Annotated in this window: 98 protein-coding genes, 6 tRNA genes, 1 other RNA gene, 2 pseudogenes and 1 riboswitch; of the genes and pseudogenes, 61 read left to right on the top strand and 46 right to left on the bottom strand. The window is 40.5% G+C overall.

The window, feature by feature from the left end:
* The coding region (locus HYG93_RS06320) for an MBL fold metallo-hydrolase (protein ID WP_218646782.1) at positions 1-1,117 on the bottom strand (1,117 nt) is incomplete at its 3' end.
* 258 nt (positions 1,118-1,375) lie between these two features.
* Here HYG93_RS06320 and HYG93_RS06315 point away from each other — a divergent pair.
* Entirely contained in the window at positions 1,376-1,759 is a 384-nt protein-coding gene (locus HYG93_RS06315; RefSeq protein ID WP_120363774.1) for a diacylglycerol kinase, read from the top strand.
* A 155-nt stretch (positions 1,760-1,914) separates the two neighbouring features.
* On the opposite strand, the gene HYG93_RS06310 is transcribed toward HYG93_RS06315, so the two are convergent.
* A complete protein-coding gene (locus HYG93_RS06310) occupies positions 1,915-3,519 on the bottom strand; it encodes an isocitrate lyase (RefSeq protein ID WP_178962074.1) in 1,605 nt (534 codons plus the stop codon).
* Between the two features lie 645 nt (positions 3,520-4,164).
* On the opposite strand from HYG93_RS06310, the gene HYG93_RS06305 reads away from it, so the two are divergent.
* From HYG93_RS06305 to HYG93_RS06295, 3 genes are all read left to right on the top strand, one after another.
* The gene (locus tag HYG93_RS06305; RefSeq protein WP_106984549.1) at positions 4,165-5,154 is read left to right on the top strand and encodes a LysR family transcriptional regulator; all 990 of its coding nucleotides are present in this window, start codon (positions 4,165-4,167) and stop codon (positions 5,152-5,154) included.
* Between the two features lie 126 nt (positions 5,155-5,280).
* Complete coding sequence (locus HYG93_RS06300; protein ID WP_120363775.1) at positions 5,281-6,606, top strand: hemolysin family protein; 1,326 nt, start codon at positions 5,281-5,283, stop codon at positions 6,604-6,606.
* Positions 6,607-7,268: 662 nt separating this feature from the next.
* Positions 7,269-8,609, top strand: a complete 1,341-nt coding sequence (locus HYG93_RS06295) for a CitMHS family transporter (protein WP_120363776.1) — start codon at positions 7,269-7,271, stop codon at positions 8,607-8,609.
* Positions 8,610-8,689: 80 nt separating this feature from the next.
* On the opposite strand, the gene HYG93_RS06290 is transcribed toward HYG93_RS06295, so the two are convergent.
* Positions 8,690-9,196, bottom strand: coding sequence for a hypothetical protein (locus HYG93_RS06290; RefSeq protein WP_106984545.1), 507 nt, complete (start codon positions 9,194-9,196; stop codon positions 8,690-8,692).
* 179 nt (positions 9,197-9,375) lie between these two features.
* Here HYG93_RS06290 and HYG93_RS06285 point away from each other — a divergent pair, with 179 nt between their 5' ends.
* Complete coding sequence (locus HYG93_RS06285; RefSeq protein WP_106984544.1) at positions 9,376-10,110, top strand: hypothetical protein; 735 nt, start codon at positions 9,376-9,378, stop codon at positions 10,108-10,110.
* A 58-nt stretch (positions 10,111-10,168) separates the two neighbouring features.
* On the opposite strand, the gene HYG93_RS06280 is transcribed toward HYG93_RS06285, so the two are convergent.
* Complete coding sequence (locus tag HYG93_RS06280) at positions 10,169-11,947, bottom strand: alkaline phosphatase (protein ID WP_178962072.1); 1,779 nt, start codon at positions 11,945-11,947, stop codon at positions 10,169-10,171.
* A 200-nt stretch (positions 11,948-12,147) separates the two neighbouring features.
* Here HYG93_RS06280 and HYG93_RS06275 point away from each other — a divergent pair.
* Positions 12,148-12,234: transfer RNA gene (locus tag HYG93_RS06275), tRNA-Leu, on the top strand.
* Between the two features lie 356 nt (positions 12,235-12,590).
* Here HYG93_RS06275 and HYG93_RS06270 read toward each other — a convergent pair.
* The 4 genes from HYG93_RS06270 to rlmE form a co-directional block, all read right to left on the bottom strand.
* The gene (locus HYG93_RS06270) at positions 12,591-12,905 is read right to left on the bottom strand and encodes a DUF5713 family protein (protein ID WP_106984542.1); all 315 of its coding nucleotides are present in this window, start codon (positions 12,903-12,905) and stop codon (positions 12,591-12,593) included.
* Positions 12,906-13,022: 117 nt separating this feature from the next.
* Entirely contained in the window at positions 13,023-13,880 is an 858-nt protein-coding gene (folP, locus tag HYG93_RS06265) for a dihydropteroate synthase (protein ID WP_178962070.1), read from the bottom strand.
* A gap of 125 nt (positions 13,881-14,005) precedes the next feature.
* Positions 14,006-15,895 carry an ATP-dependent zinc metalloprotease FtsH gene (ftsH, locus tag HYG93_RS06260; protein WP_120363778.1) on the bottom strand — a complete coding sequence of 630 codons (1,890 nt, stop codon included), beginning with the start codon at positions 15,893-15,895 and terminating at the stop codon, positions 14,006-14,008.
* Between the two features lie 131 nt (positions 15,896-16,026).
* Positions 16,027-16,677, bottom strand: coding sequence for a 23S rRNA (uridine(2552)-2'-O)-methyltransferase RlmE (gene rlmE, locus HYG93_RS06255; protein WP_106984539.1), 651 nt, complete (start codon positions 16,675-16,677; stop codon positions 16,027-16,029).
* 194 nt (positions 16,678-16,871) lie between these two features.
* Between rlmE and HYG93_RS06250 the strand changes: the two genes are divergently transcribed.
* Both HYG93_RS06250 and HYG93_RS06245 read left to right on the top strand, forming a co-directional pair.
* Positions 16,872-17,195, top strand: coding sequence for a YhbY family RNA-binding protein (locus HYG93_RS06250; protein ID WP_106984538.1), 324 nt, complete (start codon positions 16,872-16,874; stop codon positions 17,193-17,195).
* A 9-nt stretch (positions 17,196-17,204) separates the two neighbouring features.
* A complete protein-coding gene (locus tag HYG93_RS06245) occupies positions 17,205-17,744 on the top strand; it encodes a DOMON-like domain-containing protein (RefSeq protein WP_178962069.1) in 540 nt (179 codons plus the stop codon).
* Between the two features lie 323 nt (positions 17,745-18,067).
* On the opposite strand, the gene HYG93_RS06240 is transcribed toward HYG93_RS06245, so the two are convergent.
* Entirely contained in the window at positions 18,068-18,547 is a 480-nt protein-coding gene (locus tag HYG93_RS06240; protein WP_178962068.1) for a hypothetical protein, read from the bottom strand.
* Between the two features lie 308 nt (positions 18,548-18,855).
* Between HYG93_RS06240 and carA the strand changes: the two genes are divergently transcribed.
* From carA to HYG93_RS06215, 5 genes are all read left to right on the top strand, one after another.
* Positions 18,856-19,998: a glutamine-hydrolyzing carbamoyl-phosphate synthase small subunit gene (carA, locus tag HYG93_RS06235; protein WP_178962067.1), complete on the top strand. Its 1,143-nt coding sequence runs from the start codon at positions 18,856-18,858 to the stop codon at positions 19,996-19,998.
* 13 nt (positions 19,999-20,011) lie between these two features.
* The gene (gene carB, locus HYG93_RS06230; protein WP_106984534.1) at positions 20,012-23,242 is read left to right on the top strand and encodes a carbamoyl-phosphate synthase large subunit; all 3,231 of its coding nucleotides are present in this window, start codon (positions 20,012-20,014) and stop codon (positions 23,240-23,242) included.
* 91 nt (positions 23,243-23,333) lie between these two features.
* A complete protein-coding gene (gene greA / locus HYG93_RS06225; protein WP_106984533.1) occupies positions 23,334-23,813 on the top strand; it encodes a transcription elongation factor GreA in 480 nt (159 codons plus the stop codon).
* A gap of 178 nt (positions 23,814-23,991) precedes the next feature.
* A complete protein-coding gene (locus tag HYG93_RS06220; protein ID WP_120363782.1) occupies positions 23,992-24,864 on the top strand; it encodes a class I SAM-dependent methyltransferase in 873 nt (290 codons plus the stop codon).
* Positions 24,865-24,920: 56 nt separating this feature from the next.
* Positions 24,921-25,547: a CatB-related O-acetyltransferase gene (locus HYG93_RS06215; protein ID WP_120363783.1), complete on the top strand. Its 627-nt coding sequence runs from the start codon at positions 24,921-24,923 to the stop codon at positions 25,545-25,547.
* Between the two features lie 14 nt (positions 25,548-25,561).
* Here HYG93_RS06215 and HYG93_RS19330 read toward each other — a convergent pair whose 3' ends face one another.
* The 5 genes from HYG93_RS19330 to coaD form a co-directional block, all read right to left on the bottom strand.
* A complete protein-coding gene (locus HYG93_RS19330; RefSeq protein WP_228198698.1) occupies positions 25,562-26,398 on the bottom strand; it encodes a hypothetical protein in 837 nt (278 codons plus the stop codon).
* Positions 26,399-26,497: 99 nt separating this feature from the next.
* A tRNA-Met gene (locus tag HYG93_RS06205) sits at positions 26,498-26,574 on the bottom strand.
* Between the two features lie 73 nt (positions 26,575-26,647).
* Positions 26,648-27,025, bottom strand: an RNA gene (gene rnpB, locus HYG93_RS06200) — RNase P RNA component class A.
* Between the two features lie 26 nt (positions 27,026-27,051).
* Positions 27,052-27,315, bottom strand: a complete 264-nt coding sequence (locus tag HYG93_RS06195) for a YfhL family 4Fe-4S dicluster ferredoxin (RefSeq protein ID WP_120363784.1) — start codon at positions 27,313-27,315, stop codon at positions 27,052-27,054.
* A 1-nt stretch (position 27,316) separates the two neighbouring features.
* Complete coding sequence (gene coaD / locus HYG93_RS06190; protein ID WP_106984528.1) at positions 27,317-27,808, bottom strand: pantetheine-phosphate adenylyltransferase; 492 nt, start codon at positions 27,806-27,808, stop codon at positions 27,317-27,319.
* A 136-nt stretch (positions 27,809-27,944) separates the two neighbouring features.
* Between coaD and smpB the strand changes: the two genes are divergently transcribed.
* The gene (smpB, locus tag HYG93_RS06185; RefSeq protein WP_086176263.1) at positions 27,945-28,424 is read left to right on the top strand and encodes an SsrA-binding protein SmpB; all 480 of its coding nucleotides are present in this window, start codon (positions 27,945-27,947) and stop codon (positions 28,422-28,424) included.
* 86 nt (positions 28,425-28,510) lie between these two features.
* Here the strand turns inward: smpB and HYG93_RS06180 are convergent, their stop codons facing one another.
* From HYG93_RS06180 to rluD, 4 genes are all read right to left on the bottom strand, one after another.
* Positions 28,511-29,935, bottom strand: coding sequence for a hypothetical protein (locus HYG93_RS06180; protein ID WP_120363785.1), 1,425 nt, complete (start codon positions 29,933-29,935; stop codon positions 28,511-28,513).
* Between the two features lie 232 nt (positions 29,936-30,167).
* Positions 30,168-30,719 (bottom strand): flavodoxin family protein, encoded by a 552-nt coding sequence (locus tag HYG93_RS06175; RefSeq protein WP_117006494.1) that lies wholly within the window; start codon positions 30,717-30,719, stop codon positions 30,168-30,170.
* A gap of 40 nt (positions 30,720-30,759) precedes the next feature.
* Positions 30,760-31,500 (bottom strand): peptidoglycan editing factor PgeF, encoded by a 741-nt coding sequence (pgeF, locus tag HYG93_RS06170; protein ID WP_120363786.1) that lies wholly within the window; start codon positions 31,498-31,500, stop codon positions 30,760-30,762.
* A 102-nt stretch (positions 31,501-31,602) separates the two neighbouring features.
* The gene (gene rluD, locus HYG93_RS06165; protein ID WP_120363787.1) at positions 31,603-32,655 is read right to left on the bottom strand and encodes a 23S rRNA pseudouridine(1911/1915/1917) synthase RluD; all 1,053 of its coding nucleotides are present in this window, start codon (positions 32,653-32,655) and stop codon (positions 31,603-31,605) included.
* 71 nt (positions 32,656-32,726) lie between these two features.
* Here rluD and HYG93_RS06160 point away from each other — a divergent pair, with 71 nt between their 5' ends.
* Both HYG93_RS06160 and HYG93_RS06155 read left to right on the top strand, forming a co-directional pair.
* Positions 32,727-33,719 (top strand): outer membrane protein assembly factor BamD, encoded by a 993-nt coding sequence (locus HYG93_RS06160; protein WP_106984522.1) that lies wholly within the window; start codon positions 32,727-32,729, stop codon positions 33,717-33,719.
* Between the two features lie 222 nt (positions 33,720-33,941).
* A complete protein-coding gene (locus HYG93_RS06155) occupies positions 33,942-35,876 on the top strand; it encodes a DNA primase (RefSeq protein WP_120365868.1) in 1,935 nt (644 codons plus the stop codon).
* A gap of 63 nt (positions 35,877-35,939) precedes the next feature.
* Here the strand turns inward: HYG93_RS06155 and hemA are convergent, their stop codons facing one another.
* Positions 35,940-37,223, bottom strand: coding sequence for a glutamyl-tRNA reductase (gene hemA / locus HYG93_RS06150; RefSeq protein ID WP_106984520.1), 1,284 nt, complete (start codon positions 37,221-37,223; stop codon positions 35,940-35,942).
* A gap of 78 nt (positions 37,224-37,301) precedes the next feature.
* Between hemA and HYG93_RS06145 the strand changes: the two genes are divergently transcribed.
* From HYG93_RS06145 to panD, 11 genes are all read left to right on the top strand, one after another.
* The gene (locus HYG93_RS06145) at positions 37,302-39,014 is read left to right on the top strand and encodes a tetratricopeptide repeat protein (protein ID WP_178962066.1); all 1,713 of its coding nucleotides are present in this window, start codon (positions 37,302-37,304) and stop codon (positions 39,012-39,014) included.
* A 9-nt stretch (positions 39,015-39,023) separates the two neighbouring features.
* Complete coding sequence (gene lolB, locus HYG93_RS06140; RefSeq protein WP_106984558.1) at positions 39,024-39,635, top strand: lipoprotein insertase outer membrane protein LolB; 612 nt, start codon at positions 39,024-39,026, stop codon at positions 39,633-39,635.
* 323 nt (positions 39,636-39,958) lie between these two features.
* Positions 39,959-40,795, top strand: coding sequence for a 4-(cytidine 5'-diphospho)-2-C-methyl-D-erythritol kinase (ispE, locus tag HYG93_RS06135; RefSeq protein WP_106984519.1), 837 nt, complete (start codon positions 39,959-39,961; stop codon positions 40,793-40,795).
* A tRNA-Gln gene (locus tag HYG93_RS06130) sits at positions 40,794-40,868 on the top strand. The genes ispE and HYG93_RS06130 overlap by 2 nt, the downstream gene beginning before the upstream one ends.
* A gap of 28 nt (positions 40,869-40,896) precedes the next feature.
* A tRNA-Gln gene (locus tag HYG93_RS06125) sits at positions 40,897-40,971 on the top strand.
* An 18-nt stretch (positions 40,972-40,989) separates the two neighbouring features.
* Positions 40,990-41,064: transfer RNA gene (locus HYG93_RS06120), tRNA-Gln, on the top strand.
* A gap of 91 nt (positions 41,065-41,155) precedes the next feature.
* Positions 41,156-41,230, top strand: a tRNA-Gln gene (locus HYG93_RS06115).
* Between the two features lie 37 nt (positions 41,231-41,267).
* Positions 41,268-42,221, top strand: a complete 954-nt coding sequence (locus HYG93_RS06110; protein WP_106984518.1) for a ribose-phosphate pyrophosphokinase — start codon at positions 41,268-41,270, stop codon at positions 42,219-42,221.
* Positions 42,222-42,320: 99 nt separating this feature from the next.
* Complete coding sequence (gene rplY, locus HYG93_RS06105; protein WP_106984517.1) at positions 42,321-42,617, top strand: 50S ribosomal protein L25; 297 nt, start codon at positions 42,321-42,323, stop codon at positions 42,615-42,617.
* 19 nt (positions 42,618-42,636) lie between these two features.
* Positions 42,637-43,212, top strand: a complete 576-nt coding sequence (pth, locus tag HYG93_RS06100; protein WP_106984516.1) for an aminoacyl-tRNA hydrolase — start codon at positions 42,637-42,639, stop codon at positions 43,210-43,212.
* A gap of 151 nt (positions 43,213-43,363) precedes the next feature.
* Positions 43,364-43,744 carry an aspartate 1-decarboxylase gene (panD, locus tag HYG93_RS06095; protein WP_067668515.1) on the top strand — a complete coding sequence of 127 codons (381 nt, stop codon included), beginning with the start codon at positions 43,364-43,366 and terminating at the stop codon, positions 43,742-43,744.
* Positions 43,745-43,856: 112 nt separating this feature from the next.
* On the opposite strand, the gene HYG93_RS06090 is transcribed toward panD, so the two are convergent.
* Together HYG93_RS06090 and HYG93_RS06085 are read right to left on the bottom strand one after the other, a co-directional pair.
* Positions 43,857-44,390 (bottom strand): GDYXXLXY domain-containing protein, encoded by a 534-nt coding sequence (locus tag HYG93_RS06090; protein WP_117006490.1) that lies wholly within the window; start codon positions 44,388-44,390, stop codon positions 43,857-43,859.
* Positions 44,387-46,186, bottom strand: a complete 1,800-nt coding sequence (locus HYG93_RS06085; protein WP_178962065.1) for a DUF2157 domain-containing protein — start codon at positions 46,184-46,186, stop codon at positions 44,387-44,389. The genes HYG93_RS06090 and HYG93_RS06085 overlap by 4 nt, the downstream gene beginning before the upstream one ends.
* Before the next feature lie 269 nt (positions 46,187-46,455).
* Positions 46,456-46,605: riboswitch (FMN riboswitch) on the top strand.
* Positions 46,606-46,709: 104 nt separating this feature from the next.
* Here HYG93_RS06085 and ribB point away from each other — a divergent pair.
* A complete protein-coding gene (ribB, locus tag HYG93_RS06080) occupies positions 46,710-47,369 on the top strand; it encodes a 3,4-dihydroxy-2-butanone-4-phosphate synthase (protein ID WP_120363790.1) in 660 nt (219 codons plus the stop codon).
* Positions 47,370-47,463: 94 nt separating this feature from the next.
* Here the strand turns inward: ribB and HYG93_RS06075 are convergent, their stop codons facing one another.
* On the bottom strand, positions 47,464-47,988 hold the full coding sequence (locus HYG93_RS06075) for an HPP family protein (RefSeq protein WP_117006488.1): 525 nt from the start codon (positions 47,986-47,988) through the stop codon (positions 47,464-47,466).
* Positions 47,989-48,093: 105 nt separating this feature from the next.
* Between HYG93_RS06075 and HYG93_RS06070 the strand changes: the two genes are divergently transcribed.
* Complete coding sequence (locus HYG93_RS06070) at positions 48,094-48,657, top strand: TetR/AcrR family transcriptional regulator (protein ID WP_178962064.1); 564 nt, start codon at positions 48,094-48,096, stop codon at positions 48,655-48,657.
* Here the strand turns inward: HYG93_RS06070 and HYG93_RS06065 are convergent.
* Positions 48,649-49,260 (bottom strand): LysE family translocator, encoded by a 612-nt coding sequence (locus tag HYG93_RS06065; protein ID WP_117006486.1) that lies wholly within the window; start codon positions 49,258-49,260, stop codon positions 48,649-48,651. The genes HYG93_RS06070 and HYG93_RS06065 overlap by 9 nt on opposite strands.
* Positions 49,261-49,309: 49 nt before the next feature.
* Positions 49,310-49,801 (bottom strand): DUF1289 domain-containing protein, encoded by a 492-nt coding sequence (locus tag HYG93_RS06060; protein ID WP_106984509.1) that lies wholly within the window; start codon positions 49,799-49,801, stop codon positions 49,310-49,312.
* Between the two features lie 189 nt (positions 49,802-49,990).
* Here HYG93_RS06060 and HYG93_RS06055 point away from each other — a divergent pair, with 189 nt between their 5' ends.
* The 3 genes from HYG93_RS06055 to HYG93_RS06045 all read left to right on the top strand — a co-directional run bounded on the left by HYG93_RS06055 (position 49,991) and on the right by HYG93_RS06045 (position 52,334).
* On the top strand, positions 49,991-50,923 hold the full coding sequence (locus HYG93_RS06055) for a rhodanese-related sulfurtransferase (RefSeq protein WP_106984508.1): 933 nt from the start codon (positions 49,991-49,993) through the stop codon (positions 50,921-50,923).
* A 190-nt stretch (positions 50,924-51,113) separates the two neighbouring features.
* Complete coding sequence (locus tag HYG93_RS06050) at positions 51,114-51,740, top strand: DedA family protein (RefSeq protein WP_106984507.1); 627 nt, start codon at positions 51,114-51,116, stop codon at positions 51,738-51,740.
* 147 nt (positions 51,741-51,887) lie between these two features.
* Positions 51,888-52,334 (top strand): ABZJ_00895 family protein, encoded by a 447-nt coding sequence (locus tag HYG93_RS06045; RefSeq protein WP_218646781.1) that lies wholly within the window; start codon positions 51,888-51,890, stop codon positions 52,332-52,334.
* A gap of 59 nt (positions 52,335-52,393) precedes the next feature.
* On the opposite strand, the gene HYG93_RS06040 is transcribed toward HYG93_RS06045, so the two are convergent.
* Both HYG93_RS06040 and HYG93_RS06035 read right to left on the bottom strand, forming a co-directional pair.
* Positions 52,394-52,918 carry a YecA family protein gene (locus HYG93_RS06040; RefSeq protein WP_106984505.1) on the bottom strand — a complete coding sequence of 175 codons (525 nt, stop codon included), beginning with the start codon at positions 52,916-52,918 and terminating at the stop codon, positions 52,394-52,396.
* A gap of 69 nt (positions 52,919-52,987) precedes the next feature.
* Entirely contained in the window at positions 52,988-53,197 is a 210-nt protein-coding gene (locus HYG93_RS06035) for a PA3496 family putative envelope integrity protein (protein ID WP_106984504.1), read from the bottom strand.
* Between the two features lie 407 nt (positions 53,198-53,604).
* Here HYG93_RS06035 and rpoD point away from each other — a divergent pair, with 407 nt between their 5' ends.
* From rpoD to HYG93_RS06005, 6 genes are all read left to right on the top strand, one after another.
* On the top strand, positions 53,605-55,494 hold the full coding sequence (gene rpoD, locus HYG93_RS06030; protein ID WP_106984503.1) for an RNA polymerase sigma factor RpoD: 1,890 nt from the start codon (positions 53,605-53,607) through the stop codon (positions 55,492-55,494).
* Positions 55,495-55,620: 126 nt separating this feature from the next.
* On the top strand, positions 55,621-55,908 hold the full coding sequence (locus tag HYG93_RS06025; RefSeq protein ID WP_106984557.1) for a YbeD family protein: 288 nt from the start codon (positions 55,621-55,623) through the stop codon (positions 55,906-55,908).
* Between the two features lie 144 nt (positions 55,909-56,052).
* Positions 56,053-56,703, top strand: a complete 651-nt coding sequence (gene lipB / locus HYG93_RS06020) for a lipoyl(octanoyl) transferase LipB (RefSeq protein ID WP_372658680.1) — start codon at positions 56,053-56,055, stop codon at positions 56,701-56,703.
* Positions 56,704-56,778: 75 nt separating this feature from the next.
* Complete coding sequence (locus HYG93_RS06015; RefSeq protein WP_106984501.1) at positions 56,779-57,312, top strand: hypothetical protein; 534 nt, start codon at positions 56,779-56,781, stop codon at positions 57,310-57,312.
* 3 nt (positions 57,313-57,315) lie between these two features.
* Entirely contained in the window at positions 57,316-58,500 is a 1,185-nt protein-coding gene (locus HYG93_RS06010; RefSeq protein WP_106984500.1) for an iron-containing alcohol dehydrogenase, read from the top strand.
* Positions 58,501-58,777: 277 nt separating this feature from the next.
* Positions 58,778-60,166, top strand: a complete 1,389-nt coding sequence (locus HYG93_RS06005; protein WP_106984499.1) for an APC family permease — start codon at positions 58,778-58,780, stop codon at positions 60,164-60,166.
* A gap of 173 nt (positions 60,167-60,339) precedes the next feature.
* On the opposite strand, the gene HYG93_RS06000 is transcribed toward HYG93_RS06005, so the two are convergent.
* From HYG93_RS06000 to rplU, 8 genes are all read right to left on the bottom strand, one after another.
* On the bottom strand, positions 60,340-60,807 hold the full coding sequence (locus HYG93_RS06000; protein ID WP_256733391.1) for a hypothetical protein: 468 nt from the start codon (positions 60,805-60,807) through the stop codon (positions 60,340-60,342).
* 163 nt (positions 60,808-60,970) lie between these two features.
* Positions 60,971-61,450: a tRNA (cytidine(34)-2'-O)-methyltransferase gene (locus HYG93_RS05995; protein WP_106984498.1), complete on the bottom strand. Its 480-nt coding sequence runs from the start codon at positions 61,448-61,450 to the stop codon at positions 60,971-60,973.
* A 36-nt stretch (positions 61,451-61,486) separates the two neighbouring features.
* On the bottom strand, positions 61,487-62,863 hold the full coding sequence (gene cysG / locus HYG93_RS05990; RefSeq protein WP_106984497.1) for a siroheme synthase CysG: 1,377 nt from the start codon (positions 62,861-62,863) through the stop codon (positions 61,487-61,489).
* Positions 62,864-62,940: 77 nt separating this feature from the next.
* On the bottom strand, positions 62,941-64,212 hold the full coding sequence (gene serS / locus HYG93_RS05985; RefSeq protein WP_106984496.1) for a serine--tRNA ligase: 1,272 nt from the start codon (positions 64,210-64,212) through the stop codon (positions 62,941-62,943).
* 131 nt (positions 64,213-64,343) lie between these two features.
* Positions 64,344-65,132, bottom strand: coding sequence for an RsiV family protein (locus HYG93_RS05980; protein WP_178962062.1), 789 nt, complete (start codon positions 65,130-65,132; stop codon positions 64,344-64,346).
* Between the two features lie 203 nt (positions 65,133-65,335).
* The gene (gene lolA / locus HYG93_RS05975; RefSeq protein WP_120365858.1) at positions 65,336-66,031 is read right to left on the bottom strand and encodes an outer membrane lipoprotein chaperone LolA; all 696 of its coding nucleotides are present in this window, start codon (positions 66,029-66,031) and stop codon (positions 65,336-65,338) included.
* 665 nt (positions 66,032-66,696) lie between these two features.
* Complete coding sequence (rpmA, locus tag HYG93_RS05970) at positions 66,697-66,951, bottom strand: 50S ribosomal protein L27 (RefSeq protein ID WP_106984493.1); 255 nt, start codon at positions 66,949-66,951, stop codon at positions 66,697-66,699.
* A gap of 19 nt (positions 66,952-66,970) precedes the next feature.
* Positions 66,971-67,282: a 50S ribosomal protein L21 gene (gene rplU, locus HYG93_RS05965; RefSeq protein WP_106984492.1), complete on the bottom strand. Its 312-nt coding sequence runs from the start codon at positions 67,280-67,282 to the stop codon at positions 66,971-66,973.
* Positions 67,283-67,735: 453 nt separating this feature from the next.
* Between rplU and sdsA the strand changes: the two genes are divergently transcribed.
* From sdsA to HYG93_RS05920, 9 genes are all read left to right on the top strand, one after another.
* Positions 67,736-68,713 (top strand): All-trans-nonaprenyl-diphosphate synthase, encoded by a 978-nt coding sequence (gene sdsA / locus HYG93_RS05960; protein WP_106984491.1) that lies wholly within the window; start codon positions 67,736-67,738, stop codon positions 68,711-68,713.
* 24 nt (positions 68,714-68,737) lie between these two features.
* Positions 68,738-70,789 carry a site-specific recombinase gene (locus HYG93_RS05955; RefSeq protein ID WP_106984490.1) on the top strand — a complete coding sequence of 684 codons (2,052 nt, stop codon included), beginning with the start codon at positions 68,738-68,740 and terminating at the stop codon, positions 70,787-70,789.
* A 153-nt stretch (positions 70,790-70,942) separates the two neighbouring features.
* Entirely contained in the window at positions 70,943-71,545 is a 603-nt protein-coding gene (locus HYG93_RS05950; protein ID WP_178962060.1) for a phosphatase PAP2 family protein, read from the top strand.
* A 32-nt stretch (positions 71,546-71,577) separates the two neighbouring features.
* Positions 71,578-72,825: an efflux RND transporter periplasmic adaptor subunit gene (locus HYG93_RS05945; protein ID WP_106984488.1), complete on the top strand. Its 1,248-nt coding sequence runs from the start codon at positions 71,578-71,580 to the stop codon at positions 72,823-72,825.
* Positions 72,826-72,837: 12 nt separating this feature from the next.
* Positions 72,838-76,017 (top strand): efflux RND transporter permease subunit, encoded by a 3,180-nt coding sequence (locus tag HYG93_RS05940; protein ID WP_120365857.1) that lies wholly within the window; start codon positions 72,838-72,840, stop codon positions 76,015-76,017.
* Positions 76,017-77,465 carry a multidrug efflux RND transporter AdeIJK outer membrane channel subunit AdeK gene (gene adeK / locus HYG93_RS05935; protein ID WP_117006477.1) on the top strand — a complete coding sequence of 483 codons (1,449 nt, stop codon included), beginning with the start codon at positions 76,017-76,019 and terminating at the stop codon, positions 77,463-77,465. The genes HYG93_RS05940 and adeK overlap by 1 nt, the downstream gene beginning before the upstream one ends.
* A gap of 107 nt (positions 77,466-77,572) precedes the next feature.
* The gene (locus HYG93_RS05930; protein ID WP_106984485.1) at positions 77,573-77,929 is read left to right on the top strand and encodes a YbjQ family protein; all 357 of its coding nucleotides are present in this window, start codon (positions 77,573-77,575) and stop codon (positions 77,927-77,929) included.
* A 4-nt stretch (positions 77,930-77,933) separates the two neighbouring features.
* Positions 77,934-78,368 carry a YbjQ family protein gene (locus HYG93_RS05925; RefSeq protein WP_106984484.1) on the top strand — a complete coding sequence of 145 codons (435 nt, stop codon included), beginning with the start codon at positions 77,934-77,936 and terminating at the stop codon, positions 78,366-78,368.
* Between the two features lie 32 nt (positions 78,369-78,400).
* Positions 78,401-78,826: a type II secretion system pilot lipoprotein GspS-beta gene (locus HYG93_RS05920; protein ID WP_106984483.1), complete on the top strand. Its 426-nt coding sequence runs from the start codon at positions 78,401-78,403 to the stop codon at positions 78,824-78,826.
* Positions 78,827-78,917: 91 nt separating this feature from the next.
* Here HYG93_RS05920 and HYG93_RS05915 read toward each other — a convergent pair whose 3' ends face one another.
* Complete coding sequence (locus HYG93_RS05915) at positions 78,918-79,724, bottom strand: SDR family oxidoreductase (RefSeq protein WP_106984482.1); 807 nt, start codon at positions 79,722-79,724, stop codon at positions 78,918-78,920.
* Between the two features lie 41 nt (positions 79,725-79,765).
* Positions 79,766-80,431 (bottom strand): hypothetical protein, encoded by a 666-nt coding sequence (locus HYG93_RS05910; RefSeq protein WP_106984481.1) that lies wholly within the window; start codon positions 80,429-80,431, stop codon positions 79,766-79,768.
* A gap of 178 nt (positions 80,432-80,609) precedes the next feature.
* Here HYG93_RS05910 and HYG93_RS05905 point away from each other — a divergent pair, with 178 nt between their 5' ends.
* Positions 80,610-83,504 (top strand): valine--tRNA ligase, encoded by a 2,895-nt coding sequence (locus HYG93_RS05905; protein ID WP_178962058.1) that lies wholly within the window; start codon positions 80,610-80,612, stop codon positions 83,502-83,504.
* Positions 83,505-83,570: 66 nt separating this feature from the next.
* Positions 83,571-84,272 (top strand): hypothetical protein, encoded by a 702-nt coding sequence (locus tag HYG93_RS05900; protein ID WP_178962056.1) that lies wholly within the window; start codon positions 83,571-83,573, stop codon positions 84,270-84,272.
* Between the two features lie 136 nt (positions 84,273-84,408).
* Here the strand turns inward: HYG93_RS05900 and HYG93_RS05895 are convergent, their stop codons facing one another.
* Positions 84,409-84,777, bottom strand: a complete 369-nt coding sequence (locus HYG93_RS05895) for an endonuclease domain-containing protein (protein WP_178962055.1) — start codon at positions 84,775-84,777, stop codon at positions 84,409-84,411.
* Between the two features lie 74 nt (positions 84,778-84,851).
* Here HYG93_RS05895 and HYG93_RS05890 point away from each other — a divergent pair, with 74 nt between their 5' ends.
* Complete coding sequence (locus HYG93_RS05890; protein WP_178962053.1) at positions 84,852-85,460, top strand: hypothetical protein; 609 nt, start codon at positions 84,852-84,854, stop codon at positions 85,458-85,460.
* A gap of 41 nt (positions 85,461-85,501) precedes the next feature.
* Here HYG93_RS05890 and HYG93_RS05885 read toward each other — a convergent pair.
* From HYG93_RS05885 to HYG93_RS05875, 3 genes and pseudogenes are all read right to left on the bottom strand, one after another.
* Positions 85,502-85,618: pseudogene (locus HYG93_RS05885) on the bottom strand (DUF559 domain-containing protein); the annotation flags it as partial.
* Between the two features lie 186 nt (positions 85,619-85,804).
* On the bottom strand, positions 85,805-86,848 hold the full coding sequence (locus HYG93_RS05880) for a molecular chaperone DnaJ (protein WP_178962051.1): 1,044 nt from the start codon (positions 86,846-86,848) through the stop codon (positions 85,805-85,807).
* 111 nt (positions 86,849-86,959) lie between these two features.
* The gene (locus tag HYG93_RS05875) at positions 86,960-88,630 is read right to left on the bottom strand and encodes a sensor domain-containing diguanylate cyclase (RefSeq protein ID WP_178962049.1); all 1,671 of its coding nucleotides are present in this window, start codon (positions 88,628-88,630) and stop codon (positions 86,960-86,962) included.
* Positions 88,631-89,261: 631 nt separating this feature from the next.
* Between HYG93_RS05875 and HYG93_RS05870 the strand changes: the two genes are divergently transcribed.
* From HYG93_RS05870 to HYG93_RS05855, 4 genes are all read left to right on the top strand, one after another.
* On the top strand, positions 89,262-90,212 hold the full coding sequence (locus HYG93_RS05870; RefSeq protein WP_106984474.1) for a transporter substrate-binding domain-containing protein: 951 nt from the start codon (positions 89,262-89,264) through the stop codon (positions 90,210-90,212).
* A gap of 68 nt (positions 90,213-90,280) precedes the next feature.
* Entirely contained in the window at positions 90,281-91,024 is a 744-nt protein-coding gene (locus tag HYG93_RS05865) for an amino acid ABC transporter permease (RefSeq protein ID WP_106984473.1), read from the top strand.
* Positions 91,024-91,707 (top strand): ABC transporter permease subunit, encoded by a 684-nt coding sequence (locus tag HYG93_RS05860; RefSeq protein WP_106984472.1) that lies wholly within the window; start codon positions 91,024-91,026, stop codon positions 91,705-91,707. The genes HYG93_RS05865 and HYG93_RS05860 overlap by 1 nt, the downstream gene beginning before the upstream one ends.
* A 14-nt stretch (positions 91,708-91,721) precedes the next feature.
* Positions 91,722-92,447 carry an amino acid ABC transporter ATP-binding protein gene (locus HYG93_RS05855; protein WP_171356292.1) on the top strand — a complete coding sequence of 242 codons (726 nt, stop codon included), beginning with the start codon at positions 91,722-91,724 and terminating at the stop codon, positions 92,445-92,447.
* A gap of 437 nt (positions 92,448-92,884) precedes the next feature.
* Here the strand turns inward: HYG93_RS05855 and HYG93_RS05850 are convergent, their stop codons facing one another.
* Positions 92,885-93,631 carry an IS5-like element ISAba31 family transposase gene (locus HYG93_RS05850; protein WP_004645384.1) on the bottom strand — a complete coding sequence of 249 codons (747 nt, stop codon included), beginning with the start codon at positions 93,629-93,631 and terminating at the stop codon, positions 92,885-92,887.
* A gap of 175 nt (positions 93,632-93,806) precedes the next feature.
* Here HYG93_RS05850 and HYG93_RS05845 point away from each other — a divergent pair, with 175 nt between their 5' ends.
* Positions 93,807-94,994, top strand: a complete 1,188-nt coding sequence (locus HYG93_RS05845; RefSeq protein ID WP_120363806.1) for an ammonium transporter — start codon at positions 93,807-93,809, stop codon at positions 94,992-94,994.
* 201 nt (positions 94,995-95,195) lie between these two features.
* Here the strand turns inward: HYG93_RS05845 and HYG93_RS05840 are convergent, their stop codons facing one another.
* Positions 95,196-95,903, bottom strand: coding sequence for an HAD family hydrolase (locus HYG93_RS05840; protein ID WP_121532741.1), 708 nt, complete (start codon positions 95,901-95,903; stop codon positions 95,196-95,198).
* A gap of 187 nt (positions 95,904-96,090) precedes the next feature.
* Here HYG93_RS05840 and HYG93_RS05835 point away from each other — a divergent pair, with 187 nt between their 5' ends.
* The gene (locus HYG93_RS05835) at positions 96,091-96,798 is read left to right on the top strand and encodes a phosphatase PAP2 family protein (protein WP_178962047.1); all 708 of its coding nucleotides are present in this window, start codon (positions 96,091-96,093) and stop codon (positions 96,796-96,798) included.
* A gap of 427 nt (positions 96,799-97,225) precedes the next feature.
* On the opposite strand, the gene HYG93_RS05830 is transcribed toward HYG93_RS05835, so the two are convergent.
* The 4 genes from HYG93_RS05830 to HYG93_RS05815 all read right to left on the bottom strand — a co-directional run bounded on the left by HYG93_RS05830 (position 97,226) and on the right by HYG93_RS05815 (position 102,350).
* Complete coding sequence (locus tag HYG93_RS05830; protein ID WP_121532739.1) at positions 97,226-98,563, bottom strand: HAMP domain-containing sensor histidine kinase; 1,338 nt, start codon at positions 98,561-98,563, stop codon at positions 97,226-97,228.
* A complete protein-coding gene (locus HYG93_RS05825) occupies positions 98,564-99,238 on the bottom strand; it encodes a response regulator transcription factor (protein ID WP_121532737.1) in 675 nt (224 codons plus the stop codon). It abuts the gene before it with no gap.
* Between the two features lie 13 nt (positions 99,239-99,251).
* Positions 99,252-100,913: a phosphoethanolamine transferase gene (locus HYG93_RS05820; protein WP_178962045.1), complete on the bottom strand. Its 1,662-nt coding sequence runs from the start codon at positions 100,911-100,913 to the stop codon at positions 99,252-99,254.
* Between the two features lie 183 nt (positions 100,914-101,096).
* Complete coding sequence (locus HYG93_RS05815; protein WP_256733390.1) at positions 101,097-102,350, bottom strand: MFS transporter; 1,254 nt, start codon at positions 102,348-102,350, stop codon at positions 101,097-101,099.
* Positions 102,351-102,481: 131 nt separating this feature from the next.
* Here HYG93_RS05815 and HYG93_RS05810 point away from each other — a divergent pair, with 131 nt between their 5' ends.
* The 5 genes and pseudogenes from HYG93_RS05810 to putP all read left to right on the top strand — a co-directional run.
* Complete coding sequence (locus HYG93_RS05810) at positions 102,482-103,108, top strand: 1-acyl-sn-glycerol-3-phosphate acyltransferase (protein ID WP_178962101.1); 627 nt, start codon at positions 102,482-102,484, stop codon at positions 103,106-103,108.
* A gap of 83 nt (positions 103,109-103,191) precedes the next feature.
* On the top strand, positions 103,192-104,109 hold the full coding sequence (locus HYG93_RS05805; RefSeq protein WP_178962043.1) for a patatin-like phospholipase family protein: 918 nt from the start codon (positions 103,192-103,194) through the stop codon (positions 104,107-104,109).
* Positions 104,110-104,330: 221 nt separating this feature from the next.
* Positions 104,331-104,798 carry an NfeD family protein gene (locus HYG93_RS05800; protein ID WP_106984462.1) on the top strand — a complete coding sequence of 156 codons (468 nt, stop codon included), beginning with the start codon at positions 104,331-104,333 and terminating at the stop codon, positions 104,796-104,798.
* 15 nt (positions 104,799-104,813) lie between these two features.
* Positions 104,814-105,668 (top strand): SPFH domain-containing protein, encoded by an 855-nt coding sequence (locus HYG93_RS05795; RefSeq protein WP_106984461.1) that lies wholly within the window; start codon positions 104,814-104,816, stop codon positions 105,666-105,668.
* Between the two features lie 219 nt (positions 105,669-105,887).
* A pseudogene (putP, locus tag HYG93_RS05790) lies at positions 105,888-107,312 on the top strand (sodium/proline symporter PutP); the annotation flags it as partial.
* Positions 107,313-107,423: the final 111 nt, after the last annotated feature.

Raw genomic sequence — 107,423 nt, 5'->3', positions numbered from 1 at the left:
GTGTTGCAGGTGTTGCAGGTGTTGCAGGTGTTGCAGGTGTTGCAGGTGTTGCAGGTGTTGCAGGTGTTGCAGGTGTTGCAGGTGTTGCAGGTGTTGCAGGTGTTGCAGGTGTTGCAGGTGTTGCAGGTGTTGCAGGTGTTGCAGGTGAGCCTAAAGGCTTCCACTCATAATGACCAGTACTAAGTTCTACAATTTCACCCACCCCAGGAAAAGGCAAATGCGGTGCAGCAATCCAAGTATGAGCCTGTGCATACTGTGCAAATAATGACTCACGTGTGTGACTGGCCTGTACAGGATCAGTATCAAAATCAACCGAAAGTTTAGGTTCAATAAACTGTAAAGTATGCGAATGGACAATATCACCAACAAAGACCAATGCCTTATTTTGGCTCTTTAACAAATAAGAATAATGCCCAGGTGTATGTCCAGCGCTTTGTATAACCTCTATGCCATTAATATCTGAACCTGCTTTAAATGTCCTTAAACTTTTAGACAACTGATAAGGTGCCAATACCGCCTTAATTTGCGCTGCTGTAGCTTGATAATTTGCTCGCTTGTCTTCTGCAACACTTTGCGGAACTTGCTCTGCCGACCAAAAAGCAAGCTCGGGCTCACTCACATATACCGTCGCGAGTGGAAAAACAGCGACATTATTTTGCGTCAAACCACATACATGATCTAAATGTAAATGCGTCAGCATTATGCTATTAATATGCGATAGTTTATAACCTGCTGCCTGAATATTCGTGGCCATCGCACCGAGTTTATCGCCCATACAACTCCCTGCACCATTATCTACAAGGGTTAAATTACCGTGACGATCATCAATTAAAAACGCATTGACACTGGTAGGCAAATACTGGGATTGAGACAAGTTGGCTTTTGCAAAAACTTGTTGTACCTCTTCTGGGCTCAGATTTTTATTAAACAAACTTCCTTTTAGATCAATCGAGCCATCACGTAGCGCAATCACTTTATATTCACCAAAGTTAAATGCAAAATAACCTTGCTCAGTCAGTGCTTCATTGACGACTGTCGCTGTTGTAGGTTGCACTTCGGTGGCATTGGCCTGAAAAGTCAAACAAGCCAATAGGATGAGGAATATATTATTTTTCATGGTACTGCCTTATCAAAACGCTACCTCAATCTAAACTGAAGTAGTAATCTTATTATTCAATGTCGTTATAGGAATTTTGTGCGGCAATTTTGCCTGATTTTTATGCATTTTTTAAGTCTTAAACTGACTTTAATCACATTAAATTTTAAATTTACTGCTAAAAGCATGTGTTTTAGTGTAATTGTCTTACTCAATTTTCAGTCACATTTAAGTTATGCCTCATAAAATGAATGAAATATAAAACTTTCACCATGACACATGAGTAGCTATTCCCCATACAAAGGCAAAACTGGCGTTAAGCGTATTTTAAACGCAACTCAATATTCTATCGCTGGTTTTAAAGCCGCATTTCAAAATGAAGCCGCATTTCGACAAATCGTGTTGATAAATGCGATCCTTATTCCAATCAGCTGTTTTCTTCAGGTGAGTCGCATAGAACATGCCCTGATGATTGCGGTCTGCTTGTTTGCACTTATTGTTGAGTTATTTAACTCTGCAATTGAAGCTGTTGTAGATCGGGTTTCTTTAGATAAACACCCCCTTTCTAAAAATGCCAAAGATATGGGCAGTGCTGCACAATTTGTCGCATTAGCCATTATTTTCTTTACTTGGCTCATTATTCTTTGGCCAAATCAAAGCTAAATACTCTATAAATATAGTGCAAGACTAATGCGAATAATCAATAAAAAGCGGGCCAAAGCCTGCTTTTTTTATGTATATATTTTTGACTTAAATAACTAAGTAATAGGAATAAAAAAACCCAGCTTATGCTGGGTTTTTTCGAATCAGTTCAGTGCTTAGTGAGCAGCGAATTGGTTCATTGTGTTTTTAGCATCATCGTGCGCTTTAAGAGCGTTGTCACCAGAGAAGATCTCTTTGTGGTCATCACCGATGTCCGAACCAGCCATTGCTTGGTGTTTAACACAAGCGATACCGCCACGGATTTCTTTACGCTGTACGCCAGCAACATAAGCCAACATACCTTCAGAACCGAAGTAACCTTGAGCAAGCTCGTGAGTAGAAAGAGCAGCTGTGTGGTAAGTCGGAAGTGTGATCAAGTGATGGAACACACCAGCTTCACGAGAAGCATCTGCTTGGAATGTACGTACTTTTTCGTCAGCATCAGCAGCTAATTCAGTAGCATCGTACTCAGCGCTCATTAGTTTAGCGCGGTCGTAAGCAGAAACGTCTTTACCTTCAGCAACCCAACGGTCGTAAGCTTGTTGACGGAAGTTTAAAGTCCAGTTGAATGAAGGCGAGTTGTTGTAAACAAGCTTAGCATTTGGAACTGTTTCTTTAACACGGTTAACCATGTGAGCGATTTCTTCAACGTTTGGCGTTGCAGTTTCGATCCAAAGAAGGTCAGCACCGTTTTGAAGGCTAGATACACAGTCAAGTACAACGCGGTCGATTTGCGTGTCTGGACGGAATTGGTACAAGCCAGAAGCAAGACGTTTTGGACGGTGAAGTTTACCGTTACGCTTGATTAGGATTTCGTCTTCTTGAGCTTCTGAAATGTCGATTTCAGTAGTATCTAAGTAGCTGATGTATTGAGAAGCGATGTCGCCTGGCTCTTTAACCACTGGGATTTTTTGAGTCAAGTCAGCGCCTTCAGAGTCAGTACGTGCAACGATGATACCGTCGTCAAGACCCATTTCTAAGAATGCATAGCGAAGAGCGTGGATTTTCGCGATGAAGTCTTCGTGTGGAACTGTTACTTTACCAGCTTGGTGACCACATTGTTTAGCATCAGATACTTGGTTTTCGATTTGAAGTGCACAAGCACCCGCTTCGATCATTTTCTTAGCTAGTAAGTAAGTTGCTTCTTCGTTACCGAAACCAGCGTCGATGTCCGCAATAATTGGCACAACGTGAGTTTGGAAACCGTCGATTTGAGCAGTGATTTCAGCAGCTTTAGCAGTATCACCAGCTTCGTTTGCTTTTTTAAGCGCACGGAACAAGTCGTTTAATTCTTTAGCGTCAGCTTGACGAAGGAAAGTGTAGATTTCTTCGATCAATGCAGGTACTGAAGTTTTTTCGTGCATAGATTGGTCAGGAAGTGGACCAAATTCTGAACGAAGCGCAGCAATCATCCAACCAGAAAGGTAGATGTAGCGACGTTCTGTAGTACCGAAGTATTTTTTGTTCGCAATCATTTTTTGCTGTGCGATGAAACCGTGCCAGCAACCTAGTGATTGAGTGTATTTGCTAGAGTCTGCATCGTATGCAGCCATATCACGACGCATAATTGCAGCTGTGTATTTCGCGATGTCTAAACCAGTTTTGAAACGGTTTTGCAGTTGCATGCGTGCAGCATCTTCTGGGCTGATGTCGCGCCATGTTGCACCGAATTTTGCTTTTAATTCGCGGATTGCATCAATCGCTGATAAATATGTAGTCATGATATTTTCCTGTAATAATATTAGGATTTCCCAAACGAATGGCTAAAATCATACCCTCAATTTATTGTTCAGATTTAGAGCGCTTCGTTTCGATGAACTTAGATTAGATTGGCCAATAAAATTAATCCAATATTCTGTATTAATTTTCGATATTTATTTAAAAAATGGGTAGATCAAAGTCTAAATATATTTTAACCAAAATTATATAAGTTGTTGTTTTTAAATAATTTATGTTATTTATTTTTAGTTTATTTTTCACCCAAGTTGTTTTCTTTTTATTCATTAGACTTAAGTCTTGAAAGACTTTAAAAATGTGAATTTTTACTAAAAATTGGCAAAACTGATCAATATCACAACACTTTTTAACTTAACTGAGCGGTTTGTTTTTAGCTTTTAAATGCTAATTTCATCAGTAAAAATAAGTATTAAATATTCCTGTTCATATTCACATGTGAATGCGAATTTTTATCTTCTTTAAGACGCTATGTAGCGCTCATGCCCTCGCGGAACAGTTGAATTTATTAGGCTAACTGTATTTTTTAGCCTGCAATTGGACGTCTTTTTTTTCATCAGTTTATTACACAAGGCGGATGGCTTATGGCATAATCAAAATAATTTCATGATTTTATTTTCGGTATTTATTTTATGAATCTGGAGCGTGTCGATCTTAATCTACTCATTTACCTTGACGTGCTACTTCGTGAAAAAAATGTAACGCGTGCTGCAGAACAATTAGGCGTAACCCAACCTGCAATGAGTAATATTTTACGTCGTCTACGTAATTTATTTAATGATCCGCTTTTGATTCGTTCTTCTGAAGGTATGACACCGACAGAACGTGCCTTAGAATTACAACCGCGTATTCGCGATGCACTTTCTGATCTCTCAATGATTTTGGAACCGCGTACCGAATTCCGACCTTATACCTCTAATCGCGTTTTTCGCATTATGACCTCTGACTATGCCGAAGCGACTTTAGTACCTCGCTTAGTCAAAGCACTCCGCTCAGAAGCACCAAATGTCGTACTCGACTTTTTAACGCCAAGTGATGTGTCTTATCGTGATATGGAACAAGGTAAGGTCGATCTTGCAATTAACCGTTTTAATGAAATACCGCAAAGTTTCCACCAAGTTCTGGTTTGGCGTGACAGTTTTTCTTGCCTACTCAATGGTAAACACCCCGCAGCCAATAACCTCAATTTAAAAAGCTATTTAGATGCTCAACATATCTGGGTATCTAAAACAGGTATGGGCGTTGGCTTTGGTGTCAATCCAGAAAAGCAAGCAGGCTTAGGTTGGATTGACCAAGCCTTAGAACGTATTGGCCAAAAGCGTAAAATTTCTGTATTTACACGTCATTATCAAATGCCTGGGCTATTGGCTTCCAATGTTGATTTAGTTGCGACCCTACCGACACGTATTGCGCGCCTTCAAGCAAAAAGCCAAAACTTACTGATTAAAGACCCACCATTTTATATTCCAGAATTTGAATTAAAAATGGCTTGGTGTCCTTTATTACATCATCACCCTGCACATCGCTGGTTACGTCAGCTTATTTTGTATGTTGCACGCCAAATGATTGAAGAAGAAAACCGTGAATTTTTAATGAATAACTCTCAATTTTCTCATTATTAAACATAAATTTTCATAAATTCTTCTTTTTTAAGCTTATACTAGAACTCAAGGAAATCATTAAATTGATCTCCTTGAGTTTTTTTATGTTAAAAATATTCAAAATAATGATGATCCACAGGTGCCTCAGTGAGCCTCTTCCAAAACATCCTAATCATCGTCATCCTTATTGCGGGAGCTGGTTTTTTATCTTTAACTGAAATCGCCCTTGCTGGTGCACGTAAAGTTAAATTAAAAATCTTGGCAGAATCTGGCGATGAACGTGCTCAGAAAGTGCTCGATTTACAAGAAAATTCAGCAGATTTCTTTGCTGCCTCGCAAATTGGCCTAAATGCAGTCGCAATTCTCGGCGGTATTTTGGGGGAAGGCGCATTTCGCCCTTATTTCTATGACATGGTTGCACGCTTTTATCATGGCCCGTGGACGGAAAGTATTAGCTTTGCCTTGTCTTTCACATTAGTTACTTCTTTATTTATTTTATTTGCAGACCTCATGCCAAAACGCTTGGCCATGATTGCACCCGAAAAAATTGCGGTGTCGGTCATTAATCCCATTCAAGTGTTTATTGTGGTCTGCAAACCATTGGCATGGTTTATCAATGCCATAGCCAATATGCTGTTCCGCTTATTTAAAGTGAACACCACCCGCGACGATAATATTACCTTTGACGATATTTCAGCGGTGATGGATGCTGGTGCACAAGCAGGCGTACTGCAAAAACAAGAACATCATTTCATTGAAAATGTATTTGAACTTGAAGAACGTAATGTCCCTTCAAGTATGACCACACGTGAAAACGTGGTGTATTTCACCCTAAAAGAATCTGAAGCCAGTATTCGTCAAAAGCTGGCGGAATATCCCTATTCTAAATTTTTAGTCTGCAGCGAAAATATTGATGACGTAATTGGTTATGTGGATGCCAAAGATATTTTGGTCCGTATCCTCAACAATCAATCACTTTTACAATTAAACGAAAATACCATTCGTAATGTACTCACCATTCCAGACACGCTCACACTGTCTGAATTACTCGACCGTTTCCGCTCGACCAAAGAGAAATTTGCCGTCGTTATTAATGAATATGCACTGGTTGTTGGTGTGATTACCTTGTCAGATATCATGATTACTGTAATGGGTGATTGGGTTACGCCGATTGAGGAAGATCAGCAAATTATTAAACGTGATAATAATTCATGGCTGATTGAAGGTAGTACACCAATTGAAGACATGATGCATGCGCTAGCGATTGATGAAATGCCAGATACAGACAATTATGAAACCTTAGCGGGCTTTATGATGTATAAGCTTCGCAAAATTCCACGCCCTGCTGATGCAGTCATTTATGGTGGTTATAAATTCGAAGTGGTCGATGTCGATCATTTTAAAATTGACCAATTACTGGTAACGCGCTTATTAGAGCAATCTGAAGTACCACCTGAAGAAGCAACAAGTTAAATAAACGATTGAATGTAGGGCACAAGCGTGCCCTACAACTTCAACCATAAAAGACAAAACAATAAAAAATAACGGATTTACCTCATGTCGATACATGCTTTAATCGCCTGCTTTAGTTTTTATTCTGCAGTGTATTTAATTTACCGCTTTTTTGCGGTTCAGCCCCAACCCTTATATTTAATTTTTGCGGTAATCCTATTTATTTGTTCTTGGTTAGTCGTTCCAAGTCATAACAGTCGAAAGCGCAGAAATTACGACCAAACGATGCAAATGGGCTGGGATTCAATGCTCTTTGATCCACTCATCTTTTGGTGGCGTCTGTTTATGTTTCCTATTCGCTTTATCTTTCGTTTTTGGCTGCATGATTAGCTATTAAGATGCTTTATGTAGCCACAACATCATCCATCTTAGTTACCAAACTACATCAAAGCACTTATGGTTGTGTTTATTTAAATTACAATGACTTACATTATAAAATTCCACAGCCTCAATCACATGATTTTTCAATCAACTAAGCTTTTGTTTTATTAATTTTATTTTTTCAAAAAATAATGATGAAATTCACATTTTAATTACATAGTTTTGCCCCTGTTGTTTTTTTTATATCCTCCATGAACGCTTTGAAAGCCCTCATGAATAAAAACTCAAAGGATTGAAAAACCATGTTAACGCTACTTGGCCTTGGCATGATCATCTGCTTTATGTATTTGATTATGTCTCGCCGAATGAGTCCACTCGTCGCACTCACCCTAATTCCCCTATTGTTTGCACTTCTTGCATGGTTAATGGGTTTTTATTTCGACAGCCTTGCTCATATTCAAATTCATGAAATTGGCGAAATGATGCTTGAAGGCGTTAAAAAATTAGCGCCAACGGGGATTATGCTGTTATTCGCGATTCTGTATTTTGCCATTATGATTGATACAGGATTATTTGATCCCTCAGTTAAGTTTATTTTACGTTTGGTTAAAGGTGATCCGCTCAAAGTTGTCTTAGGTACCATTACCCTTACTATTATTGTGTCGCTAGATGGTGATGGCTCAACAACTTATATGATTTGTGTGGCAGCCATGCTTCCCTTGTATCGTCGTCTCGATATGAGCCCACTAATTATGGCCTGCCTGATGATGCTCTCGAGTGGCATTATGAACTTAACACCGTGGGGTGGTCCTACCGCACGTGCAGCCAGTGCTTTACATGTTGATCCTAGCGATGTCTTCATTCCGATGGTTTTACCCATGCTGTTTGCAATAGCTTGGGTGTATTTCTTAGGTTATATGTATGGCCGTATGGAACGTAAACGCTTAGGCGTTATAGAACTCGATATTAGCCATGGCGACAATATCCAAATTTCGACAAATCCCGAAGCAAATCGTGCACATCTACGTTGGTTTAATGGCTTGCTTACTGTTGCACTCATGGTTTGTTTAGTCATGAATGTACTACCTATGCCTATTTTATTTATGGTGGCATTATGTATTGCACTGGTAGTTAATTACCGCCAAATTGAGATGCAAAAACAATTGGTCGCACACCATGCAGGAAGTGCGCTTAATGTCGTAGGGATTATTTTTGCTGCAGGCATTTTTACTGGCATTTTGGCTGGTACAGGTATGGTCGAAGCAATGTCTAAAGAATTGGTCGCCATTATTCCAACCAGCATGGGCCCCTACTTAGCACCTATTACAGCGGTCATTAGTATGCCTATGACCTTTTTTATGTCGAATGATGCATTTTATTATGGGGTACTGTCAATTTTATCTGATGCTGCCATGCACTATGGTATTGAACCTGTCGAAATGGCACGTGCATCCATTGTCGGGCAACCCGTACACCTACTTTCGCCGCTGGTTCCTTCAACTTATTTACTCTGTGGCTTAGCAGGGATTGAATTTGGTCAACATCAACGCTTTACGATTCTTTGGGCCATTATCACTTGTTTGGTTATGCTGGTATCTGGCTTAGTTTTTGGCATGTTCCCGTTTTATTCATCCATTAGCTAAACGCGATATATTCTGTACATTATTCAAAAATAACCACAAAAAAAGCGCCAAAAGGCGCTTTTTTTGTGGCTACATACATATCAGTGTTTACTGATTAACGCATCCAAAAGTGCTTGATAATGAATTGAAATATCATCTTCTAAAATAGCATAGGCATTATCAAACTGAACCATTGGCCAGCCTTCTTTCCAGAATGGGAAAATATTATGCAAATCATGCGTTACTGTTGCGTCTTCACGCAGAATAGCTTGAGCAACTTGTGACAACACCTGAGCTGTTTCAGCACCATCTACAGCCATATAATCAATACCACGTACTTTTAAAATACGGATACGGTCTTTTTTATAACGAATTTTTTTACTTTGTGCTTCATTAAGATTTAAAGCCAAAGTTACCGCTTCAACAAATTTATCTTCAAAAGACTGGTTGAGTGCGACCAATGCCTGCTTATGCGATTCTTGACGGCCTGCTTTACCCCCATTACGGATAATTTGCGCAGCCTCAGTATTTAAAACATCACTTTTCATCGATGTTAAAATATCTAAAATTTCGATATCGCTTAAAGATTCAGGAGATTGACCAGCCATACACTGCCTTTACAAAAATTCTTAAAGCAGTATTTTCTCATATTCAGCTTATAAAAAGGGAAATATCTTTCATTGCATTTTGCTTTTTAGCCTAGATAATTCAATTGGCGAATAAAAAATTGCTCATCCGTGTAAAAATTGTTTTATATTGAAGCGTCTTTAAATCGTTTATTCTTTCCATGCTTAAAATTCCACAGGCTTTACAGTATCTAGAACAATTAAAATCACAGTATCCTGCAGCCTTTAAGCGTAATTTTCTATTTTATAGCCTCATTAAAACCAAAGGCTTAATTGATGAAATCAAAGAGCTTTTGCCATGGTTATTGGCAGCTATGATTTTTGTTTCGAGTAGCATGGTACTCGGAGATTTTTTGCAAAAGACATTACCCAATTGGAGTGAGTTTCGCGCTGAAGGCCTTGCTGTACTTGCTATCATGCTTTTTTTTATGCTGATATGCCCACTGATTATTAAGCAAATGAAGCACAGCTCAATTTCATTGTATAAGCAAGTGCGCCATACCCCCATTAAGCTCACTGTGCTGATTATTATACAAGCTATCAATATTGCTTATATCGAAAGTTCTTTTTTACAAGCTTTGCTGTTTTTCTTTGCGCTAAGCTTTGGCTTTGTTAAATTTTACAAAGAAAATTTATTCCGTTCAGATTGTGAAACTACTGGTTATTTTTGCTTACAAGAAATACGTCGCGTCAATTATTGGACCTATAAGCAGATATTAAAAACCAAACTCCGTTTGCGCTTTTGCAAAAGCCAATCTGCTCAGTACACTACCCTTACACAACAACTAAAACAAATGCAGGACTTACATTTAGAAACCCTACATTTTGAACATAAACTATGTAAAAGCATTAAACATATTGATATCGATGCTTATTTAGAAGAAATGAGCAAATAAAAAACTGGGCAACATGCCCAGTTTTTAGTTTTAACATCTAAGTGCTCTTTACAACTGTCTAAGCACTATTTGCAACCGTCACAACAGTTTTGAAGTTTGAGTCGAAAGATACGGCTTTCGCTGTTGTTGAGTCTATTTGGTAGTTTTTATTTTTTACCGTATCAACAAAAACCCAATTTGCATTTACAGCAGTTTGCTTAAACTCTACAAGTAAATAACCACGTTGACTCAAATTACAATATTGCAATTCATCAATCAATAAAGCAAATGCTTGCTCAAAGCTGTGTAAATCTGTTGGGCTAATTTGCAAATATTTTTCCATCCCTGGAGATGACACAGAACTGGTTGCCAACTCTAGACCTGCTTGCTGGCCATTTTGTGCATACAAGGTCGAATACCAAGCATTGTGTGTATCTCCAGCCAATACCACCACTTGCTTTTTCAGCTTTTGTAACATGCCATACAACGCTTCACGCTCATAGGCATAGCCATCCCAAGCATCTAAATTATAAGGCAATACCGTTTGAATCCGTGTCAATTGCTGTGTTGTCAATTTAGATGGATCTGTTAAATACTGGATTTTAATTGCAGATAATTCTGTAATCATCTGCTTAATTGCTGCTAGCTCTGTAGCACCAGCCACACCACTTTGCACTTTTGCTAAAATAGTTAATACTTCTGCGGGTATCAGCATTTTAGCCATTAAAACCTGCTGGCCTAGTACATTCCATTTTGCTTGAGAATTAGCAAGCGACGTGTTTAACCATGCGAATTGTTCAGCACCCATTAAAGTACGAGAATTGTTATACAAATCAGAGGTAAATTTTGCACTCTCTAAGCCACCTACTGCTGTCATATAGTTTGCATAATCAAGCTGTTCGCTACGCGCTAGTATGCGTGTATCTAGCATATTTAGTTGCACTAAATTGCCATAATTAAACTGACGGTAAATATGTAAATGATCTTCAGCGCTTTTAGCTCGAATTGGCATCCATTCAAAATAGGCTTGCAAAGCGGCAGCTTTCCGTTCGGCAAAACTGCCTTCATTGGCTTGATGGTTTTCTGCACCATCTAACCATGTATCGTTACTTAGCTCATGATCGTCCCAAATAACAACAAAAGGATGGCGCTGATGTAAAGCTTGTAAATCTGGATCTAAACGATACAAGGCATAGCGTTTACGGTAGTCATTGAGGTTGAGAATTTCTTGACTATTGTCAGATGCAAACTCACGACCTAATGCTTTAGCATCTTCTGTCGCATAGCCACCTTGGCCATATTCATAAATATAATCGCCTAGATGTAAGACTGCATCGACATCAAGCGTGGCCATTTCTTTATACACGTGAAAATAACCCGCTGGATAATTTGAGCACGAGCACACAGCAAAACGGACTTGCTCGAGCGCTGTAGACGGCTCAGCTAAAGTCTTGGTACGCCCCACAGCTGAAATGACAGCACCAAATTTAAAACGATAATAATAATTTTGATTGGCTTTTAATTTATCGGCATCTACTTTCACGGTAAAGTCATCTGCACTGCTGGTTTGGGCCTTACCACGATTTTGTATATTTTTAAATTCGGAGTCTGTGGCAATTTCCCAATCTAGTTCCAAACGTAAATTTACATCAGCGACCGTTACCCGCGTCCAAAGGATGACTCTATCTTGGAGTGGATCCCCACTTGCAACCCCATGCAAAAATTGTAATGCAATTGTATTAGATGCGTCAGATGCATCATCACTGCCACAGGCGGTTAAACCAATAGGCAATGACACCGCACTCACTCCAGCCAATGCACGCTGAATCAATTCACGTCGATTTAAAATTGGTTTCATAAAGATTTCCTTTTTTTAAGCAAAATAAGAAATCCGTATTTCAATTTCATCTCAAACACATGAATATTTGATTAATTTTCATACTTAATGGCTATTTTTGGATTTTTTTTAGACATAAACTCATGTTTTGCTTGAAAATAAAGCAATTAATGTTATTTATGCTTGCCAAGTTACATTTGCTCCTCTATTATTGCGCTCATGCCCGAGTGGTGAAATCGGTAGACACAGGGGATTTAAAATCCCCCGACCTTCAAGTCGTGCCAGTTCGAGTCTGGCCTCGGGCACCATCCTTCTCCTATAGAAACGATGGTACAAATAAAGAACCCAGCTTTAAGCTGGTTTTTTTTATGTCTAAAATTTAATAAAAATATCTCATCAAAAAATAAAGCTCGAAATTCGCACCCAGCTCTAAGCTTAAGTCAGATAAATTACAGTTAATAAAAATCATGCTGGGACATAAAATTTTTAGCTAGATTTACGTGTATATACTGAAATAAAAATGTTCGCTACAACTTATCAGTACTTAAAATTGCAGAAAGATTTCTGAACGTCTCACCTCAACCAACCACTGATTAATTTACTAAGCGACTCCTAAGACTCAATCACTAAAAAATCCAATAGCCAGATACAACAAGAGAGTGGCTTACCACTCTCTATTTGCAACCAACTCTTCCATTTCAATATCCATATACCCTTCCTCTTGTACGGCCATCATCATTGCTTCAGCAATATAATCAGCAGCCGTATCATCAAGTGAAGAGTCCAAATCTTCAAACTGAGGTTTCATCTTATTCACCAGTGAAATTGTTTCATTGGCAAATTGATAAATATCAGTTTCAGAAAGATTCGCTTTAGCGACTTTTTTAGCAAACAGGACAATCAATTGTTTAACTTCAGCAACCAAGATATCTGGGTAATAATCATCGTCAAACATCGGGAGAAGAAGATCTGCAAACATACAGGTTCTCAATACAAACACATTAAGCGAGCTTATATACCATATTGATTAAATTTCGCCAAATGAAACCGCTTAAAATTTCATACCACAAGATTTACCTCCTGTGTCATGTTATGTTTAGTCTTCGGCCGAACGCATAGCATTCCACACTAAAATTGCATCTTTAGTGGCTTTTACATCGTGCGCGCGCACCATACAAGCACCTTGCTGGATACTCATCAAATGTGCTGCTACAGATCCAACTGCACGCTCTTTTGCATCCACAGCCCCCACAGCTTCACCAATAAAACGTTTACGCGACAACGCTGACAAAATTGGATAACCCAGTGCATTCAGCTGATATAACTCTTTTAATAATTTTAAATTCTGCTGGGCATTTTTAGCAAAACCAAAGCCTGGATCAATCATGATATTTTCAGCTTTTACACCTGCATCTAGAGCATCTTGTACACGCTGTGAGATTTCCGCCATGACATCCGTAGTCACATCATTATATTGATCCAAATGATTCATCGTGGTTGGTTCACCACGCATGTGCATAATAATCACGGGTATGTCTAAGCGAGCTGCAGTTTCTAATGCTTGTGGACGAGTTAAGGCACGTACATCATTCCAAATATGTGCTCCAGCGTTTACAGCTGCAGATATCACTTCTGGTGAAGAGGTATCAATTGAGATCACCACACCTAATTTTGCTAATTCCTCTACTACTGGTACCACGCGTCGGATTTCTTCTTCGATAGCAACTACAGATGCACCTGGTCGGGTTGATTCACCCCCTACATCAATGACTGTTGCCCCTTCGGCAATCATTTGCTTTGCACGTGCTACCGCTTCATCTTTACCATTGTGTTGCCCGCCATCACTAAATGAATCTGGTGTCACATTTAAAATCCCCATCACATGTGGGGTCGACAGATCTAATGTCAATTTGCCACACTTTAAGATTTTATTTGGTAAAGGCATTAAGCGCATACAACATCTCCTACATGAATCTAACTATGTTATCAATTTTGTGTATGTGAAGGCGCAATTGTGCTAACCCAAAAACAAAAAAGAGCCTCATTGAGACTCTTTTTTAAACTTACGCAGTTAATGCATTAATTTGCAGGTAACGGCGGTGGCGTAGCTGGACCATCTGTAGGCGTAACATCAATCACAGGATTTTCTGCTACATATACTTTAGGTGGTTGAGGCTCACGACCTTCCATAATGTCACGAATTTGTTCGCGATCAATCGTTTCCCACTCAAGTAATGCTTTCACCATTGCATGTGCAATATCCATGTTGTTTTCAAGAATATTGCGAGCTACACGGTACTGCTCATCAATAATACGACGAACTTCAGCATCTACTTGTTGTTGCGTTGCTTCAGAAATCGTACGGCTACCAATGCTTCCCATAAACGACTGTTGAGAATCATCTTCGTAAACCATAACGCCTAATTTATCAGACATACCGTACTTCGTTACCATTGCACGTGCCATTTTAGTTGCACGCTCAAAGTCATTTGAAGCACCAGTCGACATTTGATTAATGAAGACTTCTTCCGCAATACGACCACCAAACAAAATAGAAAGTTCATTCAACATTTTGTCTTTGTAATGGCTCGTTTGGTCATGCTCTGGTAACTGCCAAGTCACACCCAATGCCCAACCACGTGGCATGATCGTTACTTTATGTACAGGGTCAGTACCTGGTAAAATTTCCGCAACAATTGCATGACCTGCTTCATGATAAGCCGTTGCACGACGCTCTTCTTCACGAAGTACCATCGATTTACGCTCAGGGCCCATATAAAGCTTGTCTTTTGCATCTTCAAAATCATGCATATCGACAGTGTTTTTATTACGACGAGCAGCAAATAATGCAGCTTCGTTTACAAGGTTCGCCAATTGCGCACCAGAGAATCCTGGTGTACCACGAGCTAATACTTTAACGTCAACACCAGTTGTTGATGGCAATTTCTTCAAGTGAACATTTAAAATTTGTTCACGGCCTTTAATGTCTGGTAAGCCCACCATCACTTGACGGTCAAAACGACCTGGACGCAGTAAAGCTTTATCGAGAACGTCTGCACGGTTAGTGGCAGCAATCACGATAATACCTTCATTACCTTCAAAGCCGTCCATTTCTACCAACATTTGGTTCAGTGTTTGTTCACGCTCATCGTGACCACCACCTGTACCCGAACCACGATGACGACCGACTGCATCAATCTCATCGATGAAGATGATACATGGTGCATGGCGTTTTGCTTGTTCGAACATATCACGTACACGAGACGCACCCACACCCACGAACATTTCAACAAAGTCAGAACCAGAAATACTAAAGAATGGAACTTTGGCTTCACCCGCAATGGCTTTCGCAAGTAAAGTTTTACCTGTACCTGGAGGACCAACCATCAACACGCCTTTAGGAATTGTTGCACCTAAGCGTTTAAATTTTGCAGGATCTTTTAAGAAATCAACAATTTCAACAACTTCTTGCTTCGCTTCATCACAGCCAGCAACATCGGTAAATGTTACTTTAATTTGATCTTCTGTCAGCATTTTGGCCTTAGACTTACCAAAGCTCATCGGACCATTTTTGCCACCAGCACCGCCACCCATATTCCGCATAAAGAACATGAATAACAAAATGATTAACAATACTGGGAAGCTTGCAATTAAAAGTTGCATCAATAAACCTTGACGCTGAGGTGCAGTACCTTCAACAACAACGTTATTTTTAATCAAATTCGGCATCAGTTCAGGATCTTGAACCGCTGGGCGAATGCTTTCAAACTCAGAACCGTTTGATTTTTCACCACGGATTCTTTCACCATCAATAGTGACGCGTTTAATTTGACCAGCATTCACCGCTGCAACAAACTCTGAATAATTCAGCGCTGTCGGCTGATTGCGGTCACTGACGTTGCTGAAGATAAGCACCAGCACACCCAGTATGACAAGCCACAACACGGCATTCTTAAAAAGATCGCTCAAAGCTTTATTCCCATTTCAATCTAATTTGATCATGCCCAATACTGGGTGACCCTAATTTAACGCTGCAGATCAGCAAGCAATAATGTAAACCGTACAAAATGCACAATTTTTAACGCATTGGCAAGTAAACTTTATTTCAAAGCTTTCTTACGCCCCTGCCCGACTAAAAATACTTCTTTAGATCGAGCACGCGATGCAGCAGGTTTAGCAGTTTTTAATACATCAAAACTGTCTACGATCTGCTTACGAAACTCATCAAAACCTGTGCCTTGGAAAACCTTAACAACAAATTGACCATTTGGACCAAGTACTTTGTTCGCAAAATCAAGCGCAAGCTCACAAAGATAAATTTGACGTGGCTGATCTACGGCCTTATTACCTGATGTATTGGGGGCCATATCAGAAATTACAACGTCAACTTTGCGTCCATTTAAAATATTTAACAATTTATCGAACACTTCTTGCTCACGGAAGTCACCTTGCAAGAAAGTAACATCGGGCAATGCATCCATTTCCAAAATATCTGAAGCAATAACTAAGCCTTTTTCACCAACCAATTTACCCGCAATTTGCGACCAACTGCCTGGTGCAGCACCTAAGTCTACAACGACCATGCCCGGCTTAATAAGCTTATATTTTTCTTGCATTTCTAGAAGCTTGTAAGCTGCACGAGCACGATAGCCTTCCTTTTGTGCTTTTTTCACAAAAGGATCATCTAAATGCTCTCGCATCCAATCACGACTACTTTTAGATAACTTTTGGTTGGTAATGCGCGTCGCCATAACTCTCTAAATAAAAATAACTTCTAATATTTTATTGTACGTGAAAAACACACTTTTTGCAGTATGCATGTGTATATAAATCATTATCCAACACATGTTTTTCCAATAAATTACATCGATAAATTGCATAGAATTTACAGCGTTTCAATCTCACTTTTGTTATACTAAGCCGTTTTAAAATTTAGGTTATACTTATGGCGGCTTTATCTATTCAAGAACGTAAACGCTTACGTCAAATTGGTCATGCATTAAATCCTGTTGTAATGCTTGGCGACAAAGGCTTATCTGAAGGCGTAACTGAAGAATTAAACCGCGCGCTTAACGACCACGAACTGATTAAAGTTAAAATTGTAGCTGAAGACCGCGAAGCACGTGCTGCGCTTATTGCTGAAGTGGCGGCAGTGTCTGGTGCTGAAGTTGTACAAACAATTGGTAAAATTGCATTGCTTTACAAAAAAGCACCAAAGCAAAATCCAAAACTTTCAAATCTTGTTCGTCACGCACATTTGTCAAACTAATCTCCCTGTATGGCTAGTTTCGAACTCAGTGCCTTTGATCGCCGGTTTCAAGCGATTTCTGTAGTTGGTGCAATTGAACAACAAAGTCCGTTTACCTTAAACACAGGTTTTTGGATACGTGACCCCAATCAACTGATCCAATGGCCAGAAGCTGCTGCATCTAATCCGCGCCGTGACTTTCTATGGGAACAGACCTGCTTCGAGATTTTTATTGGTGTACACGGTGAAGACTATTACCGTGAAATCAATCTTTCTCCCTCCGAAGCATGGCAAGCCTATCAGTTTGAAGAATACCGCTATCCGGAAAATATGCCGCCGCAAGCAGCGTATGATATTGAGCTGAACCAATTAAAGCGCACGCATTACGGATTAAATGTCAGTCTTGATCTGACCGAATTTATGCTGGTTCATAAATTAAAGTGGAGCAATCTTTATATTGGTCTAAGCGCAGTACTCCAAACCTCACAAGGTGAACAGTATTACGCAATGCAACATAGTAGCCCACAAGCAGATTTTCATAACAAGCGCGACTGGCTACATCAATTTTGATGTCCATCAAAAGCACAAAAAAATGAGGCGATTAGCCTCATTTTTTTCGCCTAGAACTTAGCTTTAATAACAAATACTTCACTCATGTTAATCGTCATTCAACGACAACTTATTTCTTTATTTGTTTTACCTTAAATTTTGCACGCATAGCCAAACTCAGAACTAACACAACAACTGGGCTAAATTCAAAAATCCAAATTAAGACAAAAAAAATGGGCAGTCCCTGCCCTACCCATTTTTTATACTAAACACCCACTTGAGTTTACTTATGTATATTCATTACTCAGTAAATTTCCCTTTCAAGTGAACTTCAGCTGAAATATTTAGTTTTTTAACGTTGAATCTTGAGCATCTGCTTTAACTGGATTCACTTTTTTCCATGCTTCTAGCGTATGCTCTTTTGAGCGCTTAAACGTTTCCGTAATTTGCTCTTTGTGCTTACCTGAAATTTCAGAGACATCTGCTTTCAATTCTTTACCTAATTTAGATAAATCATCTAATACAGCATTAAATTCAGTTTTGACAAATGTTTTCAACTCAGTGAAATCTTTTTGCGATGTACCAAAATGACTTTTTAACAATTCAATTTTTTGCAAAATGTCTTGTTTCAATTGCTGTAGTTGACCTTGCACATTTGCACTCAGCACTTTCGCTTCTTCCTGAAGTTTTTCTTTACTATCTACAACTGCCTCTACAGCTTGTTCAGTTGCTTCTTTCGCCACTTTTTCAAGCTTATCAGCACCCTCTGTTGCAATAGCCTTCAGGGTCGTTTTCTCTGTACTTGCTTTTTCTTGAGTTGCCATGATTGTTATACCTATAGTTATTCATGAAACTACATATTAGCGATTGTTGATAAATTTTAATTTATGATTTGTCAGACAATAATTAATTGCTTACATTTTTTGACAAACAGCAAAAACAAACTTTTTAAAGAAATGCAAGCGCTTTATCTCATATATTCACGACTTTTAGAATGGACTTTCAAGGGGTTCCTGCGTATAATGCCGTGTTAAGTTCAAGCGAGCAGACATAGGGAGGGTAGGTTTTAAAGTAACCTTCCTTTTTTTTCGTCTTCTCGCTTTTTTACAGCCTAAATTTCAGGAGCTTTGGTTTGAGCACCCCAGCAATTTTAGCCCTTGCCGACGGAACTATCTTTAAAGGTACTTCTATTGGTGCATCGGGTAGTACGACTGGTGAAGTCGTTTTCAACACTGCCATGACTGGCTATCAAGAAATTTTGACTGACCCAAGTTATGCACAACAACTTGTAACCCTAACTTACCCACATATCGGTAATACAGGTTGTAATGATGAAGACGCTGAGTCAGGTCGAATTCATAAAGTATGGGCCAACGGATTGATCATTCGTGACCTACCTTTATTGCATAGCAACTTCCGATCTACGCAGTCATTAGGTGACTACTTAAAAGAACATAATGTTGTTGCCATTGCGGATATCGATACCCGACGATTAACACGTATCTTACGTGACAAAGGCGCGCAAAACGGCTGTATTCTTGCTGGTGAAAATATCACTGAAGAACAAGCATTAGAAAAAGCACGCGCTTCTGGTGGTTTAAATGGTTTAGACCTCGCAAAAGAATGTTGCGACCCTGAAGGCTTTGAATGGTCTGAAGGCTCTTGGACACTTGGCAAAGGCTTTTCTCAGCCTGAACTTAAATTCCATGTTGTTGCATACGATTACGGTGTCAAAACCAACATCTTGCGTATGCTCGCAGACCGCGGTTGTAAATTGACTGTCGTGCCTGCGCAAACTCCTGCTGCTGACGTACTTGCGTTGAATCCAGATGGCGTGTTCTTATCGAACGGCCCCGGCGATCCAGCTGCATGTGACTACGCAATTGAAGCTGTAAAAACAATTGTAGAAGACGCTCGCAACGTACCTGTATTTGGTATTTGCTTGGGTCACCAAATTCTTGCACTTGCAAGCGGTGCTAAGACTGTGAAAATGCCTCACGGTCACCACGGTGCCAACCATCCTGTACAGAACATTGAAACTGGCACAGTGATGATTACTTCGCAAAACCACGGCTTCGCAGTGGATGCAGAAACTCTTCCTGCAAACCTTAAAGCTACGCACAAATCACTGTTCGACCAAACTCTTCAAGGGATTCATCGTACAGACAAACCTGCGTTCAGTTTCCAAGGTCACCCTGAAGCAAGCCCTGGTCCACATGACTGCGCACCATTGTTCGATCATTTCATCGAACTTATCGAAGCATCTAAGAAGTAATTAAGGAAGCATCATGGCTAAACGTACTGACATTAAAAGCATCTTAATTATTGGTGCTGGTCCGATTGTCATCGGTCAGGCATGTGAGTTTGACTACTCAGGTGCTCAAGCGTGTAAAGCGCTTCGTGAAGAAGGTTACCGAGTTATTCTTGTAAACTCGAACCCTGCTACGATTATGACTGACCCTGCTATGGCAGACGCCACTTACATCGAGCCAATCACTTGGCAAACTGTAGCTGCAATCATTGAGAAAGAACGCCCAGATGCTGTTCTTCCTACAATGGGTGGTCAAACTGCATTGAACTGTGCGCTTGCACTTGATGAGCACGGTATTTTAGAAAAATACAATGTTGAATTGATTGGCGCGACCAAAGAAGCAATCGAAAAAGCGGAAGACCGTAAACTTTTCGATATCGCAATGCGCAAAATCGGTTTGGAATGCCCACGTGCTGACGTTGCAGAAAGCATGGAACACGCTTTGGAAATCCAAGCACGTTTCGGCTTCCCTGTAATTATCCGTCCATCATTCACGATGGGTGGTTCAGGTGGTGGTATCGCTTACAACCGTGAAGAGTTCATTGAAATCTGTGAACGCGGTTTCGATCTTTCTCCGACTAAACAATTATTGATCGATGAATCGTTAATTGGTTGGAAAGAATACGAAATGGAAGTTGTTCGTGACAAAAACGACAACTGTATCATTGTATGTACCATTGAAAACTTTGACCCAATGGGCGTGCACACAGGTGACTCAATCACTGTTGCTCCTGCACAAACATTAACAGACAAAGAATTCCAATTACTCCGTAATGCATCTTTAGCTGTACTTCGTGAAATTGGTGTTGAAACTGGCGGTTCTAACGTTCAGTTTGGTATCAACCCGAAAGACGGCCGTATGGTTGTGATCGAGATGAACCCACGTGTTTCTCGTTCATCTGCCCTTGCATCTAAAGCAACTGGCTTCCCAATTGCAAAAATCGCTGCGAAATTGGCTGTTGGCTATACCCTTGATGAATTGAAAAATGACATCACTGGCGGTACAACTCCTGCTTCGTTCGAACCTGCGATCGACTACGTTGTAACAAAGATTCCACGTTTCAACTTCGAAAAATTCTCACAAGCTGACGCAACGCTTACAACTCAGATGAAATCTGTAGGTGAAGTGATGGCGATTGGTCGTAACTTCCAAGAGTCTGTACAAAAAGCCCTTCGTGGTCTTGAAGTTGGCGCTTGTGGTTTTGACGAAAAAATCGAAGTGGGTTCTGAGGGCGCGCGTGAGAAAATCTTACAAGAGCTTAAAGTTCCAGGTCCTGAGCGTATTTGGTATGTAGGCGATGCATTCCGTCATGGTTTCACACTAGACGAAGTATTTGCTGCAACCAATATCGACCGTTGGTTCTTAATCCAAATCGAAGACATCATCAAATCTGAAAACCAAATCAAAACTTTAGGTTTTGGTGATTTGAACGCGGACAACATCCGTTCATTCAAACGTAAAGGTTTATCAGATCTTCGCATTGCGAACTTGATGGGCATTTCACAAAAACAATTCCGTAAACACCGTTGGAACTTGGGCGTAACGCCAGTTTACAAACGTGTGGATACATGTGCTGCAGAATTCGAATCTGACACAGCTTACATGTACTCAACTTACGATGAAGAATGTGAAGCAAATCCTTCAACTCGTGACAAGATCATGGTAATTGGTGGCGGTCCTAACCGTATTGGTCAAGGTATCGAATTCGATTACTGCTGTGTACACGCAGCGCTTGCTATGCGTGATGACGGCTATGAAACAATCATGGTGAACTGTAACCCTGAAACTGTTTCTACAGATTACGACACATCAGATCGTTTGTACTTCGAACCAATTACACTTGAAGATGTACTTGAAATCGTGCGTATCGAGAAGCCTAAAGGCATTATCGTACAGTACGGTGGTCAAACACCTTTAAAATTGGCTCGTGCTTTGGAAGAAGCTGGTGCGCCAATTATTGGTACCTCACCTGACGCGATTGACCGTGCAGAAGACCGTGAACGTTTCCAACAAATGATTCAACGTCTACAACTTCGCCAACCAAACAACAGCATCGTAAAATCTGCTGAAGAAGGTATGGCTGAAGCTGCGAAAGTTGGTTATCCACTTGTAGTACGCCCTTCTTATGTATTGGGTGGTCGTGCAATGGAAATCGTTTACAACGACGAAGAATTAAAACGCTACTTACGTGATGCGGTTCAAGCATCAAACGAAGCGCCAGTACTTCTTGACCGTTTCCTAGATGACGCAATCGAAGTTGACGTAGACTGCGTATCTGACGGTAAAGACGTTGTGATCGGCGGTATCATGCAGCACATCGAACAAGCTGGTATTCACTCTGGTGACTCTGCATGTTCTATCCCTCCTTACTCTTTATCTAAAGAAGTACAGGACGAAATGCGCCGTCAAACAATTGCAATGGCGAAAGAGCTTGGCGTAATTGGTTTGATGAACGTACAGTTTGCTGTTAAAGGTAATGACGTTTACATCTTAGAAGTGAACCCACGTGCATCACGTACTGTTCCATTCGTATCTAAGTGCATCGGCGAATCTTTAGCGAAAGTGGCTGCACGTTGTATGGCAGGTCAATCTCTAGAATCTCAAGGATTCACTGCAGAGATTATCCCTGAGCACTTCTCTGTAAAAGAAGCAGTGTTCCCATTCAACAAGTTCCCTGGCGTTGACCCAATTCTTGGACCTGAGATGAAATCTACAGGTGAAGTAATGGGTGTGGGTAAAACATTTGGTGAAGCATTCTACAAAGCTGTTTTAGGTGCAAACGAACGTTTACCTGGCCTACCAACTGAAGGTGAAGTGAAACATGCATTTATTTCAGTGCGTGATTCAGACAAGCCACGTGCTGCAGGCATTGCGAAACAACTTATTGATTTAGGCTTCAAGATTCTTGCGACTGATGGTACATTTAACGTTATCAGTGAAGCTGGTCTTGAATGTGAGCGCGTGAATAAAGTCACTGAAGGTCGTCCTAACATTGTGGACCGTATTAAAAACGGCGAAATCCACCTTGTGATCAACACGACTGAAGGTAAAAAGGCACAAGAGGATTCATTCTCTATCCGCCGTTCAGCACTCCAAGGTAAAGTGTACAACACCACTACATTAAACGGTGCAGATGCTGTATGCCAAGCCCTAGCAATTAAATTGCCAATGGATGTATACCGCTTGCAAGACCTTACCAAAGGTTAATTAAGCTACCGAGAAGTCCCGTCACCTTCTTGGTGGCGGGCTTTTTTCATTTATATACTTTGTCTTTTTGACAATTTTTTGAGGGACAACCATGCAACGTTATCCTATGACTCCTGAAGGCAAAATTGCCTTAGAGAAAGAATTACACCAACTTAAAACTGTGGATCGCCCACGTATTACTGCTTCTATTGCTGAAGCACGCGAACACGGTGACTTAAAAGAAAATGCAGAATATCATGCAGCCCGTGAGCAACAAGGTTTCTGTGAAGGTCGTATTCAAGACATCGAAGGCAAACTAGGTGCATGCCAAGTTGTTGATGTAAAAGACCTTGAGCAAAACGGTCGTGTCGTATTTGGTGTAACAGTGACGATTGAAAACCTAGACACTGAAGAACAAAAAACTTACCGTATTGTTGGTGATGACGAAGCTGATTTTAAAATTAATAAAATCTCTGTGAACTCACCGATTGCACGTGGTCTTTTGGGTAAAAATGAAGGCGACGAAGCAAAAATTCAAACACCAAATGGTGAAGTTGAATATGAAGTTGTTAAAGTTGAATACCTTTCTTAATTGAAATGATTCACCATTGAAGCCCCTCTTTAGAGGGGTTTTTTATTGCCATTTGAAAATACTTACTTGCCAACTTGCAACAACATTCAAATGTTTAAATCATTATTGTCATTGCAAATTTTGCGCATTCTATTAGTGTAATCACATCGAATTAAAATAATTGAAGTGTGCATGCATTATGAAAACTGGACGTGCCAGCAATACCGCTCAAGCAGCAGCCGCTATTCGCGCTTACGACAACCTTAGCAATCAGCGACCGTTATTTCATGATGCTTATGCTATCAACATGACCAGTCCCGCATGGAGATTTATACTTTCAAATAAGGCGCTCATGCGACTATTAAAAACATCGCCCGTACGACACGCATGGGATTTGCTGGTCACACAAGTTGCATTACGTTCGGCTTATAGTGAGGACTGGCTATTCGAAGCGCTCGATCGTGGCGTAAAACAATATGTGATGATTGACGCTGGCCTAGATTCTTTTGCTTTACGTGCTGCAGCCAAATACCCTGATGTCAAAATTTACGAAGTTGATCATCCAGATACTCAAGCACTGAAAATTAAGATTTTAAGCGAACATGGAAAAATTCCAGAGAATGTCGAATTTGTGCCCATTAATTTTGAACAAGAAAAACTCAGTGAGGCACTTGGAAAAAGTAGCTACGATGCCAATCAAATTGCACATTTTTCTTGGCTAGGCACAACACATTATCTTAAACCAGAAACAACACTCAGTACTTTAAAAGATCTGGCAAGTTGCGCCGCCATTGACAGTGAACTTGTGTTTGATTATTCGGTGCCATATCAAAATTTACAGGGTATTGAACGCCTTGGCACCATGTTACTCAGTCAAGTGACACACTTACTCAATGAACCAATCATTGGGTTTTTTAATACACAACAACTGCACGACTTAATGTGGGATTTGGGCTATCTTGTTGTAGAAGATTTATCTGGAAAAGATATTACAGAGCGTTATCTCGCATGGCGTAAGAATGGAATGCGTCATACAGATGCAGCACATTTAATCCGTTTACAGTTTATTTAGACTTTTGCACCCAGTGATATAAAATAGCACTGCACTTGTTTAGCTTTTTAAATTGTATGTCTGAAAAATTGATTAATTCTCCTGTGAATCATTGGTGTGAATTTGAGTTTATCTCTAAAACAGTTAAAAACCCCAATATTCATATTAAGGGCAATTACAGCTATTACTCAGCTTACTGGGATCAGGGCTTTGAGCGCTGTGTCGTGCGTTATTTGCATGACAAGCCTTCAACTGTAGATAAACCAATTGATCAGCTACATATCGGTAATTTTGTCTGTTTTGGCGCAGAGTGCGTGATTATGATGGGTGGCAATCAATTGCACCGTACGGACTGGATTTCAGCTTTTCCATTCGATACGCGTAGTTTTGTACCTGCTGGCGATACAATCATTGGCGATGGTTGCTGGATTGGCTCGCGCGCCATGATTATGCAAGGCGTGACACTCGGTGAAGGTGCTGTCGTTGCTACAGGTGCAGTCGTGACCAAAGATGTGCCACCTTATGCTGTTGTCGGTGGTGTACCTGCCAAAATTATTAAATACCGCTTCCCACAAGAAGATATCGAAAAACTGCTTTCCCTTAAAATTTATGATATCGATGAAAAGCAGTTTTTAAAGATGCGTGAGCAGTTGCAGACGGCTGAAATTAAGGAGTTATCCGATTTTTTAACTTTAGATTATTAGCTATTCATTCTTTTTTAAACTGTATGGTTTAAAGCTTGGCTTTGACTAAGTATTTTTAGGTTTGGTTGTAAATAAACCTGGCCTGTTTCGTCATCAATATAGGTAATTACATCACAAGCAATATAATTCTCGTATTGCTTGCCATATATATCTTGATATCTAATTCTAAATGTTCTTGTTAAATCCTCTATTCCATCATTTAGTTCCTGGGCCATTTGACCGTCAACATCAAATAATATAGTCATGATATCTGCGTGTTCCAATTTATATTGTGTTTGTTGAAGATATGGTTGGTCCTTACGATGTTTTATAAATAAATTTCTAGAAGTTCCACCTATATTTTTAATATTCAAAGTAAACTTGATAACTCTATCTTTATAATGATCGATTACATTTCCATCGTCATCACAAATAGGTTCATCATGAAGAAAGTTATCTGTTAACTGAAAACTGTATTCAAAGTATGGTTGAACCTGAAAATGCTTCTGCTGAAGCTCCTCTTCATACACCCTAGCTAATCTTGACTGTTGCTCAACTGAAGCTTTCATTTCTTGCACCTGCAATTCCAAAGCTTCAGTTGTTTTCTTTAGTTCTATTGCTTGCATATTTAGAGCCTCAGAATTTTGCTCAAGTCCTTTACCCTGTTGATAAAATCCTCTTACCAACCAAAAAAATGCCAAAGGTGCAAAAGCTCCCGCAATAAAATCACCGAATTCATTTAAGTTTGTAGGCAATATCCCATTATGAATTTTAAAATAAATAAAAATAAGCCATGCAAAAGTTATTGCCCACGAAAGACAACTCCCTATATTCTTTTTAAACCATTTACCAATTTCATCATGTTTAGGCATTTTTTAGAATTCATTCTCTTACATTTCAATTATTATAATCACACTCATTATTTTAAACATAAAAAAACCCGCTCAATCGGAGCGGGTTTTTTCAGAATATGGTGGCTATGACGAGACTTGAACTTGTGACCCCCGCATTATGAGTGCGGTGCTCTAACCAACTGAGCTACATAGCCTTAAACTGTGCGCGCATTATGTGGTTTTATCCACGGTACGTCAAGTACCTAATGCGCTTAATTGATCAAAATTTGTTGAAGTGAGCCGATAAGCCGGGTTCTGTCTAGAACGATCATTCCTCTAGGCGCACAATCACTCATACGCTCAAGCGACCTACCCGGATCCAGCATGGGCCATGCCTATTGGATCCCTATTTGGTCTTGCTTCCGGTGGGGTTTACCTCGCCATGAACTGTTACCAGCCATGCGGTGCGCTCTTACCGCACCCTTTCACCCTTACCTCCGATTCCGATTGCTCGAAAACATAATGAAGGCGGTCTTCTCTCTGCTGCACTTGCCGTCGGTTTACACCGCCCAGGCGTTACCTGGCACCTTGCCCTATGAAGCCCGGACTTTCCTCCCCTGCTTCAATCACGGAGATTTCCACAGCAGCGATCGTCTGGCTCACTTCGAGGCGCATCTTAGCAAAAATTTGAACTAATTGCTTGATGTTTTTTGAGCAGTCAGTTTTTCATACTTTGCAAATAGCTCATCCGGCGTTTCCGCATGATTGGGATCAAGCGGAATACAGTCGACAGGACAAAACAATTGGCATTGCGGTTTATCATGATGCCCGACGCACTCTGTACATAAATTAGGGTTAATTTCATAAATGACTTCCCCCATAAATATTGCCTCATTGGGGCATACAGGTTCGCAAACATCACAATTGATGCATTCATCGGTGATATATAAAGACACTCTACCAGCCTTGTTTAAGTTTGCGCTTAAAGGCAGCTTCGACATTTGCAGGAACAAATTTCGTTACATCACCTTGTAAGCGAGCAATTTCACGTACCAAAGTACTTGAAATAAATGAATACTGTTCAGATGGTGTTAAAAACACCGCTTCAAAGTGTGGGTCTAATTGACGGTTCATGTTGGCCAATTGAAACTCATACTCAAAATCCGATACGGCGCGTAAACCGCGCAATACCGCTGTGGCATTTTGCTCATGAAAAAAATTCACCAGCAAACCATCAAATCCTACAAATTCAACATTGTTCAAATGGCTCAAAGAATCCTTTGCCAACTCGACACGTTCTTCCAAACTAAATACCGGATTTTTATGATGCCCAATCGCAATTGCAACCACAACTTCATCAAACATGCGGGCTGCACGTGTCACTAAATCGATATGACCATTGGTAATGGGATCAAATGTACCCGGATAAATTACGCGAGTTTTAGACATCCATTTGTACTCAGTTTATTTTGTAGGACTATATTTTAGCAAAATCTTGTTTTTGGGTGAAGAAACTCCATCATTTAAAAACTTCATATCTATGTAAGTTCGGGTACAATAGTCTTAAGTTTGGAAGTATCAGATTATGGCGAAAGCAAGTATTGTAGTTAAAAAAAATAACGGCGGCACTATTGCACTCAACAAGCGTGCACGCCACGATTATTTTATTGAAGAAAAATTTGAAGCAGGACTTTCTTTACAAGGTTGGGAAGTCAAATCAATGCGTGCAGGCCGTATGACCATTGTTGAAAGTTATATTACTTTTAAAAATGGCGAAGCTTTTCTATTTGGCGCGCAGGTTCAGCCCCTACTCAGTGCTTCTACGCATGTTGTACCTGAAGCAACGCGTACACGTAAGCTTTTACTCAACCGCCGTGAAATTGAAAAACTCATGGGCGCGATTAATCAAAAAGGTTATTCATGTGTACCACTGGCATGTTATTGGAAAGGTCCAAATGCCAAGCTGGAAATTGCCTTAGTAAAAGGTAAGCAATTGCACGATAAACGTGCAACTGAAAAAGACCGTGACTGGCAACGTGACAAAGCCCGCATTATGCACAAATAAAAATTTATTTTTTATCTGTAAAAAAACCTCCTAATGCGGAGGTTTTTTACTTATATGCTTTAACTAAACCAGTTCAATGTGTTGGATTAGCAGAATTTCAAACCACCATAGCAGTTAGATGCAAAGCTTTGGCCTTTTAAAATTAAGTTTTCAACATTTAATTTCAATGGCGTGTTACTCAAATCAATATTACCAATATTGGCAGTTAATGCACCTAGCTTTAACAAGCCCCCCAAATCATTGGTTTTGGCAGGATTCTTTTGTAAATAATCACTGACGGCCGTACCAATTTGTGGGAACAGTTGATCAATATTAATCAAATCTTGTGGGATTACTTCACCAATATTGACTGGATCTTTTGCAGACAACCACCAACCTTTTTGTGCAATATCATCATCATTGGTGCCCAACCATTTGACCGCTTGCTTTTGCAAACTTAGGGATACGGCGGAGTTGATCGGTAAATTATGAATTAAGCCCAAAGACTGATTCAATGTTAAATCCGCAGTTACGCCTGTAATTTTTCCGTTCATATATACATTTTCAAACTTAGAGTTTGTTGGTGCCAATAAACAAGCCAATAAATTACAACTGGTCACGGTTGCTGTTACCTTTCCGCCCAAAGCAGTAACACCTGTTGGGTATCCAGTGGTTGGGTCGTAATTAACTTTACCTTCAGGCGCATAACCACTCTTATCATCGCCCAACAAAATATCAGGTACATTTACCCGAGATACCAGTGTGACGGATTTCATACGCGTACCATTCACCACAATTGCGGGCGTGGTAAATGGGTTGTTATTGATATCTGGAATATTAAAACCACCCGCCGTGGTGGTAAATGCAACTTCTGCAATTCCGCCTAAACCTAAGGCTTGTAATCGACCATTTACAGAAAGATTGCCGTATTGATTTGAGCCATATAAGTTGTATCGCGTCGCCGCTGTGCTGGCTAAGCCTTTAATGGTGCCACTGCTGTCTGACTGTACTTTCATATAGCCAGATAAACTATTAATCCCATTGGGTTTAGAACTATTTTCTGTCCCCGTGGTGAGCAAGCCCACAACTTTATCTGCACTAAGACGGAAACCTACGATTTCACGTGCAGCTGCACTTTTAGGGTTTTTCACTGCAAATTCAATAAACGGATTGGTGAGTTGAGCAGAAGATGATGCTCGTCCATCTGCAGTATTGCTTTGCCCGCTCAGGCTTAAATTATCAATATCGATATCACAGCCACCTGCACCATTTACACCGCCACAGCCGAGTTTTAAGCTCTTCACATTAATATTTAAATCCATGACAGCATCCATACCAAGCTTATAAAAGCCAATATTTTCTGCTTTCATTTGCGCATTGGTAAATTCTGGATCGGTTACGGTTATGCTCAGTAAAGCTTGACCATTGACTTTGGAGAGCTCCTGATCGTCCAAGAGATTTAGCCCATCTGCTGCATATACGCTATTTGCAAAACAGAGCGTAAGCGCAACGACAAGTGTTGTTCTTTTCATTTTAGCTCATCCTTCTTTTCTTTTTTAATCGCGCCGTCCTCGGCGGTTTTATGAGAAGATTAGAACAAGAAATATCTCAAATTTATATATCATTATGTGACCAAAATCACACTAAAACCCTATAAAATGCCAATTTCAAGGCAAAAAAAAGCCAAAAGCAAGCAATTTCTTTTGGCTTTTCATTCATTTATAGTTGAAATATATATTAACAATTAATTCCAACAATACATTATTATTTAAGGCGACTTAACAATAAGCCCAAATACTCACCAAACCAAAGTGCAGTTTCCAAATCTCCTGAAGGTGGTGTTACTTCTACAGGTGCATTGTCAGATTGTGTCATTAATCCTAAAAAGCTCGACATACGATTCAAATCTTGAGTGCCACGGCCTGTAGGCATCATCGGTAAGCCTGACCACAACATGCCATGTTGCATGGCAAATAAGTTAATTTGCTGTAAGACAGCCAACTTATCACCACTCAATCCACCACCATTGGTAAAACCCGCAGCTAATTTGCCTTGCCATGAACGCGCGAGCCAACGCTTAGAAGACTGCTCCATAAATAGCTTTAAGCCCGAGGTAAGATTACCCATATAAGTTGGGCAACCAAATACAATCGCTTGAGCTGCATCTAGTGCTTCCCAATCTAAATGTTCAATATCCATTAAATGAACTTGAACCCCGACTTTTCTAGCCCCTTGTGCAATAAAATCAGCAACTTTAGCGGTATGCCCGTATGGACTGTGATAAACAATAGCGAGAGATTGATCAGACAAAGACATAACAATTAAAAGCTGAAAGATTCACTCAAGTTTAACATTTTCAAGCCATAAACACGAATGTTGCCATGCGCCCTGTTTCGGCATGACGGCGATATGAAAAATACTCGTCTGCTTGGCTGTATGAGCATTGATCGCCACCTAAAATGGTCTGTACCCCATGTTGGGCTAAAATGTAACGTGCAATAGCATATAGGTCTGCATAATATTTATCGTCTTTTTCACCTGTTTTAAAGGCATCTTCTAAGGCAGGATATTTTGAGCAAAATGCATGTTTTACTTCTGCACCAATTTCAAAACACGCTTGGCTAATGGCCGCACCTAACCACGCCCATGTTGGCGCTGTTTGCATTTCTGCAATGGTGTTTTCAATAATACCGCCTGCCAAACCGCGCCAACCTGCATGCAAATTCGCAACTTCAGTGCCCATTGCATTGCCCAAAACCACAGGTAAACAATCTGCTGTCATCATCATCAGCGCATGATCTTGACGCTGAGTGACCAAGCCATCTCCCTCTAATGCTTCAAAAGGAATTTGTTCATTAATGGTATGACACATCGTACTGTGGGTTTGCGTCATCCATGTAACTTTATTTACGCCATAAGTAGCAAAATCGTTGAGCAATGCCATACGATGGCGTTGCACACGCTGTGCATCATCCTGAACATGTAATGCTAAATTAAATCCACTGAGTGCTTCATTGCTAGTTGCCAAGGTCTGCGCGTGGTGTACACGGGTCTGACCAACATAGATCCCTTTCGGCAAGCCTTCAACAAACTGCATGTCCATTCCCTTTCATTTACAACATTAAACCCATCATAACGAAAAAAGCCCATACTCAGGCAACTTAGATTGCCTTTATATGGGCTTAATTTCATATTGAAATTAGTACGCTTTATTTTCTGTGCGTAAGACTTCAACCAATTGTGTAAAGTCTTCAGGCCAAGGTGCTTCAAACATCATGTCTTCACGTGTACGTGGGTGCACTAGACCGAGTTTAGCTGCATGAAGTGCTTGACGTCTAAAACCACGTAAAGTGTCTTCTAATAACTCAGAAGCACCCGCAGGTAAACGCACACGTGGCACATATACTTGATCGCCCACCAAGCCATGACCAATATAGGTAAAGTGCACACGAATTTGGTGCGTACGACCTGTTTCTAAGCGAGCTTGTACACGTGTAAAATGTTGGAAACGTTCTTTAACGTTATAGTGTGTTACTGCATCTTTACCGCCTGGCAATACAGCCATTTTAATACGGTCAACTGGATGGCGCTTGATCGGTTGATCAACCGTGCCACCGGCAATAATGTTGCCATATACAACTAAATCGTAAATACGGTAAACCGATTTTTTCTCAAGTTGACGGCTTAAAGCGAACTGAGCTTCAAGATTTTTTGCAACAACCAATAAGCCCGAAGTATCTTTATCGATACGATGTACCAAACCTGCACGTGCAAGTTCAACAGATTTTGGATAGTGATACAGCAAGGCATTCACCAAAGTACCTGTAATGTTACCGGCACCTGGGTGTACAACCATACCTACGGGTTTATTAATGACAATAATATCATCATCTTCATAAACAATATCCAATGGAATATTTTCAGGCAAACTGCGTGTTTGAGGCTCTAATTCAACATCAAGGCTTAATAATTCAACACCTTCACATTTAAATTTTGGCTTTACGACTACGCCATCGACCAGCAAACTGCCGTCTTTAATCCATTGTTTTAGCTTCTCACGTGAAAAGTCTGACCAAACTGCTGCTGCAACTTGATCTATACGCTGTCCCAGATAGCTTTCATCCAATTGAAATTGCAACGATAAACGTGTTGCAGTTGAGTCTGAAGTATGGTTATCTGCATCCTCAGAATCTTCAAGTAAATTGAAATCAGTTTCAGGGAAAGTAGAATTGGAAGATTGTGCTTGACTCATTTGCTCATTCAGACAAAAGTGGTTTAATAGTGCAATTGTAGCTCATTGCCCGTAATAACAGAGGAATTTTTATGTCACTACCACATTATAAAATGACAATGCTTGCTCTAACAATTGGCATTGCATCGGCAATGGTAGGCTGCAGCAGCAATCCCAAAAAAGAAGTTGTAGATACTGGCCCACTCTCTAGTGAGCAAGTTTATATTGAAAAAGCACAAAAAGCGTTAGATCGTCATCAATATACAGATGCCGCAAAACACCTAGAAGCTTTAGAAACGTATTACCCAACAGGTAATTATGCAACACAAGCGCAGCTTGAATTGTTGTATGTGAAATTCCAGCAAAAAGATTATGAAGGTGCAGTGGCTTTAGCAGACCGCTTTATTCGCCTAAACCCACAACACCCGAAAGTAGATTATGCTTATTATGTTCGTGGCGTTTCAAACATGGAACAAAACTATGATGGCCTACTTCGTTACACTTCTTTAAAGCAAGCACATCGTGATGTGAGCTATTTAAAACTTGCATATCAAAACTTTGTCGACTTTATTCGTCGCTATCCATCTAGCGAATATGCGGTAGATGCAGCACAGCGCATGAAATTTATTGGCCAAGAATTGGCTGAAAGTGAAATGAATGCGGCACGTTTCAATATTAAGCGTAAAGCTTATTTGGCCGCTATTGAACGTTCACTTTGGGTCATTGAACACTATCCTCAAACCCCACAAATTCCAGAAGCACTGGCAACCACAGCATACGGTTATGAAAAACTTGGTGATAAAGCCACTGCTCAACAATATATTAACGTTTTAAAACAAAACTATCCTGAGCTTGTAAAAGCAGATGGCACAGTGAATATGCGTGCAGCACGTAGTGACGGCAGTTTAATCAACCGTGCCACCCTTGGTATTTTTGGTAAAGAAGGTCGTACGCACTCTGAGCAAGACAGCAAGACCCAGTCTTCTGCTGACAATGACGACCGTAGCCTCACAAATCGTTTGAGTTTCGGCCTACTGGACCGTCCAAAAACTGAAACGACGACCATTGAGAAACCAGCTGAGTAATTCCACCGCTATTCTGGGTGCAATTTTTCATAGGGCAAGTTATCATACTTGCCCTTTTATATTTTAGTTTTGGGCTTGTGCTCAACAGCTCAACAATTGTATAAAAGATAGACTTAAACCTTTTATCCTACAGCTACGCTTATTGAATCACTCAATATTTGTGCTGTAAAAACAATTTCTTATTTGTTTCACATTAAATTTCTAGATTAAATCGGCAACGGCATGGCTATCCCTCAACATACAATTGATCAAATTTTAGATCGCACCGACATTGTCGATGTGATTGGTCAATTCGTGAAATTGAAAAAGACTGGCCGTACCTATTCAGGCTGTTGCCCTTTCCATCAAGAAAAATCACCTTCTTTTCATGTTTATCGCGATAAACAATATTTTCACTGTTTTGGTTGCCAAGCCAACGGGAATGCCATTCGCTTTTTAATGGATATTGGCAGTCGCAATTTTGTGGATGTCATGAAGGATTTGTCGAGTCAGACAGGAATTGAGTTACCTAAAGATAACCGCGACGCCAATAAACTTAAATACAAACGCGAAGCAGCCAAACCCAAAGTCACTGCAGCTACAGTTGTGCCCAATAAAGACAATCCAACTAAAGCACAAACCAGCAATGACGCATTTACCCCCAATTTAGAACATGACCCATTTGCAGAATTTCAAGCATTTGACGAATCTGCTTTTCAAGACCCATTCGTAGGCTTTGATCAATTCAATGTGCCTGAAGAGGCTACTCAAGATGGTAATTTGTATGATTTGTTGGAAAATATTGCGCAATTTTATGAACAAAAATTACCTCAAAGCCAAACAGCACAGCAATATTTTAAACAGCGTGGCCTAACAAGCGACACTATTGCTTATTGGCGTTTGGGCTATGCACCCGAAGATTGGCAACATTTAGAAAAAGCATTTCCGCAAGATATTGAAGGCATTAAGTTACTGGGACTTATTCGTACCAATGATAATGGCCGTAGCTTTAACTTATTACGCGACCGCGTGATTTTCCCAATTCGAGATGTAAAAGGTCGGATTGTTGGCTTTGGTGGTCGTGCACTTAACGACGAAATTAAACCCAAATATATCAACTCCCCTGATTCAGAAGTTTTCCATAAAAACCAATTGCTGTACGGCCTATATGAAGGACGTAAGCAAAAAGCCCATGACTGGCTTATGGTCGAAGGCTATATGGACGTAATCGCCTTGCAACAATATGGTGTTGCTGGTGCAGTGGCGACTTTAGGAACAGCCAGTAATACAGAACATCTCAATATTCTTTTTAATCAAAATGATAAAAAGAATAACCGTATTACTTTGGCCTTTGATGGTGATGCTGCAGGCCAAAAAGCTGCCCGTCGCACACTGGAAATTGCCTTACCCTTACTCAATGACGGTCGTGAATTAAAATTCTTTGTACTACCAAATGATCACGACCCAGACTCATTAATCCGTCGTGAAGGAATTGAAAACTTCCGTCGTTTATTAGACACCTCTCCGCTTCTGTCCGAATTTGTATTTGCACAGCTGACACGTGAACAAGATATTGCTTCACCTGAAGGCAAAAGTCAGGTGATGGGTGAACTACGCAACTTAACTGAACTTTTACCAAAAGCAGGTTCTTATCGCTACTTATTACAGCAGTATTTCCGAGAAAAGCTTGGTTTTAATAAACGTTGGCAACCTCAAGTCAACACAGATGCTTCCCTCAGCTTTAGTACTAAAATTGATGCTGAAGAATATGTCATCGCAATTTTAATGAATCATCCTTACTTATATATTCACTTTGAACCTTTACGTGCGTTGGTTCCACAAGATCAACTGTTATTTAAAATCTTAAATGTCTTAAACATCATTTTTGATGACTTACCTGATGATCCAGAATTGTCGAGTTATTATGTGATGGGCGCTTGTGCGAATTATCATCATGAATTAGCCCAGATTCTGCCTCAGGCCAATGTAGACGACTATACTTCTTCACCCGAACAGGCTGATAAACTTGCAGCCGACTTTTCGACCAAACTGCAATATCAGTTCCTACAGCAAAAATTAAAATCGAAAAAATTTGCCAGTTTGTCTGAGATGAGAAATTTAAAACAGCGCATTTATGATATTGATAAAAAAAGATCGCTTACCCTCATAGACGAATAAGCGATCTTCATTTTCTTTTTGACTTAAAATACAGCACAAACTTTAAGCAACCTTTTCATGTATTTACTTTTTAGGTTTACGACGCTTTTCTGCTGTTTCAATTAAATCTTGCTGAAGCATTTCAAAATATGCTGGATCTTCTGATGCTGCTGCATGACGCAATAATACAGATGTCGGATGGAGTAGCTTTTGAGTAAGTCGATGCGTTAGCTCTTCTACCACCTTGCTCGCATCTTCACCTTTTTGCAAACGTGCCAATGCCAAGCTCAGCTCTGCTTGACCCAACTCTTGCCCCTGCTGACGATAAGCATGAATTGTCTCACCCGCAAGATTTACTTTTTGCTGTGTAATTAATTCTGTGGCCAATTGATTGACCATCACCTCTGCTTCTACTGCAGCTTGGCGACGCTGTGCAAGGTTTTCATCGATTACAGACTGTAAGTCATCTACACCGTACAAATACACGCCATCTAGTGTTTCAACTTTAGGTTCAATATCACGTGGTACAGCTAAATCAACCAATAACATCTGCTTATAACGGCGCTTTTTGAGTGCTGCTTTTACATCTGCAAAATGAATGACCTGATGCAAACTCCCCGTACAGCTCGAAATCACATCTGCACGGTGCAGATTTTCTGCTAACTGAGAAAATTCGATAATTTCTACATCAACACGATGTGCGATTTCTTGTGCTAATGCTTCGGCACGACTGCGAGTGCGGTTACAGATAATGATTTTACCCACACCCATTTCAGCCAAATGCTTTGCCACTAAGCTATTCATTTCGCCAGCAGCCACCACCATGACGGTCAGCTGTTCAGGCTTACTAAACACCTGCAACGCCAGTTGCGCTACAGCATATCCCATTGATACAGCATGACTACCTACAGCAGTTTCCGAGCGTACACGCTTGGCTGCATAAAAGGCATATTCAAAGATACGGTTTAAATTTGGTGAAACGGTAGAAGCATCTTTGGCCAAAGACAATGCTGTTTTGACTTGACCCAAAATTTGTGGCTCGCCCAACATCAATGAATCAAGACCACTTGCCACACGCATCAGATGTGTTACCGCATTGGCATTTTCATAGCGATAAACATGATTGCTTAACTGCCGAACATCTAAACCATTTGATTGTGCGAGCCAATTCATCACCATGTCTGCATTTTCAGACATCGCATAGACTTCAGTCCGATTACAAGTCGAGACCACAACCATGTCGTTTAAATCGGCACACTGACTCTGCTCCGCGAGTAAAGCACTTAACTTTTCTGGGTTAAATGCAATCTGTTCGCGTAGCTCTACAGAGGCGGTTTGATGATTGACACCTAATGCAAAGAAAGACATATCAGGTCATCATTTCGCTAAATTTATGCTATTGTGCAACATCGGTGTCATAAAAAGCATTACTTGGATCAAGAAAAATTGCGTCAAACAAATAGCCGAATTAGCGGCGTGACAATAAAGCAGTATTCTACCACATTCTTGTTACTTGGTAGCATGGCTTCTAGTGCTCAAATTCGAGCATCTGGAGAATTTTACCATGCAAATTCAAATTATGATGCACTCAAGCAAAGCATGATTGCTGAGTTTGCACTGGCTTATGACGATATTCCTACCGCAGTTCATAATTACACTGTTTTGGCCATAAAAAGCAATTCAACAACGGTTAAACAACGCGCATTAAATATTGCAATTGAACAAAATGATCTACGTGCGGCTTTAGACATCGCAACATTTTGGGTGGTACAAGAACCTGAAGATGTGCCAGCCATGTTCTACTTGGCGCATATTGCCCTCAAAACACATGAATATGATTTGGCTGCAGATACCTTAAATAAGATATTAAATATTGATCCAAATGCTGATTTAGCTCAAATTTTAACTGGAATTTCTCCTGAGTCTGAGGAAGATCGTGACTTTTTAATTCGCGCATTAAGGGCAAGCAAAGAGAGTTCCAACCCATCTATTTTGGTACTTATTGCAGGCTTAGAAGCTCAAAACAACCAGCTAGAGAATGCCCTCAGCACTATTAATCTTGCACTCAATAAGCGCCCTAAAGTCACCAGTTATATTTTATTAAAAGCCAATATTTTAAATGCTTTAGGCAATGTGGATGACACCGTCAATTGGTATGCTAAAGCCAGTCATAAGCATCGCAACAATATCGATATTCGCCTTGCGGAAGCAAAGTATTTAATCAATATCAATCGATCAGAATTAGCCCTGAGCAAACTAGAAGATTTACTCAAGAAATGGCCAAAAACCGATGAGGCACTTTTTATTGCAGGCTTAACCAGTATTGATTTAGAGCATTATGAACAGGCCGAAAAATATTTGGTCGAACTACGTTATTCAGCACAATATCAAAATGAAGCCTACTATTATCTTGCAGTCAATGCTGAGCGAAAACAACACTTTGAAACTGCTAAAGCCTACTATCGCTTAGTAGACGGCAGTTTATATACGGTTTCACGTCGCAATATGATTCATATATTTGCTGAACAAGACAAACTTAACGATGCACTACGATTTTTAACCCAAGAGCGTGTGAACTACCCCCAGCATGCCAGCTTTTTATATCTTGCTCAGGCTGATATTTTAAAGCGAATGAACAATAAAAAAGCAGCTGTGCGCTTATTAGATGAAGCCGTTAAAAACTTGCCTGATGATCCAGAGCTGATTTATGCCGAAGTGCTGATGCTTGATCCTTTTCAAGATCGGGAAAAACTCGACAACTTACTCAAAAAACTACTCAGATTAGAACCCAATAGCCCAACCTATCTCAATGCTTATGCCTACACCTTGGCAATGCAAAATAGACGCTTAGATGAAGCGCGTAGTTATGTCGAACATGCGCTGGAATATGCACCAGAACAAGCATCTATTTTAGATACATTGGGCTATATTTGCTTTTTACAAAATGACTTTATCACCTCTGCACAAGTGCTCGAAAAAGCTTACAACTTAAGCCATAGCGTCAATATTGGCACACGCTATGCTCGTGCTATTTTTATGCAAGGTGATATGAATAAATTCAACCAAGTGTTACAGCAACTGCAACAAAAATACCCAAATGATCCGCAATTAGATCAATTAAATTCGCTATTGTTACCTCAATATATTAAAAAGAGTTAAACCCGCATGATGCGCCAACTGTCCAAATACACCCTTCCCTTTTTTGCATGCAGTACTTTGGCTTTGACAGGTTGCCAACAATTTAGTAAACCACAGCTTCCCCCACAAGCTATCCAACCAACCGCGCCTGAAGAAACCCAAACGCAAAACGTAGCTAAAGATCAGTTTGCCCTACAAGGAAAAATTGGTGTACGTACACCACAACAATCTGGTAGTGCATTTTTTACGTGGCAACAGCAACAAGATAAATTTGATATCGAGCTAAGTGGCATCTTAGGCGTGGGTAAAACGCAAATTACAGGCCACACAGGCCAAGTAACGCTTAACAGTGCTAAAACTGGTGAAATCCACGCAGATAGCCCCGAAGAGCTACTCGAACGCGCAACAGGATGGCATGCACCTATTACACATTTAATCAAATGGGTACAAGCAAAACCCGCGACAGCATCTGCCCAACTAAACAAAGATGAACAGCAACGCATAACTCAAATTATTGAAGATGACTGGAATGTTGACTTAAGCTATGCAGAACATGCAACCTTGCCAAATAAATTGATTTTGAAACAAGCCCTCGAATCGGGTAAAGAAAACCGCATTACCATGGTAATTCAAAATCGTTAAACACCAGAGTTAAGGTATAGCCAAGCCCAATCAACAAGTGCTTGGCTATAACCAGTGGCTAATCTTTTATTTTGATAATAAAACAGCAAATGAATACATCATGAGCTTTTTTTAATTTGCTCAACCTAAAACAAGCACAAACAAGCAAAGTACTAAACAACTCATGCCCATTTCTTTCGAGCAAAATTCCATCACTTATTTTTTTTCAAACTAAGCACATCCCTCACAATTTCAAATTGCAATCAACACAAAACAATATTCGACTATAATGCCAGCCTATATATGATGCATTTATAAGCACAAAGCTTTAGGAAAAAACGATCGTGAATGTAATTCGAGTTCCGTCCCCAGCCAAATTAAATTTGTTTTTGCACATTACGGGGCGCCGTGAAAATGGTTACCACGAATTGCAGAGCATTTTTCAGCTAATCGATTTATACGACTGGATAGATTTTAAACAAACAAATTCAGAGAACATCGAAATTGATGGCATTGGTTCGGTTGAATTAGAACAAAACTTGATTTACAAAGCCGCACAAATCCTAAAACCGTATGCAAAAACACCGACTGGCTTAAAAATAAGCATCGAAAAGCATATTCCAATGGGTGCAGGTCTGGGCGGTGGGTCATCTAATGCGGCCACTACACTGCTTATTTTGAATCAACTCTGGCAGTGCGGGCTAACAATTGAACAACTCGCAGCACTCGGCGTTCAATTGGGTGCAGACGTTCCAATCTTTGTACACGGTCAAAATGCATGGGCTGAAGGCATCGGTGAACACTTAACATTCATAGATTTAGCTCAAAAAAAGTTCATTGTGCTCAAACCTGACTGTTTTATCAGCACTCAACTACTTTTTTCACAAAAAACGTTGACAAGAAACTCAAAGCCCTCTAAATTTTGCGCCTATCAGTTAACGCCATCGAGTTTCGGCAATAACTTTGAGCCACTGGCAAGAAGTTTATATCCAGAAGTAGATGAAGCAATGCAATACTTAGATCAGTTCGGTACTGCAAAACTTACAGGTACAGGTGCTTGTGTGTTTATTGAGTTAACCGAAAATTTGAATGTAAATGACATTCTTGAAAATTCACCATGTAAAGCTTACTTGGTCAATAGTTTACAAGAATCGCCATTACGCAAATTCAAGGTGTGTTAGGGGTATCGCCAAGTGGTAAGGCACCGGGTTTTGATCTCGGCATCCGTTGGTTCGAATCCAGCTACCCCTGCCATTTAATTCACCTGTAGATGTACTGTATTAGGGGTATCGCCAAGTGGTAAGGCACCGGGTTTTGATCTCGGCATCCGTTGGTTCGAATCCAGCTACCCCTGCCATCTTACAGTCATCAAATTAGGGGTATCGCCAAGTGGTAAGGCACCGGGTTTTGATCTCGGCATCCGTTGGTTCGAATCCAGCTACCCCTGCCATTTTCTCAAAAAAGACAGAACATTCTTTTGTAGCTTCGATGTTAAATAATCTTGACAAAAAGCTGTAAAAATATTAAAGTTCTGCCGCATTAGGGGTATCGCCAAGTGGTAAGGCACCGGGTTTTGATCTCGGCATCCGTTGGTTCGAATCCAGCTACCCCTGCCATCTATTTTCCCTATATATCAACCGCCAAGGGTGCTTCATGCCCAATCTTGTCGTTTTTAGTGGAACTGCGCATCCACAATTCGCTCAAAAAGTCGTAAGCCATTTACATATTCCTCTAGGTGCTGCTGCCGTTTCTACCTTTTCTGATGGTGAAATTGCTGTAGAAATCACTGAGAATGTTCGTGGTAAAGACGTATTTATCGTACAGCCTACGTGTGCCCCAACAAATGACAACCTTATGGAAGTCTTGGTTATGGCAGACGCTTTACGCCGTGCGAGCGCTGGCCGTATCACTGCTGTAATCCCTTACTTTGGTTATGCTCGTCAAGACCGTCGTCCTCGTTCAAGCCGTGTGCCTATTACTGCTAAAGTTGTAGCAGATATGCTCACTACTGTAGGTATTGACCGTGTTGTGATGATCGATCTTCACGCAGACCAAATCCAAGGTTTCTTCGATATTCCTGTAGACAACATCTACGGTACACCTGCTCTTTTAGCTGATCTTCGTCAACAGTCACATGACAACCTTATGGTTGTATCTCCTGACGTTGGTGGTGTAGTACGTGCGCGTGCTGTTGCTAAACAAATGGGTGATATCGATCTTGCAATCATCGATAAACGTCGCCAAAAAGCAAATGAATCACAAGTGATGCATTTGATTGGTGATGTAAAAGGCCGTGACTGTGTCATTGTTGATGACATGGTAGATACAGCGGGTACTTTGTGTAAAGCAGCTGACGCATTAAAAACTTTTGGTGCGCGTAAAGTTGTTGCATACGCAACTCACCCAGTATTGTCTGGTAAAGCAATTGAGAACTTAAAGAACTCTGTTATTGATGAACTTGTTGTTACTGACACAATTCCTCTTTCAGAAGAAGCTTTAGCTCTTGGCAAGATTCGTCAAGTTTCAGTAGCAAGTATGGTTGCTGAAACGATTCGTCGTATTAACAACGAAGAATCTATTAGCGCAATGTTTGATTCTTATCTATAATATAGCGCTGAATTCCTAAGCCCTGCCTTTTGGCGGGGCTTTTACTCACTAGACTGGTCGAAGGTCTAGTCAATTAAACTTAAATTAAGGATGTCTATCATGGCAAACTTCGTATTAAATGCAGTAGCACGTGAAGAAGCAGTACAAGGGAAAGGTTCGAGCCGCCGCCTTCGTCTTCAAGCTAAAGTTCCAGCAATCATCTACGGTGGCGAAGCAGCTCCTGTAGCAGTAACTTTAGAGCTTCGTGAGCTTGTTAAAGCTTTAGAAAACAAAGCTTTCTTTGAAGAAACTGTAGAAATCAACATCGACGGTAAAGTTGAAAGCGTTAAAATCCAAGCTTTACAACGTCACCCGTCTAAAAACACTCCTATGCACGCTGACTTCAAACGCGCATAAGTGTTAATGGTGTAAATTAGTGTCAAATATTTCACTGATTGTAGGTTTGGGTAACCCAGGTTCTGAGTATGCCCAAACCCGCCATAATGCTGGCTTTTGGTTCGTAGAACGTTTAGCCGAAGCTTATGGTATCTCGCTCAAAGCAGACCCAAAATTTCACGGAATTAGTGGTCGCGGTAATATTGAAGGTCAGGACGTTCGTCTGTTATTACCTACAACCTTTATGAACCTTTCTGGTAAAAGTGTTGTTCCCTTCGCAAAATTCTATCAAATTGCTCCTGAAGCAATGCTCATTGCACACGATGAACTGGACATGAACCCAGGTGTCATTCGCCTTAAAACAGGTGGTGGTCACGGTGGTCATAATGGTTTACGTGATATCGTTCCGCATACAGGTCCTAATTTCCATCGCTTACGCATTGGTATTGGTCACCCAGGTTCTAAAGACCGTGTATCTGGACATGTATTGGGTAAAGCCCCTAGCAGTGAACAAGGTTTAATGGATGATGCTATTGCTCATGCTTTATCACGTAGCAAACTACTGATAAACGGAGACATACAACAAGCCATGAACCAAATCAATGCTTACAAATAGAACTGATCAATCCATAAATTGTTGAACAATGTTTCTTGCCATGTTGCTCATTTCAGAGCAAAATGCGCTTGCTTGCTGAACGTAATCTGTAAGTAGAAAACTGATTTAACCATAAGATCAAAATCTTAGGTCCACTAAGGAGACGCTAGCCATGCTATCTCGTTTATTAAAAGCAAAAATCCACCGTTGTGTCGTAACACAAGCAGAATTACATTATGAAGGTTCTTGTGCGATCGATGGCATTCTTTTGGATTTAGCCGGTATCCGCGAATATGAAGAAATTCACATGTGGAACGTGACTAATGGTAAGCGTTTTACAACGTATGCAATTCGTGGCGAAGAAGGTTCAGGCATCATTTCTGTCAATGGTGGTGCAGCACTTCAAGCTGACGTTGGCGACCTAATGATTATTGCAACATTTGGTGATTTCACTGAAGCTGAAGCAAATGCTCATAAACCTCGTTTGGTATATGCAAACCCAAACAATACTGTAAACCACACAGCTAACTGTATTCCAGTTCAAGTGGCTTAAAAGTCCAAGATTTTAAAAAACCCGTAAACTGCGGGTTTTTTTATACCTAAACACTCATAATTAATTGCATCACGCTTGCTCACAACGACTCAAAAAAAACCATTAATTTTATTTAACTCACTGGTTTTTCAGTACCCTCTTGCCATTTTTGTTGTGCTTCACAATGCAGTGGTTGCAATTGCTCATTCACCAAATCCGCCAGTAATGGTTTACCCTCAGCCGACACTTTAAATAAGGCGAACCGTGCTTGTTCATAACAACCTGCTAAACCCTCTGCAAAAAAGTAGCTGTCTGATGCTGGAAATGGGCGCTCACCATGCCCCATTTTGAGCTGTAAAGGATAAACACGGCCCTGCCCCAGCAATATATCTTGTTTAAAGCTGGTTTTTAAAACACGCCCTTGTGAGTCAACCAGCACATAAGCCAAAGGCAATGCACCCCAGGGGGCTTGCACTATAGCACCCACAAAATTTAAGTTATAACGGAGCGCCATATAATCCCCTTGAAGCAATGCACGCGGGTCAGCTGGTGCCAAAGAAACATAAATGCTTTGACCTGTTGCTAAATGTTGCTCATTCTTTGCAATTAAGGTTTCAAATAAAATCAGACTTAAGATGGTCAACAAGATCGGAATTATTTTTTTCATATCTGCTCCTGCTGAGTATTTGGCAACTGATTACGGCGCACCAAATAAGCCAATAACAATACAGCGAGACCAGAAATAAAAATGCTCAGACTTTTCACCAAAAAGCTCAGCCCTAAGAAATAATATAAATGAGTAAGCAATAGACATAGTACGACAATACTGCATGCATAGATCAGCCGATCTTTGCGCTCCAACGCCCATGCCAGCATCAACATGCACAGAAAAATTTCAAAATACCCTAAAGCCAATAAAACTATGGAAAATATCCCCCACAGCGCCCACTGAAAAATCGTAAATCGTTGCGAACAAAAGTGTTGATATATATAGGCAAATGCAAGCCACCATAGACTTACAAAGATCAGCTTAGCCCACCACTCAACAGTAATTAAACTGCCTGATGGGGCAAACAAGTCACGCCCCATCATGAGTGATGCTGGGCCAATTAATAAAATTGCTAAACCCCAAAACAATAAACTACGCTGATATTTTTGATCTAAAACAAATAAACCAACCACGACCAAACTATATACAACATAATGCAAGGCATACCAAAGCCAACTAAACAGCTCCTGCCCCATCTGCCATTCATAAACTGCGAAGTTCAAACACAGCAATAACATCGAATAAAAAGAAATCAACTGTAACCACAGCAACCAAGCGCGTAGACGTAATACATAACTAACCATAATCAATGGAGGCATTACTAGCATTGCCCACACAGGATTTTTTGTCAGCCCAAGTACCCCACCATACATGCCAACTTGTGAAAAAATCAGTAAGCAATACAGTAATTGATTTTTAAAATGATGGCCTATTTGCTCTCCCTTTCTGAATTGAAAAACTACTACCACATACGCAATAGCGCCACACAGCAATGCACCCCATGCGGAGCGCACCATGCCAAAAATAAAGGCCGAGAGAAATATGCCTGCTAACCATGCGCCAATCCCCAAGGGAATAGTACTCACATAAGATTTTGGTAAGACCTGCAATATAAATCGTGTAATTAAATAAAAAATTCCAAGACTCAAAATGACCAAAATTAAAAACCCGAAGGTACCTAAATTTAATTGATCAATCAGCCCATACGCTACCCACATTAAAATATTGATACCTATGCCTGCACTGAGCAAGCTCACAGCCAAGGTATCTTGCTTGCGGTAGCTTTGCCAAGCCAGCAAAGAAAGTGGCACAAAAGCACTGATCAATAAAACGGCAGCACTTAGGTGGTCTGCATAGAAAAAGCCAACCATGCTCACTACAGATAAGATCACAATCCAAAGCAAAGTATATTTTTCTAAAGCATGATATTGCCAATAAGCCAGCAACCACATGCCACACCACCAAATTTGCAATAACACAATACTCTGCCAATCATGAAAACCCAACTGCACCGAGGCCAAGTAAAGTGCTAAAAAACCAGTCAAACCCAATAAAATAAAAATCCCTGCATTCTGCCGATACAACCAAGGAAGCAACAAAATAGACCACAACAGAAATAACAAATAACTGTTTGCTCCTGTTTGATACACCTGCCCAATCACAGCAAGAGACAAACCGAGCATTAACCCACACAAAGCGTGTAATGTTTGTATCACCGCTTCAGACGCACGAGAAAAATACACACTCAGTACGGCAATAATCAACAGTAATACTTGTGGTAAAGCCAGTTGTATAATCTGAGGTAGCATCCACCAATTGGCTGCAATTAAGTACAGGATGCTCACGCCCAATAAGCCAAAACCAATTGCAACTAAATGATGCTGAAAACTCTGCCGATTCAGTAAATTTTCCATAATTTCTGTTTTAACCCTTTTCTTCTTTATCTTGGGGCCCGTAAAAGCTCAGTGCTACATATACATTTTTATTTTTATCATACGTAAATAACGTGCATAGCACGCTATATTTTAATGCTAAAGCTTAAAGCGACACACCCAATAATACCAGTGATAAAGCACTATAAACCTAGCTTCACAAAAGACTTTCCCATATTTTGAATATGTATAGCTTGACTAGTCATATAGAAAAGCTGGCCTTTATGCGCAATCGGCTTATAATCAAATGACATCGCTTCAGGGCGGGGTGTAATTCCCCACCGGTGGTAATTGGTTGGATATTAATCCCCCATAGCCCACGAGCCGATCTCATTGCATGAGATGGCAGATTTGGTGAGATTCCAAAGCCGACGGTATAGTCCGGATGAAAGAAGACGACGTCACATTTTAATGGCTTGCTATTTTCAAGCTATGCCGTAACGCCACACTATTTCACATGTCCTGAAATGTTCAACCGTACCTTAAAACTTACGCGAGCGTTTCAATGTCTAATTTAATTCAACCCGAAATTTTCTTTAGAGCCCTTCCCCCATCAGAACAGCGTGTTTTACAAGCACTGGAAGATATTCGTCAAGGCAAACCTGTTTTAGTCATGGATGATTTTGACCGTGAAAATGAAGCCGATCTTATCGTTGCAGCTGAAACACTGAATGTCGAAACCATGGCACGTATGATACGTGATGGATCTGGAATTGTATGCTTTACGCTCACCAATGCACTCGCAGATCACCTTGAACTTCCACCTATGGTGCAAAACAACTCTAGCCAATTCAAAACAGCATTCACTGTCACAATTGAAGCTGCTCAAGGGGTTACCACAGGTGTTTCTGCACAAGACCGCACGACCACCATTCATGCAGCAATTAAAACAGGTGCTGTAGCAAGTGATTTAAACCGCCCAGGACATGTATTTCCTTTACGTGCACGTGATGGTGGCGTACTTAGCCGCCGTGGTCATACTGAAGCCTCTATTGATCTAGCCCGTTTAGCAGGTCTTCAGCCCGCAGGTGTACTCTGCGAGGTCACAAATCCAGATGGCAGTATGGCCTCAGGCAAGCAAGTCTTAGATTATGCGAATGAGCACAAGCTCACGCTCATTAACATTGAAGAACTGGTACAGTATCGTCAAGCACACAATCTATAATTCATACGCAGTTTAAAATGCATCCCAGTTGGAACTCTCCTGCTGGGATTTTTTATGGATATGCAAGATCAGCTTTAGATCAAAATTTATTTTCCTACTTTTTCATCAAGCCTAAACCATATTCAGGCCACACTGCTCCTTTGCCAATATTGTTTACAGCATAAGCAACCAATACCAAACTCACCGCGCCCGAAAGCACTGGAAAAAGCAAAAAACTCCAATCATAAGCGGTTGTACTCGCAGTTAATAAAATAACCAATGGATTCGCTCCCGCGGGCGGATGCACACAGCGTAGATATTGCATACCAACAATAGCAAGGCCTACCGCAATTGCAATTGTGAAAATATTAATAGGAAGATATAAAGCAAAAAATAAACCGATTGTCGCAGAAATGACATGACCAAAAATAAGATTGCGTGGCTGGGCCAATGGCGACTGCGCTGCAGCGTACAACAGTACACAGCTCGCACCAAAAGGTGCCATGATCCATGCATGATGTGAATACTGCCCAATCAGCAACAAAATAAAGATACTGAGCGTTCCCCCACAAAATCCACGCAGCAAGGCCCGCCCTGATGGTCGAGGTGCTAGTTTCTCTTTACCCGCGAATATATTCATGCTGATTTCCTCTTGATTGATATTAGATACAGCGCGCGCTATAATTAAAATAGTACAGATCTGTACTATTTGTAAATATGCTATTTCAGATGAGGTAAAACCGCGATGTCTAAATCAGCACAGAAAATTTTAAATACTGCAGAACAGCTGTTTAATCAGCAAAGTTTTAGTGCTGTTGGTGTCGATCTGATTCGAGATGAATCAGGCTGTTCTAAAACTACGCTGTATACCTATTTTAAAAATAAGCACCAGCTGGTTTACAGCGTTTTGCAAGCGCGAGATGAACGCTTTAGGCAAAGCTTACTGACAGCCGTTCAAGAGTTTGAAGGTCTAGAGGCTTTAGAAAAAATTTATGACTGGCATATCCACTGGTTTCAAGCAGATCATTTCAAAGGCTGTCTATTTGTTCGAGCTGTGGGTGAATCAAATGCTGCAGACACAGATATACTTGCCATTTCTCAGGCACATAAACAATGGATCCGTGATTTAATTCAAAGCAAAACTGCCTGCCTTCCTCAGCAGCAGAAAATAAGTGCCTTGTTTTATCTTCAGCTTGAAGGACTCATTAGTACTGTACTGGTCGATGGTTTTAATACCCAAACCTGCAACCAACAAAAAACGCTGATCTTTCAATTAATCCATTTACTGATGGCTCAGCCTTCAAAATAAAGCACTGTAAATGCCGTATAAGGCCACCACTACCAATACCGCGCCACAGATTCCCAATAATTTTGGATAGACTGCTGAGCGCGATAAACGATTAAAAGCTAAATAAACTAAAGACAACGTAGCAAAATCTAGAATAATCCAACTGATGGTTAAAATACTCAGGCTCAAATTTAAATCCGCTGTAATACCTGTAAATTGCGGAAAGAAAGATGCAAAGAAAATAATATCTTTAGGATTAGAAATACCCACCAGCAAGCCTTGCTTAAAGCCACCTTGCGTATCTGGGAGTACCACCTGACTTTGCTCAGGCTGAGCTTCACGTGCTTCTTTTAAAACCTGTAGACCAATATAAGCAATATAGATACATCCCAGCACCTTAATTGCATTGAGCCATTGCTCATTGATATTCAACGCACCTTTTAAAATCAATACAGAAAATACAATAAGAACCAATGAGGCCAAATTCGTGCCAAAAATCGTTTGTAGGGCTTTTTTATATCCACCTTTTAAACCAGCACTTGCCACCAAAAGCATGACTGGGCCAGGCGTTGCAATCATCACAATCACAGCCACGCAATATAAAAAATATTCAGAGTAGTTCATATTTGTATACCAAGATCAGCTTATATTCCCTCATTAAATAAAAAGAGGACTATTCGTCCTCTTCTTCATATCCTTTCAGTAAATGATGACTAATGCCATCTGCTCGCAAAAAGGCAAAATCATAACTGGCTGTCGCAAGTGCCAACACGCGACGCTCGAATTCTTCCCACAATGGGCGCACTTGTTTGTAGTGAATACCAAGTCCACTATCATCGGTAAAATGACGGTTTTTTTCACACAATTTTAAGGCATGGTACAACTTACGCCCTTTACTCGCATCTGGACGCAGACGCACACGCTTAGACAAAACAAAACCTTCAACATGACGAAGATCTGCAAAGGGCAGCATGGGCACTAAAATTTGATCTAACTGTGCATCTAGGCGCTTCCACACAGCGGTTTGTTGTACTGGATTATAAGTATTCCACTGAATAACTTCATGATTGAATCGGCGACAGCCACGACACACTGCATCACCAAATACCGTTGAACAACGCCCTGCACATGGCGTAAGTGAAGCAATTCGACGGTCATTACTCAAAACAAACTCCTAAAATTCTGCTGTTGCTATTAAAACAAAACACAACGTGAGGCCCCGAATATACACGCAGTTGCACATGAATAGAAGTCATCTGCATGTACTGTTTTACTCGCATATTCCATCAATACACGTTAAAATATGTGCCTTTCGAAATTCCTGTTTTTTTATTTTTCTATTTTGGAGTACTCCATGAACGCTACTGTAGAACAGCTTGCACCTGTAGAACAGCAAGCGACCACAGGTTGGGTTGTTGCCGCGCTATATCAATTTAAAGAAGTTCAAGACGCAGCTGCGTTAAAAGAACGCCTATTGAACTTAGTCGGCTCAATCAATTTGTGTGGTACTCTTATTGTGGCAGACGAAGGTATTAACGGCACTGTTGCGGGCGACCGCGTTGCAGTTGACGCTGTACACCAATTTCTTTTAGACGAAGGCTTTACGTCTATGGAATATAAAGAGTCTCACAGTTCGGAAAAACCTTTCCGTAAAATGAAAATTAAACTCAAAAAAGAAATTGTCACTTTAGGTGTAGAAGTAAAACCACGTGATCTAGTAGGCCATTACTTAGACCCGAAAGAATGGAATGAGCTGATTGCGCGTGATGACGTGATTTTAATTGATACACGTAATGACTATGAATACAAAGCGGGTACGTTTAAAGGCGCGATTGACCCACAAACAGAAACTTTCCGTGAATTTCCAGACTACGTAAAAAAAGAGTTGGAACAACACAAAGATAAAAAAATTGCGATGTTCTGTACAGGCGGTATTCGCTGTGAAAAATCAACATCATTGCTTCTTCAAGAAGGCTTCAATGAAGTTTATCACCTCAAAGGCGGTATTCTTAAATACCTAGAAGAAACCCCAGCTGACGAAAGCATGTGGGAAGGTGAATGTTTCGTATTTGACGGCCGTACCGCAGTAACACATGGCATGGAAGAAGGCGCAAACATTAAATGTCACGCATGTGGTTGGCCACTTGTTCCTGCGGAAGTTGAACTTCCTAGCTACGAGCATGGTGTATCTTGTGTCTACTGCATCGACAAAACAACCGATAAGCAAAAAGAAGGCTTCCGTATGCGTCAATCACAAATTTTAGCGGCTAAACGTAAACGCCTCTAAGTTGTATTGAACTAACAGCTTGAAAAACCCTCCTCAGGAGGGTTTTTTATTGTTCCTTAAATGGCAAGTACATGCTCTAAGTCTGCCTTAAACACAAATTTCATGATTTTGTAACACACAACAAGAACAATATCTTGCATACTCAGATGAGATTTTCCTTTTATTTACCCCTATTACTTTTGGAAGGCCCATGAATTTAACCGAATGGATATTAACCATCATGCAACAGCTCGGTTATTTGGGTATCGCCTTCCTCATGTTTCTAGATAATGTTTTCCCGCCCATTCCCTCAGAAATCATTATGCCTTCTGCGGGTTATACCGCATCGCAGGGCCAGCTTCTGCTCACAGGGGTCATTATTGCAGGAAGTATTGGTTCATTGATTGCAGCCGCTGTACTCTACTGGGTGGGCTATAAGTTCAATAACGAGCATATTTTTCGCTGTGTTGATAAATATGGAAAATATTTATTCATTAAAACAGAAGATGTTAAAACAGCATTGGCTTGGTTTGAGCAATATGGTCATCGTATTGTATTTTTTGGTCGCATGATCCCTGCTGTACGCTCACTGATCAGCATTCCTGCAGGCATGAGCCGAATGCCTTTTTGGAAATTCATGCTTTACAGCGCTTTAGGCACCATTATTTGGACCACCTTTTTAGCCTGTGTTGGCTATTACTTTGGTGAAAACCAAGCACTCATGCATGAAATCTTCAGTCGCGTTGGCTACGTGATTATTGCGATCGCCATCATGATCATCTTATGGATTTTATACCGTCGCCAGCAACGTAAAAAAGCCGCATCACAACAAAAATAAATGCACAGCCAATTGAGTGATATATCAAATCGCTCAATGTCACTTCTACATGAATAAACAATCCCTTATACTCATTCATCACAAAAAAAATGCTTAACACCCTACTGTGGTGACGCCTTATACCAATAACATTCGAACCTAAAACTGATGAAAAAATACATTATATATTTTGCTATAACCTATTTAATCGCTATGGCCATCATGGCAGTAATTATTTATTTCTTTAACCTACCTAACGGTACATCTGTTGCCTGCATCATGACTGCAGGCTTTGTAACTGCCAATAAATTCGTGCAAGACCATCAAAGAGCGCCTGAAGCAGCAGAGAAAATACAACTCATCTGGGGGTGTCTTGCAACCTCTATTGCAATCAGTCTCATCACCACCATCATCATTATACTTGTAGTATTTAAATCGCTTGCTATTTTCACTTTATTCACAGCACTACCACTTTGGATCATCTGTGTTGCAGTCGGCTTTACCTTATTTATTCATTATTTAATTCTTGCCATGAGTTTTGGCTGGATGGCAAATAATGCCGTCAAAGGTTTACAAAAGCAAAAGCAAAAGCAACGTAAATCCAAAATAAGCTGAACGACAAACTTATATAAAAAAAGCACCAAACTCGGTGCTTTTTTTATAACTTATTTGAATTAGTTTGGTGTGTGATACATCAAATACAATTCGTTTAAGTTCTCTGGAATCTCTTCTGCAAGCTCATCCATTAATTGACCATTACGGCGGAAGGTTTCCATTTGAGGATCTTCTTCATCAATACCGCTAAACACCATAATTGGCAAAGTCAAATCAACTAATTGTTCTTCAAATTCAGGCGCGAACCATGCTTCTTCATTTAAGAACATTGCATCAACAAAACCAACGCTCCAGTCGCCTAGGCTTGACTCTACGTCTGCTTCTTCCACTTCAAAAGGAAATGAAATTCCTTCTTCATTGGCTAAGTTTTGACGCAGTGATTCTAACCAAGCTTTCACCTGAGCAATAATGTCTGCAGGAACTTTTTTATGGTTATTGTCAAATAGTTCTTCTAACCATTTGTCAAATTGCGGGCCAACTGCAATTGCACACAAAAAACCATGAGTTGCAGCAAAATCCAGACCAAACTCATTCTGATCGCCGTCTAGATAGTCGCTCAAACGGTCTAAATCTAAAGCACTCATTTTACATCCACAAACATAGAAACTTAATGTGTAAGCATAGCATTTAAAAACACTACGCCAAAACTGATTTTAGTCGTCTTCATCGCCAAAATCGTCGTCATCGTCAAAGTCATAGTCAAAATCTTTGAGTTCACGCTCTAAACGACGTTGTGCAAGAAGTTCATCAATCAAGCGACGTTTTTCTAGCGATTCTTTAGCGCTAATTTTTCCGCCGGCCTCATCGAAATTAACATCATCATCACCGTAGTTATCATCTAGTTCAAAATCTGTCGAAGACACTGAAACTACCTCATAATGAAAAAATTTAAAGGGGTCTAGGCGCTATTTATATGGGTTATAGAACCTTGTCAAGTTTTATTTGTATTTTTAGCTGTTAAAGCCGTAAATTGGGCTTTTTTCTTAACCTAAGTTATGGCATGATATAATCCACCCTGCGTCTTTCAGTTTTATGAATATCGAGATGATTTCATCTGACCAAATACGTACGGGATGAACTTGAAAACAACAATTTCAGCCCCACCTAAATTACTGAATTTAATTTTTTAATATTCCATCGAATCGTCTTTCAAATAAGACTGAATATTTGATGGAATAAGCAAGCTATTGATAAATTTTTATTGAGATGAATCGTATAAGTCTACTATACGATTTTTTACTGTCACAGATTCAACGAAGAGTAAGCATAGATGAGCGATATGAATTCCCCTACTTCACAAGTAGCGGCGCTGATTAGCCGAGGCAAAGAACAAGGTTACTTAACTTTCGCTGAGGTCAACGATCATCTCCCGGATTCAATCACAGAAAGCGAACAGATTGAAGACATCATTCAAATGTTGAATGACGTTGGTATTCCTGTACATGACCGTGCACCTGAAACTGATGATGCCATGTTTGAAGGTGGCAGCGACGCAACGGATGAAGTTGCTGAAGAAGAAGCCGCTGCTGTACTTGCATCAGTTGAAAATGAACCAGGCCGTACCACTGACCCTGTACGTATGTATATGCGTGAAATGGGTACAGTTGAACTCCTTACACGCGAAGGCGAAATTAGCATTGCAAAACGTATCGAAGAAGGTATTCGTGACGTTTTAAATTCAATCGCTTATTGGCCAAATGCAGTTGAAGTCGTTTTAAAAGAATATAAAGATTATGAAGCAGGTGAACGTCGCCTTGCTGATATTTTATCGGGTTACCTAGACCCTGAAACTGACGATGATATTCCTGAAGTTTTAGAAGATGAGTCTGAAGATCTAGACGAAGACGATGCATCATCAAACAAATCAACCAAAGATGTAAAATTGGATGATGATGATGAAGACGAAGAATCTGAAAGTGATGACGACTCTGAAGGTGATTCAGGCCCAGACCCTGAAATTGCCAAAGCACGTTTTACTGAACTAGAAAATGCGTGGACCAATACCAAATTACTGGTTGAAAAACATGGTCGTAACAGTAAAGAAGGCAAACAAGCACTCGAAGATTTAGCTTCTGTGTTTATGATGTTTAAATTTACACCGCGCCTATTTGATATCATTAGTGAAATGATTCGCGGTACACACGAACAAATTCGTACCTCAGAACGTGAAGTGATGCGTTATGCAGTACGTCGTGGTCGTATGGATCGTACGCAATTCCGTACCTCATTCCCAGGTCAAGAATCAAACCAAGCATGGTTAGATGAGCAAATTGCGAAAGCACCTGCAGAAATGAAAGGCTACTTAGAAAAAGTACGCCCTGATATTTTAGCTTTCCAGCAAAAAATCTCAGACATTGAAAAAGACCTTAATTTAAGCGTTAAAGAAATTAAAGAAATTTCTAAACGTATGGCTGTAGGCGAAGCGAAAGCACGCCGTGCTAAAAAAGAAATGGTTGAAGCGAACTTACGTCTTGTAATCTCGATTGCGAAAAAGTATACCAACCGTGGTCTACAATTCCTCGACTTGATTCAAGAAGGTAACATCGGCTTGATGAAAGCGGTAGATAAGTTTGAATACCGCCGTGGTTATAAGTTCTCGACTTATGCAACATGGTGGATTCGTCAGGCAATCACGCGTTCTATTGCCGATCAAGCACGTACGATTCGTATTCCTGTGCACATGATTGAAACCATTAACAAGATCAACCGTGTATCTCGTCAATTGCTTCAAGAAATGGGCCGTGAGCCAACACCTGAAGAATTGGGCGAACGTCTAGAAATGGACGAAGTCAAAGTACGTAAAGTACTTAAAATTGCCAAAGAGCCGATTTCTATGGAAACGCCGATTGGCGATGACGAAGATTCGCATCTTGGTGATTTCATTGAAGATGGTAACATTACCTCTCCAATTGATGCCGCAACATCTGAAGGCTTAAAAGAAGCAACACGCGAAGTACTGGAAAACTTGACTGAACGTGAAGCGAAAGTCTTGAAAATGCGTTTTGGTATTGATATGCCTACCGACCACACTTTGGAAGAAGTTGGTAAACAGTTTGACGTAACACGTGAACGTATCCGTCAGATTGAAGCAAAAGCATTACGTAAATTACGTCATCCTTCTCGCTCTGAACACTTACGTTCATTCCTTGAGAATGACTAACCCATCAGTGGGATAATACAGGCTTGAATATGGGGGAAGCTCCCCCATAATAAGAGCATGTAGCAAATGAATCAAAATACCTGCACATTGCAGGTATTTTTAATATTGAGGTGTCCTATGACTGACATGACTGATCGTACTCCATCACGTGAATTACAAGAGCATCTTTGGGTCTTCCCAATGGACTACCCGATTAAACTCATTGGTAATGCAGGCGATGAATTACGCCAAGCAGTAAATGAAATTTTCGTGAAACATTTTCCAGAATTTGATGGTGCAAAAATGACTGTAACACCATCACGGACAGGGAAATACCACTCAATTACTGCACAGCTACGTTTTGAAGAACTTGAGCAAGTACATGCTGTCTATGCAGACCTTGCAGCTTGTCCACTGATCAAAACAGCACTCTAAGAAAAACACGCTTTCGGGCGTGTTTTTTTATGCAAACCCCACCAAACGAACAGACAAAATCTGTCCATTCTCGTCCCCTATCCCATCCAATTTATCTATAATAGATTTTTATCATGCATTCCTTAAGGACTTAAAATCGTGGAGATTGAGGCTAAACCACAACTGATCATTCGTCATTACACTCAGTTAACCTCTTATGAAGAGCGTTTTCTGGAAATGAAACAATTGACCGAACAACGTGACGAACACACACCAGATGAATTGTGGATTTTGCAACATCATGATGTCCTTACACAGGGCCAAGCGGGCAAACCAGAACATATTTTATTGCACAGTGACATCCCCGTTGTACAAAGCGATCGCGGTGGACAAGTCACTTGGCATGGCCCAGGTCAATTGGTGGCTTACTTCATGTTTGATTTAAATCGCTTAGGCTGGAATGTACGTACTCTGGTCAGCTATGCTGAAAACCTCATGATTGATCTGCTTAAAAAATATGGCATTGAAGCATACGCCAAAGCAGATGCACCCGGTGTATATGTAGACGAGCGTAAAATTGGCTCACTCGGCTTTAAAATCCGCAAAGGTCGCTCTTATCACGGACTAGCACTGAATATTGACTGTGATTTATTTGGCTTCCATACCATCAATCCATGCGGTTATGCAGGTTTAGAAATGGTCCGCGTACAGGATCTGGTAACAGACTACCCTAAATTTGAAAACTTATGCGTCGATATGATTGAAACATTGCAGAACAGCGGTTACTTTAAAGACGTTCAGGTCGAACAAAAATAAAGCCTTTGCTTTCATACATAAAATAAATTAGAGTATTTACTCTAAATAAATAATATTTTGAAAAGGGATGAATACGTGATTGCAACTAAATCCGTCAAGCCCGCTTTGCAGCTAGCCTATGTCAAACTCATGATGGATGTGATTGGCAGAGGCTTAGTGATGGCGAGTCAAGTCGATGCAGAAGTTAAGCAGGAAGTCGCTCAGTTTCCAGATCATTTCACACTCTCAATGAATGTATTCCCCAATGGGCCTGCATTCATTGCACGTGTGACGGCAAATAAACAATTAGAATTGGTTCCTGATTTAGCAACAAAGCCAGATTTAACCATTACCTTTAAGCATCTTAATCATGCATTTTTAGTATTTTCTTTCCAAGAAAGTACTGCGCAAGCATTTGCCAATGACCGCATGATTGCTAATGGTGATATTTCTTATGCGATTCGACTGGTTCGTTGCCTAAATAAAATGGAAGCGCTGATTTTGCCAAAACTGGTTGCAGAGCTGGCAGTCAAAGAATATCCAAGCGATTTAAGCCTAAAAGAAAAATTAACTGGAGCTGCAAATATCTATCTTAAGGTAGCTCAATCCTATTTCAAGCGGAGCGCATAACACATGGCTAAACCATATTACGAATTTTTTTGTCCAGTTAAAGTCATTGCTGGGCATGCGGCGCTAGAGCATATCCCTTTTGAACTTGCAACTTTAGGTGCTACTCGTCCCTTAATTATTACAGACAAAGGCGTACGCAGTAACAACCTATTAGCACCGATTGAAGCAGCTTTTGAATCTACAAATGCCGTTATTGGGCATATTTTTGACGATGTACCACCCGATTCAAGCCTTGAAACTGTACGTAAAGCCGCTCAGCTTTATCGCGATAACAATTGCGACGCGATTATTGCTGTCGGTGGTGGTTCAGTCATTGATACCTCTAAGGCCACTAATATTTTAGTGTCTGAAGGTGGTGATGACCTGCTGAAATATTCGGGTGCACATAATCTGCCAAAACCTTTAAAACCTTTTTTTGTGATTCCAACCACATCAGGCACAGGCTCAGAAGTGACCATGGTTGCCGTGGTTTCCGATAACCAAAAAAATGTCAAAATGCCGTTTGCATCTTATTACTTGATGCCACATGCAGCTATTTTAGATCCGCGTATGACGCAAACTTTGCCACCGCACCTCACTGCGATGACGGCAATGGATGCCATGACACATGCAGTAGAAGCCTATACCTGCCTTGCAGCCAATCCAATTTCTGATGCTTATGCAACAGCAGCCGTTAAAAAGGTAAGTAATCATTTATTTAACGTACTGGATAACCCAACTGATGCACAAGGCCGCTTAGAATTAGCTCAAGCATCTACAATGGCAGGCATTGCATTTTCAAACTCGATGGTTGGCTTAGTACATTCTCTTGGTCACGCTTTAGGTGCAGTTGCACATCTGCCCCACGGCTTATGTATGAATCTATTTTTGCCTTATGTACTGGAATACAACAAAGAAGTGAATGCCGATAAAATCGCAGATCTTTTACTTCCACTTGCTGGCCCAGATATTTACTCGCAAACCCCTGCTCACTTACGTGCAGATAAGGCGATTTCAACTATTTTAGCCATGCGTGATCGTATCTATAGCCTAACAAAATTACCACGTACACTGAGTGAGACTGGCAAAGTAACTCAAGCTCAGCTCGACGATGTTGCAGAAAAGGCTTTAAATGATGGTTCGATCATTTACAATCCGAAAGAAGCAACACTCAAAGATTTAAAAACTATCTTAGAAAAAGCTTGGTAATTACTGAAAAATAAGCCAATATAGCGAAAATTCCAGCCTGATGTTTTTTTAAGCATCAGGCTTTTATCTGTAAGCCTTAAAAACAGCGACTTTCACTTTATCTTCATGTAAGTTGGCATGTTTTCTGCTCAGAAAAGAAATAAAATCACTGGCAAAAATTTACATCTTGGAGTAAATTGGCGCGCTTTTGTTTCAAAATGTAGGGGGGATCGTTCGTCTCAAACGATCCTGACACAATAAGACTGATCCTTGATCAACGATTAAGAGGATAACGCCGTTGACAAATTTATCTGGGACTCAATCGGCAGCTAAACTGCAAAAAACACTCGGGCTTTGGCACATCATTATCATTGGTTTGGCCTATATCCAACCGATGACCTTATTTGACACGTTCGGATTAGTATCTGAAGAAAGTCATTTTCATGTGCCTACCTCTTATATTATTGCTTTAATTGCAATTTTATTTACGTCTATTAGCTATGGTCATATGATCCGTCGCTACCCTTCTTCGGGTTCGGCATATACCTACGCACAAAAGTCAATTCACCCAAACGTCGGTTTTATGGTGGGTTGGTCGTCTTGGCTTGACTATTTATTGTCGCCAATGGTCAACATTATTTTGGCCGTTATTTATCTTGAAGCATTATTCCCGTCTGTAAATCATTGGGTTTGGGTCATTGTGCTTACAGCATTTATGACGGGTGTTAACCTTCGTGGTGCACGCTTTGTTGCCAACTTTAACAGCTTAATTGTATTGATTCAGCTGATCGTGATTGGCGCATTTACGTGGTTGGTATACAGCAAGCTTCAAGCTGGATTCAATGCAGATGGCCCAATTACAGCAGAAACACGTGCGCAATTGTGGAGTCTCGAACCATTTTGGAATGAACTCACTAGCGTTGGTGCCCTCATTACTGGTGCAACTTTACTGTGTTTCTCATTTACCGGTTTTGACTCATTAAGTTCACTGGCTGAAGAAACCAAAGATACTGAAAAAACCCTACCTAAAGCGATTTTCTTAACAGCGCTGATTGCAGGTGTAATTTTCATTATCAGTACTTATTTCATGCAATTGTACTTCCCTTCTGCACCAGGAACGTACTTTAAGAATATTGCCGAAACACAACCAGAAATTTTACTGCTTGTTGGTGGTTCATTATTCCAATCGTATGTACTTGCATTTGCAATCGTTACCGTTATGGCATCAGGGATCTCTGCGCATGCAGGTGTATCACGTTTAATGTATGTTATGGGTCGTGATGGCGTAATTAACAAGAAGATCTTTGGTCATATCAGTCCAAAAAGCTTCACACCGTCTTATAACATTATCATTGTAGGCGTTGTTGCTTTAACTGCTGGTTTCATGGATCTTGATATTGTGATTTCTATGATCAGCTTCGGTGCCTTAACTGCCTTTACGTTTGTGAACCTTTCTGTCATTTCACGCTATGCACTACGTGATGGTCGTACTAAAAACTTCAAGGATATCTTCAGTTTTGTCGTCATCCCAATGTGTGGTTTCCTCAGTATCTTTGCCATGTGGTTAGAGATTGAAGAAACAGCATTGAAATATGGTTTATGGTGGGCGATGTTTGGTATCTTGTACTTAGGCTACAAAACTAAGGGCTTTAAACACCCTGCACCACAGCATAATGAATTTGAATAATTTTAAGATAATTCATGCTTAATTAATCAAATAAATTCTTTTTCCGTCCAACGGGACGGAAAAAGAACACTTCAAAATAACTAACTTCTCAATAATCTAAAGACTCTTCCGTGCCTATTCTCTAAAAATATTGCTTTAAAATATCCACTCAAACCTTTACGTAATATATTTTCTTAACGTAAGCGGCAATTAAAGCCCATGCGCGTATCCACAATATTATCTTTATAGCCCAAGCTTTGAATAAATAAATTTCGATCGGTCAAAAGCTTCTGATCTTGCTCACTCAAACGTTCACGATTAGTAACAGCACTATTAAACATTTCATCGACTGTACGTTGAAAAATACCGCAGACTTCTTGTCGCTTGGTTTTATTCAATTGACGCCCCAACAAAAAGCTACGTTCAAAGTCCTTATCTGTCAAAGTCTTCCCCCAATCTTCAATACGCTGGTTCTGACGTTGCATCATTTGTGCTAAACCTTGCTCCATTTCGGCAGAAGTGATTGGAGAGACAGTTGTTGTTCCTTGTGTAGCACTCGCACTCGGCTCGCTATCTGTAGCACTAGATGCATACTGAGAGAACAAAAAACTAACGAACAACATACTACTTACATTGATCCATTGGCGATATTTCAAAATCATCCCTCATCAGCTCAGTTTTTATTGTTTTTAGTTATACACAGTTTCAACATCAAGCAAAATATTCAACACATTTTACTTACATAAAACACAAACTTTAGTCCCGCCTTTTGCTTATGAAATGGCATAAAAAAACCACTCTTTCGAGTGGTTTTTTTATGGAGTTTTAAACCAGTTCTTTAAAATCTTGCTGACGCCATGCTTCGTATAAAATCACAGCCGTCGCATTAGATAAATTTAGACTGCGCGAATTCGCAGCCATTGGTAAGCGAATCCAATGAGACTGTGGGAACATTAAACGTACATCTTCAGGTAAACCACGTGTTTCTGGCCCCATCAGCAAGGCAACAGGACGGTTTAAATTAGAAGTATGTGGCGTTTCTGTCCCTTTGGTCGTCAAAGGATAAATCGCATCTGCTGCAATGCCTACGCTATCTAAATGTGCTAGACACTCAGCAAAATTTTCCCATACTTTCATGTGTGCCCATTCATGATAATCCAATCCAGCACGACGCAATTTTTTATCATCTAACTCAAAACCTAATGGCTTGACCAGATGTAATTGCGCTCCTGTATTGGCACATAAACGAATGATATTCCCTGTATTTGCTGGAATTTCTGGCTCGTATAAAACAACATGAATCACAGGATTTACTCTACTCTTTTCAATGTCGCAAGGCGCTTAGCCTTGCCACTGTAATTGTTCACGCAAGCGTACTACTTCACCAATAATGGTTAGCGTTGGCGCTTGTATTTGATGATCACTCACTTTGGAGGCAATATCTGCCAGCGTTCCCACCACCACTTTTTGATCAGGTGTAGTGCCTTTAGACACCAAAGCCACTGGCATATCTGCACGTTGACCATGTTCAATCAAGCGTTGGCAGATTTTTTCCAATCCAACCAAGCCCATATACAGCACAAGTGTTTGGTTTTCATAAACCAATTCTTGCCAAGGGAGTTCAGGTGAACCTTCCTTTAAATGGCCCGTTAAGAAACGTACACTTTGCGCATAATCACGGTGCGTTAAAGGAATACCCGCATAAGCAGAACAGCCAGAGGCTGCGGTAATTCCTGGTACAACTTGGAAAGCAATACCTGCTGCAAACAGCTCTTCAATTTCTTCACCGCCACGTCCAAATATAAACGGATCGCCACCTTTTAGGCGACAAACACGCTTACCTTGCTGTGCATATTGAACCAATAAGGCATTAATACCTTCTTGGGGTACAGCATGGTTTGAACGCGCCTTACCCACATAGATTTTTTCTGCATCACGACGACACAAATCCATGATTGGGGCAGAGACCAAACGGTCGTAAATCACCACATCAGCTTGTTGCATCAGACGTAAGGCTTTCAACGTCAAAAGCTCTGGATCGCCCGGCCCTGCACCAACCAAATACACCTCACCTTTCGGCTTGGTCCATTCAATTAAAGCTTGTTCAATTAAACGATCTGCCTCAGCAAGATTGCCATTAAACACCTGCTCTTTGAGTGGACTGGCGTATAAGTCCTCCCAAAAAATACGGCGTTCATCTGGATTGATAATTTTGGCTTTTACGACACTGCGCCATTTACCTGAAAACTCGGCCAAAGCTCCCATTCCATGCGGAATACTGGCTTCAAGCTGGGTACGAATTTGACGAGATAACACAGGTGATGTGCCATTACTGGCAATAGACACAACCAACGGTGAACGATCTATAATGGCTGGGACCATAAAACGACAATATGGCGGATCATCAACACTATTTACCAACACATTCTCAGCTTCACAGGCTTCAAATACATGACGATTGACTTCAGCATGATCTGTAGCCGCAATCACCAAGCGATATTGACGCAGTCGTATGTCAGCACTGAATGGTGCTTGTACATATTGCCCCTGCGATTGCTCAACGATCTCTAATAAGTTAGCTTCAATTGCTGGTGCAACAACATTGACTACCGCGCCTGCTTTGGCCAATAAGACTGCTTTACGATAGGCAATATGACCACCGCCAACAATCAGACAAGGTTGCTGTTGCAACTTTAACGAGATTGGAAAAATATCCACAAGAGACCTCAAAAAAACTATATCTGACTGCTTAAAAAAAAGTGCACACTTTTGTGTGCACTTGATTCAACTCGAACTTAGTCGATGTAAGTTTTACCACCCATGTATGGACGTAATACTTCTGGAATTTCAATCGAACCGTCTGCACGTTGGTAGTTTTCCATCACTGCAAGCAAAGTACGACCGACAGCCAAACCTGAACCATTAAGTGTATGCACAAATTCAGTTTTCTTTTGGTCTGCACGGTAACGCGCTTTCATACGACGTGCTTGGAAATCACCCATGTTTGAACATGAAGAAATTTCACGATAAGTATTTTGGCTCGGCACCCAAACTTCTAAATCGTAAGTCTTGGTTGCACCAAAGCCCATATCACCACCACAAAGAATAATTTTACGGTATGGCAAACCTAAAGCTTGCAAAATACCTTCTGCATGGCCTGTAAGGTCTTCTAGCGCTTGCATAGAAGTTTCAGGTTTTACAATCTGAACCATTTCTACTTTGTCAAATTGGTGCTGACGGATCAGACCACGTGTATCACGACCGTATGAGCCTGCTTCACTGCGGAAACACGGTGTATGCGCCGCATAGCGAAGTGGTAAACGATCTGCATCAATGATTTCATCACGGACAAAGTTCGTTACTGGCACTTCAGCTGTAGGAATTAAATAAAATTCTTTTTCGCCTTGAAGCTTGAATAAATCTTCTTCAAATTTAGGCAACTGGCCTGTACCACGTAAAGAATCCGCATTAACAAGATAAGGTACGTACGCCTCTGTATAGCCATTTTGCTCAGTATGCGTATTTAACATGAACTGAGTAATCGCACGTTGTAAACGCGCTAAAGGCCCTTTTAATACACTAAAACGCGAACCTGTTAATTTTGTTGCAGTTTCAAATTCCAAACCGCCCATCATTTCGCCAAGGTCAGTATGGTCTTTGATTTCAAAATCAAATGTACGTGGTGTACCCCACTTTAGAATCTCAACGTTATCCGCTTCGTCTTTACCTTCTGGTACAGACTCATCTGGCAAGTTTGGAATCGATAATGATTTTTCTTCTAACTCTGCTTGTAATTCTGCTAAAGCAACTTCAGCGGCTTTAATTTCATCACCAATAGCTGACATACGCGCCATAATTTCAGAAGCATCTTCGCCTGCTTTTTTAAGCTGACCCACTTGCTTCGCACCCGCATTACGCTCTGCTTGCAAAGATTCAGTTTTTGATTGAATTTCTTTACGACGTGCTTCAAGTGATGCCCACTCTTCTACATTTAATTGCACACCACGTTTAGCTAAGGCTAAATTTACAGCCTCAATATTATTTCTGAGTAATTTCGGGTCGATCATAGCCAGTCTTGGAATAAGAAAAAAACTGGCTATAGTGTAAGCTCTTCATGCTAAAAAATACAGTGACTGGGCATACAGCTGTGCCTTATTAGAACAATATTGCGAAGATTTTGTACAAATCCTCATCGCGATTATTGATTGTTATATTTTGGCAAACTTGGCAAATATTGCGCCTGAATCACTTCACCCGCAGATTCATAGGGCAATTTAAGCTCAGACATTCCCTCAGCATAGCTGGCCAATTCATACAATGGATAAACAAACATCAGACCATTCGGGCCATAATAAAAATTATCGCTGAGTTTTAACTGCGCCTTTTCAATTTTATGGTTATATAACCAGTTGATATTGGCATCATAGAGTGAATCTAGTACTTTTTGCTCCGCACCTTTTTTCAATATATCTTGTAAAGACAATCGTTTATGCGTTTTTAAATCAAAATTTACATATTCAATATGATACATACCATGTGCAGCCCCTGCACTGTAGCTATAGCTATAAATTGCAAACGTCGCAAGATTATACTGCTGACCAATATAACGAACAGACATATTTTGCTGATTTAAACCCGCTTGACTCCCTTCAGAAACATCCACCTTTTGTGGCGCATGTTCTGCAAATGCAATCGGTTCAGCCTTACGAATACGATCATTAAAATAATCATCGATCCAAGGCACACCCGACTCAACGGTTTGCAACACAAACTGAGTACAACCTTCTTTTTCACAAACATTCTTCTGGTAATTCGCTACATTCACCGCTTTAACTTGTAACAACGGAACAGATGGTGTCTCAGCGACCACAGGCGCAGATGCTGTAGCCTCTTGATCTTTTTTAGGTAAGTCATGGCGCTGACAACCTACAAACATTGTCGCCAGCAAGGTCATTAACAACACTGGTTTAAGTTGTACTGAGTTCATCCGAAATCCCTATGGTTATTTCTAGCCGAAGTAAAGTTGAATTTTCACATTATTCAAAGTCAAAAGTATAGCCAAAACAGCAAAGCTCCTAAAAATAATTCATTGATGCATCAGCGTTATATACTTAACTCACTCAGCATAGACATAAAAAAAGCAAGCCTCAGCTTGCTTTTTGTATCTCAGATTTATTCAAGATCATCATCTTACTGATCAATAATATCTGTGCCTTTTGGTGGCGTAAAATTAAAGGTCGATGCTGGAATAGACGCATTCACTTTTACATTATTAAAGCGTACATAAGTGGTTTGACCTAAAGAATCCGCTAAAATCATTAAGTTTGGTGCTTTATTGACACCAAAGCTGATGGTTAAACTTTGAAAAACACCATCTTTTTGTTTTGGATATAGCGTGTAGTAAGTTTTAGCTTTGTTTGGCTGTGTTACACGATATGACTGCATAATTTGATTGGTATTACCCGAAAGTAACAATGCAGGTGTATTTGCAACTTGATCATCCAAACCTTGTCTTACTGCTTGCTGTAAGTCTGGATCATAAATCCAAACCGTCTTACCCGAAGTCACAATGGTCTGCTTAGATGGGCTGGTGGTTTCCCAGTAGAATTTACCTGGGCGTTCTACCTTCATCACCCCTTTAAAAGTTTGATTCATGTGCTGTGCAGATAAACCTTTTTTTTGCACTGGCTTTGCACCTGCAGTTGCTTTAGAGGTTTGCTCAAATGTTGCACTTAGACTACGAATGCCATTTAACTGCTTAACTAAGCTTGCTGTCGCTTGCTGCTCCGATGCTGCTGTAGCAGCAAACACAGTCGTACTCATGGCTGGTGCTAACATTACTGCACCCAATGTCATTGCACATACGGTTTTACGAAGCATTTTCATAATTCACCTTTTCTAATATTTGCGTGATCGCAATTTCAAACTATGCACACATCTTAAACCAATTTGAATCACTAAAATGAGAGAAAATAAGAAGTTTTGTATTGTTATTAATTCAAAATGCATAATTTTATTCATCATGATGAAGATTGGATACAAATGCTAAGAAAGCAATATTTGAAATATTTAGTTACACTAAATTTATAAAAATAATATATTAATAAGTTTTACAAATATACACAAGTTATTGTTTTATAATACATATTAATTTATTTTCCGATATGTAGAATTTAAAATCTAGAATGCAATTCCTGTTTACATTCAATAACATCTCCCGCAGAATCCACATATCAGTTTTATTGATATAGAGTGAATTGATGAAAGTTTTCCTCTCCCTAAAAATCCTTCACTGGAGCAACACAATGCTTGAAATCAAGTTTAGTTTTAAATATACAAGTTCTAATCAAGTAACGAAAAAAACATGGCGCTATAAAACATCACCAGCTACATTTTTTTTAATATTGTTTAAAATCAGCCTCATGACTTTTAAGTTTGGTGTAAAACTTTATGATATTGCACATGATTTAATATCATCAACATCTATAATCTAACGATATTTTAGGCATAAAAAAACCCACCTTACGGCGGGCTTTTTTCTATTTCAGCGATTACGCGTCAACAGATACGTAGCGACGGCCAAATTGACCTTTCACTTCAAATTTTACTACGCCATCAGCAGTAGCAAAAAGTGTATGGTCACGACCCATACCTACGTTTTGACCAGCGTGGAATTCAGTACCACGTTGACGAACGATGATGTTACCAGCAGTCACAGATTGACCACCGTAGATTTTAACACCCAACATTTTTGGGTTCGAGTCACGACCGTTTTTAGTCGAACCACCGGCTTTTTTAGATGCCATGTCTCTTTACTCCTCGTAATTAGCCTGAAATAGCTGTAATTTTCAACTCAGTGAACCATTGACGGTGACCTTGTTGTTTACGATAGTGTTTACGACGACGCATTTTGATGATGCGGATTTTGTCGTGGCGACCATGGCTTACTACTTCAGCAGTAACAGTAGCGCCAGCAACAACTGGAGCACCGATTTGAATGCTGTCGCCGTTTACAAGCATCAATACGTCATCAAACGTAATTGTTGAGCCAGTTTCAGCTTTCAATAATTCTACTTTAAGGGTTTCACCCTCAACTACACGGTGTTGTTTACCACCGCTTTGGATAACTGCGTACATAACGTACTCCAAACATGCCCGTGTCGTCGTGCCGATAAAGGAATATACCGATCTTAATACGATCGCCACTGGGGTTATACAAGGGCAAGGATTTTAAGTGATAATAGAACAAACAACAAGTCATTTGCACAAAAAATTATCTAGAATTAACGATTATTTAATAAACAATATCTTAGAACATGATTAAATATTGCTTAAGGCTTATACTTCTTTGAAAAATGACATAGATTTTTAAAAACTATTCGTTACTATAGTCCTTATAAACATAAGCACATGCGCTATTATTGCCAGAAATCAGCCATGTGCTTTCGCATAGGGAGATTAGAAGGATGATTTTTGTCGCATGAAAGCCTTATGCTTGCGACAAAACTGGTCGCTTCTATCTGTAAATACCACCACAATTGCTCTTTTAAAATTTAGAGTAATTTCAAACCAAATGAGGTTTTTCTTCACATGACCATCGACTTTAAGCAAGATATTCTCGCTCCTGTTGCAACTGATTTTGCCGCGATGGACACATTTATTAATGAAGGAATTACCTCAAAAGTGGCTTTAGTCATGGCCGTAAGTAAGCATGTTGTAGAAGCAGGCGGTAAACGCATGCGTCCAATTATGTGTTTACTGGCAGCCAAAGCGTGTGGTGCAGAAGATTTAGAAAAACACCGTAAATTAGCCGCAATTATTGAAATGTTGCACACAGCAACGCTTGTTCATGATGACGTGGTTGATGAATCTGGTTTAAGACGTGGTCGTCCGACAGCAAATGCAACATGGAACAATCAAACTGCGGTATTAGTGGGCGATTTTCTTATTTCTCGTGCTTTTGACTTATTGGTTGATTTAGACAATATGGTCTTGCTCAAAGACTTTTCGACTGGAACTTGCGAAATTGCTGAAGGCGAAGTCCTACAATTACAAGCACAGCATCAACCAGATACAAATGAACAGACCTATTTAGATATTATTCATGGCAAAACTTCACGTTTGTTTGAATTAGCAACTGAAGGTGCTGCTATTTTGACAGGCACACAGGACTACCGTGAACCGCTACGCAAATTTGCGGGTCACTTTGGTAATGCCTTCCAAATTATTGATGATATTTTAGATTACACCTCAGATGCTGAAACATTAGGTAAAAATATTGGTGATGATTTAATGGAAGGTAAACCAACTTTACCTTTAATCTCAGCATTGAAAAATACACAAGGTGAAGAACACGACATTATTCGTCGTAGTATTGCCACTGGTGGAACAGCAGATTTAGAGCGCGTGATTGCTATCGTACAAAGCTCAGGCGCACTCGATTACTGCAGCAAACGTGCTGAGGAAGAAACTCAAGCAGCATTAAATGCACTGCAAGCTCTACCCGATACAATTTACCGCCAAGCGCTGATGAATTTGGCACAGTTGGCACTTCATCGAATTCAGTAATCTTTTATCATTTTTACTTTGCCTATGCATATAAATTTCAACGATTTATTTTTATCTATGCAACATCAGCTCGAGCAACCTCGGGCTGTGTTAGATGACCAATTACTGATTGATCTCGTTGATCGTATCCGTCCAGAAAACAGTAAAAATAACGAAGAAATACATACGAAGTTTAATGCTTTTTTACAAGCACTCCTACTAACACCAGATGCAGCATCTACACTGCAAAGCTTTGTTTTAAAGCTCATTAGCCAATATAAGCAAACAGGACTGTATGCTGATACAGGTATTTTATCGCTCGATGGCTTTTGGAATCAGCTCTCACAACGTCTAGGTGCACATTTTTTACCGCTGATTAATGATCAAAGCCAGTTACAAGACCTAGTCCGCCGTGTATTTCACGAACGTAGTGATAAATATTGGCTTGATCAAATTGATGCGCATGAATGGCAAAAGCTGTTTAAGCTTCTCAATCAAGGCCACAGTAACCAAGACGAAAAAAAACAAATTCGCCGTGAATTAATTAAAGCTATAACGGTACTGTCCTATCGTGTGAGTGGAATTGGTCTATACCCCGAGTTTATTAATGCACAGCCAGATTTAACTGAATACGAATCGCCTTTTTTGGTTCAAAACCGAGAAATAAACGAATTTATTCATCAATATAAACAACTTCACCAATCGACAGAACTCATGCATGCAGTTGTGCCACCCGACGCATCACAAGCGCTCGTCATGTTGGATCAATGTCGTGAAGTCGTCCTTAAAATTCGCCGTGCCACTAAACGAATTGGCGTGAGCGTCAGCCTCACCTATTTGTTGTCTTTATTAGAACAGTGCCTCGACCGCGTAGAACTTCTCTTAAAACTCATTGTTGAAGAAGACAACGAGCGTTACTTTGCCTTAGGCACACTCCTTGCAGATATCACTGATGCAATCTACAGTGAGCAAAGCGTACGCTCTTTACTGGCAACCAACAGTGAATTGATGGCCTTACAGGTCACAGAAAATGCCAGTAAAACTGGTGAACATTATGTAAGTACAGACAAAAAAGGCTTTTTTTCGATGTACAAATCGGCAGCAGGTGCCGGTGTGATTATTGCCATTATGGCAACACTTAAAACCCTGATGGCACGCGTATCGATGGCCCCGTTAATGCAGGCCTTTAGCTATAGCATGAATTATTCTTTAGGCTTTATGCTCATACATGTGATGCACTTTACCGTAGCTACCAAACAGCCAGCTATGACAGCGGCAGCACTTGCAGCCACAGTACAACATCGTAAAGGCTCAAAGACCACGCAAATTGCAGAATTGGCCGCCCTGATTATTAATATTATCCGCACTCAATTTATTGCAATTCTAGGTAATATTTCAATCGCGATTCCCGTGGCCGCACTCATTGTGATGTTTTGGGATGTGGTGTTACATGAACACCTCATGACACATGCCAAAGCAACCAAAACTTTGCATGACCTCAATCCCTTTACCTCTTTGGCCGTTCCCCATGCCGCTATAGCGGGTATTTGCTTGTTTTTGTCAGGACTGTTGGCAGGGTATTTTGACAATATGGCCATTTATCGTAAGGTTGGGCCTCGAATTAAAGCTCATCCTAAGCTGAAAAAAATAATGAGCCAAGAGCGCTTAAACGCCTTTGCAGCCTATATTGAACGGAATTTAGGTGCTTTAGCAGGTAACTTCTTATTCGGGATTATGCTCGGCAGTATGGGCACTATTGGCTATATTTTAGGTCTACCTTTAGATATTCGACACATTGCTTTTGCGTCTGCCAATTTTATTCAAGGCTTAATGCAAATTAATGGTAGCCCAGATATTGGACTGATTATTGTGTCCTTTATGGGCGTACTCATGATTGGTTTAACCAACTTATTTGTGAGTTTTACTTTAACCATTATTGTGGCACTTCGTGCACGTCGGGTACGATTTGAGCAATGGAAACCGCTCGCAAAACTAGTGCTAACACATTTCCTCACACGTCCAAGTGATTTTTTCTGGCCACCTAAGCAAGCTTTAGAAATTCGTGAAAATAACGCCCCTCAAAAGAATTCCCACTAAAAGGATTTGTTATTTTATTTTACACAGTGTTAAAAAAGTACGAAAAAGAAATTAGCATAATTTACACACACTTGAAATAAAGTGTACTGATGAGTACACTTTAACCCATTATTTAACCCAGTTTCACTCGGTTAACATGACAAGGATACATGCATGCCAAAGCAATTGCTGTTCCTCGGCGGTTTGTTGTTAATCAGTATAATTTTACTGAAAATTCCTGCATTTAAAGCTTCTGATTTAGGTGCAGTGCAATGGATGTTTGCTCATCGTAGCCACAGTCTCAACACAATCGCTATTGGATTATCAATTATTGGTGGCATGCCATTTGTATTATTTATGACCACGCTATGGTGTTTAACTTTGGCATGGTATAAAAAATATATAAATATTGTTTTTATCAGTATAGGAATTATTGGAAGTATTGTTCTCACTTGGGCACTCAAATACTTCATTTCTCGACCACGTCCACCTGAAATGTATTTCTTAGTGCAAACCTATGGAGATTCATTTCCAAGTGGACATAGCCTCTATGCGGCAACGCTGGGGTGTCTTGCAATGTACGTATATCTGCAGCATACACACCATAAACTCATTTGTTTAGCGATGAGTTTATGGATGATTGTTATGGGTATATCCAGAGTGTACGCAGGTGCGCATTATCCTTCCGATGTCCTTTCTGGCTGGAGCATAAGTTTTATTTGGATCACGCTTTTATATCTCGCGATAAGCAAATACCAAAGCGCAAATAAAAAATAAACTTTAGATATAAATCTAATTGAGGTGGAAGAATGATGTCTGCAAAGCTTTGGGCCCCTGCCCTAACCGCTTGCGCATTAGCAACAAGTATTGCACTTGTTGGTTGCAGTAAAGATCCAAAGGAGGCACAGCAAGCAGGCGCTGCTCAGCAAATGCCACCAACTGAAGTTGGAATTATCGTTGCGCAACCGCAAAGCGTTGAACAGTCTGTTGAACTTTCAGGCCGTACGACAGCATTTGAAATTTCTGAAGTGCGTCCGCAAACCAGCGGTGTCGTTCTGAAACGTCTTTTTGCTGAAGGAAGTTATGTACGCGAAGGTCAAGCATTATATGAAATCGACTCAAGTACCAATCGCGCTAATGTAGACAATGCACGTGCCTCGATTGCAAGTGCAGAAGCGAATTTAGGCGTATTACGTGTTAAAGAAGGTCGTTACCGCCAATTAGTTGGTAGCAATGCGATTTCAAAACAAGAATACGACGATATCGTTGCACAGGTTAAACTTGCTGAAGCTACATTAAATGCAAGCCGTGCAACACTGAAAAATGCCGAAATCAATTTAGGTTATTCTACAGTTCGTGCGCCAATTTCTGGTCAAACTAACCGCTCTACAGTGACATCTGGTGCTTTGGTAACAATGAACCAAGAAAGCCCATTGGTCACAATTCAGCGTTTAGATCCAATTTATGTTGATATTAACCAATCAAGTGCAGAATTGCTTCGCCTACGCCAGCAATTAAGCAAAGGTTCTTTGGACAGCAGTAACAACACTAAAGTGAAGTTAACGCTAGAAGATGGTAGTGAGTATTCACAAGAAGGTCGTTTAGCTTTCTCTGATGCCAGCGTGAATCCTGATACTGGTACAGTAACACTGCGCGCGGTGTTCCCTAACCCAAATCACCTCTTGCTTCCTGGTATGTTTGCCAATGCTAAAATCGTTCAAGGCGTAATTCCAAATGCATATTTGGTACCACAAATTGCGATTACACGCACACCTACTGGCCAAGCGATTGCCATGATTGTGAATGCTAAAGGTGCTGTAGAGTCTCGCCCTGTAACCACAGCTGGTGTACATGGCAAAGATTGGATTATCACTGAAGGTCTAACCACAGGTGATAAAGTGATTGTAGACGGTATTGCAAAAGTAAAACCTGAGCAACAAGTGGTCGCTAAACCTTACCAGCCTCAAGCTGCTGCACCGCAAGGCGCTCAAGGTCAAGCCAAACCAGCTTCTGAAGCTACCGCAAAACCTGAACAAAAAGCTACTTCAAATACATAAGGGGTAGACTGAATGGCACAATTCTTTATTCATCGCCCCATTTTTGCGTGGGTGATTGCATTAGTCATTATGTTGGCGGGTATTATCACGCTGACAAAAATGCCGATTGCACAGTACCCAACCATTGCTCCACCAACGGTCACGATTTCTGCGACTTATCCTGGTGCATCTGCTGCCACTGTTGAAAACACAGTTACACAGATTATCGAACAGCAAATGAATGGCCTTGATGGCTTGCGCTACATTTCTTCAAACAGCGCAGGTAATGGTCAAGCATCGATTGCGTTAAACTTCGAACAAGGCGTTGATCCAGATATCGCCCAAGTTCAAGTACAAAATAAACTTCAATCTGCTACTGCACTTTTACCTGAAGACGTACAACGTCAAGGTGTAAAAGTAACCAAGTCTGGCGCAAGCTTCTTACAAGTTTTAGCGTTTTACTCACCAGATGGCAACTTGTCAGCAGATGACATTAAAGACTATGTAAACTCAAATATTTCTGAACCTCTAAGCCGTGTGGCAGGTGTAGGTGAAGTACAAGTATTTGGTGGCTCATACGCTATGCGTATTTGGATGGATCCATCCAAAATGGCCAACTTACAAGTCACTCCTAGCGATATTGCAAGTGCGCTCAAAACCCAAAACGCACAAGTTGCAGTGGGTCAGTTAGGTGGTGCACCTGCGGTACAAGGCCAAGTGCTAAATGCGACAGTCAATGCACAAAGCTTATTGCAAACGGCTGATGAATTTAAAAATATCTTCTTAAAAAATACATCTAATGGTGCTCAAGTTCGCTTAGGCGATGTTGCGCGCGTAGAACTTGGTGCCGATAGCTATCAATTCGACTCTAAGTTCAATGGTAAGCCCGCTGGTGGTGTAGCCATTAAACTGGCTACAGGCGCAAATGCCCTAGATACTGCAAAAGCAGTAGAAGCGCGTTTGGTTGAACTGCGCAAGAACTATCCAACAGGTATGAAAGACCAATTGGCCTTTGATACAACACCATTTATTCAACTTTCAATTGAAAGTGTTGTACATACACTGATTGAAGCGGTGATCTTGGTATTCCTTGTGATGTTCTTGTTCTTACAGAACTGGCGCGCAACGATCATTCCAACCATGGCTGTACCAGTTGTTGTACTTGGTACTTTTGCTGTAATTAATGTATTTGGTTTCTCAATCAACACTCTCACTATGTTTGCGATGGTACTTGCCATTGGTCTTTTAGTGGATGACGCGATTGTTGTGGTCGAAAACGTTGAACGTATTATGGTGGAAGAACACCTAGACCCAGTACATGCGACTGAAATTTCAATGAAGCAAATTTCGGGTGCATTAATTGGTATTACCTCTGTATTGTCTGCGGTATTCGTACCTATGGCATTTATGAGTGGTACAACAGGTGTTATTTACCGTCAATTCTCTATTACGCTTGTAACGGCAATGATTTTGTCATTAGTTGTGGCTCTTACCTTTACCCCGGCCCTTTGTGCGACCTTGTTGAAACAACATGATCCAAACAAAGCGCCGAGTAACAGCTTACCTGCCCGATTCTTCCGTTGGTTTAACACAAGCTTCGATAAAGTTGCAGGTAAATACCAAAACGGCGTTAACCGCATGACGCATGCCAAGCTTTTCTCTGGCTTGTTATACGGTGTTGTTATTGTCATTTTAGGCTTCTTGTTTACTAAACTACCTTCTTCATTCTTACCAGATGAAGACCAAGGTATTGTCATGACTTTGGTTCAGTTACCTCCTAACGCAACTTTAGAACGTACTGACAAAACTATTACCACCATGACAGACTACTTCCTGCATAAAGAAAAAGATTATGTTGAATCTGTATTCAGCGTATCTGGTTTCTCATTTACAGGTGTAGGTCAAAATGCTGGTTTGGCATTTATTAAGTTAAAAGACTGGTCTGAACGTACTTCACCTGAGTCTCAAGTAGGCGCAATTATTGGCCGCGGTATGGCATTAAACATGATTGTTAAAGATGCTTCTTACATCATGCCACTGCAACTACCAGCAATGCCTGAATTGGGTGTGAGCGCAGGCTTTAACTTACAATTGAAAGACTCTGGTGGTTCTGGTCATCAACAGCTTCTTAATGCACGTAATGCAATCTTAGGCATGGCTGCTCAAGACAAACGCCTTATGGGTGTACGTCCTAACGGTCAAGAAGATACACCTCAGTACCAAATCATTGTAGACCAAGCGCAAGCTGGTGCAATGGGTGTGAGTATTTCTGAAATCAATACCACAATGGGTATGGCTTGGGGTGGTTCGTATATTAATGACTTCATCGACCGTGGCCGTGTGAAAAAAGTATATATCCAAGGTGAATCAGGCTCACGCATGATGCCTGAAGACCTGAATAAGTGGTATGTACGTAACAACCAAGGCACCATGGTTCCGTTCTCTACATTTGCTACTGGCAAATGGACTTACGGTTCACCACGTCTTGAACGTTATAATGGTATTTCATCCATGAACATTCAGGGTACGCCAGCACCGGGTGTGAGCTCGGGTGATGCGATGGCTGCTATGGAAGAAATCGTTGCGAAATTGCCTTCTATGGGCTTACAAGGTTTCGATTACGAATGGACTGGGTTATCTCTTGAAGAACGTGAGTCTGGCGCACAAGCTCCATTCTTATACGCACTTTCATTGCTTATCGTATTCCTGTGCTTAGCAGCATTGTATGAAAGCTGGTCTATTCCATTCTCTGTATTATTGGTCGTACCTTTGGGTGTAATGGGTGCTGTTGCATTAACATTCTTAGGTATGGTGTTGTTTAAAGATCCGAACCTGTCAAATAACATTTACTTCCAAGTCGCGATCGTAGCAGTCATTGGTTTGGCTGCCAAAAACGCGATTTTGATTGTAGAATTTGCCAAAGAACTTCAGGAAAAAGGCGAAGAGCTATTTGATGCAACAATGCATGCAGCAAAAATGCGTTTACGTCCAATCATTATGACAACTTTAGCTTTCGGTTTTGGTGTATTACCGCTTGCCTTAGCTTCTGGCGCGGGTGCAGGTAGTCAGCATTCTGTAGGTTATGGTGTCTTGGGTGGTGTAATCAGCTCGACGCTGTTAGGTATCTTCTTCATTCCTGTGTTCTACGTATGGATTCGAAGTATCTTTAAATACAAACCAAAACAACAAAACAATCAGGAGCACACATCGTGATGCAAAATATATGGTCTATTACAGGTCGTAGCATTGCGGTTTCTTCACTTGCGCTTGCTTTGGCTGCCTGCCAAAGCATGCGCGGTCCAGAACCGGTCGCACAGGCAAATATCCCGCAAAGCTATACAGCAAGTGCTTCTGGCACGTCTGTGGCAGCGCAAGGTTACAAAGACTTTTTCGCTGACCAGCGTTTGGTTCAAGTTCTTGATTTGGCTTTAGCAAATAACCGTGATTTACGTACTGCTGCACTCAACATTCAACGTGCACAACAACAGTATCAAATTACGGCAAATAACCAACTTCCAACCATTGGTGCAAGTGGTGATGTGCTACGCCAAGACCAAGGTGCGGGTGCCCAAACACGTTATAACGTCGGCCTTGGTGTGACTGCTTATGAGCTTGATTTTTGGGGTCGTGTACGTAGCTTAAAAGACAATGCTTTAGACAGTTATCTTGCCACTGCCAGCGCACGTGATGCGACTCAAATTGCACTCATCGGCCAAGTTGCACAAGCATGGTTAAACTACTCATTTGCCAATGCGAATCTGAAGCTTGCTGATCAAACTTTAAAAGCACAGCTTGAGTCTTATAACCTCAACAAAAAACGCTTTGATGTAGGTATTGACAGTGAAGTTCCTGTTCGTCAGGCACAAATTTCTGTAGAAACTGCACGTAATGATGTTGCGAACTACAAGACCCAAGTTGCTCAAGCACAAAACTTACTCAACCTCTTGGTGGGTGAGCAAGTGCCTGAGAGTTTGTTAGCGAAACAACGTGTAACACGTATTACGTCAAACAATACTATTGGCTCTGGTCTACCAAGCGAACTCCTGAACAACCGTCCTGACATTCGCGCTGCTGAATATAAATTATCAGCTGCAGGTGCAAATATTGGCGCAGCCAAAGCACGTTTATTCCCAACGATTAGCCTCACAGGCTCTGCGGGTTATGCGTCTACAGACTTAGGTGATTTATTTAAGTCAGGTAGCTTTGTTTGGGGTGTAGGTCCAAGCATAAACTTACCAATCTTCGATTGGGGTACACGTCAAGCCAACATTAAAATTTCAGAAACAGACCAGCAAATTGCTTTGTCTGATTATGAAAAATCAATACAGTCAGCATTCCGTGAAGTGAATGATGCACTAGCTGTACGTCAAAACATTGGCGACCGTCTATCTGCACAAAAACGCTTAGTTGATGCAACCAATACGACTTACAAACTATCGAATGCCCGCTTCCGTGCTGGTATTGATAGCTACTTAACTGTATTAGATGCACAGCGTACGTCTTATGCTTCTGAACAAGGCTTGTTGCTCCTTGAGCAAGCAAATTTAAACAACCAAGTTGAGTTATACAAAACACTCGGTGGTGGTATTAAGGCTAACACTAGCGATGCTGTACAACAACAGCCATCAAGTGCAGAACGTAAAGCAGCAACTACCAAATAATTGCGCGACACTTAATAAAGAGCTCACTTCGGTGGGCTTTTTTATTGCTTTTTAGCTATAACTTTTCTATCTTCACTGTATTCTTTTTTTGATATTGATCACTAAAAATGCTACTGAGTAATCTTGAATCTGTACCTGGCCATACCATTACCCAACAACTTGATGTGGTTTATGGGAGCACTGTACGTAGTAAACACGTGGGACGTGACCTATTAGCAGGACTTAAAAATATTGTTGGTGGCGAACTTACAGCCTATACCGAACTATTAGAAGAATCACGCCAAGAAGCCATGGACCGTATGGTGGCAAAGGCGCAAGCTTTGGGTGCCAATGCAATCGTGGGTATTCGCTTTTCGACTTCAAATATTGCGCAAGGTGCATCTGAATTGTTTGTTTATGGGACTGCTGTGCGCGTAGAAGCCAATCAGCCAAAACTGCCTGATCCATTCCCAACACAAGGCTAAGGCTATGGATGCTTTTCTTTTTAAAGTTGTCATTTTTGTTATTTTATTTGCTATCGGTTGGGGTTTTGGCCGTCGTGCCGAAAGTAAACACTTGGCTGAGCTTGAGGTACAGGAAAAACGTCTTGCCTATATCCGCTTAGACAGTAGTCGTTTTAAAACCAGCGAACAGCCGGGACAAATGATCAGCAGCAATGTGGTCATTTCTCATGATTATTTTAAATATGTGATTGCCAATATTCAGAATTTTTTTGGCGGCAACCTGAGCAGCTACGAAACAGTCGTAGAACGTGCGCGCCGCGAAGCCGTAGTTCGCTTAAAGCTTGAAGCAGAAAAAATCGGCGCATCTGAAATATTAGGGTTACGCCTCAGCACCACTGAAATGGGCATGGAAGGTGGTATGGTAGAAGTATTTGCTTATGGAACAGCCATTCAAAAATGATAAATCGTTAGAAAAAATATTCGGCTTAAATCATGAATAAGAAAAAAGTTATTGGTTATATTTTAGGTGGAATTGGTGGGTATATATTTAGTCACTATGTGATTTCACCTTATTTTTTTGGAAGCAATGCAGATAAAGTTCAAGAGCAGATCACAATAGCACTTGATGAAGAATTAAATCATTTACGTCGTAAATTACCACTAAGAATAGATAAATATAGTACGTTAATTGCTATTGATCGACGTGAATTAAGTGTTGCCTACACATACGAACTGAATGCTGCACAGATTCAGAATAGTCCTTTAATGAATTATTCAACTCAAAGACACAAGGAAAATTTATGCGCATCAGTTGCTCATACATTTGAACATAACATTCACTACGATTTTATTTATAAGGATACCAACAACCAAATTCTACAAACTATTCCAATTGATAAAAAGTTGTGCAGAATTTGATGCCCAATGTAGTGGCATATCTCATGACGCTTAAATTTAAATAAGCGTCATTTCACTTTATATTTAATTTAATGAATGTGAGATCAAAAAATCACTTCACTTTCATTTTACGGATCATTTTATATAGCGTACTTGGCGACAGGCGTGATACCCATGTGCCCAAAACTTCTTTACGACCACCAACCACAATGTATTCTTCCCCTTTGAGCAATGCATTTACTGTAATTTTTGCAAACTCATCTGCTTCTAAACCATTGGCCGTGGCTTCATTATCATAGCCTTGCGCCTTGCCCTCTCCATTTAAAGCATTAATAGAGACATTGGTTTTGACAAAGCCTGGGAAAATGACAGATACATCGACCCCTTGCTCAGCAACTTCTGCACGTAAACTGTTGGCCCATAAGTGAATGGCTGCTTTAGCTGCCGAATATGAAGCGCGATACTGCGTACCCAATAGACCAGCCACGCTAGAAACAAACACAATGCGGCCTGATTTTTGTTGCAAGAAAGATGGTAATGCTGTTTTGGTCAAAAATACTTGTGAAAAGTAATCCAGCTCCATAATGGCGCGTTCAGTCTGCATGGTGGTTTCTGTAATGAGCGCGCGCTGGCTTAAGCCTGCATTATTAATCAGCCAATCGATACGACCTTTGCACTGTAAGACCTGTTCATAGGCATGGCGGACTTGATTTTCATCAGTAATATCCGCTGCTATAGATAAATGCTGTTCAGGTTTTAGTAAGCCAACACGTACATTTTCCAACTCCTCAAAACGACGTGCAGTTAGCACAACGTGTGCACCTTGCAATGCACATTCCTGTGCCAGCGCCTTGCCTAAACCAGATGAAGCACCTGTAATCCAAACAACTTTGTCTTGCAAACTTTTCAGTTGCGCCATGTTCTTCCCCTGTTATGCGAACTGCAAATCAAACTCGATATTTAACTTTTTACTGCTTCTTGCTGAATAAAGCCAATAAAATGATCAAAATATGGGCTTATTGCTTGGGCATTATAAATTGAACCCAATTTATCAAAGCGCTTATAGCCCAGCTGAGTAGTTAGATTAATCACCCCATTTAAGGTTTTATCCACTACTATATTGAATTTCAACATTTTTTTAGGCTCACGCACCAAATGTGTAACCCCTTGATCGACCACTTCGGTAAATGCCTTCAGTGCAGTCGGTACATATTGGTTATTACCCAGTTTAATCTGTTCAACACAGCCCAGTAATTCTGTAATCAAGGCATTGTCGACTGGATAAGTTACAAAGGTGTTGCCATTTTGATCGACAGTCAGCTCATGCAGATAATTGACCATGGGTTTGAGACGATCATTGCCAAAAAATGACACCGACCACGGCATATATTTGCGGGTCATTTCAGTCACCTGCTTAATGATTTTTTCTGACTCATGATCACTTGAGCTGGACATTTTTGCCATACTTCCAAAGACTTGATCGATAATATCGCAGGCTATATCCGCCAGAGTATCCCCCAAGGGCTTTGCCATGCTATCGGTATTATTTTCGTTGATTTTTTGATGTATGCCCATAAAACGTTGGTGTGTTTCTGGCTGAATTTTAAGGAAAATTGTATAACTCATTGCAGGCCTCCTTGTTATAGTGTTTAACGGTCTACGTGTTCTTTTCTTAAGCCTATCATAATGCTAAGGATTGGTACTGCCAATTGGCGAAAGTTTACATTCTTGCAACATCCCTAAATCTCCATTTTTTTTGCTACAATAGGTCTAATTTTTTATCCACTTTTGATCTGTTTAGACTATGACTGATTCAGCGCAAAATATTGCTACGACCTACGATCCAACCGAGATCGAAAAAAAATGGTACCAAACTTGGGAAGAGCGCGGTTACTTCAAACCGTCTGAAAAAGGTGAATCATTCTGTATCATGATTCCACCGCCAAACGTCACTGGTAGCTTGCACATGGGTCATGGTTTTAACAATGCCATCATGGATGCTCTGACTCGTTATAACCGTATGTCTGGCAAAAATACGCTTTGGCAACCAGGTACGGACCATGCGGGTATTGCAACGCAAATGGTTGTTGAACGTCAGTTGGGTGCTGAAGGTATTAGCCGTCATGACCTTGGCCGTGAAAAGTTCATTGAAAAAGTGTGGGAATGGAAAGAACAATCTGGCGGTAACATTACCCGTCAAATTCGTCGCTTAGGTTCTTCTGTAGACTGGTCTCGTGAACGCTTCACGATGGACGAAGGTTTATCAAATGCGGTGAAAGAAGTATTTGTTAAGCTACATGAAGAAGGCTTAATTTACCGCGGTAAACGCCTTGTAAACTGGGACCCTAAACTACAAACTGCCCTTTCTGACTTAGAAGTAGAGTCTGATAAAGAAGAAGCAGGTTCATTATGGCACTTCAAATATTTCTTTGAAGATAAGTCACTTCGTACCCACGACGGTAAAGATCACATCGTTGTTGCGACGACTCGTCCTGAAACATTGCTTGGCGATACAGCCGTTGCAGTTGCACTGGATGATGAACGCTATGCAGCACTTGTTGGCAAAAACATTATCTTGCCAATTACAGGCCGTGCTGTTCCTATCGTTAAAGACGAATATGTAGACAAAGAATTTGGTACAGGCTGTGTGAAAATCACCCCTGCGCACGACTTCAATGACTATGAAGTGGGCAAACGCTGTGAACTTCCAATCATCAACATCTTCAACAAAAATGCGGAAGTTCTTGCTGAGTTTGAATACATCGCGAAAGCGGGCGAGCAAATTTCTAAAACCATTCCTGCACCTGCGGACTACATTGGTTTAGAACGTTTTGCTGCACGTAAACAATTGGTTGCTCAAGCAGAAGCTGAAGGCTGGTTAGACCAAATTCAACCGTACACATTGAAGCCACCTCGCGGTGACCGTTCAGGCGTGATCGTTGAACCACTACTGACTGACCAATGGTACGTAAAAATTGCGCCGCTTGCTGAGCCTGCAATTAAAGCAGTGAAAGATGGCGAGATTAAATTCGTTCCTGAGCAATACAGCAACATGTACATGGCGTGGATGAACAACATCCAAGATTGGTGTATTTCGCGTCAATTGTGGTGGGGTCACCGTATCCCTGCTTGGTACGATGCTGAAGGTAACGTATTTGTAGGTCGTGATGAAGCTGAAGTTCGTGCGAAAAACGGCATTGCACCTGAAGTTGAATTGAAACAAGACGAAGACGTGCTTGATACATGGTTCTCTTCTGGTCTTTGGACATTCTCAACTTTAGGTTGGACTGGCGATGCGGCGAAAGATAAAGAAAACTATTTCTTAAATACTTTCCACCCGACTGATGTGCTTGTGACTGGTTTTGACATCATCTTCTTCTGGGTTGCCCGCATGATCATGATGACCATGCACTTCATGAAAAATGAAGATGGCACACCGCAAGTTCCGTTCAAAACTGTGTACGTTCACGGTTTGGTACGTGATGGCGAAGGTCAGAAGATGTCTAAATCTAAGGGTAACGTGCTTGACCCATTAGACTTGATTGACGGTGTTGATCTTGAAACTTTAGTACAAAAACGTACGACTGGTTTGATGAACCCGAAACAAGCAGCCAAGATTGAAAAATCAACCCGTAAAGAGTTCCCTGAAGGTATTCAATCTTACGGTACAGACGCTGTACGTTTCACATTCTGTGCGCTTGCAAACACAGGCCGTGACATTAAGTTCGACATGAAGCGTGTAGAAGGCTACCGTAACTTTGCCAACAAAATCTGGAACGCTACTCGTTTCGTGATGATGAACTGTGAAGAGCAAGTGATTGGTCAAGAAGTTCGTCAAGACCTTTGGGAATTGCCTGAACAGTGGATCGTGAGCCGTCTACAAAAAGCGGAACAAGCGGTGCAAACAGCATTCGCGACTTATCGTTTAGACTTGGCTGCTCAAGCGATTTACGAGTTCATTTGGAATGAATACTGTGACTGGTATGTAGAACTGACTAAGCCTGTTCTCAATGATGAAAACGTATCGGTTGAGCGTAAAGCTGAAGTACGTCGTGTTCTTCTTGCAGTCATGGAAGCGTCTTTACGTTTGGCTCATCCGTTGATGCCTTACCTAACAGAAGAAATCTGGCAAACGCTTGCGCCGAAACTGAACATTTCTGGCGAAACAATCATGTTGGCTCAGTACCCTGTTGCTGAACAAGCATTGATTAACGAACAAGCTGAAGCTGATATGCAATGGCTGCAAGGTTTGATTGGTGCGGTACGTAACATCCGTGGTGAGATGGGTCTAGGTAATGCTCGTTTGTTGCCTGTTCTACTTCAAAACACGACTGATGCTGAAAAAGCACAGATTTCTCGTATTGAGCCACTCTTTAAAGCATTAGCAAAAGTTGAAAGCATTACATTCTTGGCTGATGCTGAACAACCGCCATTGTCTTCTTCATCTGTAGTGGGTCACGTGTCTGTATTCGTTCCAATGAAGGGCTTGATTGACCCTAAAGCGGAATTGGGTCGTCTACAAAAAGACTTAGACAAGGTTCAAAAACAGCATGACCAAATTGCCACTAAACTTGGCAATGAAGGTTTTGTCGCGAAAGCACCTGCTGCTGTGGTTGAAGGCGAGAAAGTTAAACTTGCTGAGTTTGCTGACCAGTTAGCGAAGATTAAAGCGAATATGGAGCAAATTGCGGCACTTTAATGTGTTGTTAATTTAATCAAATTTGTAGTATAAAGGGCTGATTATTCAGCCCTTTATTACTTCTATATGCTTAAATTAGATAAGAAAAAATCTTCACAAATACTCTCAGACTGTCTATTCATCTATCTTCTCATTTTAGCCACTGGAATAGGTCTATTTATTATCGTAATTGAATGCTTTGGTGGTGCTACGACAGATATCCCATCAGTGTTAGCAAATGTGTTTGTTTGGAGTGCAACTCTGATGGCACCTTTCGTAGTTCTATTGTTAGCAAATGCTTGGAAAATTGAATATCAGAAGAATTTGATAAAAGACATTTCCATAGATTTGATAAAAAATTTAATACGCTGTAAACACACAGTTTTAGAAATGCAAAATTTTAATGATTTAGCAAAAAATAATCATATAGATCATGAATTTAATGAATCACTTACTCTTGAATTTGAAAAGAATCAAACCGAATATAATGAATTATGGCGAAACATAAATAAAGATTCAGAAATCTTCGCAACCATCATAAATCTAGAGAATCAACGCTTATTCAGTACTGAAGATAAACAAATTATCAATAGCTACTTTCAAGATGTAAGCAATCACTATCATGGAATTAATCAAGCAATTAATCAAAGAAACTTTAAGGACTTTATTCAGAGTGATGAATTTACCAACCAAACTCAAACTTTAATTACCAAAAGAAAATTATTTTTAGAAACCATGGATAATAAAATTGCTATTGTGAATTCACATATTAATTTAGACATGGATTAAATAACCCTCAACCTAGCCCTCTATCATAGGGAGAGGGAGCGTCATTTGGTCTTATATATGCGTCAGTTTAGTAATGGATATTCCCTCTTCTGAGTAAGTTTTAAAGTGCTGCTTTAAAACGAAGCGCAAGTGAGGGTTAGGGAGAGGCTTGCTTTAATGCAGAATATTTCTGCCATAAATCCTCTAACACTGTATCCGTCTGCCCCAACACATCATGATTCCAATAGCGTACAACAGTTAAACCTAAGGCCTCTAAAAACTTAGTTCGCTCAGCATCGTATTCAATCGCATCATCTAATCCATGCTGACTACCATCCAACTCAATCACTAAACCAATTTCATGGCAGTAAAAATCTACGATATAAGATTGGATCACATGCTGACGGCGAAATTTAAGGTTCATAAAACGCTTGGCACGGAGTAGTTGCCACATCAGGTTTTCAGCATCGGTGGAGTTCGATCTCAATTGACGAGAAAATTTGAGTAATTGCACATTTATCGACATTCTATTTTTCTATATTCTTTATTTTTATTAAACCAGTATAATCACACCCAAACTAAAACTTATAAAAAATCCACATGAAACAACAAAATAAAAAAAATCTTGCATGCATCATCATTTCAACATCGATACTTATTGCCTGCAAAGAGCAACCTCAACAAGAAATAGTGCAGAAAGCTGAAAAACAAGCAACTTCAGAACCTGTCACACAAGATACTGTAGTGATTCCACCAACCGTACAATCCACTATGTTAGTGAATAATCCAACGCCTTTCCCTCATGGCTATGAAGTTGATACCACACATTTAAAACAAGCAAAACTGATCGACTTTAATGGTGATGGCAAACTTGATGCCTTTCGAGTACTGAAAAACCCAAATAAATCGGGAAAGAAATATCTTTTTGAATTTCGTATAGCAGACAGTGCAAATGTTTACTGGTATGAAAATGAAAACCCTGAATATGATTTAGATGGTTTTGAAGTATTTGAAAAAGCTGAAAATGGTGAAAAATTTGTAGATATGTCGAAGCTTGATGATTCTGAGATCGTTGCTTATGAGGATGCACCAGAGAAAGCTCGCTTTATATTAAAAACGGACGGGATAACCGTTGGCTACCCCGAATCTTGTGGCACGTCATTATTTTATTTAGACAAGGATAAAATTCATCGTATGTACCTTGATTAATGACTGATTTCATTAAAACGAACAAAATCATGCCCAAAAATAAACTTAAGACTCATAAAACGCTTGGCACGTAGAAGTTGCCACATAAAGTTTTCAGCATCGGTGGCAGTGTGGCGCATGGATTTGGCGAATTTTAATAATGCAGGGTCAATTTTCATTTTTATTTCCCTCTCCCTAGCCCTCTCCCATAGGGAGAGGGAACATTCATTGTGAATCTAATTTTTATTATGAAATTTTAGCCCCACCAATATATCGAAATTTATAACTTAAATTTGATATGTAATGGATTTCCCCTCTCCTTCCAGGAGAGGGTTAGGGAGAGGTGCTTTTAACAGAGAAAAGCATCAAAGTACATTATGTCCCAACAACACTTCCAGCCCTTTCACCTTCTCCATATATTTCAGCCGTTCTTTTTCCCACTTCACTTGCTCTTTCAGCACTAAAACATCGCCATCAATCACCTTATACACATCTTTCACCTGCATATTTTTAGGCTTTGGTTTTTCAGTCCAGTGAAAACTATCCGTGATGTCATCTATCTGACTGGCTAAGCGTTGGCTTTGTGCTTCAAGCGCCATTTTATAAAACTTTAAATGTTCATCAGTTAAGGCTTTAGGGCTTTTACCTTTGTTCGTTTCAAGCTGTAATTGCAGCTTTAATAAATAAAATAAATCCTGTACTTCATGGGCTTGGTTCACCACTTGCAGCAACTCGGTTTTTTCCGCTTTTTTAGTTTCATCAGGTTCACGGTCTGGGTGAATCATGGCGGTGATTTTTAAATACACGGTTTTCAGGGATTGGTTCACTAACTTTTCAGCTTGCTCACGTTTTTGCGCTAGGCGTTTACGCTGATGCTCTTCTTTCTCACGTTGATATTGTTCGCTGTCCCACGCTTCATAAGATTCATATTCTTCTGTAGCTTCCTGTTCTATATCAACATGACTATTTGTGTTTAGCTGTTCTGCTTGAGCTGACTTGCCCTTTTTATTTGGCTTTTGATTATGTGCATGATGCTGCTGATAAAAAGCATCGACCTCTGCGATTTTTTCAAGTTCGGCACTATTTAAATAGTTGGATTTTTTCAGCTGCTTTGCCAGTTTCGCAAGCTTTGCATCGAGCTGTGCTAAATCTGCTTTAGCAAAGTCTTCTTGCTGTAGATGCTGCCAAAGTTGATTAAGCTGACGAAAGTACACCGCATGCAAATTACGATAGATCGGTACAAGTTTAAGCTGAATATAACTCTGAATTTCACTTTTGGCATTTTGCCAAAGTGCTAAATCTAGCTTTTGCTGTTCAATTTGCTCAATCAGTTTATTCAACTTTTTATGTAGCGGTGAAAGCGTCGCTGCGTTTTCAGGCAACAAACTGATTTTTAAATCGAAAGACATACTTAGGAGAAATGAACAAATAAATGTAAGGGCATTATAAAACAAATGGCACGACTATCCGAGTCGCTGAATGTGCTTTAACGCAAGGCAATGCCCTTGTTTTTTCGCGCACTATGCATCCGATACAACGCGATTACGGCCTTGTTTTTTTGCTTGGTACAAAGCTTGGTCAGCGCGACGGATCGCATCATTGCCATCTTGATCCGAAACCAATACAACACTCACACCAATACTGGCAGTAATTGGGTAGTCCTGAATAATATTTTCATTTTCAATGCTTTGACGAATTTTTTCAGCCAATAATACTGCACCATCTTGCTCAGTTGCTGGCAATAGCACAATAAACTCTTCGCCCCCAAAGCGCGCCACAAAGTCTGTCGAGCGTACAGCTGTTGCCACTAAGCTGGCTACACTTTGCAGTACATGATCCCCTAATTCGTGACTAAAGCTATCATTAACCTTTTTAAAGAAATCGACATCCATCAGCAGCACAGCATAGGCTTGTTGCTGACGCTGAAACTGACCAAACAAATAAGCCTGATAGTCATTAAATGCACGACGGTTATACAGACCCGTCAGGCCATCATGATTGGCTAATTTTTCCAATTCCAAATTGGCTTCTTTTAATGCCAGCGTACGCTCTTGCACTTTCTGCTCTAAAGTGGCGTTTGCCTCTTCCAATTGGTGTTTTTGAGTCAATAGCGTGGTGGTCATGCTATTTAAAGACTGAGACAGCCCTTGTATTTCACGAATGCTACTCTGTGCCTCAAAATGTACATCGTCTTGACCTTTTTCGACCGCATAAGCACTTTTTGCCAGATTTTCAATCGGGCGACTAAAACGGTTTGCTAAGCGGTAAGTCACCACCAGCATCAGCAAAGTCACTATCAAACCAATCAAGCCAATTTGTTTTTGCATGGCACGTACATCTGCCAATGCTGCAGATACAGGCTGACGCACAATTACATGCCAACCCATGCTCATTTGTGTGTTAGAGACCACAGGTACATCTGTGGTCACATAGTTCTGCCCTTCATGCCAGTCATCAATAAAATAAGGCTGTGCAGAAGTTTTTTGATTGGGGAGCTGAACTTGTCCAATACTCTTATAAGGATACAGAATTTCGCCTTTGCCATTAACAATAAAGACTTCAATCCCTTGCTGAGCAGCATCTTCTGGCAGTGCACTTTGTAGTACTTGGCTAGCCCAACTCCAATCCGCATGTGCCGCCAGCACACCACGAATTTTCTGAGTTTTGACATCATAAATGGGCGTGGCAAAGTCAATAAAACGCATTGGCTCATTCGGGTTAATAGCTTTGAGTTTCTTTGCCAATAAGATCGCTTCATGTACATCGCCCAAATATACGCGTTGTAAGCCTTCCTTAAACCAAGGTCGAGCAGAAACATCTGCCCCTTCAAGCATCTTATTTGCAGCGACTTCTACCACACCATCTACATTGGCAATGCCTAACCATGCATAATATTTATACGAACTTTTAACCTGATCCAACTTCACTTGCAGTTGTTCATTTTTAAAATCTGTGGCCATAAAAAATGGCGATTCGCTCAGTAGCACCATTTCCCGTTCACGTTCTGTCAGCGAATTTGCCAAGGTCGTACTGATGCTTTTGGCAACCAAATTCAAAGTTTGAGCACTGGCTTTGGTCATCTGCGCAGAGGCTTTGTGGCCAATATATAAGGTAATGGATAAACCCAATACAAATGCTAGGCCAGCAAATAAAACCAGCAGGCGGTTGCGGAAAGTATCTACATTCAGCATTCCCTACAGCTCCAGTACTCAAGTGATTGATTTAAGAATAACTATATAACAAAAAAAATTGCAACGTCTGCCCCCAAAGCTAACCTTCCATCATTTTTTCTACGCTCATTTCAGCACTCGGCCGAAATGAATCATCTCAATGTGCATGCTTGGGTATATAAGCAAAGCCATAGTGGTTTTTTATTGCTTATACTTTGGTCTATACCCATAAGCAAAAACATGATGCTAAAAAGTATATGCTGAACAAAATACATACAAAATCCAAATTATTTATGCCGTGCTTAATTTAAATAATGCATTGGCAGTAAAACCTGTTTTATCCGTAAAAACACCATAAACACAAGTACTTCAGCAAATAAAGATCACTTTAAAAAGCTAAGAATGGCATATTTTTTGCTCCACCTTTCTCATAAACCTAAATTTGAAATTATGTTAATTCCTAAAGAGTTACCGTTAACAATTCGGTAAAGAATTTTGCTTGAGCAAGCATTCAAATCTCGCTTAAGATGATTTTCAGTATGTTTTTCATACATAAAAGAAAAGCATTTTTGCATAACAAGGAATTTAGGATTTTAAAAGTTCCATCGAAAATGACAGCAAACAATGCAGCACAATAAAAGGAGTTTTGCTCATGACACAAAAACGTACACTGACTGCGCTTTTTTGCGCCAGTTCTCTAATGCTCGGTTTAACTGCTTGTGGTAACAATAAAGCACCATCCGCAGAACAAGGTGCAAGTACAGATTCAGCAGCTTCCTCAAATTCGGGTACGCTGGATAAAATCAAAAAGTCAGGCACCATTGTGCTGGGCTACCGCGACTCATCTATTCCATTTTCTTATATTGCAGACAATCCAAACCAACCCGTAGGTTATGCACATGATCTACAACTCAAAGTGGTTGAAGCGCTAAAAAAACAGCTGAACATGCCAGATTTGAAAGTTCGCTATAACCTTGTGACCAGCCAAAACCGTATTCCATTGGTATCTAACGGTACTGTCGACTTAGAGTGTGGTTCAACCACCAACAATAAAGAACGCCAACAACAGGTCGACTTTTCTGTCGGATTCTTTGAAGTTGGCTCTCGCCTGCTCACCGCTAAAGATTCTGGGGTGAAAGACTTTGCAGACCTAAAAGGCAAAAAACTGGTAACTACAGCGGGTACAACTTCAGAGCGCTATATTCGCCAGCATGAAAAAGAGCTAGGCATTGGCGAAGTAATTTCAGCCAAAGATCATGCTGAATCATTCCTTATGCTACAAAATGGTCGTGCGGCGGCCTTTATGATGGATGATATTTTACTGGCAGGTGAAAAGTCGAAAGCCAAAGATCCAAACAAATGGGAAATTGTGGGTACACCACCAATTCATGAAGTTTATGGTTGTATGCTACGTAAAGGCGATACAAGCTTCAAACAAGTGGTCGATGGCGCAATTAAAGAGGTATATAGCTCTGGTGAAATCAACCAAATGTATAAGAAATGGTTCCTTTCTCCAATTCCACCAAAAAATATTAATTTGAACTTTGAGATGTCTGAACAGCTGAAACAGCTGATTAGCAACCCGCATGACCGTGATGCTTAACCCTTAACCGCCATACATGCCTTTGCGTCAGCCGACTAACTTTGGCTGACGCCGTAAAAGGAGTCACTATGAATTATAGTTGGAATTGGGGCGTATTGTTCCAATCCACGGGCATTGGCGATACCACTTACCTGAACTGGGTCTTCACAGGCTTAGGCTGGCTACTGGTGATTGCTGCTGTCGCGTGGAGCATTGCGATGGTACTGGGTAGCATTTTAGGCATTATGCGCACTCTCCCTAGTCCATTAGCACGTTCAATCGGCACTGCCTATGTCACCATTTTCCGTAATATTCCATTGCTGGTTCAATTGTTTATCTGGTTTTATGTCGTGCCAAACTTCTTACCAGAAGGCATTCGAAACTGGTGGATTAATGACTTAGGTGCCAATACCACAGCACTAATTTCTGCAAGTATTGGGCTTGGCTTATTTACCGCAGCCCGTGTGTGTGAACAAGTACGCACAGGTATTGAAGCGGTGCCCAAAGGTCAGACCAATGCGGGTTATGCCATGGGCTTTAGTACGGCGCAATTATACCGCTACGTGATTTTGCCACAGTCATTTCGTACCATTTTGCCCCCGCTGAGTTCTGAATTGACCAACTGCGTTAAAAATACCTCTGTTGCATCTTTAGTGGGTGTTGCAGAAATTATCTCGCAGATGAAAACCATCAGTGAATACACGCAAAATACGATTGAAATATACACCTACGTTACCATTGCATTTATTTTGATTAATATCTGCCTGATTGGATTTATGAACTTTCTGGAAAAACGCTTGCGTGTTCCAGGTTTAATCGCAGGAGATAAATAATGGAATGGCTCACTGCATTTACACAAGATTTACAACAGTCTTGGCCTGCGCTTTGGCATGGGCTCAGCATTACCTTAAAAGTAGTGGTTAGTGCAGCCATTGGTGGGGTTATCATTGGCACCCTACTTGCACTCATGCGACTGTCTTCCATTAAAGCATTCAATTGGTTTGCTAAAGGCTACGTCAATTTATTCCGCTCCATTCCACTCCTGCTGGTACTTATGTGGTTTTATTTTGCTGTCCCGTTTATTTATACTGGGATCACAGGTAATTACCTCACCATTGATACAGCGCTGGTATCGAGCATTGTGGCCTTCATGCTGTTTGAAGCAGCTTATTTTTCGGAAATTGTCCGTGCTGGCATTCAGTCTATTCCTAAAGGTCAGACATCTGCTGCTTATGCACTGGGCATGACTTACCCGCAAACTATGCGATTGATTATTTTGCCGCAAGCCTTCCGTAAAATGACGCCCCTCCTGTTGCAACAGACCATTATTTTGTTTCAAGACTCCACCATGGTGTATGCCATTGGACTATTAGACTTTTTCCGCACCAACTACGTCCGTGGTGACCTCATGTCGTTACTGACCCAATACATTCTATTCGCTGGCTTGGTGTACTTCACCATCAGCATGCTTGCAACCTATGCAGTGAAAAAATTACAACGGAGGTTAACTGTATGAGTGAACAAAAAGTAATGATTGACCTCCAAAATGTCAGTAAATGGTATAAAGAATTTCAAGTACTAACCGATTGCACCACGCAAATTAAACAAGGTGAAGTGGTGGTGGTCTGTGGCCCTTCAGGTTCTGGCAAATCCACCCTGATTAAAACCGTCAACGGGCTTGAACCTTTTCAGCAAGGTGAAATTTCTGTCGATGGGATTGGTATTCATGACCCCAAAACCGACTTAAGTAAACTACGTAGCCGTGTCGGGATGGTGTTTCAGCATTTTGAGTTGTTTCCACATTTATCCATTACAGAAAACCTCACCATTGCTCAAGTCAAGGTGCTAGGGCGCTCTGAAGAAGAAGCAAAAAAGAAAGGCCTTGCCTATTTAGAGCGTGTTGGCCTGAGTGCACATGCAGAAAAATTTCCAGCACAACTCTCTGGTGGTCAGCAACAACGTGTTGCGATTGCCCGCGCACTCAGCATGGACCCAATTGCCATGCTCTTTGATGAGCCTACCTCTGCACTCGATCCTGAAATGATTAATGAAGTACTAGATGTGATGGTCGGTTTAGCCAAGGAAGGCATGACCATGATGTGTGTCACACATGAAATGGGCTTTGCCCGCCAAGTTGCAGACCGCATTATTTTTATGGATCAGGGGAAAATTGTGGAAGATTGCAGTAAAGATGAATTCTTTAATGCACCAAGAGGTGAACGTGCACAGCAATTCTTAAACAAAATTTTGCACTAATTTTAAACATTCCATTCATCTGCAGAGCTTTAACACTAAGCCACGGCAGTCAGATAATTTCTGACTGTCGTGCTATTTTAAACCTCAGACTTTAGAGTGTTTTTTAATGATTACTTAAAAATGAACCACATGATCATTTCATTAACGCTTCTTTTTAATCTAAGCTCAATTAAAACTTAAACTCAACCTACTGAGATAAAAACTACAGATTTTCTATAGAACTTGCCCTGTGCCAAACATGCACTATTGCAATTCATTTAAATAGAAATACATTAAAATTATATATAAGCCATTCATATTTATTGTATTAATCTGACTTTAAAATCATTTAAAATTGCACCAACATAGTGCATATTGTGTTAATTTGCTTTATATCGAGTCTTGTAAGTTTTTGAAATTTATTAGGGTCTGTTGACATTTACTGTTCATAATTAACCCTATAAAGGTAGCCATAAAAATATACAGGCTAAAGCAACAGAACTTTGATAATTTCTTTTGAGCTTGTCATATCGAGTAGCTATTCCTCTAAATTGCTTTAATCTACAAAACATATTTTCAACTAAATGCCTGATTTTATATAAATACCAGTCCATATGGTCATTGTTCGATTGGCTATTTGTTTTCTTTGGTATATTCGCTTTAGTCCCTGTTTTCCTGATCTGTTCACGCAGTGGTTCTGAATCATAGCCTTTATCTGCACATACCACTTTTGTCTCTTTTAAATCTAATGTTGATATTAAATCAGGTGCAACTTTAACATCATGTGTGGTTCCATCGGTAATCATGAAATCAATAGGATTGCCATGTGCATCAACAATCAAATGTATTTTTGAGGAGTTTCCTCCTACACTTTTAGAAATAGATTGATTCGCTATGCCAGCAGAATGTTGATGAGCACGTACATGAGAGCCATCAATAAAAATCCACTCCATATCGGGGCATGAGGCTAGTAATTTGAATAATCTAAGTAACTTACCGCTGCTTGACCAACGATTAAAACGTTTGAAAATAGAGTTTGAATGACCAAAACAACAAGGAATATCTCGCCACGGACAGCCTGTTCTAATTCTATAGAGAATAGCTTCAATAAAATTGCGTAAATTTGAGTTGTGGTGAATGGATAAATTACGCAGAATAACTTTCAACTTTTGCCAGTGTTGATCTGTCAGCATGGTACGAGGCATAGCGAATAGTAAAATTGGGTTCGGCGATTTGATTTTACTACTTCGCTATTTTTTTAAGCTAAAAGTGTCAACACACCCTAATCAAAATTTCCCTTGCTTACCCCCTGTTCCAAAAATACTACCTCGCTATACTGAACTTCTTTTTGTGACATACCGCACTATATTGGAGCACTACATGCAAAATATAGATTTATTATTTCTCCTCCTTGGTGCTGTTTTAGTGCTTGCAATGCATGCAGGCTTTGCTTTTTTAGAACTCGGAACTGTTCGCCATAAAAACCAAGTAAATGCTTTAAGTAAAATTCTCTCTGACTTTGCAATTTCAGCCATTGCATACTTTTTTGTCGGTTATTACATCGCTTATGGTCAGCATTTTTTCCATACTGGAACAACCTTAGCTGCTGATCACGGCTATAACCTCATGCGCTGCTTCTTTCTCCTCACCTTTGCAGCTGCAATTCCAGCGATTGTTTCAGGTGGAATAGCCGAGCGTGCGAAAATGCGCTCTCAAGCCATTGCAACGCTTATTTTAGTGGCCTTGGTCTATCCATTTTTTGAAGGTATTGCATGGAATGGCAATCTAGGTATTCAAGCATGGTTAGCTCAAACTTTTGGCGCAGGCTTTCATGACTTTGCAGGTTCTGTCGTGGTGCATGCAATGGGTGGCTGGATTGCTTTTGCTGCGGTTATTTTACTTGGGCCTCGTTATGGTCGTTATAAAAAAGATGGCCGTATCAGTGCACACCCACCATCTTCAATTCCATTTTTAGCGCTGGGTTCTTGGATTTTAATTGTCGGTTGGTTTGGTTTTAACGTAATGAGTGCTCAACGTTTAGATGCCATTTCAGGTCTCGTTGCGATTAACTCACTCATGGCAATGGTTGGCGGTACATTTGCAGCCCATTTGGTTGGCGACAATGACCCAGGCTTCTTACACAATGGCCCATTGGCAGGTTTGGTGGCCATCTGTGCAGGCTCAGATATTGTTCACCCTGTTGGTGCACTGTTTATTGGTATGGTGGCTGGAGTGATTTTTGTTAAATTATTTACCTACACACAAAACAAACTAAAAATTGACGATGTATTGGGTGTTTGGCCATTACATGGTGTATGCGGTGCCTTTGGTGGTCTTGCTGTCGGTTTATTTGGGCAAAAATGGCTAGGTGGCCTCGGTGGCGTATCCATGCTTTCACAAGTCTTTGGCACAGTCTTTGCTGTTATTATTGCCTTGGCTGGTGGTTTCTGTGTATACGGCGCACTTAAAGCAATTATGGGCATCCGTCTAAGCCAAGAAGAAGAATTCCGCGGTGCCGATCTATCGATTCACCGTATTACCGCAAACTCAGAAGATAATATGTTCTAAGTCAACACAGCTTCGGAGAATCATTTAACCTTCAATTGGATAATCCATGACTCTTTAGGATTATCCAATTTTTTTATCTCATCATTGTTCGCATTTTTAACTTTGCAACACAGCGTCGCATGCATCATGCTTATAAAAATAGCTGTGTAAATTGCTATTTAAATCACTATTCCAATGACTGTTTAAAAAGTGTGGGCCATATTAAGCCAAAAAAAAGGGCTCTAAATATTGCCAGACCTGTGCCAAGTTTTGAATGCGTCGCTCAGTCGCGACTCTGTTCACATCATCATGAAAGCCTTCTAATAAAACGGCATGCATGCCCGCTTGTTCTGCCCCAAAAACATCATTGATGGGATGATCACCTACAAATAAACATTGCCTTGCATCTAAGCCCAATTGCTCACGGGTGTAGTTAAAAATCTGTATATTGGGTTTTGCTACACCTGCCAATTCTGAACTTACAATCACATCAAAATACGCTTCAAAGCTAAGGCCTTTTAAAATATTTAAACGGGTTGTATGGCCTCCATTTGACACCACAGCCAATTGAAAGCCTTGCGCTTTAAGTTGACTTAATAGTTCGTGTGCCCCGGGCATCGCAACAGCATGTGCACCAAAAAAACGGAACCAGCATTGTGTCAATTCATCAAAATCAACTGGCTGGTGCCAAATTAATTGTTGTTGCAGTGCATAGGCCACCGAAGCACCAATACTTGCATGGGTTAAATCAGCTGCAATCGGATAACCGCCCCGATCAATTGAATTAATAATGCGCTTGATCTGTACAAGGTCTGGGGCAATTAAATGATGGACATAATGCTGCGCTAAAAACTGACTATAGGCCTCGATGCTTAAATCACGATGCGTTAAGGTATTGTCTAAGTCAAAGATCACGGCGCGAATGGACATGGCAAACTGGCCTACACGAACAAATGAGAGAATAGGCAATGTAGCACAGACCATTAAAGGCGTTTTGCTGGTTCTATGCTAAGCATTGCAAGACGTTGACTAAAGATCCGACTAAAATATCCATCTTTAAGTTTTAGTTAAGCTGTTTTTGCCTTAATAGCTCAAAAGGAAAACTATTTAGCTAAGTATGCAAAATCATCCCAAATTCATTCTCTTTCATATTGGAATCTTATTGATCAGTTTCGGTTTACTACAAACTGTGATTCCTGTGGGCGGAGATCTTGATTTAAGCTTGATTCATCCTTGGATTAGTGAGTCTGGACAGTTTTTATTAAGAGACAATTGGTACTTAGCTAAATTAAATCACAAGTACATTAAAGACATTTTAATTGTCGTTTATGTTTTCATATTTTTTGCTTGGATTGCATCGTTTAAAGTTGAACGTTTAAAACCTCGCCGCACAGAACTAGGTTACTTATTTTGGGTCTCTATGCTCTGCACCATTGTAGTAAGCATCTTAAAGTCTCAATCCAGTCATGCCTGCCCTTGGTCTATGACTATTCCAGATACAGATGGTTTCTTTTGGGACTTTTCTGCAATGTCTGGTCATTGCTTCCCCGGTGGTCATGCCTCACTCGGTTTTTCATTTATAACGGGTTATTTCCTTTATCATATTTCACAGCCTAAACGTGCTTATTTTTATTTGCTTGCAGGGCTCGTTTTAGGCCTTAGCATGGGCTGGGCGCAAATGATGCGCGGTGCACACTTCATGAGTCATAACTTATGGACTTTATGGATCTGCTATTGTACCAATATGCTGTGTTACGTCATTTTCTATCTATGCAAAAAGCAATCCGTGTTCTTAGAACCTCATAACACGCAATCGGTGCTTTAATCACCACCAGAGCTTAAATGGTCTCTACGATTTAAATTTTTCAGTTCTACACATACCTGTACGAACATCCCCGCTCTTTTACACAATACTTCAGACTAAAAATGCCTTAGGGCATCAACATTTGTCATCTATTAGCGTTTACTCAACATCCTACATCTACTCGTTTTTTCTCATATTTGACATGGCTAATTTATGAATAAGATATACGGCTCATTCAATATCCTTGTATTTAACTTTGTCCAATTGGTTGAAATACACTTTATCGTTTACGTTGAGTACAGAACGGATGATACAGCGCAAAAAAAAGCCCATGCAATATTGCATAGGCTTTTGTAAATGTTTCATTTAAACAAGATGAATCTCTAAAAATATTACATCCTCAAACAAAAAGAACACCGCACAGATTCAAGCGCGGTGAAGTTAATTTTTATGCTTTTGGCGATAGTGGCAATTCAATACTGACCTTCAACCCGCCCAAGCTTTCACTTGTACCAAAGCTCAGTTGTCCATGAATCCGTTGCACGGCTTTATCTACAATGGATAGCCCTAAACCACTACCCACCTCTTGATGATGATGCACTCGATAAAATCGCTTTAAAATATGTTCATGTAATTGAGGGTCAATCCCAGGTCCACTGTCCTCTACCACAATCATGGCATGATCGTCTTTTGGATAGACCGAAACATTAATCACGCCATTATTGGGCGTATATTTAATGGCATTATCAATCAGGTTATAAATAATGGAATGCACAGCAGACTCTTGGCTATGCAGTTTCAATGCTTCACTCTGCTCCATACCTAAGTCCAGATTTTTTTGCATCGCCAAGTGAATAAGTTGCTCTACACAATTGACTGCTGTCGTTGAAACATCAAAATCCTGTAAACGTTCAAGGTCTTCAATGGAGGCATCTTGTTTGGCTAAATTTAATAACTGCGTCACTAAATGCTGAATACGAACTAATCCTAAGTTTAAGCGTTGTAAATCCGCATGTTCTGGAAACTCTTGTAATAACACCTGCATTTGTAAACTCAATGCAGTAATCGGAGTCCTAAGCTCATGCGCCGCATCTGCAATAAACTGGCGTTGCTCTTGCTGAGACAAACTAATACGCTCGAACAGATGGTTCATTTCTTCAATGGTTGGAATAATTTCAACAGGATAATCTCTTGCCAAAATTGGCTGTAAATCTTTGGAGTTACGCTGTGCCAACTCTGCTTTAAAGTCATCTAAAGGCTGTAAAATTCGACTAATCATCCAACTCAAACCCCAAATCACAAAAGGCATGAGCACCAAATACGGAATCAGCATACTGCCAGCCAATTCTAAAGCGAGATCTTGGCGGACTGATTGTTGCTGACTGACCTGAATTTGATAGTCTTTTTGAGGCAATACATAGGTATACCAAACATCGTCGGCATTCTTGTGGCGATAAAAACCAGCCTTCGGTACCGAATGCACCAAAATATCACTATGTTGTTGATTTTTTGTGCGATCCTTATAAGACCACACATCAACAAATAGATCTTGCTCAGCATAACGCTGTGTTGGCTCAAAATCATTTCTGGTTGGCTCTAAACCGTGCCGAACCACTCGCTCCGCCAAATTTTTCATTTGTTGATCTAAAATTTCATTGGTTTCTTCCAAAGAAATTTTATAAGCCGACATCATCAACACACAGCCTACAATAAGACTGAAAAAAGACATGTAAAGAATCAGTTTAGTCTTTAGTGAATTTGCAAAACTGTGTGTGCTGAACGCCATTTAGAGTTGTCCTAAGCGATAACCCAAACCACGAATGGTACGAATAAAATCTTTGCCCAATTTATTTCTTAAGTGATGTACATATACTTCAATGGTATTACTGCTGATTTCACTATCAAAATCATACAGTTTGTCTTCTAAATTGGTTTTAGAAAAAATCTTATTCGGATGTGTCACCAGTGGAATTAAAATGGCCCACTCACGATTTGACAGATCAATATACTGACCTTTGTATTTAGCCAAATGCTGTTCGACATCGAGCACCAACTCACCATAGGTTAAAATGTGTTGCTGATTGACCTGTTGCTCTTTTCCACTACGGCGTAGCAGTGCATGAATACGGGCAATCAGTTCATCAAACTCATAAGGTTTAATTAAATAATCATCTGCCCCCTGATTTAAACCATCAACACGTTGTTGTAATTGATCACGTGCAGAAATAATCAGGACTGGTAAATTCGGCTGAATTTGACGAATCTGCTTAAGCACTTGCATACCATCCATCAAAGGCAAACCTAAATCTAGCAATACAGCATCAAATTCACTTTGCTGTAAGAGTTTTAAACCATCAATTCCGTTATTTACCCACTCTACTTCAAAGCCCTGATACTTCAATAAAGTCTGAGTAGACTCAGCAATCATAAAGTCGTCTTCAATGATTAAAATTTTTGTCATGGCATCAACTCACTTAAGCAGCAGGCTTACAATTTTGTAGCATATCATTTTTTGCATCAATCACTTGAGTTTGTACACCCAATATACTCAAGAGACTTGGGAATAAATTATCTTGACTCAACACTTTGGATTTTTGTTGGCTTAAACAGCTTACATTGGCCGCTTGATGGGCTTTCCATTCTGCTGAAAACCACATAATCATCGGAACATGCGTCTGTTGTGATGGAGCCATCGCATACGGTGCACCATGTAAGTACATTCCATATTCTCCAGTTGATTCACCATGATCCGATAAATACCAGAAACCTGTTTGATACTTGCTATTGGCTTTTAATGACTGAATCACTTCACTCAAGATATGATCTGTATAAACAATACTATTATCATAACTATTGATTAAAGCGTCTTGTGTACAACCCTGAATGGCATTGGTATCACAAGTGGGTTTAAATTTTTGAAATTCTGGCGTTGCACGGGCGTAGTATGCAGGCCCATGACTGCCGACTTGGTGTAATACAATCAAGCGTGGTGTTTGATCATCCGCTGGAATTTTTTCGATATATTGCTTCAACGCATCTACTAAAATTTGGTCATAACATTCACCTTCTGGCGTACACCATTTTTTCTTCAATTCTGGCGAAATCTCAACTTGCTCAACACGGGTACACGTCCCTTTACAACCTGAGTTGTTATCAATCCATGTCACTTTATATCCAGCACGCTGTGCAATATCCAATAAGCCTTCACGGTGGTTTGCTAAGTTTTCATCATAGTCACTACGTGGCATACCAGAAAACATACACGGTACTGAAACTGCAGTTGCCGTACCACATGAACTTACCTGACTAAAGTTAATTACATCTAATTTAGACAGCTCAGGGTTAGTATTTTTTGCATAACCATTTAAAGAAAAACTCTCAGCACGTGCTGTTTCGCCCACCACCAATACCATTAGTTTTGGCTTTTTGCCTTGCGCAGTTTTCTCTACCAAATGCGCATCTTCACCATATTTCACCAAAGGCAAATTTTCTTTTGGCGCTTGATGATGAAAATATGAAAAACCTGCAGCGATGGCATTTTGTGGCGAGATCATGCCTTTTAAATCGCGGTGTTGACGGAAAATCGCCGCATAATCTACATAGAATACAAACAGCATTGCAGCCAGCGCTGCAAAGGATGCAATAAGATGCACGCCTTTTTTGATCAATACTTTAGATTTGGTTTCAACTTTAAGTGGAATACAGGCCGCAACCAACATTGGTAAGGCCACCATAAAAAGGCTCCAGAACAACAAGCGTATAGACATTAAGCCTTTCACTTCTTGTGGATCCGTCTGCATGGCATTTTGAATCTGATCTGGCGAAATCACAACACCCAAACTGCACACAAAGTAAGCACTAAAACCACCAATAAATAGTAAAATTAATGCAACCACCTTTGCAGTCCAACGCCACTGCAAAAGTTGCAATAAGATGTTATACAGTGCTGTCACCACCAATACAGATGCGATCAAAAATAGCCACGACTTCATCCCTTGATACGGCGTAAGTTGATGCAATTTTTGATAAAACCCAATATTGAGGGCGAAGGCCAACCAAACACTCACTAATAAGTTAAAGCGTGAAACTGGCATTGTCGTGAATGTTTGCCATTTTCTTTTCAGTGATTCAAACATGCAAAATTTCTTCAAATATTTTACGAATGAAGCTAAATTAATCGCGCAAACTTAATCGATACTTAACAAGCTTAATTTATTCTTAAATCCATTATTTAAATTATGTTTTCAATAAGTTAAAAATAATTATCATTCAAACAACTGCTTTTCAAACTACAGTTTTAACGCTGAATTCAGCTCAGTTTAAGCAATATTTTTTTGACTTTCTTTATGCCAAATTAACATCGGAATAATACTCAATAATGCAACAACACAAATCATGCTTAAATACAGTGCATACCCCAATTGATCTGCAATGATGCCACTGACAATATATAAACCACCGCTGACCGTCGCCATGACACTCACCTGAAAAGTAAAATCGGTTCCCGCCATACGTTTACGACTATATTGCACCACTAAAGTCAGCATGACCACCAACAACATCGATGCAAGCATGTCTTCTACAGCATTAATGGTATAAATGAGCCACGGATGAACCAGCACCTGATTTTGGTACTGCCACGCCAGCCATGCATAAGCACCCAAGCTGAAAACCTTGAGCACGGAAAACAGCCATAAAGCTTGAAAGCGTCCAATATATTTCAGGAGATAACCTGCCAATCCAGCTCCCAACAACGCGGCCAACGCCCCCAGCATGGTGACATAAATGCCAATTTGACTATAACTTAAGCCCAAATCCACCATCAGTGGTTTTAGCAAGGGCCCCGCCAAGCCATCCGCAATTTTAAAACTCAGTAGCACCATCAACCACCACCACATATGTGACTGACCTACAAAATAAGTTAAATAATCACGTACAGACTGCCAGTGAAAAGCTTGCTGAGTGGATGGTGTGGTAACCTGACGTACAGGCTCTTTAAAAAAAAGAATAGGTAAACTATTGAAAAAAACCAATACAGCCAAGGCTAAAAAGGTGCTTTGCCAATCTAACCAATCTAAAGCCCATAGTATGGCTCCCCCCCCTATAATAAAGCCCAAACGCGACCCAACCACTTGAAACATGTTGCCCCAATGTTGTTGTTCTGATTTGAGTAAACTCACGGCTAAGCCATCTGTTGCAACATCTTGCGTAGCACCCACCATATTCATGCTCAGAAGAGCAACAAAGAGCGCCATGAGGTATAAAGGCTGATCCAAGGCCTGTATAGGCATAAAAGACAACAGGATTAAAATTGCAATGCTCATGCCCTGCAAGGGTAAAATCCATGAGCGATAATGCCCATGTTTATGATGTCCAATTCGATCAATCCAAGGTGCCCAAAATACTTTAATTGACCAAGGCAACATTAATAGGCCAAAACCACCAATATGTGCCAAAGACACACCCTGCGCACGTAAAATCACAGGCAATGCATGGGTCATAAAACCGACAGGTAAACCTTGCGCCCAATATAGAGAAAATAACAACACATAAATGTTCCGCATTTGCAGCATTGCATTTCCCCATTATTCAATTGGTTAAGCTAACTCTTTTATATGCAATGGAACTGCTCATTTTTGCCAATGCAGTTCTTATTTACAGCGCCTATATTAACCTTATCGCCAAGTAAAAGTGCATGACTTCTATGACACAAGACTTTCCTCATTTACCTAATTCTGTGCCCTCACGTGGCACTGCATGGAGTCAATCTGTCTTTAAGCGTTTATTTTTGGCACAAGGCTGGCGCTTTACTAGAGAATTCCCAAACTTCCCCAAAGCCATGGCGATTGTTTCTCCACATACGTCAAATCTTGATGCATGGTATGCCTTTCTCGCTTTACTTGGCTTAGGCATTCGAGTCACAGTGTTTGGTAAAAATACTTTATTTAAGACCCCTCTGAAGCCTATTTTAGATTGGATTGGTGTAATTCCAGTAGAACGCCAACACGCCAGTGGGCTAACTCAACAAATTGTTGAGATCATCCAAGCACAAGAAAAAATTTGGATTGCCATGGCACCCGAAGGCACAAGAAAGCGTGCTGAAAAAATTCGTAGTGGCTTTTATTACATCGCACATGAAGCCCAGATCCCTATTGTGATGTTTGCATTCGATTATGAAAACAAAGCCATCCGATGCTTAAGCGCCTATCACACAACAGGCAATTTCGAACAGGATTTAGCTGAAATTCTACAGTGCTATGAAGGCCATTTTTCACCTAAAAACCCCGACTGGCTAGCCAAGCCGTTACAAAAGCACTGGAAAAAGCCCTAGCAAATTGTTGTATTTTTTGATGAGATATCATACAGCTCAATACTGATGCGACTTTGCTAAACTTTTCTTGATTGTTCCAGATAATGAAACTACTAAAATATTCTTTGCTGAGCGTTTTAGCGCTCAGTTTTGCTGGCTGTGACAAAGCCACACAAACACCCGTTCAAACAACACCCCTCAAAGCACGTGAACCCGTTATTGCTGTTGCTTTAGGTGGCGGTGGTGCAAAAGGTTTTGCACATATTGGGGTACTCAAAGTACTTGAATCTCATGGCATTAAACCCAAAATTGTAACCGGTACCAGTGCAGGTAGCTTCGTAGGCAGCCTGTATGCCAGTGGTAAAAGCCCCTATCAATTACAACAAATTGCACTTGGTTTTAAAGAGTCTGATATTCGAGACTTAACGCTCAACCGCCAAGGCTTTTTATTGGGACAAAAGCTACAAGACTACGTAAACAAAAATGTAGCCAATAAACCGATTGAACAGTTTCCCATTCGCTTTGCTGCCGTTGCTACACGTTTAGATACAGGCCGTAAAGCGGAGTTTATTAAAGGCAATGCAGGTCAAGCAGTGCGTGCCTCATGTAGTATTCCCAATGTATTTGTACCCGCACTCATTGGTGGGCAAAAATATGTTGATGGTGGTTTAGTCAGTCCAATTCCAGTAAAAACAGCTCAAAATATGGGTGCAGACATCGTGATTGCTGTGGATATTTCAGCGCGCCCTGATGGCACGAAAGCCATGAATATGTTTGGCGTACTAGATCAAACCATTAATATTATGGGACAGCAAAGTATTAATGAAGAGCTTCAACAGGCCAACATTGTGATTCAGCCTAAAGTGGGCCACATTGGGACTTTAGATCTAAAAGCCAGTAATGAAACGATCTTGGAAGGCGAAAAAGCCACTCAATTAAAAATCCGAGCGATTCAAAAATTAGTGAGCGACTTTAAAGCATCTCCTGCTGCCTTTAAGCCTGTACCAGTGGCCAAAATCTAAGCACAAGCCCCATATACCATAGCACTGATTCAACCGATTTAGCGCTATGGTATGCTACTCTTATAAATATAAAACATAATAAATAGCTTACCCAAAATCGAGCAGTTGGCTTTTCTGTGCAAAAATACAAAATAAATTTTATTTATACTCAAAAACTTTTGCATCTGCTACATTGATATCAATACACACCCACGATCTTTGACAACGACACGAGTAGCGGTATGGAATTTATTTTAGAACCTTGGCACTGGTTTGTTTTAGGCTTTCTACTGATCATTTCAGAATTAATCCTTCCAGCTTTCGCCGCCCTCTGGTTTGGTATTGGCGCAATCATGGTGGGTATTTTATATTTTCTGTTTCCAATGTTGAGCACAACAACTCAACTCGTGACTTGGATCATTCTCTCCATTCTTTGCACCATTGCATGGTTTAAATTCATTAAACCACTTTCAAAAGACAAAACCAAAGCCGGCCTTTCTCGTGAAGCAACCGTCGGTCAAGTTGGTATGGTCATTCAAACCAACCTAGAATTAGGACAAATCAAAGTTCGCTTTCCGATTCCCGTATTGGGCAATGCTGAATGGATATGCCGATCTCGCTCTGATGTACAAGTGGGTGACCGCGTGCGTGTCATTGACATTATGGGGAATGATTTGATCGTGCAAGCACACAGTTATAACGACAACTAACAAGAGAGTATTTGAATGAGCGGAGCTACTATTGTTGTTTTAGCCTTTTTGGCCTTTGTTGCCATTACGATTTTTAAAGGTGTCCGTATTGTCCCTCAAGGCTATAAATGGATCGTACAGCGTTTAGGTAAATACCATACCGTACTTGAACCTGGCCTTAACTTTGTCATTCCCTACATTGATGAAGTGGCTTATAAAGTCACCACCAAAGACATCGTATTAGATATTCCTTCTCAAGAAGTCATTACCCGAGACAACGCCGTATTGGTCATGAATGCCGTGGCTTATATTAATATTACAACACCAGTAAATGCGGTGTATGGTATTGAAAACTACTCTTGGGCAATCCAAAACCTCGTACAAACATCATTGCGTTCAATTGTTGGCGAAATGGATTTAGACGATGCCCTGTCTTCACGTGATCATATTAAAGCACGCCTAAAAGCCAGTATCTCTGATGACATCGCTGATTGGGGTATTACCCTTAAAACAGTTGAAATTCAAGATATTAAACCATCACACACCATGCAAGCTGCGATGGAAGAACAAGCAGCTGCCGAACGTCAACGTCGTGCGACAGTAACCAAAGCCGATGGTGAAAAACAAGCTGCTATTTTAGAAGCAGATGGTCGTTTAGAAGCATCACGCCGTGACGCAGAAGCGCAAGTTGTCTTGGCACAAGCATCGCAAAAAGCAATTGAATTGGTCACTTCAGCGGTAGGCGAAAAAGAAATTCCAGTGGCTTATTTATTGGGTGAACAATACGTTAAAGCAATGCAAGATATGGCAAAATCCAATAATGCCAAAACCGTGGTTTTACCTGCGGACGTCATGAGTACCATTCGTGGCATCATGGGTCGCGGCCAATAAAACTTTGAATATTTTTAATCCAATAGACAGCTTTCATGCTGTCTATTTTTATTTCTGACTATAAATTTCTGTATGTTTCGTTAATTTATGGTTAAATTTCACATTATTTTTGAAATTATTTATATGGGTTCATCACAAGCAACAGCTTTTTGACTTGTGAAATTACCTATTGTTATTTCATCCTCCCAAGCACTACGCAACTCAAAAAACGGATATCGTATGAGCTCCCTCGACCCCACCTTAATCACGTTTCTTTTTTATATTGTCGCCATGATTGCGATTGGCCTGATGGCTTATCGTGCGACCAGCAACTTCTCAGATTATATTTTAGGTGGCCGTCGTTTAGGCAGTTTTGTCACAGCGCTATCTGCGGGTGCATCAGACATGAGTGGTTGGTTACTCATGGGCCTACCCGGTGCTATCTATCTTTCTGGCCTATCTGAAATGTGGATTGCCATTGGCCTCATTATTGGTGCTTGGCTGAATTGGCTTTTAGTGGCTGGTCGCTTGCGTGTGCATACAGAAGTTCAAAACAATGCCCTCACCTTGCCAGATTACTTCTCTAATCGCTTTAATGACCAAAAGAAGATTTTGCGCATTGTTTCGGCCTTTGTCATTTTAATTTTTTTCGCTATTTACTGTGCTTCAGGCATGGTGGCAGGTGCTCGATTATTTGAAAGCATGTTTGGTATTTCTTATAGCACGGCCTTATGGATTAGCGCTGTTGCAACCATCAGTTATGTATTTATTGGTGGTTTCCTTGCGGTGAGCTGGACCGACACCATTCAAGCGGGGCTGATGATTTTTGCCCTCTTGCTCACGCCATTGGTTGTAATTTTATCATTCTCAGACTTGAGCCAAATTAGTATTGCACTGGATGCTGCACGCCCACATGCAACAGATGTCTTGGGTAATTTAAGTTTTGTTGCCATTATTTCATTATTGGCTTGGGGCTTAGGCTATTTTGGTCAACCGCATATTCTTGTCCGCTTCATGGCTGCCGACTCTGTAAAATCGATTCCAAATGCACGTCGTATTGGCATGACTTGGATGATTTTATGCCTAGGTGGTGCTGTTGCAGCAGGTTTCTTTGGTATTGCTTATTTCCAACAGCATCCTGAATTGGCTGCGGTGGTCAATGCCAACCCTGAAACAGTATTTATGGAACTCACTAAAATTCTGTTTAACCCTTGGGTTGCTGGTATTGTATTGGCAGCCATTTTAGCCGCTGTGATGAGTACTTTAAGTTGCCAGCTTTTAGTATGTTCAAGTACTCTGACTGAAGACTTTTATAAAGCCTTCCTGCGCAAAAATGCGTCTCAAAAAGAACTGGTTTGGGTAGGTCGCTTGATGGTATTGGCAATTGCCCTATTGGCTATATATATGGCAGGTAATCCTGAATCTAAAGTCTTAGGTTTAGTTGCATACGCTTGGGCAGGTTTTGGTGCAGCTTTCGGCCCGCTAATTATTTTGTCATTGTTCTGGAAACGCATGACCTTAAATGGCGCGCTTGCAGGCATGGTTGTGGGTGCTGTCATGGTCATTGTATGGAAAAATGTATGGGGTGATACAGGCCTATACGAAATTGTTCCAGGCTTCATTTGTTCATTAATCGCAATTGTTGTGGTGGAGACTGTAAATAAAACTGTGTAAACGCTTAGACTATCCCTCAACGCTGTTAGGGGCAACACAGGTGTTTACCATGAAAGATGAAGCAATGCTGGCATTAGCCAAAGAATTTGCCAAGAACTTAAA

The sequence above is a fragment of the Acinetobacter sp. SwsAc6 genome (assembly GCF_013391565.1).
In the GTDB taxonomy this organism is placed as follows: Bacteria; Pseudomonadota; Gammaproteobacteria; order Pseudomonadales; family Moraxellaceae; genus Acinetobacter; species Acinetobacter cumulans.
Note: the sequence above shows the minus strand (reverse complement) of the source record. Positions and strands in the feature narration are given on the sequence as shown.

Coding starts and splice junctions, on each gene's coding strand:
- HYG93_RS06025 (WP_106984557.1), top strand. CDS start 55,621: ATGACTGATCGTACTCCATCACGTGAATTACAAGAGCATCTTTGGGTC.
- HYG93_RS06315 (WP_120363774.1), top strand. CDS start 1,376: ATGAGTAGCTATTCCCCATACAAAGGCAAAACTGGCGTTAAGCGTATT.
- HYG93_RS06160 (WP_106984522.1), top strand. CDS start 32,727: ATGTCACTACCACATTATAAAATGACAATGCTTGCTCTAACAATTGGC.
- HYG93_RS05920 (WP_106984483.1), top strand. CDS start 78,401: ATGAATAAGAAAAAAGTTATTGGTTATATTTTAGGTGGAATTGGTGGG.
- HYG93_RS06110 (WP_106984518.1), top strand. CDS start 41,268: ATGCCCAATCTTGTCGTTTTTAGTGGAACTGCGCATCCACAATTCGCT.
- HYG93_RS05895 (WP_178962055.1), bottom strand. CDS start 84,777: ATGTCGATAAATGTGCAATTACTCAAATTTTCTCGTCAATTGAGATCG.
- HYG93_RS05865 (WP_106984473.1), top strand. CDS start 90,281: ATGAATTATAGTTGGAATTGGGGCGTATTGTTCCAATCCACGGGCATT.
- rlmE (WP_106984539.1), bottom strand. CDS start 16,677: ATGGCGACGCGCATTACCAACCAAAAGTTATCTAAAAGTAGTCGTGAT.
- HYG93_RS05830 (WP_121532739.1), bottom strand. CDS start 98,563: ATGGCGTTCAGCACACACAGTTTTGCAAATTCACTAAAGACTAAACTG.
- HYG93_RS06245 (WP_178962069.1), top strand. CDS start 17,205: ATGGCTAGTTTCGAACTCAGTGCCTTTGATCGCCGGTTTCAAGCGATT.
- HYG93_RS05955 (WP_106984490.1), top strand. CDS start 68,738: ATGCATATAAATTTCAACGATTTATTTTTATCTATGCAACATCAGCTC.
- HYG93_RS05880 (WP_178962051.1), bottom strand. CDS start 86,848: ATGTCTTTCGATTTAAAAATCAGTTTGTTGCCTGAAAACGCAGCGACG.
- HYG93_RS05845 (WP_120363806.1), top strand. CDS start 93,807: ATGCAAAATATAGATTTATTATTTCTCCTCCTTGGTGCTGTTTTAGTG.
- HYG93_RS05870 (WP_106984474.1), top strand. CDS start 89,262: ATGACACAAAAACGTACACTGACTGCGCTTTTTTGCGCCAGTTCTCTA.
- HYG93_RS06285 (WP_106984544.1), top strand. CDS start 9,376: ATGCTTAAAATTCCACAGGCTTTACAGTATCTAGAACAATTAAAATCA.
- HYG93_RS06270 (WP_106984542.1), bottom strand. CDS start 12,905: ATGTTTGCAGATCTTCTTCTCCCGATGTTTGACGATGATTATTACCCA.
- HYG93_RS05810 (WP_178962101.1), top strand. CDS start 102,482: ATGACACAAGACTTTCCTCATTTACCTAATTCTGTGCCCTCACGTGGC.
- HYG93_RS05905 (WP_178962058.1), top strand. CDS start 80,610: ATGACTGATTCAGCGCAAAATATTGCTACGACCTACGATCCAACCGAG.
- HYG93_RS06155 (WP_120365868.1), top strand. CDS start 33,942: ATGGCTATCCCTCAACATACAATTGATCAAATTTTAGATCGCACCGAC.
- HYG93_RS06295 (WP_120363776.1), top strand. CDS start 7,269: ATGTTAACGCTACTTGGCCTTGGCATGATCATCTGCTTTATGTATTTG.
- HYG93_RS06065 (WP_117006486.1), bottom strand. CDS start 49,260: ATGAACTACTCTGAATATTTTTTATATTGCGTGGCTGTGATTGTGATG.
- HYG93_RS06175 (WP_117006494.1), bottom strand. CDS start 30,719: ATGTCTTTGTCTGATCAATCTCTCGCTATTGTTTATCACAGTCCATAC.
- ribB (WP_120363790.1), top strand. CDS start 46,710: ATGTCTAATTTAATTCAACCCGAAATTTTCTTTAGAGCCCTTCCCCCA.
- rpoD (WP_106984503.1), top strand. CDS start 53,605: ATGAGCGATATGAATTCCCCTACTTCACAAGTAGCGGCGCTGATTAGC.
- HYG93_RS19330 (WP_228198698.1), bottom strand. CDS start 26,398: ATGCCTAAACATGATGAAATTGGTAAATGGTTTAAAAAGAATATAGGG.
- serS (WP_106984496.1), bottom strand. CDS start 64,212: ATGATCGACCCGAAATTACTCAGAAATAATATTGAGGCTGTAAATTTA.
- HYG93_RS06070 (WP_178962064.1), top strand. CDS start 48,094: ATGTCTAAATCAGCACAGAAAATTTTAAATACTGCAGAACAGCTGTTT.
- rluD (WP_120363787.1), bottom strand. CDS start 32,655: ATGAGTCAAGCACAATCTTCCAATTCTACTTTCCCTGAAACTGATTTC.
- pgeF (WP_120363786.1), bottom strand. CDS start 31,500: ATGCAGTTTGTTGAAGGCTTGCCGAAAGGGATCTATGTTGGTCAGACC.
- HYG93_RS06305 (WP_106984549.1), top strand. CDS start 4,165: ATGAATCTGGAGCGTGTCGATCTTAATCTACTCATTTACCTTGACGTG.
- hemA (WP_106984520.1), bottom strand. CDS start 37,223: ATGTCTTTCTTTGCATTAGGTGTCAATCATCAAACCGCCTCTGTAGAG.
- HYG93_RS05940 (WP_120365857.1), top strand. CDS start 72,838: ATGGCACAATTCTTTATTCATCGCCCCATTTTTGCGTGGGTGATTGCA.
- HYG93_RS06220 (WP_120363782.1), top strand. CDS start 23,992: ATGAAAACTGGACGTGCCAGCAATACCGCTCAAGCAGCAGCCGCTATT.
- rpmA (WP_106984493.1), bottom strand. CDS start 66,951: ATGGCATCTAAAAAAGCCGGTGGTTCGACTAAAAACGGTCGTGACTCG.
- smpB (WP_086176263.1), top strand. CDS start 27,945: ATGGCGAAAGCAAGTATTGTAGTTAAAAAAAATAACGGCGGCACTATT.
- sdsA (WP_106984491.1), top strand. CDS start 67,736: ATGACCATCGACTTTAAGCAAGATATTCTCGCTCCTGTTGCAACTGAT.
- HYG93_RS06085 (WP_178962065.1), bottom strand. CDS start 46,186: ATGGAAAATTTACTGAATCGGCAGAGTTTTCAGCATCATTTAGTTGCA.
- HYG93_RS06075 (WP_117006488.1), bottom strand. CDS start 47,988: ATGAATATATTCGCGGGTAAAGAGAAACTAGCACCTCGACCATCAGGG.
- HYG93_RS06310 (WP_178962074.1), bottom strand. CDS start 3,519: ATGACTACATATTTATCAGCGATTGATGCAATCCGCGAATTAAAAGCA.
- panD (WP_067668515.1), top strand. CDS start 43,364: ATGCTATCTCGTTTATTAAAAGCAAAAATCCACCGTTGTGTCGTAACA.
- HYG93_RS05850 (WP_004645384.1), bottom strand. CDS start 93,631: ATGCCTCGTACCATGCTGACAGATCAACACTGGCAAAAGTTGAAAGTT.
- HYG93_RS06240 (WP_178962068.1), bottom strand. CDS start 18,547: ATGGCAACTCAAGAAAAAGCAAGTACAGAGAAAACGACCCTGAAGGCT.
- HYG93_RS06055 (WP_106984508.1), top strand. CDS start 49,991: ATGAACGCTACTGTAGAACAGCTTGCACCTGTAGAACAGCAAGCGACC.
- HYG93_RS05800 (WP_106984462.1), top strand. CDS start 104,331: ATGGAATTTATTTTAGAACCTTGGCACTGGTTTGTTTTAGGCTTTCTA.
- HYG93_RS06280 (WP_178962072.1), bottom strand. CDS start 11,947: ATGAAACCAATTTTAAATCGACGTGAATTGATTCAGCGTGCATTGGCT.
- carB (WP_106984534.1), top strand. CDS start 20,012: ATGGCTAAACGTACTGACATTAAAAGCATCTTAATTATTGGTGCTGGT.
- HYG93_RS06215 (WP_120363783.1), top strand. CDS start 24,921: ATGTCTGAAAAATTGATTAATTCTCCTGTGAATCATTGGTGTGAATTT.
- HYG93_RS05860 (WP_106984472.1), top strand. CDS start 91,024: ATGGAATGGCTCACTGCATTTACACAAGATTTACAACAGTCTTGGCCT.
- HYG93_RS06290 (WP_106984545.1), bottom strand. CDS start 9,196: ATGGCTGGTCAATCTCCTGAATCTTTAAGCGATATCGAAATTTTAGAT.
- HYG93_RS05805 (WP_178962043.1), top strand. CDS start 103,192: ATGAAACTACTAAAATATTCTTTGCTGAGCGTTTTAGCGCTCAGTTTT.
- HYG93_RS05900 (WP_178962056.1), top strand. CDS start 83,571: ATGCTTAAATTAGATAAGAAAAAATCTTCACAAATACTCTCAGACTGT.
- adeK (WP_117006477.1), top strand. CDS start 76,017: ATGCAAAATATATGGTCTATTACAGGTCGTAGCATTGCGGTTTCTTCA.
- rplY (WP_106984517.1), top strand. CDS start 42,321: ATGGCAAACTTCGTATTAAATGCAGTAGCACGTGAAGAAGCAGTACAA.
- HYG93_RS05925 (WP_106984484.1), top strand. CDS start 77,934: ATGGATGCTTTTCTTTTTAAAGTTGTCATTTTTGTTATTTTATTTGCT.
- HYG93_RS06250 (WP_106984538.1), top strand. CDS start 16,872: ATGGCGGCTTTATCTATTCAAGAACGTAAACGCTTACGTCAAATTGGT.
- HYG93_RS05930 (WP_106984485.1), top strand. CDS start 77,573: ATGCTACTGAGTAATCTTGAATCTGTACCTGGCCATACCATTACCCAA.
- HYG93_RS06090 (WP_117006490.1), bottom strand. CDS start 44,390: ATGAAAAAAATAATTCCGATCTTGTTGACCATCTTAAGTCTGATTTTA.
- lolB (WP_106984558.1), top strand. CDS start 39,024: ATGCGCCAACTGTCCAAATACACCCTTCCCTTTTTTGCATGCAGTACT.
- HYG93_RS06040 (WP_106984505.1), bottom strand. CDS start 52,918: ATGAGTGCTTTAGATTTAGACCGTTTGAGCGACTATCTAGACGGCGAT.
- HYG93_RS05815 (WP_256733390.1), bottom strand. CDS start 102,350: ATGCTGCAAATGCGGAACATTTATGTGTTGTTATTTTCTCTATATTGG.
- HYG93_RS05855 (WP_171356292.1), top strand. CDS start 91,722: ATGATTGACCTCCAAAATGTCAGTAAATGGTATAAAGAATTTCAAGTA.
- HYG93_RS05910 (WP_106984481.1), bottom strand. CDS start 80,431: ATGAGTTATACAATTTTCCTTAAAATTCAGCCAGAAACACACCAACGT.
- lolA (WP_120365858.1), bottom strand. CDS start 66,031: ATGAAAATGCTTCGTAAAACCGTATGTGCAATGACATTGGGTGCAGTA.
- HYG93_RS05890 (WP_178962053.1), top strand. CDS start 84,852: ATGAAACAACAAAATAAAAAAAATCTTGCATGCATCATCATTTCAACA.
- HYG93_RS06045 (WP_218646781.1), top strand. CDS start 51,888: ATGAAAAAATACATTATATATTTTGCTATAACCTATTTAATCGCTATG.
- greA (WP_106984533.1), top strand. CDS start 23,334: ATGCAACGTTATCCTATGACTCCTGAAGGCAAAATTGCCTTAGAGAAA.
- HYG93_RS05915 (WP_106984482.1), bottom strand. CDS start 79,724: ATGGCGCAACTGAAAAGTTTGCAAGACAAAGTTGTTTGGATTACAGGT.
- HYG93_RS05835 (WP_178962047.1), top strand. CDS start 96,091: ATGCAAAATCATCCCAAATTCATTCTCTTTCATATTGGAATCTTATTG.
- coaD (WP_106984528.1), bottom strand. CDS start 27,808: ATGTCTAAAACTCGCGTAATTTATCCGGGTACATTTGATCCCATTACC.
- HYG93_RS05950 (WP_178962060.1), top strand. CDS start 70,943: ATGCCAAAGCAATTGCTGTTCCTCGGCGGTTTGTTGTTAATCAGTATA.
- HYG93_RS05820 (WP_178962045.1), bottom strand. CDS start 100,913: ATGTTTGAATCACTGAAAAGAAAATGGCAAACATTCACGACAATGCCA.
- folP (WP_178962070.1), bottom strand. CDS start 13,880: ATGCGCTTAATGCCTTTACCAAATAAAATCTTAAAGTGTGGCAAATTG.
- HYG93_RS05840 (WP_121532741.1), bottom strand. CDS start 95,903: ATGTCCATTCGCGCCGTGATCTTTGACTTAGACAATACCTTAACGCAT.
- HYG93_RS05795 (WP_106984461.1), top strand. CDS start 104,814: ATGAGCGGAGCTACTATTGTTGTTTTAGCCTTTTTGGCCTTTGTTGCC.
- HYG93_RS06180 (WP_120363785.1), bottom strand. CDS start 29,935: ATGAAAAGAACAACACTTGTCGTTGCGCTTACGCTCTGTTTTGCAAAT.
- HYG93_RS05945 (WP_106984488.1), top strand. CDS start 71,578: ATGATGTCTGCAAAGCTTTGGGCCCCTGCCCTAACCGCTTGCGCATTA.
- HYG93_RS06050 (WP_106984507.1), top strand. CDS start 51,114: ATGAATTTAACCGAATGGATATTAACCATCATGCAACAGCTCGGTTAT.
- HYG93_RS05825 (WP_121532737.1), bottom strand. CDS start 99,238: ATGACAAAAATTTTAATCATTGAAGACGACTTTATGATTGCTGAGTCT.
- HYG93_RS05875 (WP_178962049.1), bottom strand. CDS start 88,630: ATGCTGAATGTAGATACTTTCCGCAACCGCCTGCTGGTTTTATTTGCT.
- HYG93_RS06010 (WP_106984500.1), top strand. CDS start 57,316: ATGGCTAAACCATATTACGAATTTTTTTGTCCAGTTAAAGTCATTGCT.
- HYG93_RS06000 (WP_256733391.1), bottom strand. CDS start 60,807: ATGATTTTGAAATATCGCCAATGGATCAATGTAAGTAGTATGTTGTTC.
- HYG93_RS05980 (WP_178962062.1), bottom strand. CDS start 65,132: ATGAACTCAGTACAACTTAAACCAGTGTTGTTAATGACCTTGCTGGCG.
- rplU (WP_106984492.1), bottom strand. CDS start 67,282: ATGTACGCAGTTATCCAAAGCGGTGGTAAACAACACCGTGTAGTTGAG.